This is a genomic window from Cellvibrio sp. GW822-FHT04B05 (assembly GCF_058800985.1).
In genome coordinates this window covers 1283035-1395824 of record NZ_JBXAMU010000001.1, presented here as the reverse complement: position 1 = coordinate 1395824, position 112790 = coordinate 1283035, and the positions used below count along the sequence as shown (strand labels likewise).

90 protein-coding genes (1 of these 90 running past the window's edge) are annotated in these 112790 nt (G+C 48.0%); 59 read left to right on the top strand and 31 right to left on the bottom strand.

Annotation, left to right across the window (positions count from 1 at the left end; all coding sequences use genetic code 11):
• The 4 genes from AC1RJL_RS05585 to AC1RJL_RS05570 form a co-directional block, all read right to left on the bottom strand.
• The coding region (locus tag AC1RJL_RS05585; protein WP_492911755.1) for a LysM peptidoglycan-binding domain-containing protein at positions 1–1091 on the bottom strand (1091 nt) is incomplete at its 3' end.
• Positions 1092–1156: 65 nt separating this feature from the next.
• Positions 1157–1882, bottom strand: a complete 726-nt coding sequence (locus AC1RJL_RS05580) for a hypothetical protein (RefSeq protein ID WP_492911754.1) — start codon at positions 1880–1882, stop codon at positions 1157–1159.
• Positions 1882–14811, bottom strand: a complete 12930-nt coding sequence (locus tag AC1RJL_RS05575; protein WP_492911753.1) for a hypothetical protein — start codon at positions 14809–14811, stop codon at positions 1882–1884. Before AC1RJL_RS05575 ends, AC1RJL_RS05580 begins: the two co-directional genes overlap by 1 nt.
• 196 nt (positions 14812–15007) lie before the next feature.
• Entirely contained in the window at positions 15008–15475 is a 468-nt protein-coding gene (locus AC1RJL_RS05570) for a hypothetical protein (RefSeq protein WP_492911752.1), read from the bottom strand.
• Positions 15476–15668: 193 nt separating this feature from the next.
• Here AC1RJL_RS05570 and AC1RJL_RS05565 point away from each other — a divergent pair, with 193 nt between their 5' ends.
• The 30 genes from AC1RJL_RS05565 to AC1RJL_RS05420 all read left to right on the top strand — a co-directional run bounded on the left by AC1RJL_RS05565 (position 15669) and on the right by AC1RJL_RS05420 (position 38467).
• On the top strand, positions 15669–16820 hold the full coding sequence (locus tag AC1RJL_RS05565; protein WP_492911751.1) for a tetratricopeptide repeat protein: 1152 nt from the start codon (positions 15669–15671) through the stop codon (positions 16818–16820).
• 36 nt (positions 16821–16856) lie between these two features.
• On the top strand, positions 16857–17411 hold the full coding sequence (locus AC1RJL_RS05560; protein ID WP_492911750.1) for a hypothetical protein: 555 nt from the start codon (positions 16857–16859) through the stop codon (positions 17409–17411).
• Positions 17411–17791, top strand: coding sequence for a hypothetical protein (locus tag AC1RJL_RS05555; protein WP_492911749.1), 381 nt, complete (start codon positions 17411–17413; stop codon positions 17789–17791). The genes AC1RJL_RS05560 and AC1RJL_RS05555 overlap by 1 nt, the downstream gene beginning before the upstream one ends.
• Before the next feature lie 201 nt (positions 17792–17992).
• The gene (fliQ, locus tag AC1RJL_RS05550; RefSeq protein ID WP_492911748.1) at positions 17993–18256 is read left to right on the top strand and encodes a flagellar biosynthesis protein FliQ; all 264 of its coding nucleotides are present in this window, start codon (positions 17993–17995) and stop codon (positions 18254–18256) included.
• Between the two features lie 14 nt (positions 18257–18270).
• The gene (locus AC1RJL_RS05545) at positions 18271–18987 is read left to right on the top strand and encodes a flagellar biosynthetic protein FliR (RefSeq protein WP_492911747.1); all 717 of its coding nucleotides are present in this window, start codon (positions 18271–18273) and stop codon (positions 18985–18987) included.
• 2 nt (positions 18988–18989) lie between these two features.
• Positions 18990–20063 carry an EscU/YscU/HrcU family type III secretion system export apparatus switch protein gene (locus AC1RJL_RS05540; RefSeq protein ID WP_492911746.1) on the top strand — a complete coding sequence of 358 codons (1074 nt, stop codon included), beginning with the start codon at positions 18990–18992 and terminating at the stop codon, positions 20061–20063.
• A gap of 29 nt (positions 20064–20092) precedes the next feature.
• Positions 20093–22138: a flagellar biosynthesis protein FlhA gene (locus AC1RJL_RS05535; protein WP_492911745.1), complete on the top strand. Its 2046-nt coding sequence runs from the start codon at positions 20093–20095 to the stop codon at positions 22136–22138.
• On the top strand, positions 22135–22833 hold the full coding sequence (locus tag AC1RJL_RS05530; RefSeq protein WP_492911744.1) for a flagellar hook-basal body protein: 699 nt from the start codon (positions 22135–22137) through the stop codon (positions 22831–22833). The genes AC1RJL_RS05535 and AC1RJL_RS05530 overlap by 4 nt, the downstream gene beginning before the upstream one ends.
• Before the next feature lie 15 nt (positions 22834–22848).
• Positions 22849–23622 (top strand): flagellar hook-basal body protein, encoded by a 774-nt coding sequence (locus tag AC1RJL_RS05525; protein ID WP_492911743.1) that lies wholly within the window; start codon positions 22849–22851, stop codon positions 23620–23622.
• 223 nt (positions 23623–23845) lie between these two features.
• Positions 23846–24322: a flagellar basal body P-ring formation chaperone FlgA gene (gene flgA / locus AC1RJL_RS05520; RefSeq protein ID WP_492911742.1), complete on the top strand. Its 477-nt coding sequence runs from the start codon at positions 23846–23848 to the stop codon at positions 24320–24322.
• The gene (locus tag AC1RJL_RS05515) at positions 24303–24875 is read left to right on the top strand and encodes a flagellar basal body L-ring protein FlgH (protein WP_492911741.1); all 573 of its coding nucleotides are present in this window, start codon (positions 24303–24305) and stop codon (positions 24873–24875) included. Before flgA ends, AC1RJL_RS05515 begins: the two co-directional genes overlap by 20 nt.
• Positions 24872–25966 carry a flagellar basal body P-ring protein FlgI gene (gene flgI, locus AC1RJL_RS05510; RefSeq protein ID WP_492911740.1) on the top strand — a complete coding sequence of 365 codons (1095 nt, stop codon included), beginning with the start codon at positions 24872–24874 and terminating at the stop codon, positions 25964–25966. The genes AC1RJL_RS05515 and flgI overlap by 4 nt, the downstream gene beginning before the upstream one ends.
• 6 nt (positions 25967–25972) lie before the next feature.
• Positions 25973–26329 (top strand): hypothetical protein, encoded by a 357-nt coding sequence (locus AC1RJL_RS05505; RefSeq protein WP_492911739.1) that lies wholly within the window; start codon positions 25973–25975, stop codon positions 26327–26329.
• Positions 26326–26718: a flagellar basal body rod C-terminal domain-containing protein gene (locus AC1RJL_RS05500; protein WP_492911738.1), complete on the top strand. Its 393-nt coding sequence runs from the start codon at positions 26326–26328 to the stop codon at positions 26716–26718. The genes AC1RJL_RS05505 and AC1RJL_RS05500 overlap by 4 nt, the downstream gene beginning before the upstream one ends.
• The gene (gene fliE / locus AC1RJL_RS05495) at positions 26715–27020 is read left to right on the top strand and encodes a flagellar hook-basal body complex protein FliE (protein WP_492911737.1); all 306 of its coding nucleotides are present in this window, start codon (positions 26715–26717) and stop codon (positions 27018–27020) included. The genes AC1RJL_RS05500 and fliE overlap by 4 nt, the downstream gene beginning before the upstream one ends.
• Positions 27021–27033: 13 nt before the next feature.
• Positions 27034–28407, top strand: a complete 1374-nt coding sequence (gene fliF, locus AC1RJL_RS05490; RefSeq protein WP_492911736.1) for a flagellar basal-body MS-ring/collar protein FliF — start codon at positions 27034–27036, stop codon at positions 28405–28407.
• A 10-nt stretch (positions 28408–28417) separates the two neighbouring features.
• Complete coding sequence (locus AC1RJL_RS05485; protein WP_492911735.1) at positions 28418–28804, top strand: hypothetical protein; 387 nt, start codon at positions 28418–28420, stop codon at positions 28802–28804.
• Complete coding sequence (locus AC1RJL_RS05480; RefSeq protein WP_492911734.1) at positions 28801–29484, top strand: FliH/SctL family protein; 684 nt, start codon at positions 28801–28803, stop codon at positions 29482–29484. The genes AC1RJL_RS05485 and AC1RJL_RS05480 overlap by 4 nt, the downstream gene beginning before the upstream one ends.
• The gene (locus tag AC1RJL_RS05475) at positions 29477–30805 is read left to right on the top strand and encodes a FliI/YscN family ATPase (RefSeq protein WP_492911733.1); all 1329 of its coding nucleotides are present in this window, start codon (positions 29477–29479) and stop codon (positions 30803–30805) included. The genes AC1RJL_RS05480 and AC1RJL_RS05475 overlap by 8 nt, the downstream gene beginning before the upstream one ends.
• A gap of 2 nt (positions 30806–30807) precedes the next feature.
• Complete coding sequence (locus AC1RJL_RS05470; protein ID WP_492911732.1) at positions 30808–31260, top strand: hypothetical protein; 453 nt, start codon at positions 30808–30810, stop codon at positions 31258–31260.
• The gene (locus tag AC1RJL_RS05465; protein WP_492911731.1) at positions 31260–32525 is read left to right on the top strand and encodes a hypothetical protein; all 1266 of its coding nucleotides are present in this window, start codon (positions 31260–31262) and stop codon (positions 32523–32525) included. Before AC1RJL_RS05470 ends, AC1RJL_RS05465 begins: the two co-directional genes overlap by 1 nt.
• 5 nt (positions 32526–32530) lie before the next feature.
• Positions 32531–32947 carry a flagellar hook assembly protein FlgD gene (locus AC1RJL_RS05460; RefSeq protein ID WP_492911730.1) on the top strand — a complete coding sequence of 139 codons (417 nt, stop codon included), beginning with the start codon at positions 32531–32533 and terminating at the stop codon, positions 32945–32947.
• Between the two features lie 18 nt (positions 32948–32965).
• A complete protein-coding gene (flgF, locus tag AC1RJL_RS05455) occupies positions 32966–34126 on the top strand; it encodes a flagellar basal-body rod protein FlgF (RefSeq protein ID WP_492911729.1) in 1161 nt (386 codons plus the stop codon).
• A gap of 5 nt (positions 34127–34131) precedes the next feature.
• The gene (locus AC1RJL_RS05450; RefSeq protein WP_492911728.1) at positions 34132–34884 is read left to right on the top strand and encodes a hypothetical protein; all 753 of its coding nucleotides are present in this window, start codon (positions 34132–34134) and stop codon (positions 34882–34884) included.
• Between the two features lie 2 nt (positions 34885–34886).
• Entirely contained in the window at positions 34887–35198 is a 312-nt protein-coding gene (locus tag AC1RJL_RS05445) for a FliM/FliN family flagellar motor switch protein (RefSeq protein ID WP_492911727.1), read from the top strand.
• A gap of 21 nt (positions 35199–35219) precedes the next feature.
• Positions 35220–35600, top strand: coding sequence for a hypothetical protein (locus tag AC1RJL_RS05440; RefSeq protein ID WP_492911726.1), 381 nt, complete (start codon positions 35220–35222; stop codon positions 35598–35600).
• Positions 35590–36273, top strand: coding sequence for a flagellar type III secretion system pore protein FliP (gene fliP, locus AC1RJL_RS05435; protein WP_492911725.1), 684 nt, complete (start codon positions 35590–35592; stop codon positions 36271–36273). The genes AC1RJL_RS05440 and fliP overlap by 11 nt, the downstream gene beginning before the upstream one ends.
• 14 nt (positions 36274–36287) lie before the next feature.
• Positions 36288–36968 (top strand): sigma-70 family RNA polymerase sigma factor, encoded by a 681-nt coding sequence (locus AC1RJL_RS05430; RefSeq protein WP_492911724.1) that lies wholly within the window; start codon positions 36288–36290, stop codon positions 36966–36968.
• A 41-nt stretch (positions 36969–37009) separates the two neighbouring features.
• A complete protein-coding gene (locus AC1RJL_RS05425) occupies positions 37010–37504 on the top strand; it encodes a CDC27 family protein (protein ID WP_492911723.1) in 495 nt (164 codons plus the stop codon).
• A 144-nt stretch (positions 37505–37648) separates the two neighbouring features.
• Positions 37649–38467, top strand: coding sequence for a glycosyltransferase family 2 protein (locus AC1RJL_RS05420; protein ID WP_492911722.1), 819 nt, complete (start codon positions 37649–37651; stop codon positions 38465–38467).
• Positions 38468–38475: 8 nt separating this feature from the next.
• Here AC1RJL_RS05420 and AC1RJL_RS05415 read toward each other — a convergent pair whose 3' ends face one another.
• Positions 38476–39396: a glycosyltransferase gene (locus AC1RJL_RS05415; RefSeq protein WP_492911721.1), complete on the bottom strand. Its 921-nt coding sequence runs from the start codon at positions 39394–39396 to the stop codon at positions 38476–38478.
• Between the two features lie 213 nt (positions 39397–39609).
• On the opposite strand from AC1RJL_RS05415, the gene AC1RJL_RS05410 reads away from it, so the two are divergent.
• Positions 39610–41661 carry a glycosyltransferase family protein gene (locus AC1RJL_RS05410; RefSeq protein ID WP_492911720.1) on the top strand — a complete coding sequence of 684 codons (2052 nt, stop codon included), beginning with the start codon at positions 39610–39612 and terminating at the stop codon, positions 41659–41661.
• 43 nt (positions 41662–41704) lie between these two features.
• Here AC1RJL_RS05410 and AC1RJL_RS05405 read toward each other — a convergent pair whose 3' ends face one another.
• The 3 genes from AC1RJL_RS05405 to AC1RJL_RS05395 all read right to left on the bottom strand — a co-directional run bounded on the left by AC1RJL_RS05405 (position 41705) and on the right by AC1RJL_RS05395 (position 46183).
• Positions 41705–43858, bottom strand: coding sequence for a hypothetical protein (locus tag AC1RJL_RS05405; protein WP_492911719.1), 2154 nt, complete (start codon positions 43856–43858; stop codon positions 41705–41707).
• 284 nt (positions 43859–44142) lie between these two features.
• Positions 44143–45273 (bottom strand): glycosyltransferase family 4 protein, encoded by a 1131-nt coding sequence (locus AC1RJL_RS05400; protein ID WP_492911718.1) that lies wholly within the window; start codon positions 45271–45273, stop codon positions 44143–44145.
• A 298-nt stretch (positions 45274–45571) separates the two neighbouring features.
• On the bottom strand, positions 45572–46183 hold the full coding sequence (locus AC1RJL_RS05395) for a DUF1796 family putative cysteine peptidase (RefSeq protein ID WP_492911717.1): 612 nt from the start codon (positions 46181–46183) through the stop codon (positions 45572–45574).
• Between the two features lie 379 nt (positions 46184–46562).
• Here AC1RJL_RS05395 and AC1RJL_RS05390 point away from each other — a divergent pair, with 379 nt between their 5' ends.
• From AC1RJL_RS05390 to AC1RJL_RS05375, 4 genes are all read left to right on the top strand, one after another.
• Positions 46563–47315, top strand: coding sequence for a glycosyltransferase family A protein (locus AC1RJL_RS05390; RefSeq protein ID WP_492911716.1), 753 nt, complete (start codon positions 46563–46565; stop codon positions 47313–47315).
• 557 nt (positions 47316–47872) lie between these two features.
• Positions 47873–50530, top strand: coding sequence for a DNA mismatch repair protein MutS (gene mutS, locus AC1RJL_RS05385; RefSeq protein WP_492911715.1), 2658 nt, complete (start codon positions 47873–47875; stop codon positions 50528–50530).
• A gap of 184 nt (positions 50531–50714) precedes the next feature.
• A complete protein-coding gene (fdxA, locus tag AC1RJL_RS05380; RefSeq protein ID WP_492911714.1) occupies positions 50715–51038 on the top strand; it encodes a ferredoxin FdxA in 324 nt (107 codons plus the stop codon).
• Positions 51039–51241: 203 nt separating this feature from the next.
• A complete protein-coding gene (locus AC1RJL_RS05375; protein ID WP_492911713.1) occupies positions 51242–51550 on the top strand; it encodes a PilZ domain-containing protein in 309 nt (102 codons plus the stop codon).
• 48 nt (positions 51551–51598) lie between these two features.
• On the opposite strand, the gene AC1RJL_RS05370 is transcribed toward AC1RJL_RS05375, so the two are convergent.
• Positions 51599–52321: an MlaA family lipoprotein gene (locus AC1RJL_RS05370; RefSeq protein ID WP_492911712.1), complete on the bottom strand. Its 723-nt coding sequence runs from the start codon at positions 52319–52321 to the stop codon at positions 51599–51601.
• A 372-nt stretch (positions 52322–52693) separates the two neighbouring features.
• Here AC1RJL_RS05370 and AC1RJL_RS05365 point away from each other — a divergent pair, with 372 nt between their 5' ends.
• The 3 genes from AC1RJL_RS05365 (at position 52694) to AC1RJL_RS05355 (ending at position 58208) form a co-directional block, all read left to right on the top strand.
• On the top strand, positions 52694–54379 hold the full coding sequence (locus AC1RJL_RS05365; RefSeq protein ID WP_492911711.1) for a beta-helix domain-containing protein: 1686 nt from the start codon (positions 52694–52696) through the stop codon (positions 54377–54379).
• Positions 54380–54475: 96 nt separating this feature from the next.
• Positions 54476–57163 carry a TonB-dependent receptor domain-containing protein gene (locus tag AC1RJL_RS05360; protein ID WP_492911710.1) on the top strand — a complete coding sequence of 896 codons (2688 nt, stop codon included), beginning with the start codon at positions 54476–54478 and terminating at the stop codon, positions 57161–57163.
• A gap of 319 nt (positions 57164–57482) precedes the next feature.
• Entirely contained in the window at positions 57483–58208 is a 726-nt protein-coding gene (locus AC1RJL_RS05355) for an energy transducer TonB (protein WP_492911709.1), read from the top strand.
• A 69-nt stretch (positions 58209–58277) separates the two neighbouring features.
• Here AC1RJL_RS05355 and AC1RJL_RS05350 read toward each other — a convergent pair whose 3' ends face one another.
• The 7 genes from AC1RJL_RS05350 to AC1RJL_RS05320 all read right to left on the bottom strand — a co-directional run bounded on the left by AC1RJL_RS05350 (position 58278) and on the right by AC1RJL_RS05320 (position 67277).
• Positions 58278–58787: a hypothetical protein gene (locus tag AC1RJL_RS05350; protein WP_492911708.1), complete on the bottom strand. Its 510-nt coding sequence runs from the start codon at positions 58785–58787 to the stop codon at positions 58278–58280.
• Between the two features lie 38 nt (positions 58788–58825).
• The gene (locus AC1RJL_RS05345) at positions 58826–59791 is read right to left on the bottom strand and encodes a porin (protein ID WP_492911707.1); all 966 of its coding nucleotides are present in this window, start codon (positions 59789–59791) and stop codon (positions 58826–58828) included.
• Between the two features lie 291 nt (positions 59792–60082).
• Entirely contained in the window at positions 60083–60826 is a 744-nt protein-coding gene (locus tag AC1RJL_RS05340) for an HvfC family RiPP maturation protein (RefSeq protein WP_492911706.1), read from the bottom strand.
• Positions 60823–61680: an HvfB family MNIO-type RiPP peptide maturase gene (locus AC1RJL_RS05335; protein ID WP_492911705.1), complete on the bottom strand. Its 858-nt coding sequence runs from the start codon at positions 61678–61680 to the stop codon at positions 60823–60825. Before AC1RJL_RS05335 ends, AC1RJL_RS05340 begins: the two co-directional genes overlap by 4 nt.
• Complete coding sequence (locus AC1RJL_RS05330; RefSeq protein ID WP_492911704.1) at positions 61680–62030, bottom strand: HvfA family oxazolone/thioamide-modified RiPP metallophore; 351 nt, start codon at positions 62028–62030, stop codon at positions 61680–61682. The genes AC1RJL_RS05335 and AC1RJL_RS05330 overlap by 1 nt, the downstream gene beginning before the upstream one ends.
• Before the next feature lie 151 nt (positions 62031–62181).
• Positions 62182–66144 (bottom strand): ATP-dependent RNA helicase HrpA, encoded by a 3963-nt coding sequence (gene hrpA, locus AC1RJL_RS05325; protein ID WP_492911703.1) that lies wholly within the window; start codon positions 66142–66144, stop codon positions 62182–62184.
• 119 nt (positions 66145–66263) lie between these two features.
• A complete protein-coding gene (locus AC1RJL_RS05320; RefSeq protein ID WP_492911702.1) occupies positions 66264–67277 on the bottom strand; it encodes a cupin-like domain-containing protein in 1014 nt (337 codons plus the stop codon).
• 747 nt (positions 67278–68024) lie between these two features.
• On the opposite strand from AC1RJL_RS05320, the gene AC1RJL_RS05315 reads away from it, so the two are divergent.
• The 21 genes from AC1RJL_RS05315 (at position 68025) to AC1RJL_RS05215 (ending at position 96486) form a co-directional block, all read left to right on the top strand.
• The gene (locus AC1RJL_RS05315; RefSeq protein ID WP_492911701.1) at positions 68025–69758 is read left to right on the top strand and encodes a phage tail sheath family protein; all 1734 of its coding nucleotides are present in this window, start codon (positions 68025–68027) and stop codon (positions 69756–69758) included.
• 51 nt (positions 69759–69809) lie between these two features.
• Positions 69810–70334 carry a phage tail protein gene (locus AC1RJL_RS05310; protein WP_492911700.1) on the top strand — a complete coding sequence of 175 codons (525 nt, stop codon included), beginning with the start codon at positions 69810–69812 and terminating at the stop codon, positions 70332–70334.
• A 2-nt stretch (positions 70335–70336) separates the two neighbouring features.
• Complete coding sequence (locus AC1RJL_RS05305) at positions 70337–71068, top strand: T4 family baseplate hub assembly chaperone (RefSeq protein WP_492911699.1); 732 nt, start codon at positions 70337–70339, stop codon at positions 71066–71068.
• Positions 71065–71868, top strand: coding sequence for a hypothetical protein (locus AC1RJL_RS05300; protein ID WP_492911698.1), 804 nt, complete (start codon positions 71065–71067; stop codon positions 71866–71868). The genes AC1RJL_RS05305 and AC1RJL_RS05300 overlap by 4 nt, the downstream gene beginning before the upstream one ends.
• Positions 71868–73145, top strand: coding sequence for a Pvc16 family protein (locus AC1RJL_RS05295; protein WP_492911697.1), 1278 nt, complete (start codon positions 71868–71870; stop codon positions 73143–73145). The genes AC1RJL_RS05300 and AC1RJL_RS05295 overlap by 1 nt, the downstream gene beginning before the upstream one ends.
• 13 nt (positions 73146–73158) lie before the next feature.
• Positions 73159–75330: an ATP-binding protein gene (locus tag AC1RJL_RS05290; protein ID WP_492911696.1), complete on the top strand. Its 2172-nt coding sequence runs from the start codon at positions 73159–73161 to the stop codon at positions 75328–75330.
• Complete coding sequence (locus tag AC1RJL_RS05285) at positions 75327–75632, top strand: hypothetical protein (RefSeq protein ID WP_492911695.1); 306 nt, start codon at positions 75327–75329, stop codon at positions 75630–75632. The genes AC1RJL_RS05290 and AC1RJL_RS05285 overlap by 4 nt, the downstream gene beginning before the upstream one ends.
• A complete protein-coding gene (locus AC1RJL_RS05280) occupies positions 75613–77148 on the top strand; it encodes an eCIS core domain-containing protein (protein WP_492911694.1) in 1536 nt (511 codons plus the stop codon). Before AC1RJL_RS05285 ends, AC1RJL_RS05280 begins: the two co-directional genes overlap by 20 nt.
• A complete protein-coding gene (locus AC1RJL_RS05275) occupies positions 77148–80516 on the top strand; it encodes an eCIS core domain-containing protein (protein WP_492911693.1) in 3369 nt (1122 codons plus the stop codon). Before AC1RJL_RS05280 ends, AC1RJL_RS05275 begins: the two co-directional genes overlap by 1 nt.
• Before the next feature lie 20 nt (positions 80517–80536).
• On the top strand, positions 80537–82105 hold the full coding sequence (locus tag AC1RJL_RS05270; protein WP_492911692.1) for an eCIS core domain-containing protein: 1569 nt from the start codon (positions 80537–80539) through the stop codon (positions 82103–82105).
• Between the two features lie 134 nt (positions 82106–82239).
• The gene (locus AC1RJL_RS05265) at positions 82240–82887 is read left to right on the top strand and encodes a hypothetical protein (protein ID WP_492911691.1); all 648 of its coding nucleotides are present in this window, start codon (positions 82240–82242) and stop codon (positions 82885–82887) included.
• Between the two features lie 70 nt (positions 82888–82957).
• Complete coding sequence (locus AC1RJL_RS05260) at positions 82958–83323, top strand: hypothetical protein (protein ID WP_492911690.1); 366 nt, start codon at positions 82958–82960, stop codon at positions 83321–83323.
• The gene (locus AC1RJL_RS05255; protein WP_492911689.1) at positions 83316–84452 is read left to right on the top strand and encodes a hypothetical protein; all 1137 of its coding nucleotides are present in this window, start codon (positions 83316–83318) and stop codon (positions 84450–84452) included. The genes AC1RJL_RS05260 and AC1RJL_RS05255 overlap by 8 nt, the downstream gene beginning before the upstream one ends.
• 28 nt (positions 84453–84480) lie before the next feature.
• Positions 84481–85044 (top strand): phage baseplate assembly protein V, encoded by a 564-nt coding sequence (locus AC1RJL_RS05250; RefSeq protein ID WP_492911688.1) that lies wholly within the window; start codon positions 84481–84483, stop codon positions 85042–85044.
• Entirely contained in the window at positions 85045–85368 is a 324-nt protein-coding gene (locus tag AC1RJL_RS05245) for a PAAR-like protein (RefSeq protein ID WP_492911687.1), read from the top strand. It begins immediately after the preceding gene.
• 7 nt (positions 85369–85375) lie between these two features.
• Positions 85376–85786 (top strand): GPW/gp25 family protein, encoded by a 411-nt coding sequence (locus AC1RJL_RS05240; RefSeq protein ID WP_492911686.1) that lies wholly within the window; start codon positions 85376–85378, stop codon positions 85784–85786.
• Positions 85783–88461 (top strand): putative baseplate assembly protein, encoded by a 2679-nt coding sequence (locus tag AC1RJL_RS05235; protein WP_492911685.1) that lies wholly within the window; start codon positions 85783–85785, stop codon positions 88459–88461. The genes AC1RJL_RS05240 and AC1RJL_RS05235 overlap by 4 nt, the downstream gene beginning before the upstream one ends.
• Positions 88458–91661 (top strand): putative baseplate assembly protein, encoded by a 3204-nt coding sequence (locus AC1RJL_RS05230; RefSeq protein ID WP_492911684.1) that lies wholly within the window; start codon positions 88458–88460, stop codon positions 91659–91661. Before AC1RJL_RS05235 ends, AC1RJL_RS05230 begins: the two co-directional genes overlap by 4 nt.
• A 7-nt stretch (positions 91662–91668) precedes the next feature.
• Positions 91669–93906, top strand: coding sequence for a hypothetical protein (locus tag AC1RJL_RS05225; RefSeq protein ID WP_492911683.1), 2238 nt, complete (start codon positions 91669–91671; stop codon positions 93904–93906).
• 30 nt (positions 93907–93936) lie between these two features.
• Positions 93937–95292 (top strand): DUF6519 domain-containing protein, encoded by a 1356-nt coding sequence (locus AC1RJL_RS05220; protein WP_492911682.1) that lies wholly within the window; start codon positions 93937–93939, stop codon positions 95290–95292.
• Between the two features lie 483 nt (positions 95293–95775).
• Positions 95776–96486, top strand: a complete 711-nt coding sequence (locus tag AC1RJL_RS05215) for a DUF6445 family protein (RefSeq protein WP_492911681.1) — start codon at positions 95776–95778, stop codon at positions 96484–96486.
• 43 nt (positions 96487–96529) lie between these two features.
• Here AC1RJL_RS05215 and AC1RJL_RS05210 read toward each other — a convergent pair whose 3' ends face one another.
• From AC1RJL_RS05210 to dnaX, 15 genes are all read right to left on the bottom strand, one after another.
• Positions 96530–98029, bottom strand: a complete 1500-nt coding sequence (locus AC1RJL_RS05210) for a tryptophan halogenase family protein (protein WP_492911680.1) — start codon at positions 98027–98029, stop codon at positions 96530–96532.
• 114 nt (positions 98030–98143) lie between these two features.
• Positions 98144–99157: a cupin-like domain-containing protein gene (locus AC1RJL_RS05205; RefSeq protein ID WP_492911679.1), complete on the bottom strand. Its 1014-nt coding sequence runs from the start codon at positions 99155–99157 to the stop codon at positions 98144–98146.
• 24 nt (positions 99158–99181) lie between these two features.
• Positions 99182–99916 (bottom strand): SapC family protein, encoded by a 735-nt coding sequence (locus AC1RJL_RS05200; RefSeq protein WP_492911678.1) that lies wholly within the window; start codon positions 99914–99916, stop codon positions 99182–99184.
• A gap of 33 nt (positions 99917–99949) precedes the next feature.
• Positions 99950–101509: a tryptophan halogenase family protein gene (locus AC1RJL_RS05195; protein WP_492911677.1), complete on the bottom strand. Its 1560-nt coding sequence runs from the start codon at positions 101507–101509 to the stop codon at positions 99950–99952.
• A gap of 128 nt (positions 101510–101637) precedes the next feature.
• Positions 101638–104556: a TonB-dependent receptor gene (locus tag AC1RJL_RS05190; protein ID WP_492911676.1), complete on the bottom strand. Its 2919-nt coding sequence runs from the start codon at positions 104554–104556 to the stop codon at positions 101638–101640.
• Positions 104557–105005: 449 nt separating this feature from the next.
• Positions 105006–105473: a Dps family protein gene (locus AC1RJL_RS05185; RefSeq protein ID WP_492911675.1), complete on the bottom strand. Its 468-nt coding sequence runs from the start codon at positions 105471–105473 to the stop codon at positions 105006–105008.
• Positions 105474–105572: 99 nt separating this feature from the next.
• A complete protein-coding gene (locus AC1RJL_RS05180; RefSeq protein WP_492911674.1) occupies positions 105573–106049 on the bottom strand; it encodes a GNAT family N-acetyltransferase in 477 nt (158 codons plus the stop codon).
• Positions 106049–108025, bottom strand: a complete 1977-nt coding sequence (locus tag AC1RJL_RS05175) for a vWA domain-containing protein (protein WP_492911673.1) — start codon at positions 108023–108025, stop codon at positions 106049–106051. The genes AC1RJL_RS05180 and AC1RJL_RS05175 overlap by 1 nt, the downstream gene beginning before the upstream one ends.
• Before the next feature lie 213 nt (positions 108026–108238).
• A complete protein-coding gene (locus tag AC1RJL_RS05170) occupies positions 108239–108739 on the bottom strand; it encodes a hypothetical protein (RefSeq protein WP_492911773.1) in 501 nt (166 codons plus the stop codon).
• A gap of 35 nt (positions 108740–108774) precedes the next feature.
• Entirely contained in the window at positions 108775–109218 is a 444-nt protein-coding gene (locus AC1RJL_RS05165) for a YcgN family cysteine cluster protein (RefSeq protein ID WP_492911672.1), read from the bottom strand.
• Positions 109219–109244: 26 nt separating this feature from the next.
• Positions 109245–109541, bottom strand: coding sequence for a YcgL domain-containing protein (locus AC1RJL_RS05160; protein WP_492911671.1), 297 nt, complete (start codon positions 109539–109541; stop codon positions 109245–109247).
• Positions 109542–109553: 12 nt separating this feature from the next.
• Complete coding sequence (gene rnd, locus AC1RJL_RS05155; RefSeq protein WP_492911670.1) at positions 109554–110705, bottom strand: ribonuclease D; 1152 nt, start codon at positions 110703–110705, stop codon at positions 109554–109556.
• A 5-nt stretch (positions 110706–110710) separates the two neighbouring features.
• A complete protein-coding gene (gene recR / locus AC1RJL_RS05150) occupies positions 110711–111304 on the bottom strand; it encodes a recombination mediator RecR (protein WP_492911669.1) in 594 nt (197 codons plus the stop codon).
• A 143-nt stretch (positions 111305–111447) separates the two neighbouring features.
• On the bottom strand, positions 111448–111768 hold the full coding sequence (locus tag AC1RJL_RS05145) for a YbaB/EbfC family nucleoid-associated protein (protein ID WP_492911668.1): 321 nt from the start codon (positions 111766–111768) through the stop codon (positions 111448–111450).
• 29 nt (positions 111769–111797) lie between these two features.
• Positions 111798–112790: the final stretch of a DNA polymerase III subunit gamma/tau gene (gene dnaX / locus AC1RJL_RS05140; RefSeq protein ID WP_492911667.1), read on the bottom strand. Its footprint extends 999 nt past the window's final position; only the last 993 of its 1992 coding nucleotides appear in the window; its start codon lies beyond the right edge, outside the window; the stop codon is at positions 111798–111800.

Below are 112790 nucleotides of genomic sequence, written 5' to 3'. Positions count from 1 at the left end.
GCCGCACCTGCAGTGACGATAGTAACCACCACCGCCACCACAATCATGATGATCATGCCCAACTTGCCACACCCTTTATTCGATTTCGGCGGTGGCAGGATTTCCGGGCTCGGCGTCAGGTCACCGATCACTTCGCCCGCGTTGTACGGCTTGAAGGTGGTGGAATTGTTTTTCAGGGTGTGCTGGGTATTCGGAATCCGTAAATTACGGCCCGCGTCATTGGTACTGAAGCCATCCGTCGGGCCCATGCTCAGGGCGTTGGCTTCGGCAATCACGTACCACAGGGACCCATCACCAAATAGCAGTTGCGCGATCGCACTTAAACTCTCGCCACCGGTGACGGTGTAGGTACCCGGTACACTGCCCGCCGCATACTGGGTGTTGATCGGCCGGGTGTTGGTGCCCTTGTCACCGATGTCCGCGATGCTGCTGCCGTTGAGGTAGTAGTAGTTCTGCGTCTTGACCGCCGTCGTCCCGAAGGCTTTCTCGGCACTGCTGATGATCTGGTTTTCCGCGTTGTAGGCGAAGTACTTGTGGGAGATACCCGTCTTGTCACCCGCCGGATTGCTCTCCTCGATCTGGCTATGGGTCAGCCGGCCACGGTGATCATAGGTATTGATGGTGGTACCGGGTGCTGTCCGAGCCTGGGTGGTCTTGACCGTGATCGATCCCACCTGGCTGCCGCTGAAGGTGTTGGTGTATTCGTAGTAATAGTTGTTGGTGAATTTGTAGGTGTTGGCATCGTAATGCTTGTACTCATAACTGCTGAGTTCACCATGGGCAGTGTACTTGTACGTCGTCTCACCCGACTTGCGACCCAGGTGATCAAACGTATTCTGGGTGATCAGTTGCCCGTCGTCGCGATAGCTGCTGACGGTTTTGCGGCTGTTTTCCACCGTAGTGGTCAGGAAACCGCGCTGGTCATAGATATTGCGCTTGGCTTCGGTGTAGGCACCCACCGTACCCGCTGCCTTGTGGTTGGCGGACGTACCCGCACGGGTGACGGTCGCTTTCGATACGCTCTCCACCAGACCCATGTCGTTGTAACTGGTCAGGGTCTGGTTGAAGTCGCTGATTGGAAAAGCGTGCATGAAATTTTTACTTCTTAAAGAACAAAGCCAGCGCTAGGCTGGCTTTGAATAACAAATGCAAAAACTTATTGCTCATTCCTGAAATCAAAATCCACTGGCGAGCCACCTGAGACATAATGTGCAAGATAACGATCCAAAGTATCTTCCGGATTTTTTAACACATAGAAATCGCCAAAAGCATTATTTCTGACGTGGTAAACCTTATGGTCATTACGCTTTTCATCCAGGAACAATGCATCACCTGCTTCGGTGTAGAGCCAACACGTTAAACGCTCGCTACCAATTTCCTTTTCAAATTTTTTAAAGTCTGATTTTTTAGCATTAGAAATTTTTTGACAGTATTCATCCATCGATAAACGGGAAGGATAATTAAACGGTGTGTTTATCCAACCTATGGGTTTGGTAGGTCTATCCGTTATTACAAACGACCAAAAAAAACGGTAAAGCTCTTTCCATTTTGTAGGCAACATTTTTCTTTCTTCGTCAAATGTTGATCCCTCCGTATCTTGAAACACAAATGTGAGACTAAAAAATAAATTTAAATCTTCTCTCTCTAATACTAAAAAGGCTTGCCAGTTATTCATGTAGTTACGAAAAGCAGCAATTGGCTTTGGCCAATGCGTTTCCATAGCTTTTACTGTAAACGGAAATGCGTCCGTAAATGCCGGAAAAACTTCACTTACATTTTTCCCCAAGCTGTGTCCGATTTCGGGCCAAAGCTTGAGAGATGAAGGCTCCACTAGTTCGGAAGATGAAGTGCAAATCAAGTCATAATCTTTTCTATCTAGCATTAAAAACCACCTGATTGATTAAGTTTTTGATAAATCTTGATTTTGCTTTGAATTTGTTCAGAAATATTATTCTGTAGAAACTCTAGATTTTTTGCATAATCCGTATTCAATTGCTGTCCTTTATATATATCCCAATTTATAGACTTCCCTTTAGAAGCATTAAATGTTGCTGGTAGGGCCTGCAGATTACCAAATTCTCCACCAATGTCCTGGATAATATAAGTCATTTGCTGTTTGGTTAGCGTATTGAAACCCGGTAATTTAGCAATCTCAGCCGTTGGGAAAATATGATCTACAGCTATAGTTTTACCTAAAGGCGCAGCCTTAAAGGTATTGGTCAGAGGATCAAGATAGCCCATGCCTTGGAATCGAGCACTCATTTCTGATGTGACAGTGGTAATCCGTTCATAACCATTCAGCACCGGAACCATGAAACTACTGTTCAAGGTTCCACTCATTGGGCGCCATACAAACTGGGAATTTTTCAAACTATTTAGCGAAAAACTACCTACAGATGCAAATGCTTTTCCAGTGCCGAGGGTCGCAAAACCGCCCGATACAAACCTTAAACTATCTTCACCAATTTCCTGCAAACCGTTTTGACTGAAATAATTCACTGTTCCTGTGTAAGCCGAACCAATCGCACCAGTTGGGTTATCCCATACATAACTCGCCAGATTACTGATACCACTTATCGCTGCACTGCGTACATTGCTGTCACTGGCTAACCCATAAATACCCACAACACCATCTGCAAGATCATACGCAGCATTATTTAATGCGCGTCCCCAAGCACCCAATACTGCTCCAATACCACTTTGCGCATTGTCGATTGTGTAATTGTAGGAGGCTTGGTCTGAGGCCCTTGCACCGGAAAGCCAACTGCTGGCTTTTTCATAGTATGACGTTTCACCGTTCCCCGCAGACCCGCCAAACATGTTGTGTATGTAGAAACGGTTTTCCAATGAAGCCAGAATGCTATCGATCTCATTCATCTGTACCGTCAGGCTTGGGTTGAAATCATAGCGACTAAGATCGAAGTCGTAATTGAACTCAATACCACCCGGCGCACTGCTACTTCCCTTCGCGCGCTCTACTTTCAATTCACTTTGCTGCACCGGCGTCAACTGGCCATCCGCATGACTGACTGCTCCGGCTTCCGGTGCTGTGGTAGTGGCGATAGGTGCATCTTTTTTGGCCGCGGTATCACGCTGGTCAACAACCGGAACTGCTGCTTTCGGTTTATTAAACTGATCCACCAGCCAACTCGCCGAGGAGTTGCCAAAAGCATCTGCTGCTATATTGCCCCAATCCTGTTTACCACCTCGACCTGCTACGCGACTCAATGATGAGGATACGGCTGAACCCCACATATTCCCCGCGAAGTTACCCATGAAACCGTTGGTCAGTCCACCCACACTATCCGTTACATTGTTACCGGTTTTACCGGTGAGACCAGTCGATATCGAGGTAACAGCAAGGTCGGTCCAATTGAAATGGGTTTCCAGGCCGGCGACTTTGTTGGCAGTGTAGCCACCACCATAAGTGGTCACACCTTGGGCAAAGACACCTGCGCCGCTGAGTTGACGGACCGCATTGCCCGCATTCGCATAACCACCTCCAATCCTGACCGCATTACCTGCCTTGTCTACTGCATTAGCACCGAATGCACCTGTACCGGACAAATAACCTGCTGCACCCGCACCAAAACCGGCGGTAAGTCCAGAGGAAAAGGCCGAGCGCAGACTGATGCCATCATTCATTCCCATCATCATCCCTGCCGCCTGACTGGCAAGGCTGCCTACAAATCCGCCCACTGCCGCAGCAGCCATCGCTGTTCCGACAGTGCCCATGGCCGCTGCCATGGTACCGGCAGTCAACGCAAGCCCACTTCCCCCTGCAAGAGCAGCACCCCCGACGGCTGCGGCAGTTGTTGCACCGGTAGCGGTAGCAGCTGCTCCCATCGCCGCCGCTGCCGCACCTGCAGTGACGATAGTAACCACCACCGCCACCACAATCATGATGATCATGCCCAACTTGCCACACCCTTTATTCGACTTCGGCGGTGGCAGGATTTCCGGGCTCGGCGTCAGGTCACCGATCACTTCGCCCGCGTTGTACGGCTTGAAGGTGGTGGAATTGTTTTTCAGGGTGTGCTGGGTATTCGGAATCCGTAAATTACGGCCAGCGTCATTGGCACTGAAGCCATCCGTCGGGCCCATGCTCAGGGCGTTGGCTTCGGCAATCACGTACCACAGGGACCCATCACCGAACAGCAGTTGCGCGATCGCACTTAAACTCTCGCCACCGGTGACGGTGTAGGTACCCGGTACACTGCCCGCCGCATACTGGGTGTTGATCGGCCGGGTGTTGGTACCCTTGTCACCGATGTCCGCGATGCTGCTGCCGTTGAGGTAGTAGTAGTTCTGCGTCTTGACCGCCGTCGTCCCGAAGGCTTTCTCGGCACTGCTGATGATCTGGTTTTCCGCGTTGTAGGCGAAGTACTTGTGGGAGATACCCGTCTTGTCACCCGCCGGATTGCTCTCCTCGATCTGGCTATGGGTCAGCCGGCCACGGTGATCATAGGTATTGATGGTGGTACCGGGTGCCGTCCGAGCCTGGGTGGTCTTGACCATGATCGATCCCACCTGGCTGCCGCTGAAGGTGTTGGTGTATTCGTAGTAATAGTTGTTGGTGAATTTGTAGGTGTTGGCATCGTAATGCTTGTACTCATAACTGCTGAGTTCACCATGGGCAGTGTACTGGTACGTCGTCTCACCCGACTTGCGACCCAGGTGATCAAACGTATTCTGGGTGATCAGTTGCCCGTCGTCGCGATAGCTGCTGACGGTTTTGCGGCTGTTTTCCACCGTAGTGGTCAGGAAACCGCGCTGGTCATAGATATTGCGTTTGGCTTCGGTGTAGGCACCCACCGTACCCGCTGCCTTGTGGTTGGCGGACGTACCCGCACGGGTGACGGTCGCTTTCGATACGCTCTCCACCAGACCCATGTCGTTGTAACTGGTCAGGGTCTGGTTGAACAGGGTGCTGGTGCTGTTGGTCATGCCGTACACCTGGCTGGTTTTCAGCCGCCCTGCTGCGTCGTACTCGTAAGCGATACCGCCGCGCGCATCAACAACCAGGGTTTTGGTGGCAGGGTCGAGTTTGCCGCTGTCCACCAGGACGCGCCCTTCAGCGTCGTATGCGAACAACTGGGTGCTGGCCGTGCCGGTGCCGATCTGGGTGGTAATGGCGCGACGGTTACCCCAGGCGTCATAGCGGTAGCTCAACTCACTCAAGGCCGCCGTCTGCTTGTTGCCCAAACCGGTATTGAAGGTACTGGCCGGTGAGCGGACATTGGTCAGGCGACCCGCTTCATCGTAGCTGTAGTAGGTATTGATAGTACTGTCGGTGCCATGCGTTGTAGTCACACCATAGCTGGTACGGATGGTGTTGTCCGTATTGCCATGGCTTTCCACCGTGCGCAGACCACGGATATCGTACTTGTAGTTCGACTCCACGACGCGCTGTTTGCTGGGGCCGGTATTTTCCTGGTCGTACTTGCGCTTCAACAGCCCGTTTTCGTGGTAATCGTATTCCACAAACGAGGCCGCATTCGCCGCACTTTGCTCGCGCCGCAACTCGCCGAAATCGGTAAAGGTGTTGTTGTAGACACGCGATGCCAACACCTTGTTGTCATCCACCGTTTGTACCGTGAGTTTCGTTACACGGTCCACGGTGTAGTCGGCGTTACTGTAGGTTTGGGTGGTGCCCACCCAGGTATCCAGGTACACCGTGCGCTGGGCGTAAACCGGTGTCTTGTAGTTGATGATGTATTCTTCATTGACGGTTTTGTAATTGGGGATGTTGTAACCAATTAAATGGGCCTCGGTCACGGTGCCGTAAATGGGGGTTTTGTAGGTGCCGGTGAAATAGTTTTCCGTACGCATCGCGTAGATCGGCGTCTTGTAGGTGCCGGTAAAATAACTTTCTGTACGCGTACTGTATTCCGGGATGTTGTAGCCGGTCACATACTGCTCATCGCGCATTTTGTAAATCGGCGTGTTGTAGGTACCCGTGAAATAGTTCTCCGAGCGCATTGCGTAGATCGGGGTTTTGTACTCCTTGATATAGGTAACGGTGCGGGTGCTGTAGACCGGGATTTGATAACCGCTGATGTATTGCTCATCGCGTGTCCGATAGATAGGCGTTTTGTAGGTGCCGGTGAAATAGTTCTCCGACCGCGTCGCATAGATCGGGGTGTTATAGCCAGAAATATAATCCACCGTTCGCGTAGCGTAGACCGGTGTCTGCACACCGTAGGGCCCGGTGTTGTAGTGCGAGATGTATTGTTCCTGGCGCTGGCTCCAGATGGCGGTACTGCCGCGCTGCTCGGTGCTGGTAGTCGTGTAGCCGTAGATGTATTCGACCTGGCGGGTGCCCCAAATCTCGGTGCTGCCGCGCTGCGCTGTGCTGGTGGTGGTGTAACCATCGATGTATTCAACCTGGCGGGTGCCGTACAAAGTGGTGTAATTGGTTGTGCCAGCGGGCAACGACGATACGGTCTGAGTGCCGGATTGATAGGTTTCCTGGCGCTCCGCGTAAATGGCCTCGCTGCCACGCTGTGCCGTAGCAGTAGTGGTGTAACCGTAGACGTATTCCACTTGGCGGGTGCCCCAAATCTCGGTGCTGCCGCGTTGTGCTGTAGTGGTGGTAGTGTATCCGTCGAGGTATTCAACCTGGCGAGTGCCATAAAGCGTCTGGTAATTGCTCACACCATAAGGCACCGCTGACACGGTTTTCCAGCCGGATTGGTATTGCACTTGGCGAGTGTCCCAAATTTCGGTACTGCCCCGCTGGGCAGTGCTGGTGGTAGTGTATCCATACACATACTCTACCTGCCTGTCCGCCCAAATCTCGGTGCTGCCCCGCTGGGCGGTCGTAGTGGTTTGGTATCCGCTGATAATTTCCCGCGTGCGATTCTCGGTAACCGGTGTGTACTCGGTCGTGCCATAGGGCAATTCGGTCACAAATCGCACACCGTCCCTGACCTGCACCTGGCGGGTGCCCATATTGGGAGTACTTCCTTCCTGGGCCGTGGGTGTGGTGGTGTAACCGTAAAGATAGGTTTCCGATCCCATTACCGACTGTAGCGTTTGCTCACCGGTCCTGTGCCCCAGGGCATCATAGGTATACTGGGTCTGGCGGCCACCAATGTCCTGCTTGCGGTCAATCTGCCCAAAGGCATTGAAACGATAATACTCACCTTGGTTAGCAACATTGAATTCGGCGTATTTGTTACCCGCCTGATCATAGACGAAGCGGTTCAGGCTGACCTTCTTGCCTGCAGCCTCGGCCAGGTTATGGCCGTTATAAGCGCGCTCAGTACTGGTAGTGGTAATGTTCACGCCATAGGGCGTTGGTGTCTGGTGCGTAACCACCTGGTCGGTCTGGCGCAGCAGGGATTGCTCAAGCAGTTGGCCTTTTTTGTCGTAGTCATACACTGTAACCGTGCCCACGCCATTGCGCATGCCCACCTTGTTGCCGTGGATATCATAGGCATAGTCCACCGTAACCCCGGTGGCATCCACCGTCCTGGTGATATTGCCAACGCGGTCGAAGTATTGGTATTTCTTCTTGAGTGCAACTTGTGCCACACCATCGACCGTGCCTGAAGCGGTTTGGGTCTCCACCGCCGCACGGCCGAGCAGGTCATAACTCAGGGTGCGATTAACGGCGGCACGGAAACCTTTGTTTTCTTCGGTATAGATCATTACCGACGGGCCGGTTTCACGCACCAGCTGGTTGTCATGGTTGTAAGCCATGGTGCTGGTTTGGTTGGCCGCATCAGTGCGCGAAATGACATTGTTCCAGCGATCATAGTCCTGGCGGATCATCGGATCGACACGGGCACCGGTTTCGGTACCGGTGGAATACGGCAGGCGCTGCACTTGTATGCGGCCTAACAGGTCGTAATAATTTTCGGTGATGCGCGCATTGGAGGTGTTGTTGTCGATGCCCGCCTGCACTTGCCGGGTAAGGTTCCCCTTCAGGTCGTAATAATAATAAGTGTAACCATCATTACTTTGCTTGAGTTTGATGCGGCCGGCGGCATCGTACTCATAGCGGTTAACGATGGCGGATTCCAGGGAACCGGTGCCGGTGCCCCAGACACGCTCCTCACGCAAAACCTCACCAAAGGCATTGTAAACCTGACGCAAACCCGTCTTGTTCGTACCATTGTGATCAAGGGTGACCGTCTGGCGACCGACCGCGTCATATTCAAAGCTGCGTTTTATGGTGTGGCTGTAGGCCAGCGGACCGGTGGAGACAGTGACATCCTGGGTTTGGGTAATGACCCGGCCATTGACATCTACCTTATATTTGATCGAATTGCTTTCTCCATCGACAGACTGAATCTGGTTGCCCACATGGTCGTAGGCAGCTTGTGTGGTGATAGTACCGCCACGTGCATCAACATTGCCCTGGGTCGTGGTGCGCGCATTGCCAAAAATGTCATAGGTAAATTGGATTGTGGCCTGCAGCGTGGTGGCCGGGTTGCGTAATGGATCAAGCCCCGTACCTGCCACCTGTTGTGTTGGGGTAGTTACCTTGGTAACCCGGCCCAACGCGTCATAATCCGTGCGGGTGGCGTTGATACTGGTGGCAGCATCAATTGACTCGGAGGCAGCAACCCGCGCCGCTTCACCGAGCGCATCAAATTGCTTAACCACCTCACCGAACGCGTTGTATACCGAGCGCGACATCACCGCCGAGCCGGTTTTTTCCAGCGACCAATTGCCGTTAACCAACTCCACGTACTTGAGGTTGTCACGGGTGACTGTGAGCGTACGTCCCAAAGCGTCGTAACTAAACACCTGTACCCGGTCTGTGTTGGAGTTCACAAAGGCGGGTTTGGTAGTGGTGCTCAAGGTTGCCGAGGTCAGCTTGTTAGCATGTTCGCGGATGCGCTGGATATTGCCCAGGGCATCGTATTCGGTCGTTGTGCCGTAGAGGACATAGCCAGTCTGTGCATCGTAGCTCTCTACCTGGGCCACCAGTGTCTGGCGTCCCAGGCGGTCGTAATAGATATTGGTTTGTGTTGTGCGGCTCGCGTCCAGACGGTCTTTTTGTACTACAACTTCATTAAAGACGTTGTATTCATAGCTGGTTTCACCCTGGCCGCTGTAATAGAGGTTGCCTGCATCCGCAGGATTTTGCAGGGTGCTGGCATTACCGGATGCATAATTGTTGACCGTGGCCGGCATCAGGGTGTTGAGCTTCCTGCCAATCGCATCATAGTTGTGAGTAATGGTACGTCTGGCGGTATCACCGCTGCTGGCGAGGGTGATTTCAGTCGCGCTCCAATACCCATTGGCTGTTTTGGGAGCCAGTTTGACGGCATCGCTGAAGCGGGTTTGGGTTTTAATATTGCCCTGGTTGTCGTAGGTGGTGCCGGTGACATAACCCAGTGCATCGACATCAAACAACTCGCGGCCGGCCGCGTCATAAGCCTTGTATTGGTAGGCGAAAGTACTTGCGCCGGTGGTGATCTTGTTGCGCACCGCATTACCCAGATTGTCGTAGAGCACTTCGGTAATGCGCTGGAAGCGATCAGGCCGCCCCTCACTGTTTTGGTAGACACGCCCATCGGTGCTGTCATACCAACCGGCAAGGATAGTCTTGGTCTGGCGGCCCGCCTTGTCATATTCATAGGCGGTGGTGCGCTGATCAACCGTGATATCGCTGCCACTTGCGCGCTCGATAATGCCTTCTACCCGGCTGGTGACTTGGCCCAGGGCGTTGTAGTTAATATGGGTTTTGATTTTGCCGGTGTACGGCACATTGTTGCTGGCGGTAACAGTCACCGTGGAGGACAACTGGTCGACCATGCGGTTGGCAGCATCATAACGATATTCAATGATGCGATCAGCGCCGGCGTTGTTGACCACCTGGACGGTAATGCCTTGCACCGAATAATTACCATTGAGCGGGTTGGGTTTGCTGGCGTAACTCTTTTGGAAACGCACATTGCCCGCCACGTCATAGACGTTTTCGGTCAGGTAACCTTCAGCATCAATACTGAAACGTAACCGGTTGGCAGCATCGTACGCGAAGAAGCTGCGACGGGTATTGCCGAGGTTGGTGCTGGTGTCGCCCCAGGCGGTATCACGGTAACCCGCACCCTTCAGGGCGGTAATCATTTCAGCGGCGGTAATCGCCGTACCGGCTTCACTGCCGCTACCGATCGCTGTACTGATCGGTTGATCCAACAGTGTATTGTCATAGCGGCGGGTTTCCACCACATTGCCGTTGCCATCAAAAATGTTTTCGGTCACAACCCATTTGTTGGCATCAACCACCGCAACAGTGAAACGCTCGCGGCCATCCTTGTCACGTACATAGTAGGTGCGGCGGTCAGCGGCGTTATCGCTGATGCTGACACTGGTAACCACATCCCCCCACCCGGCAAGAGTCGCCGGCGCCACGCTATTGCTCAGCGCGCGCGTACCCGCCAAACGTCCATTGGCATCGTACTCGTAACGGATAACCGTGCCGAGGGCGGAGATTTGCATCGTTTTTTCATTAAACTTGTTGTAGACATACCAGGTGCTGTTGCCATTGGCATCGATCACGCGGGTAAGATTACCGGTTTTGTCGTAGCGGTATTCGGTGGTGATATTGAGGATGCCGGGAGCGACAATTTCCCTGGTCTTGCGCCCGATAGCATCGAATTGGTACTCGGTCGCCTGTTCCTCAGCGAAAACAAGGGCCTGACCAATCAGTTTCATGGCCCCACGCCCAACCCGCACGGTATTGCCAGCGTCATCGTAGGTGTAGGCGGTGGTGAGCCGCAGGCCATCCGGATCGCGGATCTCCTGCTTGATACGCCCGTTACGATCGAATGTGTAGGATACTTTTTGTTCCTTGCCTGAACCGAATCCATCAATCACACTGATTTGCCGACCCTGTCCGTCAAATTCGTACCGGGTGCGGATATTCAGCGAGCCATTCGGGTCTACAGACTTGGTCACTAATCGATTGACCGCGTCATATTCAAAGCGCACCAGGTTGTTATTGCCATCGCGGGTTTCATACAAACGCCCGCTGCGGTCATAGGTGTTATCCTGGATTTTGACGCCACCCTGGGTAACCGTCTTGAGCTGGCCATTTTTATTGTAGGTATAAATGGTTTCAACGCCATTGCCATCCCGCACCTTCAGGTTTTGGCCGGTGCGGCTCTTCCAGATAGTCACCTCCACACCTTCCGCGGTGGTCACGGTGGTGCTGCGCTCGGTATCGTTATAACGGTAACTGGTGACCTGTCCCAAGGCATTGGTCACAGTCACCAGCCGGCCAAAGGCGCCATAAGTGGTGGTTTCCACTCGTGACGGATTAGTTTCCGCGTCTTTCACTTTGACGGTGAGACCATTCTCCAGGTATTCGGTGACAGTCAGGTTTAACCGTTCATCATAATGTTTGATCACACGGCCAAAGCCATCGAAAACCACTTCGCTGGTCAGGTTGAGGCCGGCGGTACTGGTCGTGGTAACCGGGTTGTAGGTGTTGATGTTGCTGAAGGTTTTGATGACTTGCCCGAGCGCGTTATATTGCAGGCGTTGCTGGGTTTGCATGCCATTGCCGGTGGGTGTGAAGATATCCACCAGATCACCATATTTGTCATACACGTTGCGCGAGACTTTGCCTTCACCATCAGTGCTGGTCGCCACCAGGCCGAGCAGGTTGTAAGTTGTGGAAACTACCCGGTCATTAGCATCATTCCTGGCAGCGTTGACGCGGGCAACCAAATCGCTGGTAACTGTGCCACCGGTAAGACCGGTTATATCGATACGCGCCGTCAGCACACGTACGCTGATGGCTTGGTCAAAGGCGTTGTACTCGGTGAAGCTGACTTCGCCACGGGCGTTGACGGTATAAGTAAGACGGCCATCCTTGTCATAGTAAAGAAAGGTTTTTTGGCCATTTTGCCCATTCTGATCCCCAGGTCCAAACTCCGCGATACGACGCCCCAGGCGATCGTATTGGTAGCGCTTGCCGGCTTGGTCAATGGCGATATTGTAATCAGGATTGATCGACACGCCCTCACCACTGACCTCGCCCGTCACTTGACCAAAAGCGTTATAGCGGTAAAAGACCTGCGACGCTGCTTCCTGTACATCGCTTACCGATTTGGAGATCAAGCGTCCGGCTGAACTGTAGGAATAGACGGTCGTGACCTGGTCAAGTGCCGACAATTCACTCACTAGCCGGCCATAACGGTCATACCGCTCCCAACCGGATAATTTAGTCGCACCCGCCTTACTCCTGACCTGGTCGAGGGTCTCTTCGGCGCTGACGTTAATGGCAGTAGTGTAATAATGGATATTGTTCTGGACTTGACCGAGAGCAGGATTGCTGACCCCGAATACCTTTTCGGTCAAGAAACCTTGCTCATCTACCATCGCGACCTGACGGCCCTGGGCGTCATAAAAATAATAACTGGCAAGCTTGTTGTTCGCTGCCACGGCACTGCCCTGCAAAGTGGCAAAAGAGTCGGCGGCGGTAAATTGCTTGCCATAGCGAATCTTGCTGACCATGCGCCCGGCAGTGTCATAGACAAACTCCGTCAAGTAACGCTCGGCATTTAGGATGCCGACCTGACGGCCATCCTTATCATAGAAATAGTGGGTCGCACGGCCGCCAACATCGGTTTTAACCAAGCGACCGACGCCATCGTAAGTATTCGTGGTAACACGATCCAGGTTACCAAATTCCTCAGTGATGCTCTTTAAACGTCCATCTTTATAGTAGGCATAACGGGTGCTGCGATCATCGGCATGGGCGACCGCCGAAACCGCTGTTTGGGTGACACTGGTACCATTGAACCAGGTACCGGTATTAACCTTGGTAGCGTAGCGTTTTTCCTCGATGACCCGGCCATTACGATCATAGATGAACTCCGTCACCGCACCCTCGGCATCGACGCTATGGCTTAGGCGTCCAGCTGCGTCATAAAACCTGTAACTGCGTCCGCCCTCGGCATCCTCCACCATGACTTGACGGCCGGCGGCATCGTAAGTATAGGAAGTGATCCGGTTTTGGCCGCTACCAGTTGCATTGATATTGGTAACCCGGCCACGCGCGTCATAAGCGGTAGTGACGGTCAAACCAGCCAGACTATTACTTACCGTTATGACACCTACACCGTAGGTGGTTATCTCGCTGCCCTTGCTGCTGCTCGAACTGGTCACACGGCCCATGCCATCATAACCCAGGCTGGTTATGGTGAGGCTTTGCGGATAGCCGCTTTCCATCCTCTGCCCGATGGTATGGGTAAGGCGGCCATATACGTCGTAGGTGTAGACGGTATAAAGCTCAAAACCATTCAGTATTCCATTACCACTGCTATCGACGTTGGGGTATTCCGTCTTACGGGACAGGTTGCCGCGCACGTCATAGTCATATTTCACCAATTGGGTCTTGACCTTGTCCTGCGTGCCGATCCAGCTGGTGAGCTGGGTTTCACTCAAGCCCTGGTTCATTAACAGTCCGGAAACATTATATTTACCACCTGCATATTGAATGCTGTGGGTCAGTAATCCTCTGGAGTCTTCGTAACGATGCTCGCTCACACGACCTTCGGGGCTGACCGTAAAGCGCAAGCGACCTGCACTGTCATACACAAAGCGGGTTGTCTCGGGATTGGAGGGGGTTGTCAGCGATGCGGTAGCGTAACGGGTTTCGGTGATCAACAGATTGTTGTTATAGGTACGCTCGATGGTATTGCCTAGCGAATCGAACTCCTTAATCTGGTTGCTGTTGGAATCGTAGACGTAGGTAATGATATTGCCTTCACCATCAGTCACCTTAGTGACATTATCGCGCGCGTCGTATTCGTAATCCATCGATTGCACCTTACCATCCACAGCGGTTGAGGCCACCCGTGTCAGGCGCTGTTGGGCATCATAGGTGTAACGCGTCACGCGGTTTGTATTATCGATGACTTCGGTGTAATTACTGCCGTAGTTGAACGTGGTGGTACCCATATGGTCGGTGACCGTCTGGACTTTATAAAGCCCACCGCCGGCATCGATATAGGTGAAACTGACGCTGGTACCATCGTTGTTGCTGACTGTCTTGATTCGTGTGGAATCACCGTGGTAGGTGTAGGTTGTGGTGTAGACATTGCCGTCGGCAATACTGTTATCAAGACTAAGATCCGTACTAACCCTATCCAGGCGACCTTTGTCATCATAGAAATAGTGGACCTGTTGGGTTGCCGTGCCATTCAATGACGGCTTGGTATCTACCCGCGCCAGGCGGTTGCTGGCGTCATAGATCAAGTCCAGTGTCTGGCCCGATATCACATCGGTGATACTTTTGAGGCGATCACCATCAAACACGTAGTTCAAACCATTGCCGCTGGTGTCGCGCGATGTGCTGATCCAGCCGGTGCTGGCTGAATAGGTTTCAGTTGCTTTAGTGGTACCCTCGGTCCATAGCCAGGTGCCGTTGGTGAAAGTGATAGTGTCATCCGCGCCGTCACCATCGGAGGATTTATAGGCCGAGCCATTCCAGGTATAGACCGACTCGTGACCATCTCCGCCAGTGCGGATCACAGTACTGCCTGCAGTGTTCAGCGCGCCTTGCAACACAACCCTCTTCTCGCCCAGCCAGCGCCAGCGGTCTCCATCACCATCGGTGACGTTGCCTTGGGAGTTATAAGTGCGCAAGTGGTGGATATCAGCACCGGTGCCGGATAAGGTTTCATCAAGGAACTGGAGGATTAGGTTGCCGTTAGCCAGATTAACCAGGGAAGAACCGTTGCTAAGCCCGATCTTACCGTCACCGATAATGCCAGCGCCGTTCGCTTGGTGGGCAGTACTGTCAAGTAAGCCGAGTCCTGTGCCTGTAATTATTGCAACCATGTAAATTCGCTCCTGCTACTAAAGAGGTTCCGGAAAACTGATGAAATAAAAGATGGTTCTTATTAGTTAAATCAGTAAAAGCGCGAGGAAATTAAGCGAAAAACCAAACAAAGCAATAATATTGCTTAAATTTAAATTTTTTTGGAAGAAAAACCAAATCGACATGGAATAATGGAAATAACCTGGTAATGCAGAATTAAACCGGAAAAACTTTACTGCGCATAAATGCTTGCTTGGCAGGATTTTTCGCCATCAAGGCCGGGCTGTGCACATAGAATGCATAGGTCTCCGCGAAATCCTCAACAGCATTACGGCCACCGTAAACAGTAGTTGGGGGGGAGGATGGATAGATGCGTGTAGTCCATTCTTTTCTGATGTAGCTACTGATCACACGATGAAAAACGTAATGCCCTATTTCATGGTAAATAATGTGCGGAGCTAATGATTTATCGACAAGGTTAAAAATAATAATGGACTGGAATTCAGGGTAGAAAGCGCCCTTGCAACCCTGATCAATGGGGATATGCAACTGTCTGAGCTCATGTATTGGCTTGTAGAGGATAGTCTGCAACCCTTGTAAATGCGCCTTGGGTAGCACATTGACTAATGCCGCCACTGCATGAGGCGACAAGATATTTTGACGATTAAAGTCTTTGATAACCAAGCAATATCCTAAAAACAGTTGAGAACATAATGCTTGCTAGCGCGCCAAGCAGTCGGTAAAGTTTGCCTATTGTTCACATGTCGAGCAAGCTTTCGAATAAAGAATGACTTTGCTTAGCCTTTTTAAAGTACCCATGATTGAACGCCATGTTACTCACACCGCTAGACCATTAAATTAAATCCAAGTGATAGTTATGGAATATCAGCACACATCAACGGAAAGATTAGATCGCTTTCTCAAATATCTTGAACACACACCCGACAACCTTAACCTTCTGGTTGACGCCATAAATGTTGCCTTGGAGCTTAAACATCCCAAGGCGGAACAACTTATAACCCAGGCACTCCACTATCATCCTGATGCGGCCGAGATTAATGCCCATGCAGGACTGTTGTATTTGCAGCAGGGGAAGCATGAACAAGCACGGAAGCATTTACAGCAGGCTGTTGCGCAGGGGATTGGCGCAGAGGCCGTAATTTACAATTTAGCCTATAGCCAGTATCAGTTGCGCGATTTCGATGCTGCGCTTACATCGCTTGAAGCAACCAATACCCCGCACAAGGAAAGCGCAATTCTAGCCGCGCGCTGTAAGTACAATATGGGTGCCTTGCAAGACGCGGCAGATATTCTTAAGCGGCTTCTTGCAACTGTCGAGAGCGACCAGGAAGCGGAAGGACTGCTTGCCCTCATCCTGTATGACGATGACCAGCAAAGCGAAGCGATTCACTACGCCAACAAATCCCTGAGTCATGACACAGCCTGTTTTGACGGATTACTTGCCCGCGCCAGTGTGGCAACTGTCACCAATGATTTTAATCATGCCTATGCTGATTTTCAGAAAGCAGCAGATATAAATCCACGCTCAGGCCGTGCACTAAGCGGGCTGGCGCAAATTGATTTTTATAATTTCCAATTTGACCTGGCATTGGAAAACCTGCAGCGCGCTGTTGAATGCATGCCAGATCATATAGGCACCTGGCACTTACTGGGATGGACCTGGTTGATGAAGAATGATTTTCAAGCAGCGCTCGGTGCATTCGAAAACTCCTATATTCTGGATCGAGGATTCGGTGAAACACACGGCTGCCTTGCATCGGCCCATGCATTGATGGGCGATAAAATCAAAGCTGAAAAGCATATCAAATTAGCAGAAAAACTCGGCCCGGACGGTTTTGGTTACATGTATGCGAAAATGGTTTTATTGAACCAGTCATCTTGCCATCAGGATGCGCTTGCCTTGTTTGAAAAAGTCAAAGCAACGCATCATTCAAGCCTGGGCACAACACCCCTTGCCTTGATTGAATCAAGACTAAAAGAGCTTTCCTCAAATCAACCACAAAATTAATAGATCAGCAATTCATTGTGGGGCAAGGAGAAATTTATGTTAGATGCACAGGAATATTTACATTTAGCCATTAAATCAAGCCAGGCGGGCTCCCACCAGGCGGCACTGGAACAACTACATCACTGCCTCGCATTGGACCCAGACAATGCCGCCGCAATTTTCCTGTTAGCTGCCGAGCATGCCGAATTGGGCTTGTTTGAGCGCGCTATTGAAGGAATGGAAAAGACCCTATCAATTAATCCCGACCTGGAGCTTGCCAGCTTGCAACTTGCCATGCTGTATTTCCAAAGTGGAGACGAACAAAAAGCACAAGCCCTATGGAACAACCTCGGGAATACCACAAAAGATAAAAGCCTCCACTTGTTTGCCACAGGACTTTCATTGTTATGCAAAAATGAAACGGAACAAGCGATTGCTTTTTTACAGGATGGAGTCCTGGAAAATACGGCAACCCCAGAAATCAATCACTTCATTGGTAATATAATTAAAAATATTTCCAATCTACCAAGCAAATCCACAAATGAACAATCAGAACCAAGCGACAACTTTTACCTGGGCGCATATTCAACCAGCACAATAGGCGATGACTAATGATACGCATAGAGTCTGTTCGACTTACACGCATCTTAAAAAACCTGAGCTCAAAGAAAAATAGCATCCACGAAGAACGAACCACAGCACAACAAACAATTGACAAAAACAATGCAGTCAGCGTGCGTGATCCTGAGGTATTGAAAACACACGTGGCAAACAAGTTAAATACCTTAAAACAGAGGTCAGTAAATTTTATTGAAGAAGCCCCCTTTGTAACGATCCAAGAGATTATGGCCTGGGAGTTTGGTGATCAATTTTTGAATCACCCGGACTTAAATCATATAACTCAATCAATTACCAATGCCATTAAGGACTCACCAAAATTATCTGAACATATGAATAATTTAATTAAAAATCTAACGCTCGACAGCGATTAAAATTGCAACAAAAACTTGCCCCATCATGTTGTTTTTTGCGTCACAGCCTGATAATCTGTGCACACTTTATAATCAGCCAATTTTAAGATTTGGCATGAATGACCTTTAAAACTTACCGACTTTAATAAAAACTGCTTATACATTCCTATAAGTTCGCCCAATTGATGCTGGATAAAACTGGATAATTTTTTACGGAAAAAAATGGATCAGGAAATTGTTCTATTCCTTATTAGCGAAATGCTGAAGACGGCGGCGAAGATTGCTGCCCCTGTGCTTTTTACCAGCCTGGCTGTTGGCCTGTTCGTTAGTGTTATCCAAGTGGTAACACAAATTCAGGAAACAACGCTCACCTTTGTGCCTAAAATGATTGCTGCTGTTTTTGTCATTCTTTTTACTGGCGGGTGGATGTTGAATAGCCTAGTGGAATTTACCAGGCAACTCTTTCGATTCGCGGCCCTACCATGATACCGGAAGCCATAATGCCAATTGCATTGATTGCAGTGAGGTTGCTACCTATCTTTGTAGTCGCACCTGTGGCCCCATTCAAGCGCGCTCCATTGTTGATAAGGATTATTTTGTCAATTTCATTGGCGATTGTGCTGAGCAGTAGCATCAAGCTGGAAACTATTCCATCGTATTTTGGATTAATGATGCTATCAGAATTTATTATTGGCGCATCTCTGGCATTTGGACTCCATGCAGCTAATGCCGCTTTGCACACCATGGGACAATTAATTGATACCCAAATTGGTTTTGCCGCCGCAACCTTGTTCGATCCGGCAACACATCAAGTAACAAGTCCAACCGCAGAATTACTGACATTTGGATTATTGGTAACCTTCCTGCAATTCAATGTGCATCATGATTTATTGTTGGGCTTTGCAAAATTATTGATGGTAATACCGCTTGGCAGTATGCCTGGCTGGAGTGCAGACTGGCTAAAAATCCTCGGGGCATCTTATGTGCTCGCATTCATCATTGTTAGCCCTGTAGTATTCTCTTTGTGGCTAATGGATTTGATGCTTTCTTTCATATCACGCTCCCTGCCCCAAGCCCCCATTTATTTTATAGCCATGCCAATAAAAGTTGCCGTAGGTATTTTTATTCTTGCATGGTTGTTCACTCAGGCGCTGGAACCTTTATTGCGTTTGTTATCCCATTCAATACTTTCATGGAATGGAATGTTCAGGGTGTAAACATGGCTGATGAAATGGATAAAAGTCATGACGCCACTCCATTTAAATTAATGGAGGCGCGCAAAAAAGGACAGGTTGCAAAAAGTATGGAGCTGGTATCTTTCTTCAGTTTATTAGCAATGCTGGCAGTCCTGATTTCTTCTCTTGAGGAAAGCACAGGCTTCATTGGATCGAAAACGGCTTGGTGGCTGCAGAGCGCTTATGAGTCCGCGCGTGAGTCATCCCACCTATGGCAAAACCTCGTTGCCTATAGCAGTGGCCTTGTTCATATAATCCTTTCGATTGTTATTGCAGGGATAATTGCCGCGATTGTTGCAACTATTGCCCACGTAGGACCTATGTTCTCAGGTTTTCCACTAAAACCCGATTTCTCACGACTAAATCCTGCGCAGGGATTCAAAAAAATATTTTCACTCAAGTCGCTTTTTGACCTGTTGCGCCTGGTACTTAAAGTCGTGGTGTTCTGCTGGGTTTTTTATTTGGTAATCGACCACAAAAAGGCAGAATTGTTTTCGCCGAATCACGCGAGCATGGATTATCTGCTGATCAATCTGCGAGATACCATCTTGCTAATAATTTATGCCGCATTAGGTGTTTTTCTAGTATTTGCGATTCTTGACATCTGGTATACCAAAAAACATTTTTCCCGACAGATGCGCATGAGCATGCGCGATATCAAGGATGAGATGAAACGCCATGATGGTGACCCGCAAATCAAGGCAAAGCGCAAACGCGTACTTAGTGAATTACTAAAAAACGCAGCCAATATTCGCAATGTTAAAGAGGCTGATGTAGTAATTACCAACCCAACTCATGTCGCGGTTGCCTTGAAGTACAGACCAGAAATCATGGCCGTTCCAATAGTGATTGCCAAGGGTCAGGGGTTTCTTGCAAAAAGCATAAGATACCAGGCGAGAAAATACGCTGTTCCGATTATTCGCAAGCCTGCTCTTGCGCGCGCACTTTTAAAACAAGTGGAAGTTAAAAATCCTGTTCCGAGCGAATTGCAGCTTAGCGTGGCAGGTGTGTACAGATGGGTGGTATCCATGCCCCGAAATCGGGTGTTTAACAAATGAGAAGTTTGTGGCTTAACCTCAGATCGGGCATGAACGAATTTATTCTCATTGCGGGAATGATTTCCATACTCCTGATTCTCTTTACACCGATTCCTTATACACTGCTTGATTTTTTGCTGTTGTTAAATTTCTGTACATCTCTCCTGATTTTACTGGTGACTTTCTATATTGAAAAACCTCTGAGCTTTTCAACATTTCCTTCTCTACTATTAATGACAACGTTGTTCCGCCTGGCCTTAAATATTTCATCAACGCGTTTAATTTTAGAGGATGGAGAGGCGGGCAAAGTAATCGATGCTGTTGGTAATCAGGTAGTTGGTGGAAATTATATTATTGGTCTTGTCGTATTCCTGATATTGATTGTTGTGCAATTTATTGTTGTGACTAACGGGGCACAGCGTGTCGCCGAAGTGGCAGCAAGATTTATCCTGGACTCTTTGCCAGGCAAACAGATGAGCATTGATGCTGATTTGAACATGGGCATCATTGACCAATCAGAGGCAAAAAAACGTCGCGCTGAACTGGAACGTGAATCCAATTTTTATGGCGCAATGGATGGTGCATCCAAATTCGTTAAGGGCGATGCCATTGCCGGGATAATCATCATCCTCATCAATATTATTGGCGGTTTGATTATCGGCATCGCGCAAAAAGGCATGAGCTGGGGCGAAGCCCTCCATATATACACCTTACTCACTGTTGGCGACGGTATCGTGACGCAGATACCCGCGCTGATTATTGCTGTATCGGCAGGTATAATCATCACCCGTGCGGCCACCGATGCGCGTTTGGCAGAAGAAATCACCAATCAGTTTTCCACTCACCCACGCACATTAATTATAGTTGCCATCGCGCTGCTGGGATTAGGACTAATACCTGGCATTCCCATGTGGCCGGTTATATGTCTGGTCATCATTCTCTGTGCGCTTGCCTGGCTTGCCCACAAGAAAAATGTAACGGCGAGCGCTACGGCAGAGGCTGATAATCTCCCATCGGAGACAAACGAGCAACCGGCTTATGAATCAGTAAAGCCAAAGATATTTGAAATTGGCTTTGGTGTGATGCTGGCCGATCATTATTTAAGCCCTGTGAGCAGTTTTGAAAAACGCGTCCAGTTGATTAAGAAAACATTTGTTGATCGCTATGGGATTGTCTTACCCACGCTCGCCGTGAAAACAGATAAGTCTCTTGCTCCTGATCATTACTCATTGCGTATCGCCGGGGTAGAAGTAGGAAAAGGAAGTATTCGACCGGAAAAAATTCTCGCGATAGATTCAGGCAAGAAAAAAATTACCATTGAAGGCGAACGCACTCGTGAACCCACCTATGGCCTGGAGGCGCTTTGGATTGGAATTGAGGTCCGCGCCCAAGCCCACGCCGCCGGTTACACGTTGGTTGAAGCCGAAACAGTACTAATAACTCATTTGCAAGAATTGTGTCGCAAGAACGCGGCGGATTTTATCTCACGAGCCGAAACAGAGCGTCTTGTCGAAAGTCGTCGGGCAGATCTTGGTTCACTTATAGATGAGTTGATTCCTTCGATTCTGTCTTACTCTGATATCCAACGTGTCTTACAAGCATTAGTGAGCGAACATGTCCCGATCAACAACCTTGAAGCGATCCTTGAAGTTCTGGTAGATGCTGGTCGCACGATAAAGGATGTGGATGTATTAACCGAAAAAGTCAGGAATAAACTTGGAGCTGCAATTTGCAGTGAGCTTAATGATGCCAATGGCGCACTAAATACGATGGTGCTTGCCCCCGACCTGGAAAGAAAATTGGCGAATTCGGCTACCAATACCGATAACAAAATCATAGGATTAAACCCAACCGAGTTAGAAATTCTCGTCACCAAAGTTGCGAAGGAAAGCGAAAGAATGTTAAGTGCCAACCTTAATCCCGTGCTGCTCTGCTCACCTCCGCTGAGGCGCCCACTAAAAGATCTTTTATCACGTGCGTGCCCACAATTGAATGTACTTTCAACTCAGGAAGTCAATCGACACGCAAGCATTATCTCCGCAGGCTTCATTGAACTGGAGCAGGCTTCGTTAACCGCCAGGAGTGCATCGCGATGAATAATTTAATTATCAATCTCTCGCAGATCATGCGTGCGGAAGTGGATTCATTGAATGCCATCGCGCAAAACAGCGCAAATATAAATACAGCGGGCTACAAGAGTATCCGCAGTTCAGTTGTAGATGCACAATTTGCAAATGCACTCCAACCCGCCAATTTCGCAAATAACGTGACATCGCGGGTCGATGCCAGCCGCGGACAAATAAATGCCACTGACCGAGCTCTGGATTTCGCAATCATTAGTGATGGTTGGTTTGGCGTATATCACAAAGACACTTTGGCACTAACTCGCAATGGAAGCTTTACATTGAACGATGACAACGTGCTAACAACGCTTGCGGGTGATCCGGTATTAGGTATCGATGGATTGATTACCCTTTCATCCAGTGATGTGAGTCTGGGGCCAAACGGCACTTTATTAACGGCGTCAGGAGAAAAAATACAACTGGCAATTTACGATGCCAGCGAACAGGATCTGTTGTCGATTGGTGATGGATTGTATTCAGGGCCACAAGCAATTCTCACAGCTGACAATGTCAACATTGTGCAAGGCGCAATAGAGCAATCAAATGTAGATTCAGCCGCGGATATGGTAAGGATGATGGAGACCACCCGGCATATTGAAAGTATGCAACGTGCACTTAATACCTACAACGAGCTACTTAACAGTGGCATTAACCAAATCGGAAAATAACATCAGGAATCCATTATGATAGATGCCTTGCATATTTCAGAAACCGGCTTAAAGTCCACACAAACCTGGCTTGACCATTTGTCAAATAATATTGCTAATATGCATACGCCAGGCTACAAAAAAACCCAGGTTAATTTTCAAGATATAGTTGCCTCACCCACAGCAAGTCAGGCAAACAACGAGATCACATCTACCCGAACATTTTCAGGTTTGGGATCAAAAATATCCGCGCCCACAGTAGATTTCAGTGAGGGTGCATTAAAAGCTACCGGACGCCCCCTGGATATCGCCATTAAAGGCACAGGTCTGTTAGAGGTAGTGCTGAACAATGGTACTTTTGCCTATACACGCCTTGGCAATCTTGAAGTCAATAGCGAGGGATTACTCGCCACTAACGGGGGCCTCGCTCTGAGCGACAGGATTCAGATTCCCGCCGATCTTAAAAAGATAGAAATTAAAAAGGACGGCACCGTGATGGGCATTTTTGCCGACAATAATCCCGCCGCCGAACTTGGTCGCATACAGCTTGCCGATGTTGTCAATCCCAACGCATTCCGCCCTATAGGTGATTCACTCTATCAAGTTAAAGAGGGTACGGACGTTATTCTTCGTATGCCGGGCGAAGATGGCAGTGGTGATATCCAGCAAGGTTTTATTGAAATGTCCAACGTTAATCTTGTGGATGAAATGACCAGTCTTGTGTTAGCACAGCGCGCTTACCAGTTAAATGCACGCCTGATCCAAACGGCAGATCAAATACTCGAAACCATAAATAATTTGCGCAGATAACGACGTGGAAAGCACACTGGTTAGCATTGCACTCTCAAGCACATTATCGTGTGCTACGCCCCTGAGTGTGCCCTGGAGCGAAGGGATGTTGGTGGAATATGACCAATGGCAAATTCCATTTTGTCAAAAATATATGCGGGATTATGCATCGTTACATTTTGAAAAAATCGTAGAAAAGAAAACATCTCCACACATTGCTTTATCTGGTGCCGGAGAGGTAAAGGTGGGACCTATTAAATTTGGCAGAGTACAAGTGGAATGGTATTCCAGATCACTAAACGCAGGCACCACTATTTGGTTGAAGGTCAATGCCAAGCAAGAGGCATGGATATTTACCCGTGCATTACCACCAGAAGGTGATATCACGAACGATAGCGTGCGACGCGAATTGGTGGATGTTGCCCCTTTGGTAAACAACAAAGATATTGTATTGGATAACCCGGTTGGTAAAACCGTGGTGCGACAAACCAGAAAAGGCCAGGTGCTCACCGCCGACATGGTTTCTGAGCCGCCGTTTGTGAAACGCAATGGCAAGGTCACCGTCACAGTGGATGCCGGTTCCTTAAAAATCAGTGCAACAGGAATAGCATTGGAAACCGGTTGGCATCTGGATGATATGGTTTCCGTCAAGGTAGAAAATAGCAACGGTCCGGTTAATGCAAAAATTACAGGAAAAAGCCATGTATTGGTTGAAATATAGTTTGGTATTGGCCTTGGTGCTGCCGTGCGCAGTATTTTCACAGAGCCTGATTGATACGGAGAATTATCAAAGCCTGACGAGTGACAGGCGCTCGTTATTGGTTGGCCAACCCATTGTCATACTTGTTGTTGAATCGACCAGTGCACAATCTACGGCGGGAACAGACGTGAGTAATGCCCTTAAGCTCCAGGCAAATAGTTTTGACAATGTGACTCGCAATTCATTGGGCATAGGAGTCAGCGGTCGAGACGAAGGCAATGGAAAAACTGTGCGCAATGGAACAGCAACGACACGTCTCAGTGCTGTAATCACCGAAACACTTCCAAATGATATGGTGCGTATTGCTGGAGAACACAATTTATTAATCAATGATGAAAACCAGAAAATTATTATTTCCGGCATCGCCAAAATGGATGACATATCAAAAGACAACATTCTGGTTTCAAACCGGATAGCCAATGCATTCATCGAAATACAAGGAGTGGGCGTTATTAATAATGCGCAACGTCAGGGAGTTATTGCTCGGGTCATGTCATGGTTAGGCTTACTATGAAAATGTTATTCCTATTTCTACTGCTGGTACCTGCCCTCGCCTTTGCAAATAATGTGCGTTTGAAAGATTTGGCCAGGATTGAAGGTAATCGTGAAATTGCAATCATCGGTTACGGAATCGTTGTGGGCTTGTCGGGCACGGGAGACTCCGCGCGTAACAAGGCAACGCTGCAATCGCTTGCCAATACATTGAAACGTTTTGGTTTGCTGGTGAATGAAAACGACTTAAGCTCGCGCAATGTTGCGGCAGTTATGGTAACTGCGGAGCTTCCACCATTTAGCGAGCCAGGAGATAAAATTGATTTGCGAATTGCCTCGACAGGCGACGCGCGTAGCTTGGCTGGCGGCACGTTATTACTGACTCCGCTTTACGGTCCCAATCAAAAACTTTATGTCCTGGGTCAGGGAGCGCTTACCGTGGGTGGCTATGATGCGGAGTCTTTTGACAGCTCTATCAGGAAAAATCATGTCACTGTTGGGCAAATAAGCAACGGCGGTTCTGTCGAGCAATCTCCACCGGACTTCGGAGGCCATGCGGGAATAATCAACATTATTTTGAATGAGCCTGATTACACTACCGCCAATCGCGTTGTTAACCAGATTCGCGATGTGATGGGGATCAACAGTGTCTCCGCCACACATCCAGGAAAGATCCGTATAAAACTACCCGACAATACCCAGCCTATGCCATTTCTGGCGAAGCTTGAAAATATAACTATTGCTCCGGATGTGGATGCACGCCTGGTAATCAATGAGCGCACAGGGACTATTGTTGCCGGCCAGAATGTGGTTCTTGGAGAACTGAGTATCGCCCACGGTAATCTCCGCATCGAAATTCAAACACAATATGACGTATCCCAGCCTCAATTGCTGGCACGTCCCGGCCCAGGCGTGGGCACGGCAATTGTCCCAAACACGTCAATCATTGCAACCGAAGAGAGGATAAAGCCCCTGCATTTACCTGCGGGTACAACAGTCGCTCAACTCGTACAGGCGCTGTACGCGATAAAAGTATCAACACGTGACACCATTTCCATATTGACAGCAGCGAAAGCGGCCGGCGCCCTTCATGCTGACTTGATAATACAGTAGGCATATATGATTTCGACTGACATAAGCATAACGATCGCCAGCTGGGCCCTGGATTTGGAAAAGCAGCGAGCATCCTTAAATGCGCTCAACATTGCGAATGCCAATACCAACGGAATTAAAAGAACCGGTAATTTTGATGCATTGATTAACAATATGTCACACGCGGTAACCGCGCAGGACCCCATGGCTATTAACCAAATTGTCGCAACCAAGGTAAATATTAATGAGCAAAACGGGACTGAACCGGTTGCGCTGGATGATGAGGTTATCGCCCTATCGCAGGCCAATGGTCGTTACAAAATTATTGCCGAAGCGCTTTCAAAAAAATATGGCTTGATGGCTTTAGCAATGAGAGGCAAATGATCATGGATCTATCTTCAATTGGAAATATTGCAAGAGCGGGCATGACACTTGAGCGTAACCGGGTGGAGCTGGCATCCATGAAACTTGCTATTGCAAACACCGGCTACGCATCGGCGAGTGAAGCTGCCAATGCAGCTGCAAGACTTGCTGATTCCCCATTCGCAAAGTCATTAGGCGGGCAGTCGCTAGAGACATCGATAAAAACATTGCACGATCCAAGTCATCCCAACGCTAATGCGGCGGGAGACGTATTTTTCGTAAAAATAGATCCCATTCATGAAATGGCGACGCTGGTATCGGCGTTACGTTCTTATGAAGCAAATATCCGGGCATACAACACCAACAGTGAAATGAATCAGGCAGCTTTATCTATAGGAAGTAGTAAATGATCCTCGAACACATCCAAGGTGTACACACCCTCCAACAACCCGACATGAAAACGCTGGAATTCAAGAGCCTTGAGAACAAACCGAACCTTGCTCCATCAATGTTCACGGACTTAATCAAGCATCTGGACAACAACATCAAAGCTTCTGATAACGCTATGCAGAGTTACATTTTGAATCAGGGTATCAGCACACATGAATTGATGATCTCCATGGAGAATGCTAAACACTCCTTGCAGCTGGCCGTGGAAGTCAGAAACAAACTTGTCGAATCCTACGAAAAAATCACGCAAATAAGTATTTGATAGGTACATGTTGATGGCGAACAATTCCGATTTTGGCCTTAATAAACCTGGCCTCATTGCAGGCTTGATTGGGCTATTGGCCTGCGCGGCATTCGGTGTATGGTGGTTGTTACAACCCTCATGGCAACCCATATTAAACTCCACTGACTCGCCCCATAGCCGTGTAGAAATTCGTAATAAATTGATGGAATGGGGTACAGTGTTTAAAGAAGACCCTGCAACCGGCAATATTCTTGTCAAAGACGCTGAGTTACTTGGCTTGCGCGCGAAACTTGGCGCCCAGGGAATTCCGGAAGAGCCCACCCCCGGCCTTGAAATATTCAGCGATGCAGAATATGGCATGTCTGAATTTACTCAGCGGATCAATTATCAGCGCGCAATAGAATCCGAGATTGCGAATACCATCCGTTCGTTCGCCGATGTCAATTCAGCCCGAGTGCATTTAACTATTCCGAAGCAATCGATTTTTCGCGACGAAAAAGCAATACCCAAAGCATCAGTCACTATTAAGCCACGCCCTGGACAGAAGCTAAATTCAAATCAAATAAGTGGTATCGCACAATTAGTGGCTGCTTCGGTCGATGGGCTTGAAGCAAAAAATGTTATTGTCCTTAATAACAATGGGGAGGTTATCTCCTCAAGTCAGGACGATATAAAATCGGAAGTCAAGCAATCCAAATTTGATTTAGAAAATTACTACGCGTCAAAAGCCCGCGAGCTTGTACGTGGAATCACTAATACGGATGACCTTAAAATATCGGTAAACGTTGTTTACAACTTCGACAAAGTAAAGTCTATTCGAGAGCAGGTTCTTCCAAAATCTTCTGGTGAATACGGGCATTTACAAAAAGTAAAACGAAACACCGTAAAAAATAACAATGAAAATACCTCTGACTCGTCAACTACAACCTCTACTGAGGAAGAGTTTTTATTTTCCAAAGAACGTTCCGAGATAGAATATTCACCTGGTGAAATCGAAAAACTCAGTGTAGGTATTGTGATCTTGCGTGAGTTACCACAACAAACTATTGACAGTGTTATTAATGTAGTCAGCTCAGGATTAGGAATGGATTCAGATCGGGGTGACACTATTGCTGTGGTGGCAGTTGCCACTGAAAAAGAGCCCATAAAACAAGATAACTTCATCAGCGAAAATCAGCAAAGTACCGCTGCCACGATAGAAAAAAATGCTTCCACTAATATAGCCAGGCTAAGCGTGAGCGAGCTGATTTTTGGCGTGGCGGTGATTGTAATATTCATTTTATGTATTTTCATTGTAATGATTCGCATGCGTAAAAAACAGAATGCAGAGCGTCCCCGGCTATCGAAACAAGAACAGGAAGCATTGCTAATGGACTTGAAAACCTGGTTATCCAAAACGCTTTGAGGAAAATCTTATGATTAAAGCCATAGCCTTAAAACTGGCATGCATACACCCTGACGACAAGGAGTGGATACTTGGACAATTGTCATCTGCCGAAAAGGCAGCTATTCAACCTTTGCTAAAAGAAATTCAGGCATTGGGATTGGCGAGTGACCCGCTGATAGCAGATACCGCGTTAGCTGAGTTAAAACAAAATGTAATCATAAGCAAGGTGAATAAATACAATGCAACAAACCTTGACAAATTTTGGCAGTGTTTGTTAATGAGTGAAAATAATCAGGAAAGCTTTCAATGGATGCTTAACTCGGAAATTGCGGAAAAATCAGTTACCCCCATGCAAGTTGTTCCCAAAAAATTATTTACCTTAGTACAGGATTGTGCACAAAGAAAAATTTTATGAGCTCATTAATTAAAAATGCCACTGTGGGACAGCAAACCATCATTAGTCTAGGGGGTAAAATAACCTCTCAAACTCCCGCACCTGAAAATAAAGAACCAACACAAGAAATGTTGGCAAAAGAGCTGGCACAGCTTAAACAAAAAGCGATGGAAGACGGTTATAACGATGGGAAAAAAGCCGCTCATGATGAATTAAAAACAATGTCCCAACAATTGCAGCAAAAACAAAATGCTATCGAGGCCTCAGCCAAAGAGCGTAACAAAAAATATGAGCAAGATCTGTTAGCAGTAATCACCGGGCTTAAAAAACATCAGGATGAACTTGAGAATATCTTTGAAGCCCGTTTATTGACCTTAGCATTGACATGCATTTATAAACTTGCCGGCAATAAAGATATTTATAAGGGTATTATTGAAGAAAGTGTGAAACGCTGCTTAAAGCAAGGAACCTATACTGATAAAATTTATATTCGTCTACCTGAGGCAAGCTCCGAACATTTAGAATTCCTGGTAGAGAGTTTAAACGAAAGCTGCGTTGTGGTATTTGAGTCAGACTTGGAGCCCGGCAGATGTTTTGTAAATTCCGCTTACAGCACGGAAGACTTAAGTGTACAGACACAACTAGAACAACTAAAAGAACAACTCTTTGCTGTATGGGATGTGGAAAAGAGTAATGCTTAATATTGATAAGTACATCAATTCCATCCAATCGGCAAAATTGGGACGGAAATCCGGCAGGTTGACAGCCATTTATGAGGGCATGTTAGAAGCTTCCGGTTGTGATGTATTGCAAGGCGAACTCGTAGAAATTATCCAGGCCCGTGGCAGCGCGCGGGTAATTGCCGAAGTTGTTGGTTTGCGCGATAACAGAATATTGTTAATGCCCTTCGGTAATGCCCATGGACTTTGTCTGAATAGCGAAGTATTACCGTTGCAAAAGGTACTCACAGTTCCTGTTGGCCGCTCATTGTTGGGACGGGTTGTTGATCCATTATGCAATCCACTGGATCAAAAAGGCACTTTGGAATTCGACAGCTATCAACCCTCATATTCAGCGCCGATCAATCCTCTTCATCGAGAACCAATAATCCATGCGCTAAATACCGGTGTAAAAGCGATTGATATTTTTACGCCCCTTGGCAGAGGACAACGCATCGGAATCATGGCTGGCAGCGGTGTAGGAAAAAGTACCTTGCTTGGTATGCTGGCCGCCAATACCGATGCAGATGTTGTTGTAATTGCATTGATCGGTGAACGCGGACGAGAAGTGGGTGATTTCATTTACGATTGCCTGGGAGAAAAAGGCCTGCAGCGGGCAGTGGTCGTAGTTGCTCCGGCTGAACAGCCCGCCGTGCTCAGACGACAAGCGGCATTCACCGCAACAACCATCGCGGAATGGTTTAGAAAAGCGAATCAACATGTCTTATTGATTATGGATTCAATAACCCGATTCGCCATGGCCCAACGGGAAATCGGATTATCCACTGGCGAACCTATCGGTGCGCGCGGCTATCCACCATCAGTTTTCTCTTTGCTACCACCTTTGCTCGAAAGAGGTGGAGCACTTAAAAACCAGGGCTCGATCACCTCTTTATTTACAGTATTGGTCGAGGGTGATGATATCAATGAGCCAGTTACTGACCATATGCGCTCGCTATTGGATGGGCACGTTGTCCTGTCGCGCGAGCTGGCTGGACGTAATCATTATCCGGCTATTGACGTTCAACACAGTGTGAGCAGGCTTACCGGAAAATTAATAAAAGATGAAAAGCAAACCATTGTTGCGCAGTTACGCAAAACCCTTGCAATTTATGCCAGTTCCCAGGATATGATTGAATTGGGCGCTTATGAAGCCGGAAAAAACACAGAGCTTGATGTAGCTGTTTCCGCAAAACCCATGTTAGATAAATTGCTTATTCAACGCCCTTCAGAGCGTATCCAGGCAGAAAATGCATGGAAAGAAGCAAGTACATTAGCCACTTATATCAGGGACAGGCAATAATCATGAATATGACATCGCGGTTAAAAAAATCCAAAACCATTCAACGACTAAAGGAGCTGCGTAAAACCAAAGCCAATGGAGACTTCTTATCAGCTCAGCAAGTAGCAAACAACAGTGAAAAACATGTTACTGAAAAGCAACATGAAATTGCCAACATACTGGTTCGACAATCACAACATTTAAATGATAAAAGTTCGTTGGATCCTTTACTGATGCAGATGCATACACAGTATTTGTCCGAGCAGTACCAACAATTAGACACATTGCTGGGTATCGTGCAGGAAAAAAACAGGGAACTGGATAGCAAGCGTATTAAGTTGGCCAAGTGCATAACACAGGAAAAAGTGTTTGAAAAACTCGTTGATAAATTAGAAACAGCACAGCTCAAAGCAATACTCAAGGCAGAGGCCATTCATAACGATAGCAATAAGACATTGGATGTAAATTTACTTTAATGATCACTCCAGCCAACATCAACACTTATATAAGCACCAATACAAAAGTTGCGGCGCCTACCAATGACCATCAACAGGTTTCTTTTTTGGATCTATTGGCTATGGATGATCGCACGCATAGCTTGACAATAGATAATACTAATCCCCAGATGGGCGACGAAGCAGGAAACCGCAGTGATGCAGAACCAATCACCAATGCGCTGGTTGACGAAGTAATAAATCTTTTTGCAGGAACGCAGTTGTTCCGCCCATTGATCAAACAACCACAGGAAACCAATTCATCTATTGATCAGCTTATGCCGCAAACTATTGATGCATTGGCCTCGCTAACTCTATGGGAAAACTTGCTCACCGGGCGGCAAACCGTCGAAAAAAAATTGATTAACATCGCTGATTCTTATGTATTGATCAATCAAACAGAAAATCCAAACTCTGGTACTCCAGTTGGGCAGGCTAGCAGTGAAACAATTATTGCATCGCTTGATAACGATGAATTGCATGCTCCGATAACAATTGGCACTCAGCAACTACTGGCCACCAAATTCAATAGCAATCCAGTACAGATAACATTTAACGATCTTGAATCTTCTATAGGAAGCACAACGCCATCTCAAAGTCCCACTGCCCTGCCATTGATAACGATCGAACCAATCCCATTTAATAATCTGGACAAACTTGGGAAGCACCTCATGTGGGATACTCCACAGGTTGCGCCCTCAATCGTCCGGCAAGACAGTTCGTTATCCCCGGTAACCTCTGGCCTCTCAAACCAACAATCCGTCAAGGTTAGCAGCTCTGTTGACTTAAAGTGGTACGCAACCGGAAAACTCTCAACAATAACGAAGACTTTGCACATAAAAAGCACTCCGTCAGGGACACACTCTATTGCCAGCGGATTAACATCCGCAGGGTATTTCAATCAAGCCACACCATTACAAAATGGTATACAAATTTCATCCTCGCAACTCACTACGATATCTGAATCAGGCTCCAATCGCTCACAGAATAGAAACTGGCCAGGCGGTGAAAAAACACTAGCACAAAACCTGGTTTCTACGGCTATTGCACTGAGTTTCCCAGAGTTATCCAAACGGAAACTAACCATTGTTGAAAACAATGGCGCAATAGATGTAATAGTGCGCGACTACGCCTTATCGGAGGATGAAAAAAAATCATTAAGTGTTTTCTTGATGCATTATTTTAAAAGTATAGACAAGACGGTTCATTCATTAACTTTCAATGGAAAACTCTACAGTCAGGAGTAAACGTTATGGCGATAGATGCGATAGGCAGTGTATTAAATTCAAATGCTACCAGTGGTCTCAATAATTCAACGATCAATCAAGAGGATTTTATTAAGCTTTTTTTGTCGGAGCTGAATTATCAGGACCCATTAGAGCCAGTTGATAACAAGGAGTTCCTGGCACAAATGGCGCAGTTCGCAAATATCGAACAATCCCGACAAACATCTGAAAATATCCAGAATTTGGTACTGTTGAATTCCACTGAACAATCCGTCGGATTACTAGGCCGAAATGTACAGGCAACAACCGAAGGTGTTGTCTATGCGGGTAACGTAATGGCAGTAAATTTTCAAAGTGATGGAGCTTTGTTAACCATTAAAGCATCAGATGGTTCTATTTTGACCGGCATAAGAATGTCGCAAATCAGTTTGGTACAACCTTAATAATTGGAGGATAACAGTATGTTGCAATCATTTTTCACCGGTTTGACCGGTATGTTCAATTTTTCTAAAACATTGGATAACGCAAGCAATAATATCGCCAACATGAATACGCCAGGTTACCGAGGTACAGATACTTTTTTCCGGAGTCTGAATGCAGGTGAGCAAGGAATAGGTACAACGATTGAAAATTCCTCAATACGCTTGCAAAGCGGCGAAATCAGACAGACTGGTAATAACACGGATCTCGCGATTACAGGTAAAGGCATGTTTGTGTTGCGCAACAATTCAGGTGAACTATTTTATACGCGCGCAGGCCAATTTAGCCTCAACTCAAATAACATTTTGGTAGATACCGCAACCGGCTTGGAAGTGATGTCGATAAGTGATGCGGGAAATCTGGAAAAAATTGACATCACCAACCAACGTACTCTGCCGCCGGTGGCAACTACCGACGTAAAAATTAGTGGCAACCTGTCTTCAACAGCGACCACCGCTGAAATTACGCCAGTCACTATTTATGATGCCGCCGGCAAAACCCATGAACTGAAGCTTAAATTTGAAAATCCAACAACATCCGTTGATGTCTGGACCGTCTCCATTCAAGACAGCGCAGGAGACGAATTGGCCACTGGCGAAGTGCGGTTTGATAATACCGGTTCACCCTTGACCGGCTTCAATACGATCAATGCCGACCTGACATTTGCCGGTGTCTCTCAAACAGTGACATTTGATTTTGGTACCCCAGGTCTATTCAGCGGGACCACCCAATTCTCCGGTGGCACATCTACCGCAGGGATAAAAGAAATAAATGGCAACGGTGTATTGGGCATCATTAAAGTCTCTTTCGATGAAAAAGGCATAATGCAATTTAAATATTCAAATGGCGATGTTAAAGCAGGTCGGCAAATTGCGTTGGCAGGTTTTTCCAATGAAGCGAATCTCGAACTCGCTTCCGGTGGTATGTACCAAACAAATAGCAAGATGCCGGCGGAATATGGCCGTCCGTCAGACAGCATATTTGGCGCAATCCAAGGTGGTAGCATCGAGCTTTCAAACGTCGATCTTACTAAAGAATTTGCTGACATCATGATTATCCAGCGAGGATATCAAGCCAGCTCACGCGCTATGAGTGTATCCAACGAATTGATTGAACAACTCTACAACAATACACGCGGTTAATAACAGTGATTAAGTTGCTGTCTTTGACATCATCGGCGCGGCAGATTCTGGAAGAGCGCGTATTAGAAGCATTGCACCACTGGCAAGCTGAGTGGTGCTTCAAACAACATACTATTTTTGTAACAATTCTCACCGGGCAGCAACCGGAGGAGAGCGCTCGCTATTATTCTGACGGAGTTGATGTTATTGCTGTACAAACATCCAAAACCAATTGGCGCGATATAATATTTGCTGACCACGCGCTTGATGTTCCCATGGATACAATTTATGAAGCTGCTGTTACAGCAGCTAAGCATGAACTCTATAGTGCCGCGCATGCCGCATTCAAATGTTGCTCGCAACTGGCGACATTTTCATCTGTGCAAAAACCTGAAAACTTTTGTGCTACACCTGAATCTATTCATCAATTAAGCGCAGGCATTGCCTTGCTTGAAATAATAATTGATAAACAGGAAATACGCATTTTTCTGCCTTTCTCGTTGGCAGAAAATATTGTCACGGAAACGTCAACCAAGCTGCCACTTTCATCCATCACGCCACGAGACATAAAAAAATCTGTTTCGGTTAACGTCTCTATTTCATTGGGGCAGCATCTCTTGTCAGATATTAATGCCCTGGAACCGGGTGACATTTTGGTGTCGGCAACGCCCTTAAACAGTTTATTTACGGTTCAGCTAGGTAAGAACAAAATTGCTGATGCGAATTTGGGCAGTAAAGAAACAAAAAAAGCTATTTTATTAGTGAAGCCGGGTAAGTAAACATGAGCAAAGAAATAAACAACATAAACCTAAACGAATTAACAGCACAGGTTGAAAAACCCCAAACCTCCCTGGTACCACTAAACCTTGACCTGGTGGGTCATATGAATGTCAGTGTATCGGTAAATATTGGTACGGTGGATATTTCGCTTAATCAATTGTTTTCATTAAAGGCTGGCGAATTGTTGCAATTAAATGAACATCTTAACTCCCCTGTTACCCTATTCGTGGATGGTATAGCAGTGGCGCGCGGTAATTTAATCGCCGTGAGTGATTGCTTTGGTGTTCAAATAACTGAAATGGCCAACGCATAAGCTCGCATCTGGATGTTCGATATGACAAATTCAATCTCTGCAACCACATTGGCACCGCAGCCGGAATTTAGAAACAATGATGTTGTCCCCGATTATTATCTGATGAATGTTGCTATATTTTTTATTATTTTTATTGCCATAAGCACAATAGCTGTATGGATTCTGAAGAATAAATTTCCCACCGCATTCTCTAAAGTTAATGCAAAGGAAACACAACTTCTCAAACATACTCAACGTTTATCAGCAGCTACCCGATTACATATTGTTGCGTATAACAAGTCAACGTTCTTAATTGTTGAATCTACCAATCATGTAGCCGTTCAGGTAATGGCTGTCGATAAAGAACAAGATGCATTCAGACAAACGATACAATCTCCATCGGAGACTCCTGATGGCCGATAATGTAGCTGTGTGGGAGCAACTGACCAAGGCGTTTGAAGCAGGCAGGCTTGCGTCAGAGACTGAAAGTTTTTTATTAATTTCAGCACTTTCGTTTATTCCTTTTCTTTTGATAGCGACAACGTGTTTCACCCGTTATATTATAGTTTTGTCTTTTTTACGAAGCGCCTTGGGCTTGCAACAAACACCACCTAATTTGGTGTTAGTGACTTTAGCAATGTTTTTGACCATTTTTACCATGGAACCTGTTTTTAAAGCCAGTTATGACGAAGGATTACAACCCTACCTGACACAGGAAATTGATTTTGCTCAAGGAGTGTCGCAGACATGGCAACCATTTAAAAACTTTATGATTTCGCAAACGACAGAATCTGACATTGAGTTAATCTATAAGCTTGCCAAACATCCCCTGCCCAATTCTGTCGAAGATATTGATGCAACTCACCTAATACCCGCATTCCTGTTAAGTGAATTGAAAATCGCATTTAAGATCGGCTTTATTATTTATTTGCCATTTTTATTGATAGATATCGTACTCGCGGCAATCTTGATGTCATTAGGTATGATAATGGTGCCCCCAACTGCTTTATCTCTGCCATTAAAAATAATGCTGTTTGTGGTTATTGATGGTTGGGCCCTCATATCGGAAACATTGATCAGAAGTGTGAGTGGATAACAAGGAATTCGTTGTTGAAATCTCCCAAACATGATGATGATATCAATATCCTATGGTCCAGATTTAAGGATGAGGGAACTATACAGATTCGTAATAAGATTTTTGAATATTACTTTCCCTGGTGCCGGAATGTTGCTCGAAAGCTCTTTGTCAAATACGGCCATTATTTGATTAATTGGGATGATTTTGTCAGTGTAATTTCATTATCCACCTTAGAATGTATAGAAACCTATGATATAAATTTTGGCGTCCCCTTTGAAGGTTATGCGTATGTTCGGGTAAAAGGAAGTTTACTTAATGAAATAAAAAATAACTTCAAACATAATAAGCAATATGAGTTACCAAACTTGCGTAAAGATGGTGTGCATGACATGGAAGAAAGTGCGGATGAGGATAGCTTTTTATTTATTGTTGATTTGGTTATAGAAATGGCCTTTGCAAAACTATTGGAAATGGGTGCCCTTGAATCAAATCAGCCAGATCATCACTACGAAAAAGAAAAAACAGCGTTTCAGTTAGTAAGGTTAGTGGAGCAACTGGAAGACCAACAAAAATTTATTATCAAAAGTTATTATTTCCAACAAATTCCCTTCAAGGAAATTGCCGAAATAATGGGTTTAACAAATGCAAGAGTTTCACAGCTGCATAAAAGCGGACTGTTCACTTTGCGTGGAGTTTATGAGTCAACTTATTGATTTATAAATACATTTCAACATGGACTGCTTTAGGAAAATTTATGACAAACTACTCTAATTTTGATGGTGATGAACTTCTGGCCTTATCTGATTGGCATTTTCAAAATAGCCATTATGACAAGGCGCTGGATAAACTTAAAACTCTTGTTGCGCGCGATGATGCGCCATTGCAATCCCATGCATTGATCGGCAGAGTTTATGCAACACTCGGGTTACTTGATAAAGCCAAGAATGCCTTTGTCTTCTATCTAGATAATCAATCCAATCAGAATATGAAAGTTAATGAAATATTCCAGTTGGGTTTAGTTGAGAGGGACTCAGGCAATATTGAGATGGCATTGCAAGTTTGGGATAATTTATTAATAAATTATCCGAACCATACACCATGTCTTTATCATAAAGCATTGGTATTGGTTGATCTTAAGCAATATCAGCAAGCAGCAGATATCTTGAACTATATTCTTGAAAACGCTGAAGATAATGACCGACATATCCAACTGGCGGATCAAATGTTGAACAATATTGCTTTGCGCTGATCTGTAAGAGAAACAGATTGTGATAGATTGTCACAATCTGTTTAAACAATTGGCAATTTAGTGATGTGATTGTCTATGACATAAAATGATGCGCACAGACATTGATAGACTCAAACCTTTTTTAAACCTCAGTTAGGGTTATATATGGAAAAATCCTATCCAAAAGTATCCTGCCTTTGCGTGACGAACAATAGGGTTGAGCCTTTGAAGACGGCTGTTGCTTGCTTTAAAGCACAAAGCTATCCTAATAAGGAATTACTTGTTGTCTATGAGCGCAATGATACAGCAACAGATGACTATATCAGCAGCTTAAATGACCCCGAGGTACGCGCATACAAATACTATAATGGTCGCAAAACATTAACATTGGGTGATATAAGAAATATTTCCATCAAGGAAGCTGGCGGTGAATATTTTTGTATGTGGGATGATGATGATTGGCATCACCAGGAACGCCTTACCTGGCAAATGGAGCACATTTTCTTATCAGGTAAAATGGCTTCCGTACTGTTTTTAATTATTGTCTTCGACAATATCAGTAAGCGAGGGTTTTTATCTGCACCTCGCCCATGGGAAGCAACAATCTTGTGCCATAAAAACTTTGCCATTAACAATGGAGTATTGTACGACCCACTCAGACGTGGTGAAGATACTGGCTTCATTCATCGATTAATTGCATTAGACGCGGTTTACCCCGTATTTAGACCACAGTTATATATTTATAATTACACTGGAAATAATACCTGGGATAAAAGCCACTTTGAAAGAGTGTTTAGTCACTCACGCTTGTTACCACGGAAAAACTCGATCACCCTGACAAAAGTGGTTGAAGCTTTGTCAATATCTGAAGGTTCGGAGTTACTTGATAACAATGCTTTCACCCAACATTTATCCTACCAAACATTCCTTGAGTTCTTTTTAAAAAATATTATTTGGTATGACAAAGTAACGCTAAACGATTAAATTTACTTTTAAATAAAAATCATAGGTGCTTTATATTGATGGCGTATCTTGTTTTCAAATATTCTGTAACACTCCAGCCAATTTTTAGAGGGCGGAGTTTTTAGAACGGAACTGTAAAAATATACATCTTCAAAAGTGAATTGATGCAGGATACTTATATCCTGGTATTTTGTGTAGAACTTTTGAATATTGTCTATCCATGAATAATATTTTTCAGCAGTCATATGTATTTGCGGAAGGAAATGCCATATAGGATTGTCAAAAATTTCAAAATCGTAACCTTGATGGTGAAGGCGATATCCCAACTCGCAATCTTCAAGGCCCCAACCTATAAAACTTTCATCGAATCCTCCCACCTGCAACAATAATGTTTTTTCTATGCAAAAATTGCATGTCCAAAATAAATGCCATCGTCCAAGCAATTTATTGAAAGGAGTATTTAGATATTGCTGTAATATAATTCTTTCGTCATGGAGATATGTATTTTTTTCCGGAGCAGCAAATGGCTTGGCGTTTTGGAAATTATCCAATATTGTATTCCAGTAACTATGCATTAAATGACGCCGTGTACCTAAAACCAGTTTTTTGTTTTTTTTATATTGGAAATAACGTGCATAATTTTTCAATATTCCTGTTTCAACAAAATGATCACCATCTATGAATAGCAAATAGTGGAACCGAGCCTGGTCAGCCCCCCGGTTCCTTGCTTTTGCTCTACAGGAGTTTTTGTCGTGTGGAATATAAATATAGGTTATGGAAAACTCTGGTTTAAAGAAAACGCAACTACTTACAGGTTCAGAACTTCCATCATCAACCACGATGACTTCGAATGATGAATGCGGATAATCTACTTGCGCAATTGACCGCAAAGCACATTCTAGCAAGGCAGCATCATCCTTTATGATAAGAATAATTGAAAAGCACAACATGTGTGGCCCTGTATGAGTGTTTACTACGATGATCTCATGAAAAATTTCGTCTGAATTTTTCTGAAGTATAACAAATTAATTCTGTACCCATGATTGTAAAGACGTAAAAAATTTATCCAATGCCTTAAAAGCTTACCAAAAATTCTTTAAAATGTGAAAGCAAGTTAAGTCCAATCAACGTTACGCTTGAAATTTATACGGATTAAAAAAACAATGAGCAATACCGTTAAAACTAAAATAGGCATTGTAACAACTGTTGCCGATGCAGCAGCACATATAGATTTTTTTATAAAATACCATTTTTCCATAGGTGTAAAACATATTTTTATCTTTATTGATGACGGTTGTGAGGAAACATTTAAGCGTGCCGCAGCATATGGCAACGTGACAGCTTTTTACGTTAATGAGGAAGTTCAGGAGAATTGGAAGCTAGTACCCGCATATCTGGATATTGAAAAGCGTAGGTTACGCAATCGGGAGGTTATGGTTCGGCAAGAATACAATGCATATTTAGGCTTTGCTATCGCCAAAAGTAAAGGAATTGATTGGTTAATTCATATTGATATTGACGAATTGTTTTATCCTAACGGTGTATCGCTTGATGAGCACTTTTCAGAAATGCAAAAAAATAATAACGGCGGCTGTGTCTACCTTAATTACGAAGCAATTCCCGTTAAATCAGAAAGTCATTGCATTTATCGTTCAACACCATTTTTCAAAAAAAATTATTTTAAGAAAGGACAATGGTTTTTTTCCGAAGAACAACGAAATTTTATCAAAGCAAAAGATTGGCTAAGTGATTTATTCTTTAATTACTATCAAAATGGAAAATCAGCTGCCAACCTGCACTATGACTTAGTGTTGAGTGACGTGCATGCGATGTGGGGCAATGGAACCAATTTGGCATTTCTCGGGCATGAAGATCCGATTATTTTGCACTTTCCATCGATTACGCTAAAAGAGTTCAATAAAAAATATAAACGTTTAGGTCATTTCGACGATAATTGGAAAGGGTTTCTTCGTGCGGGAAAATTTATCGATAACCTGCATTTAGATGCTCGCGATAAATTTGCCACCAGCAAGGAGGATTTTGAGGCACTTTTTTCATCCCGAATCATGCAGAATCAATCCCGTATTAATACATTGCTTGACCTGGATTTAGCAGTAAAAATTGAGGATATTACCAACATGAATTTGAATTCCCTTCTTCAAGATAAGGAACCTAAATCGCCCTCCATACCATACACAGCTCCACTATCCAATGTAAAAAAAAGTGATGTCGCGGTTTTACACACTACATTTAGCGACCTACTTCATAAAAATAGCGTGAGCAGGATTACCATGGATTTTACCAGCTTTTCTGAAGCACGGATGTGGCTTCGTCGCCATCCTATTTTATCTAAAAATATGCCCGCATGTCGCATTAGTGAGTCATTCCCGTTCACTATCTACTACAACAATTTGTGTCTGTATGATTTCTCCAATCCTAATTTGGCAGCAGCATTAAAGACACTGGTGACCTCGTTTATTGAATCAGGTAAGTCCGTGCTTTTCAGCATTGACGAAACAATTTTCTTTAAGGACTACGAACATAAAACAGAATTCGATATTACCATGAATGCCATTACGTTCATCCGTGATTTCGTAGAGTTGCTTGATAGAAAGCAGCTAAATAACATATTTTTTGAAGTACCTAATGGCAAGGAAATACACTTATTGGACTGCAATAAAATAAATCTTCATGATTCTGGCGCTCGTGATTTAATAAAGCAGTCTTTGCTCGAAAAATCACCACACTCAATAGCTTTATATATTGCTCATCATTACCCTCGCCATATTAAATTTAATTGGGGTTTGGATGCTTCAACTTTTAATGATTATCCAGTGGAGCAAAAAAACTGCATTTTCTCACTTATATATGCATTGGGGGGTACTGTCTTGTGGGATGTCAAACAGCGCAGCAGAATCAATGTCTTTTCGCTGATCAGAGGACAATACCCGTTTATTTTTAAGGATTACGCCAAACCAATATTGGGTGGCGATGAAAACCTTATTATCTTGTGCAAAGAAAGTAATGAAAACGTTTTTTTATCTGTGGTTAATCTAAGCGAAAAACAAGGTGTGTTCCATAAGATGCAGCTTACCCAGCAAAATTTTCCATTGGCTTGGACAGACATGATAAACAATCAGGAAATTGTATTTTCAGATGATGCTTTTATCATTCAACCCATGAAATTTTTCTGGCTCATAGGCATAAAAAAATGATGTAATGACTGCGCAAACCATTTCCAGCTGCCACTTAGCCATTTTACAATTCATTCTGACTATTTATCCACGCTGGTGAAATCAATATTTTATTATTTTCTTGCTTGTAGAAATGCCAATGCCCATCTGTATTATATTGTTCAAACCCAGCGTTACGATACAAATCTTGCGCCGGTGAGTTTCTATTAGTTGGCTTAAAAATGCCGACATTTTTCTTGACCCCGGGGCGATTGATAATATCAGCCAACATATAATTTTCCATACCATATCCCATAGCACGACAACTCATAACAAAGTTATGAATAGTCTGCGAACAATTATCAGGGCAGAATTCAATGACTGCTGCACCGATAATACCCATATCACCAAATATGTCCCCCATGCAAAAAACTCTTATTATCCAATTGGGTTTTTCGTGCAGATTCATTAACTCATGCTTAGTATAATTTTTCCCACTGCAATTAAACTGATTAGTCCGAGCCAATAGCTCTACAACACGATCGACATCATCTACCACTGCATCTCTTGCAGATGCAGTAATTTTAAGGGGCCGAAATAATTTATTTTCGTCCTGAATTTCGTCCTGAATTTCGTCCTGAATTTCGTCCTGAATTTCGTCCTGAATTTCGTCCTGAATTTTCCTGATATATTCCTGACGATTCTGGTTTTGTCGATAGTACTGGTTTCTTTTTTTAGCCTCGATAGTGCTATTCGATTGCAACTTAAGAAGATAGTCAAGCAGTCGCCAAGACTCATCCGACGTTGAGTTCAGGCACAATATTTGTGGGATGTGCGCCTGGACAAGCCCCAACTCTTGTTCCGAGTCATCTAACATAATGCAACTATCCAGAGATAAATTGAGCTCCTTCGAAACCCTCAGTATATTTGCAACCTTACTGTTCCAGTTAATTTTTAATATTGAAAAATCGGTTCTCGATATCGCCAGTTGTGACCAACGTATATTAAGCTCATCATTCTTGCTAAGTGCTACAAGAATAAAACCTGTTTTTGCAATGGCGGATATTAGCAATTGTTTATCAAAATAGTGATCAACATATCCTTCGGCCATCACGCCTGACCATAGGGTATTATCAAAATCAACAAATAAAAGTTTTTTCCCCCGCAATAAAACCAACCGTCCAATCATTTGCGTATAGCGTTCAGCCAAATGAAAACCCATTTTATTATAATGAAATACAGGATTCATATTGTTGATCTGTATATCTTTGGATAGCAAATCTTCATTACAATACAATGTACCGTAGTTGGATACGATTTCTCTTTCATCAACCAAAAATAAAAAATTGTTGCGTTTTATAATATCGTCAATAGCCAGATTTATTTTACCGATGTAGATTTCCATTCTGATTTTATCGCCCGTCCCTTGGACGCACCAAGGGAAAAAGTTCAAATATTTATTCGCTAACCATGGCAACCCCGCCGCGTTATGCAGGAATATAATATTATTGGTTTGCTGTATTAAGTTCTCTATGTAATTTGTTATGTATTTGATGATCGTATTAAATAAACTATCCGCTTCGTCCGTCGTTATCTTTCTCTCCCACAGCAACTTCATCAAATTTCTATATATGGGTATCCCCCAGTACGTAAAGAAGCTGACAGCAATAATATTAATGGTATGAGATTCTGCAAAAGCGTCATTTTGCGAAACCTCGAACGATTCACGCTTCCCCCAAGCACCGATATAAAGCTCGTGGATATTGACAGCAAGATTTTGTTGAAGAGCAATACTATTCAGGATGGTGCTGGCTTGCGTCATTAAACAATCGCCAACGGTAGTTACATTTACATTACAAACAGGATTAATGTTCTTAAGTGACTCGTGAATTCTGATTAGTTCTTTTTGCCCCGGATAATCCAAATCCGGAGTGACTGCCAACAAAATATCAATATCCTTTTTTACCACACTTTCAAAATAAGCTTTTTTGTCGCGCAGACTCGTTCCGAAACCAAAGGGGCGATTAAGTCTTTCACCCAAATATATCTGACGCAGATAAGGGTCACCACCTTGTAAATACAAAAGCAAAATTTTAATAATGGGTGCCAGCCATTGTTCTATAATAAGAGATTCAGGAGAATCTCCAAAACCATAAATATTTTTCATCAAACTGTTATCTTTGAATTGATGCAAATATAATTGTTTTGCCACATCCAAATAATCTACATTTCCTAACATATATATTCCTGACAACTTCTGTGCAACATACTTATGAAAGCCCCAGTAGAAATATAGGATTGCGCACTAAATTATTAACCACCATAACTCAAAAGGTTTTCGACTTGAAATAATCTAGCTCAAATACCAGATTTAAAGGTCTTGTACTAAATAGCATAGTATTTTCACCCTCAAAACTTGCATAAATTATTTCATCAATCAAATGGAAGTTTCTACATCCTCGCGGCAAATCCAATAAATAAAAAAGAACAAACTTATATACCCTATCGACCCTTAATATCAGACTAAACAGATTGGTATAGAGATAAATATAGCTTTGATATTTCGCGCCATGAAAATTTTTTAATCATTAGCACTTTTGCTTGATTTGCACGACCAATGGCATTAATTGAATTTTTTATAGCATCAAGTATTTTCACTGCCATTTCCTGATGATTTCCTGACTCAAAACCAAGATAGTGAATATTTTCCTTCGCGATTTCCTGAATGGTTTTTAAGCGAGAACAAACTATTGGTATCCCAAACAATGCCGGCTCCATGAATGAGTATGGAAAATATTCGATTTCGCTAGGAATAACACAAACTTTGGCATCAGCCATTAATTTATAGATAGCAGTTTTTGGCATCCAATCATGAACAATAACATTTGGATTATTGAGTTTATTCACCTTACCATCAAGATAGTTTATGTATGGCCCCACATTTTCTCCCCAAGCAGAAACATTTCGCCCAGCCAAAATGAATTCCGCACTTGGTATAGCTTTTTGTATTATCGGGATCGCATCGAGAACATACTCTATTCCTTTTCCTGGAACCCAGCGTGATGCGCAGACAATCTTATTACTACTTGATTTCTCCGTAAAAACGGATTGATTTTCAGACTGCTGGCTAATACCGTTTGGAATCAAATAAATAGTTTTTTGTTTTATTAGATCAGAATAAACATTATTAAGCCATTCTAAAGAAGTGCTATTTAAAACATGAATTACACTGCATTTATCTATTATTCTGCCCTCATCTTCAATCCATGACCTAGGTATCTTCCTTATTTTTTCTTCATATTTGAATATAGAATGGCAACTATAAACAATCACCGGATTAATTTTCTTATTGATATTGATCGAATCCAATATATCCGCAATCCTCCCGCTCGCATGATGAATATGCAGATGTGTTATTTCATTAAAATACATAAACTCATTTATATAGTGAATGTAATTTGAACTAGATATTAATCTCTCTCCATTTGGTGAATACAATTCACATGAAAAAAAATTATCTTTATAATTCCAATACAATCTTATTACATAAACTTCAATAAGTTTTTTTAGGTATGGATATAAACCATTTAGACACGTACCAATACCACCACTAATCTCATTATCAAACTCAAAAGTCACAATTAATATTTTCAATATTTAATACCTGACAATTAATATCCATAGTGCTAATAGTTAATTTTCTATTATTTTCAAAAAGAGTTTATAATATACCTATAGTGAAAGTGCACATATATGTATGTTGTCCCAAATTGGTACGAAACTCATAATTCTGAAAAAGATCTCTTATTGCTTTGCTAAAGCAAGCCATATCATCTTTCGTTATCAAAATAGTATTATTTAAATCTTTAAGTCGCTACCCGATCCAACCAGAATTGAAAATCTGTAGGGATAGCTATTTTTTCATTAAAAATTTACTGCATAACAAAGTGACCTAATAGTTAGGTAGAGATAAAAAGAAATCTGGAAATTCTCCCCATACTTTATGAGCTTTGGTATTCCTTATATATTTTATTGAATACAATCTTGGTATAGAACTTTTTGGCTTCCAATGAAAGCCTGAATCTGCATCATCTTCCATAAAATAAACTAGCAAATTCGCATTTTTAATTGTATTAAGAAGCTCTCTTACTGACTCCTCGAAAATGCACAACGAACTCTCTGTGCTTGTTTCATCATCAAAAGAATAGCAATATATAAAGAGGATCTCCTGAGTATTAATTGCTTTTTTAAATCGTTCTATCCTCCTTCGAAGCTTTAGATGCTCATCAAGTTTCAATCTTGGATGAGCCGAAAGCAATGCCTTATGGTGAAAAAGTAAAGTCTTGGGGTAATTTTTTGATACGCAATATCCCGTTTCATTCCAAGTCAAAGACTCTAAACATAAAGAGAAATTATTACGTATATTGTCTACACAATATTGAATGCCCAGGTGAGCAGGGCTATAAAGCAAGTCGAAAGGATATGCGACAGGTTGAAGGTTGTATTGCTTTAACCAAAAAGCAGGATGGCAATTACAGCCAAGCGGAATAATTTCTTTCTTCACACAAGTCCCTTTTCGTTATTGATTTGAGCACATATACCAGTTTTTATAGCTCTTTGAGCTTCCATAGCATGCTTGCGATAATATATAAGATTTAGCAACATTCTACCAAGAATTTCCTTCTTGTCACACTTCAAACCGGACTTTAGAATCTAAGATATTAAATAATTCAACAATAGCCTTATATGACGACTACCCGTTAATATTGAAACAACTCAATAATAAGTGTCCATTTTTGTTCAATGGGTATATTTCAGATGAAATTGGTCCAATATTAGTCCATGCTTTAAATTATGATATCACCGATAACTTTGCGCTGCCGGAGAGCTGCAGACCAAGGAGGATATTCATTGGTTGCTGCTGTATTTAAAAGAGAGATAAAATGAAAAATTTACCAAAGATATCATGCTTATGTGTTACAAATAATCGTTTAAATTTTTTAAAAAATGCTATTAGCTGTTTCAAAGATCAGACATACCAGAACAAAGAGCTTTTAATTGTGTATCTTGCTAGCGATTCATCAACCGCATTCTTTTTACGTAGTCTTGAAGACAAAGATATCAACACTGTTCAAGTTGATTGTGCTGAAATCACATTAGGAGATTTGAGAAATATAGCTATTGAAAAATCAAAAGGCGATTATATATGCAATTGGGACGATGACGACTGGTATCACCCTGAACGATTAGAAGTCCAATTTCAGGAAATGCATAAAAACGGCAAGCGAGCATCAATACTTTATTATATATTAATGTATGATCAAAATAGAAAAAAAGCCTATATCACACATCGAAGAAATTGGGAAAACAGTTTCATGTGTGAAAAATCTGTTATTTACGAGCACTCTATTAGATATCCATCACTCCATAAAGGAGAAGACACCCCGTTTATTGAAGATCTTAAAAAGACCGGAGTTTTATTTCCCATAGTCAGACCCCAATTGTATATCTATTGTTATACAGGCCTTAACACCTGCAATAGAATCCACTTTAGTACACTTTTTAGATACGGAGAAAATCTTTCAAATGAAATTTCGGAAATAATAGAAAATATTCTATCGCAGAATATCAGCAATACAGAGGCCGGAAAAATTTTAAATTCAAGGGAATTTCTTTCAGAGCTAATTTACGATTAATATTAACTTTAAAAATAGCTATCTCATTGTGTGTCCCGGATGTACTAATCTCGACAAATCCCACACTACTGCTTGCAAGAAGAGGACTACCAGTTGAATATGGATATCGAATCCTGACTGGATGCCCCAGACTGTAGCAAACGTTTCCGATAATTTGTCCAAACCAATCATGTATACGTGTGCGGTTGAGAGTTCACATAATACATTTCCTGCTTGTACCCTGGTGCCACGTTCAATAATCATCATCACCGTGTTGGTACTGTCTTTGCAAGTAACGCCTACCGCTGGCATATCCCGGTATTTTCACGGGTAATAGGCGTCGACTCGCATCAACTTCAATTCTGCACATTTGAGGCGAGCCTATGTCAGCAAGACTGTGGGATAATACCCAATACTTATTTACACCAATTTAGTGGTAAGTGGACTGCGATAGCAGAAGACGAAGGTCTCTATATCCTCTCCCCTCACGGACTATTTTGGCGCATAAAATAACAAAAATTGCCGACCTGAATTATATTTTATTAATTTAAATCAATTACTTAAAAGATATTTACGCAATGAATTCAATAGAGTCAACAGATCAACACACCCCTATGATGCAGCAGTACCTGCGCATCAAAGCCCAGCATAAAGACGAGATGGTGTTTTATCGCATGGGGGATTTTTACGAGCTGTTCTTTGACGATGCCAAAAAGGCCTCAGAGATATTGGATATCACCCTCACCGCCCGCGGTAAGTCTAATGGCGAACCTATCCCTATGGCGGGAATTCCGTTTCACTCGGCCGATGGTTATCTCGCCAAGCTGGTGAAAGAGGGGGTTTCCGTTGCGGTCTGCGAGCAGATTGGCGATCCGGCAACCAGCAAAGGTCCCGTTGAACGCAAAGTGATGCGCATTGTGACTCCGGGCACGGTGAGCGATGAAGCTCTACTGGATTCCCGCCGCGATAATTTGTTGGTGGCAATCCACCAATCGGGCGAAACTTTTGGTGTCGCCTCCCTTGATATGGCAAGCGGCCGTTTTCTGGTATTGGAAGTTGAAGGCCTGGAATCGGCGCTGGGAGAACTGCAGCGCTTAAGTCCGGCGGAATTATTAATTAGCGATCACATTACCACTCCCGCGCTGGTGGAAAATCGCAAAGGCTTACGTCGCCGCGGCCCTTGGGAATTCGATTTGGAAACGGCGGAGCGTTTGTTAATCCAACAATTTTCCACCAAAGACCTGGCCGGCTTCGGTTGCGATCATTTAAAAATTGCACTCTGTGCCGCTGGCTGTTTATTAAGTTATGCCCGCGAAACCCAGCGCACTGCCCTGCCCCACGTACGCAGCCTCGCCCATGAAAATCGCGATGAAGCGGTCATCATGGATGCAGCCACTCGCCGCAATCTGGAATTGGATATCAATTTAACCGGCGGTGATGAACACACATTATTTTCTGTCTTGAATCGCGCCGCGACCAGCATGGGTAGCCGTCTGCTGCGTCGCTGGTTAAATCGCCCGTTGCGCGATTTGGATTTATTAATTGGCCGACAAGATGCCATCGCCGAATTGCAACACAATTATGCGTTTGAAATTGTTAACGGAATTTTAAAACGTGTTGGCGATATGGAGCGTATTCTCGGTCGACTTGCATTGCGCTCAGCGCGTCCACGCGATCTGTCGCGCTTACTGATGTCGATTGGTACCTATCCGGAATTACAAAACGAATTAGCATTAAAAAAATCTCCGCAATTAAAAAATCTCGCTCAACAAATTTCCATCTTTCCAGAGTTGGTTGAATTATTGTCGCGTGCGATTATCGAAAACCCGCCAGTTGTTATTCGTGACGGCGGTGTGATCGCGGAAGGTTACGATGCCGAGTTGGATGACTTGCGCAATATCAGCACCAACGCCGGCCAATATTTATTGGATCTGGAAACACGCGAGCGCGAACGCACCGGTATCCCGACATTAAAAGTTGGCTACAACCGTGTGCATGGTTATTTTATTGAATTGACCTCAGCGCAATCAGAAAAGGCACCCGCCGATTATATTCGTCGCCAGACATTAAAAAATGCCGAGCGTTACATAACACCGGAATTGAAAGAATTTGAAGATAAAGCGCTGTCGGCACAGAGCCGCGCCCTCGCACGCGAAAAAGCACTGTATGAAGAATTGATTGATATTTTGAATGTGCAATTAATTCCTCTACAAGATTCTGCTGCGGCAGTCGCAGAATTGGATGTGCTCGCCACTCTCGCCGAACGCGCCGACGCATTGGGTTTTTGCAAGCCGGAATTGTCGCTGCGCGCAGGCATTACTATCAGCGGTGGACGCCACCCGGTTGTTGAACAAGTTACTACTGTTCCGTTTGTACCGAATGATCTGGAATTTAATCCGCAACGTCACATGCTCATTATTACCGGCCCGAATATGGGCGGTAAATCGACGTATATGCGGCAGGCGGCGTTAATTACCTTGCTCGCCCACATCGGCAGTTTTGTACCCGCGCAAAAAGCGACCATCGGGATTGTCGACCGTATTTTTACCCGTATTGGTTCAGCAGATGATTTGGCCGGCGGCCGTTCTACGTTTATGGTGGAGATGACTGAAACTGCAAATATTTTGCATAACGCCACCGAGCGCAGCCTGGTGTTAATGGACGAAATTGGTCGCGGCACCAGTACCTTTGATGGTCTCTCGCTCGCATGGGCTTGCGCCAAACATCTCGCCGAAAAAGTACGCGCTTTTACGCTCTTTGCCACGCACTATTTTGAAATTACCACCCTGCCCGAAACGGTTACCGGTATCGCGAACGTGCATTTAAATGCAACGGAACACAAAGACAATATTGTGTTCCTGCACAAAGTTCAGGAAGGCCCGGCAAGTAAAAGTTACGGTTTACAAGTAGCGAAACTGGCAGGAATTCCAGCGCAGGTATTAGCGGAGGCGCAACAGCAATTACATTTGTTGGAGAATGGCGAGCATCCGCATTCGATTAAGTCGGTGTCTGCAGCCATCAGCGATCATTCTATAACTACACAAGTGGTTATAACTGCTACGGAAAATTTTTCTGCATCTGTACCAGTTGAATCGCCACTTCAATCAGGGTTGTTTGATACGTTGCCAAATCCGGTTCTGGATGCACTCAAAAAAATCAATCCTGATAACCTTTCACCACGCGATGCCCTGGAACAGTTATATCGTTTGAAAGAGATGTATTCCAAAGGAAAATGATTTTTAAAAAGAACTATTCTCAACAATGACTTGTCGCCGCAAATACCGGTGTTTTTCTACGGACTTTAGCGGGCGAAAGCCTACCAAAATAGATGTAGGCTGTTTAGAATGCGCGCTCTTGTTTTTAGCGCCGCTGTAGCGACGTGCGCTGACTGTCGAATTTAGTTACTTGTGGGAGTCTCCTATGACTTTTGTAGTTGGGGAAAATTGCATCAAATGTAAGCATACAGACTGCGTGGAAGTCTGCCCGGTTGACTGCTTTTACGAAGGCCCCAATTTTTTGGTGATTCACCCGGACGAGTGTATCGATTGTGCATTGTGCGAACCTGAATGCCCGGTTGGTGCTATCTTCTCGGAAGACGAGTTGCCAGATGATCAAGCAGCATTCCTGGAGCTGAACGCCGAGTTGGCGCAAGTATGGCCGAACATCACCCAGATGAAAGACGCCCCTGCCGACCACGCTGAGTGGGATGGTGTTCAGGGTAAACTGCAATACCTTGAGCGTTAATCATCATGCTTTACCAAAAAAAACCGCGCAAGGCGCGGTTTTTTTTCACCCGGAGTTTGCCAATTAAGCAGTTGCTAGAAAACAACGCCAGATCACTGGCTATTTGACGTGCTGTGCTACACTCAGTTGGGTTTGATTAAGACCATCAACGTACCCGCAAACAATCAAAATGAGCACAACAACCAAATAACGAGGAATAAGCTATGGGGATTAATGACAAGCCTTACAGCGAAAAGCGCGATTTCATCCGGATGAAAATAGGCGCTCCCTTGAATGCCAAATTGGCAGCCGCAACGGAAGTTATTGAAGGTTTATGTCTGGATTTAAGCGGTGGTGGATTGCAAGTCGAAACCAAGCAAAGCCTGGCAGTCGGTACCGAAACAGAAGTTGAAGTATCTTCAGATCATGGCCACAACCCTACACTGAAAGCCAAGGCCAAGGTTGTGCGGGCAACAGCAAATGAAGCGGGCGATTATGTGCTGGGCTTGGAGATTATCCAGATCCTTCCCTGATAAAGCATTTGCCTTAAGACAACGGCTACTTCCCGGTAGCCGTCACGGTTAAAACTCCCCTGCAAAATCATCCTCACCAAAATCATCGGCCATTTCGCCGTTATTGATTAAGAAGTCACGTCGCTGCAAATAGACATCCCGGATAAACACATATTTATCGCCAGTAATGTTCTTCTCCAACTCCAATAGACTCGCACGGGTATTTAGCAGTGAAACACCCAATACAGTATTGTTGGTAGGAACGTGATCAATATAGGTAGTAGGAAGGGTATACCAATCTACCGGACGACCAAAACCGTCACGCAAGGTACTTGGCCCCAGTAATGGTAATACCAGATAAGGCCCTTGCCCAACTCCCCATACCGCCAGGGTTTGACCGAAGTCTTCCGGGTCATCCGCAGGCAAATTCATATATTGGGCAACATCCAACAATCCACCAATACCGAGCGTCGTGTTCACTAATAAGCGGCCAGTATCATGTGCAGCACCTTTAAAATCACCTTGCAGCACACCGTTGATAGCATTGGGTACTTCTTTCACATTGTTAAAGATGTTGCTAATACCGACTTCCAATGGATCCGGCATTACAAATTTGTAACCTTGGGCCAAGGGTTTAATTGCCCAACGGTCAATGGTGTCGTTAAAGGCAAACATGGCGCGGTTGAAACCCTGCCATGGATCAGGATTTTTATCGGACTGAGCAACGCTAACTGAAGGCGTGGCAAAACCGAGCGAACAAACAATAACCAGGGGTTTAAAGATAGAGTGCATATGGGCCCTACGGCGCAGCAAATCTGCAATTAAAGCGTTTCGTAAAGTAACGCTGGGAGGAAGTCGTCACTTTAACGAATCGCCTCGGCTTGAACAACCCAATTTAGTACAAACACATCCCGCTGGTTACAAACTGCAACAACTTAACTCATCTGCAAAGAGGGCTTCACAGCCCCTGCGGAACATCGCCATCATCACCCAATTGAAATATTAATGTCACATATCAGCAATAAAACTTTCATAAATCTGTCGTCCAAACTTCACATTTGTCATCAAAAATGACGCCACAAACGCGAAAGCCGGAGACCTACAAAACAGGCGGCGTTCACATTTTCCTTCCCCCCCTTGTGAAATAGAGAAGAGAGTGACCTCATGAAACTGAAAAATCTTTTTGCACTAAATGTACTGGCTGCAACCTTGGTAGCTTGTGGCGGCGGTGGTGACATCAACTTGAACCCAAGCCTGACTCAAAACAACTCAAACAACCCTACTACCAACAATAACGGTGGTCCAACCACGCCAGTAAATCCCTGTGCGAAATATGTGAAATCCGGTCAGGACCTGCAAGGTGTATTGACCGGTGCCAACTGCGTGTACGGCGCCAGTTTCGCCTCAAGCAGCAATGAAGTGACTGTGGATTTAGTTATCCCTGAACTACCCAACAACGGTGTACATATTTTCACTGGCTCACTGTTTATCGGTGAGGATGTTGACAGCAATGCCGCTCAAGCAGGCAAACGCATTCCCCAGGAAGGTGAAGGCGCTACATTAACTATCGCCGCAGGCGCCAAGCTTGCATTTGATCGCGGTGAAGATTATTTGCGTATCGCGCGCGGTTCAAAAATTGTCGCTGAAGGTACTAAAGCCAAGCCAATCATCATTTCCGGCACCAAAGATTTACGTGACAACGCAGCAACTATTGCTGACCGTGGCCTCTGGGGCGGTATCCAGATCAACGGTAACGGCATCACCAATAAATGTACTGACACCCAGCGCCAACCAAGCAGCAATAATGTTCACAGCTGCCACATCCTCTCCGAAGGCCTGCCAGGTACATACGGTGGCGCCAACAATGCTGAAAGTTCAGGCACACTGCGCTACGTAGTGGTTAAACACGCCGGTTACAAAGTAGTGGAAGGCAATGAATTAAACGCCATTACATTCAATGGTGTAGGTTCCAAAACCGTTATTGAATATGTACAGGCTTATTCAACCCAGGATGATGCCTTTGAATGGTTTGGCGGTGCGGTAAGCGCGAAATACCTTGTTGCCGTAGGTGTCTCTGATGATGCGTTTGACTATACAGATGGCTACGTTGGCAATCTTCAATATGCACTGTCTGTTGCCACTCATGGTGTAGGTGGTAATAACTGTGTCGAAGCGGACAATGCCGGCGGCACCCGCGCTGACGACATAGCCCCCTTGACTAAAGTACGCATTTCCAACCTGACCTGTATTACCAATAACCTTGCACAAAACGCTGGCACCGTGCCCTCTCCTGATGGCGCATCACTCGGTCTCCTGGTTCGTGAAGGTATGTTTATCGAGCTGTACAACAGTATTGTTACTGCTAACACGCCGGATATGGCATCACGTGCGCTGTTTACGTTCAACGATACCACCGGCCCGGAAACTGTCAGGGCTGCGATTAATGGTTGGACAGTTGCCAAGAGCAACATTTTTGCAGGAACTGGCGGCGTAACTGTTAGCAAAATAGACCCATCCAACGCCGCGTTCAACATTACCAACTGGTTCGCCGCAGCGCCAAACTCAAATAACCAGATCATTAATGCTACCAGCACATTACCCGCCAGCATTATCAAAGACCTGGCGACCAATGACAAAGCCTACTTGAGTTTGGCCGCCTTTGCCGATGCAACTACGGCTGCTATCAATGTGCCAGTCTACGATGTAACTGTATTGAATGATGCTTTCAACGCCGGTGCAGTACCTGATGTTGGCGCAGCTGGCAGCAGCAAATTCTTCACCAAACCAACACACATCGGAGCCGCTGCTGAAGGCAATGATTGGGTCTCTGGTTGGACTGTTGGCCTGTAATCCACGGAAGCTGTTTCTCCTGGATGTCGTGAGTGAGGCGCCTCAGGGCGCCTCCTTGCTAACCACCGCCAATTTGTTCTAAGAAGGTTATGACAAATGCACACATTAATTACCAAGCGACGCCAGCTGTTTATTGCTATTACCGCCGCCAGCCTGGGGCTGGGACAAAGTGCCTTCGCCCAACAATCAGAGACGGCTGAATCGCTATCGCAAATAGAAGCTCCTATCATCGATGAAATGCTGGTAACCGGACGCCAGCAAAGCGCTGCACAAACTGTGATAGCAGAACGTATCGAACAACCCTTTTCAGCAGACTTGATGGATGCTGACCAAATCTTACGTACAGGCGATTCCAACGTTGCAGTTGCCTTGACCCGCGTGACCGGCGTTACGTTAATGGACGGTAAATATGTTTATGTACGCAGCCTGGGTGAGCGCTATTCAAGCACATTGCTCAATGGTGCTGCCGTTCCCTCGCCAGAGCTGACGCGCAATGTATTACCGCTGGATTTAATCCCGTCGTCCATTGTTGAAACATTGAAAGTCCAAAAAGCCTGGTCACCCGATCTGCCTGCTAACTTTGGTGGTGGCAGCGTGGATATCCGCACCAAGACGGTTCCGGATGATTTTGTATTTAGCCTCTCTGCCAGCACCGGTATCAACAGCGAGAGCAGTGATGGATTGACCCATGCAAGCCATGGTGAAACCCATGAAATCCCTACGGCGCTAACAGATGCAATCAGCACCTATTTAGGCAATATTCGCACGCGCAATATCGCCGCACTCAATGACCCGGATGGCGGCTCACCCACGGCAGATGAGCTTAAGGCAGCAGCAACCATCAACCGCAATTTGATGGTTGGATTAAATCGCGATGTGGAGATTTATGAAAAATCGCTGCCTGCCGACTTTTCCGGTAGCTTGACGCTGGGTAATAACTGGAATATCACTGATGACCTGAACTTGGGAGCAGTATTTAACTTCAGCCAGGACACCAAATGGCGCAACAAGGACCAGAAAACCCGCGATGCCGGCTCACCTGATACGGTAGTGGCTGATATCCAACGCACCGCTGAAGAAACCCGCCAACTGCTATCAACGAATATCGGCCTGAGTTATCAAGATGCCCATAAGATTCAGGCTGGCTTCTATCACATTGAAAATATCCTTGATGAAGCGCGGATTAAAACCGGCTTTGATGGTTCGAACTTCACACTGGATAAAGGCGCGGAGTACATCAAGTACGAAACCCGTCTTGAAAACCGCGAGCTTGAAGCAGCCCAACTTACCGGCGAGCACAAACTGGACCAATTAAGCAGATCCTGGTTGGACGCCCCGGTATTCGATTGGTTTTACTCTGAATCCACTGCAAAAACAGATATTCCTAACCAAACCAGCGTCAACGGTGCCAACACTATCGACACGGTATCAGGTGCCTTGCTGAGCACGCAGTTATTGCCGGCAGCCGCAGTTGCAAGTTTCCAATTCCTGACACTGGAGGACGATGTCGTCAGTTATGGCTGGAACGCCAAAGTCCCACTGGTATTTGATAACTGGGAAATTAATTTATCGGGTGGCTTTAACTACAACGATAAAACCCGTCAGTACTATGGTTACACTGCCAACATCGATGCAACCGGTATTGTCAGCAGCGTTTTGCAAGGCAACATCAATGACGTACTTAACGATGCAAAACTATTGGATCTCAACAACAACTTCGAGCTGAATGTCGGCGGCGGATTCGGTACCGAGAGCTATATCGCAGCGCAAATCACCGAAGGCGCTTACGGGATGTTTGATGCTAAATGGAATGATACCTGGCGCCTGACCGCCGGGGCTCGCTACGAGACATTTAAACAGGCACTCCTGCCAATCGACCTGCTGGATTACACCGGTGAAAGCCTGAAAAAGTTGATTGATGATTTACAAAAAGAAAATCAAACCTACGCATTCTCTGAAGATGATTGGTATCCCTCGGTAGCCATCACCTACATGAATGAAGGCTTCATGAACACCGAAGTATTTCAAGTGCGCCTGAGTGCAAGTGAAACAGTAGTGCGCCCTGACCTGCGCGAAATGTCAGATGTTGTCTACATAGATCCTGAATTGGGATTCAAAGTAAAAGGCAATTCCGGCCTGCAAATGTCGGAACTCACCCACTACGATTTGCGCGCAGAATGGTTCTTTGAGAGTGGCAACAATTTTACTGCATCGCTGTTCTACAAAGACATCCTCAACCCGATCGAAAGCACTCGCCTGCCCGGCTCAGACGATGATGTGATGCTGACCTTTGAAAACTCATCGACCGGTGAAATTTACGGTTTGGAGTTGGAAGTATTGCACAATCTCGGTGCCGGATTTTTTGTGTCGTCAAACCTGACCTTAAGCGACTCTGAAATTGTCTCGGCAGAAGATGTCGGTTATACCAATGCCAAGCGTCCGATGACAGGTCAGTCCGAATATGTGCTCAATACACAATTGGGCTTTGATTCGGATGACGGAATGCACAGTGCATCACTGGTTTATAACCTGTTCGGCGAGCGTATGTTGTTTGCTGCACGCAACATAGGCGCACAGCAAGATGCCTATGAACAGCCATTTAATTCACTGGATTTAACCTATTCATGGTACGCAACTGACAATCTCACCACCAAAGTGAAGATCGGCAACATCCTGAATGAAGAGCGTGTATTTGAGCAGGTTAACTCGAATGGCCAAAGCGTTGAAATTTTAAAACAAACGGTGGGAACCAGTTTCAGCCTGGATGTGAAATATACCTACTAGGATATCGGAACAACGACATGGACGTTGTTATAGCAGCATCCCATCAACCACCTTCGGGTGGTTTTTTTATATGCAGAAAAACTCGCCTCGACGCACCCGAAAAATAAGTATCACCTGCTGCGCAGCCCCACATTGCATCACTCACGCAAAAAGCCACATAAATAACTAAAAATTTTTATATTTTTTCTATTTACAGCCAAAACTGTCACAAACTATTCACATTGATGTGCTAGGTCGAGTGCTAATCTTACAATGAAACCGGAGATCAATTTCCCAAAAGGGTGCAGATTGCCGTTTAATGATTCACGAGGAGCACATTATGACTAAAAATATCCTAAAAAAAGCGATTCGCTCACTGGTAATGCTAGCGGCTATTGCCCCAATTGCGAGTTATGCAGCAGCTTATACGCCAGCCAAATTTGGCAACGCAGAAGAAACGCTGACCAAACAAATTGCCCTGCCTGCCTCTTTCGGTGAAGGCGTAAAGACCGTAGCGGTTTACTGCCAGGCCGATGTTATGACTACCGGCAATATCAATAGTGTTACCTGCTATGAAAATAGCCCACTTGTCTCAATGCAAGCTATTACTGAATCTGCCATCAAATCAGCAACATTTGCACCGGCTACGATTGACGGAAAAACTGTTCCGGTAAGAATGCAATTTCGTGTTGTGTATTCAATTGGTGGTACCCAGGCACCTATCGTATTGCTTCCCAATCTTGGAACATTGCAGGCAAAATACGGCACTCATTACGTTGCACCACAAGAGCGCCTGGATACCAGTAACTGGTACGCGAACTACAGCACTAAAGAACATGGCGACGGTAAATTATTCTTTGCCGAAGGTAGAGTGACTCGCGTAATGGCGAATATTGAAGCTGATGGCAAAGTAGAAACCGTTAGCACAATAGAAGCAGCGCTACGCAAGCAAGCCGATGCAACGAGCATTGAAAACTCGCTGAAAAAATCCAAATTTATTCCAGGTTTTGTCGAGAACAAACCAACCGCGATGCATTACATCGCCGTGGTTAACTATCAAAAATAGTTTTCTGTTTAGAATAAAAAAAGCCGCAATTCAACATTGCGGCTTTTTTTATTTCAATTACCGATAACGTTATTTGATACAACTGAACTCTATCGTCAATCCAATTCTGCCCATCGCTAATGGCTGATAGCTCTCGCGCTGCACAAAAAATCCCTTATTACATTTCTCCATTGCTTTTGGTAAAAGCTGCGTACGTGCCAAAGCGACATTGGACCATTGATCAACTTCAACATTCAATGAAAAATAAGCCAACTCCGGAAGTGTTTTATTGGGTTTTTTTAAGCCAGGATTATCTGCCGCAGGCACTGACTTTTCTGCGCCGGTTTCCAACACTGCACCCTCTTCACCTTTTTTAAAGGCTTTTTGCAAGAAACCATTTAAACCTTCATCACTATAGTCACAGCCTTTTTGATTGACATTCATGGAATCTGCCTCATCAACGGCAGTGCCGCATTTATCATCGGCATACACAGAACTTGCCATTAATCCCAGCATGATTATCGCTAAAGGTTTCATCGATTTCTCCTGAGGCTCTATTAATCTCAACTTGTATATACCCTGAAATAACGAAGGGTGCATAAGCACCCTTCGTTTTCAAATACTATTCGTTTATTGAATTAGAATTTGAAATCCACCCCGGCACCAATATAGGTATCGTCGCGCTCACTCGCACCGAGCAATTCATTTTCCACTTTAGTAGCGTAAGAGAAAAGTGTGGCATTTTTGGTCATTTTATAATCCAGACCAATACTCGCAGTTTCGCCATCAGCCATTCTCACGTCTGATTGGCCATACTGACCTTTCAACACCCACTTGTCAGTGATATTCCAAAGTGCAGAAGCCATTACACCGTCTTCGTCCGCACCGGTATTATCATTTTCATATTTTTCAGCCAATACACCCAATTGCACCGGGCCGAAAGTTACACGTGCTGCAAGGCGAACCAGATCGACACCTTCAGCTTCAACATCCTGATCCATCCCGATACCAGCATAAAACATTGTGCTGGTGTAACCGAAAGAGGCAGAAACACCATTGCCTGGTTCAGTGCCTGCCGGATTATTTTGTTTGAAAGTACCGTCATTTTCTTCGGTCACGTATGCAATAGATCCAGAAAAACCGCCGCCAAAAACCGGGGTGGTGTACTGAACAATATTGCTCGCACGAATTTCACCTTTGAAGATGGTGGTGAGGTCGCCTTCCAGATCGTTGAATAGGTCAACCTTTTCCTGAACTACTTTAGTTGGGGTATCGAAATGCCCGCCCATGATTGTACCGGCTACACCTTGCAAACCAATGAACATATTACGTGGGGCAAAAGTTTGGTTGTTTGATCCATTACCATCATCTACTTCGGTTTGATATTCAAATTGGTAAATGACTTTCAGGCTGGAATTTACGTCTTCACCGCCTTTCACACCGATGCGCGAAGCATTGCTCACTAATTCTACGCGGTTGCCATCCAGCACGGCTTCATCAGCATTTTGCAAAGACACGTTCGCTTTACCGTAAACGGTAACATCAGCGAATGCAGCAGCGGGAAGTACAGAAGAAATAACCAAGGCCAATAGTGTTTTTTTCATGGAGTTGTCTCCTAGATGTGTGTGTTTGGTGTTCATTTCCTGAACACCGGGGAGTCAGGTGTTATTAAAATAATGACATTAATATTTCAGATACATTGCCATTGTGTGACCATAGGGTTACAGAAAAATGACAGCAGGCCTGAATGTCGCGGGCGGATTATATAAACAAATTGGCCTATGTTTTGTGATTAAACTTGCTTTTATATTAAATTTGCGATTTTTTTGCACAATTTTTAGTCATTTCGCGATAAAAAAGCAAAAATGATCAATAAAAATAGGCGCTGGCAAGTATCAGTCAAAGTGACTGATGATATCTAACGCAAATAAATCAGCGATCAAACGCTGCGAATCGTTAAATAAAACCGCAGGACTTGAGTGCTGTAACTCACGCGCAATAGCATCTAACTGCTTCTCAAGACACTCGGCGGAATTGGCTTGCAAGAGATAAAGCAAACGCAAGGTTGCGGCATTTGCAGCCATAAAACAGACTTTATCCATGCGGTTGCGATAAACCACCAGTTGGGTTGGTTCCGGTAATACAGGTTGATAATTCGGCGATATATTGTGTACCGGGTATTGATAATTAAGACAGACCGCAAGTGGTGACACCCTGGGTTTGGATGCCAGCAAATCGTCTGGATAAGCCGACGCTGATGGAATACTTGCCTCGTTTACATCCACCGCAAGTTCAATCCACTCATAATGCGCAAGTTCAAGCAAAAATGCCGGGTCACCGTCTCGCAAGCCACGCTCTTGCAGCAAGAATTGCAGAAACTCTTCGCTGATTTCCAAAAAGTAAGGCGTTTGGCAGCGATGCTGGTGAATAAAATCCCGCACCAAGGAATGCCAGTAATCATCGCTGACTATTGAGCGCATCACTGGAAATACATTGGCAATAAAATTTTCAATATTGTTATAAATCAGCTCGCGATAGATGCCCATGCGCCGTTCTTCAATTGCAGGCGGAGCAGGATAAAGATCCGGTGCGCGCAAATATTTGGCAAATGCTAATTGGGTTTCCTGAAAACTTTTCATCGCGATAATGATGCAGGCAAATGTTGGCGTCTTTTTATTTCGTCCAGCTCAGTCATCAATTCGCTCAAGGGGGGAATATTAAAATCCCGCTCTAGTAAAGTTGGCTTCACACCGAACAAGGCATAGGCTTTGTCGAGCAAATCCCATACCGGCGAAATAACAGCTGTTCCGTGAGTATCCACACGTAAATCTTCCGCTTCGTGGTAGTGGCCAGCGATGTGAATATAAGCCGTGCGCTCACCGGGTAAACTGGCAAGGAATTCGTAGGGATCATAATGATGATTGATGCTATTAACATAAATATTGTTTACATCGAGCAAGAGCGCGCAATCTGCTTTTTTGACGACGGCATTGATAAATTCACTCTCGCTCATCTCTTGTTGCGGCGCACAATAATAGGATGAATTTTCAATCGCAATTCGCTGCCCAAGAATATCCTGTGCTTGTTGAATACGCTCGGCAACATAATCAACCGCCTCCGCAGTAAACGGGATGGGCAACAAATCATAGAGCTGCCCTTCATCACTGCAATAACTTAAATGTTCGCTGTAGTAACAGATACCGTGCTCGCGCATCAATTTTTTTATTGCATGAAGTAAATCGATATTAAGCGGTGCGGGAGAACCAATCGAGAGAGACAAGCCATGACATACGAAGGGAAAACGTTCGGTGTAAGCACGAAAACTTTTTCCCAAACGACCACCGACATTGATCCAGTTTTCTGGTGAAACTTCCAGAAAGTGAATATCGTCGGGGGTAGATTCTTGCAGGGTATTTAACAGCGTTCGGCGCAAGCCTAAACCTGCGCCGGATATTGCAGCGGTGTAATCCACAACATTTGACTTAGCTGACATTACTCAGCTTTTTTCTCTTTGGCAGCGTCTTTGGTTTTGTCTTTACCAGCGCCACACTTACCTTCGCCGCATTTGCCTTCACCACATTTATGTTCGCCGTCAGTTTTCTTGTCGGCAGCGCCGGCTTTTTTATCATCTTTGGATTGTTTATGTTCAGCAGCGCATTTGCCTTCACCGCATTTGTGCTCGCCATCGGCCTTATGGTCATGATTGTCGGCCAAGGTATAGCCTGCTTCTAGCTGGGTCGCCGCGAAGGTAGCATCAGCAGCGGATGCCATGGGTGCGAGCGATGCAGAAGCAATAAAAGCAGCGCCGAGCAAGGCAGACATAGAGGACATCTTATTATTCATCGTAAACTCCGTCGTGTTAGTGTCATTGGATAGATTTAAAGCTGAACGAAAACTACCATAGCCGACGCCTAAGCACTAGCGGGACGGCCAATTTTATGTGCCTTGACTAACATCCCTTCTTATCCTTGAACATCCGGTGTTCTAATCTTGATTAACCCTGAGCCTCCAACATCGCCTGCTCCCATTGTTTATCCATTCGCTTATCAGACACCGGCACCTGGGTTTTGAGTGTCTGGGCGAAGAGCGAAATACGTAATTCCTCAATCCACCACCGATAATCTATCAAAGCTCCGTTTTGTGCCAACCGATAGTCGCCCTCTTTGGCCAGATAATCTACCAAGCGCTGCCAGTGAGGTGCGATTTCTGCAAGCTGTAACTTGTCCTTTTGGGGGTTGAGTGCCGCCTTTTCCAGACGCTGTTGGATTCCGCGCATATATTTTGGATACTGCTGCAACCATTGCGCCGGGGTTTTATAAACCAGGCCGGGATAAAACAGTTGGGTCAATTGTCGGTTGATATCGCTAATAGTAAACGCGAACATCAATGCATTTTTTTGCTGTTTTAGCTGTTTTTTAACGTCGACCAATAATTTCAAACTGCTGACAAGATGATGAGCAAGATCTTGTGCATGGATAATCAACTTATCTTTGGCCAAATTAACGCGCTCTTCAAACTGTACCTTCGTCCGCGGCAAATTTTTCTGGTCCGGAACGACCAGCTGTTTGATTGCCGCCATAATTAAATCGTCGGCCACCTGTTCGCGGTTGCCAATCCCCGCCAGGGTGAGTGCGACCTCCTGCCCTTTTAATAATTCTTTTTGCAAATACTTTACTGTCTGCGACAGCGATAAATATACCAAACGCGCTAATCCACGCTGGGTTAGATCCAGCGCTTGCAGCGGATTATCCAATACCTGCAATGCAACCGAGGATTGTTTATCAACCAACGCCGGATAAGCGCGAATACTGATTCCTCCGCGCGGCAGCTGAATCGCTTGCGGCAATTCATCAAAATCCCAACTCACAATACCATCGCGTTCAATATTGGTAGCGGCAGATTGAATATTTTGTTGCACTCGCTCGCGATATTTATCGCGCAGTGGCGATAAATCGCGGCCACTGGCGATGATCTTGCCTTTGTCATCAACTACATGAATATTGAAACGGTAATAATCATCCACATTGGTTTCAAGCCAGGCTTCTTTGGATATATCGATACCCGTCAAACGCTTTAATTGCAAACCCAATGCTTCTATTAAGGATTTATTATCCGGCGATAATGCGGCAAGAATCTTATCAACCACATCCGGCACAGGTACAAAATGTTTGCGCAGGTTTTTCGGTAGTGATTTAATCAAACCAATACATTTTTCACGCAGCATTCCCGGCACCAGCCACTCCAAGCGCTGTTCTGGCACTTGGTGCAAAACACTCATGGGCACATGGATACTGACACCATCAAAGGCATGATTTGGCTCAAAATGATAACTCAGCGGAAATACCATACCGCGCCATTCCAATTCATTGGGAAATTGCGCTTGGGTGATATCACCTGCACCGTGACGCATCAGGACTTCCCGTGTCAAAAATAAAAGCTTGGGATTTGCTTGTTCTGCCTTTTTACGCCAAGCCTCAAACCCGGCAAGATTCACTACACTTTCGGGAATACGCTCATTATAAAAATCAAAAATCACTTGCTCATCTACCACAATATCGCGACGACGAGCTTTGGACTCCAGATCCTCCAACTCTTTTAACAATGTTTGTTGGTGGACAAAAAAGTCGTTTTGCGGATTCTTGTTTTGTGCGTGTTTGCGCTTCGGATGTTGATCGTATTGTCCTTCCACTAGCGCTGCACGAATAAATACTTCGCGACACTGCGCCGGATCTATATGGCTATAGCTGACGGACTTCTTCTCAACAATAACCAATCCGTACAAAGTGATTTTTTCGTAAACCATTACCTGACCGCTGCGGCTATCGTAATGCGGCTCGAAATGCTGGCGTTTTATTAAATGTTCAGCAGCGGCAATCACCCACTCAGGTTCAATTTTGGCGACTGTGTGGGCAAACAATTTTGAAGTTTCAATTAGCTCCGCCGCCATAATCCATTTCGGTGTTTTTTTGGCGAGCGATGAGCCGGGAAAAATTGCAAATTTCCGGTTGCGCGCACCAAGATATTCGCGCTCTTCGTGATTAAAACCGAGATTGCCTAATAAACCGGTCAACAGCGCTTTATGGACAGATTCATAATTAGCCGATTCAGAATTGACACGAATCCCAAGGTCTTTCGCTGCCACACATAATTGGTGGTGCACATCACGCCATTCGCGTAAACGCAGATAAGAAAGAAATTCTTTTTTGCACAACTTGCGCAACTGGTTTTGCGTTAGTGCCTGTCGTTGGGTTTCAAAATAATCCCATAAATTTATGAAGCCAAGAAAGTCACTGTGATCTACCCAAAAGCGACGATGGCTTTGGTCAGCAGCTTGTTGCTTTTCAACCGGACGCTCACGCGGATCCTGTACCGACAAAGCACTGGCAATGATCAACAATTCGCGCGCACAAGACTGTTCCTGCGCAGAAATCAGCATACGCGCCAAGCGCGGATCAAGCGGCAACTTGCTGAGTTGCTGCCCCACGGGAGTCAGATGATTTTTTGCATTAACTGCGTGTAACTCTTCGAGTAATTTAAAACCATCGCTGATCAGACGATGGTCAGGTGCATCGATAAAGGGGAATTTATGGATATCACCCATGCGCAGTTGCAGCATCTGCAGAATAACGGCGGCCAGGTTAGTACGCAGGATTTCTGCATCGGTAAAGGCCGGACGGGAATTAAAATCCTCTTCGCTATACAAGCGAATACAAATGCCTTCGGCAACACGGCCACAGCGGCCTTTACGCTGATTCGCACTCGCTTGCGAAACCGGTTCAATTGGCAAACGTTGCACTTTGGTGCGATAAGAATAACGACTAATGCGCGCAAAACCCGGATCAATTACATAGCGGATTCCCGGAACGGTAATCGATGTTTCAGCAACATTGGTCGCCAACACAATACGCCGGCCGGTGTGAGGAGAAAATACTTTTTGCTGCTCGGCTAAGCTCAGGCGCGCATAAAACGGAATCACTTCCATATGCGCAAATTGTGCCTTGCGCAGCGCTTCTGCAGCTTCGCGAATTTCGCGCTCACCACTCAAAAAAACCAGAATGTCGCCACCACGTGCGCCTGATCCGGTTTTTTCGTGCAATTCAATCTCATGCACTGCATCCACAATCGCTGCATATTGATCGGGCTCATTTTCACTTTCGTCGCTCGATTCAAACTCATACAACGGTCGATACCACAACTCAACCGGATATGTGCGGCCAGACACTTCTATGATCGGAGCGTTATTAAAATGCTGCGAGAAACGCTCAAGATCAATCGTCGCCGAGGTGATAATTAATTTTAAATCCGGGCGCTTGGGCAGGAGTTGCTTTAAATAACCGAGCAAAAAGTCGATATTCAAGCTGCGTTCATGGGCTTCATCGATGATGAGCGTATCGTATTTATTCAGGTAGGGATCGTGCTGAATTTCAGCCAGCAGAATACCGTCGGTCATTACTTTGATCAGTGTATTTTCATTCGATTGATCGCTGAAGCGAACCTGATAACCCACCTTTTCACCCAGAGGGGTTTTTAATTCTTCGGCTATTCGGTTGGCAACAGTGTTAGCGGCAATACGACGCGGTTGTGTATGGCCAATCAAACCGCCGACACCACGTCCAATCGTTAAACAGATTTTGGGGATTTGGGTGGTTTTCCCCGAGCCGGTTTCACCTGCTAATACCACCACTTGATTAGCGGTAATAATCTGTGCAATTTCATCGCGCTTTTCGCAAACAGGTAAATTCGGGAATTCGATATCGTCGGGCACAAGTTGTTTGCGACGCGCGACCGCTGCTTGTGAGCGAACCAATTGGCTTTGCCATTTCTCTAATGCTTGATCATACGGCTTTTCAGCACGCGCCAATTTTTCGATCTCCCCCAATCGTCGCGTGAGATTGTGCCTGTCCTGCCCCATCACGTTAACGATGGATTGTTTATAACTTGACCAAATATTCGACATATCAACCCGACTTGCTGTTCTTGCAATCCGGTGCGACGTGGATTCATCGCACCGGTAAATAGGCGGGGGATAATACAGCGGGGACTATCAGCGATTCAAACACTTACCGACTCAAACGGCTAGCGATTCAAGCGATTGATCAGCCAGGCGCGTAGCTGGCGGGCTTGCATATCATCAATAGGCCCAAGTACACCTTGGGCAGCAGGCGGTATATTTTCAGTCGCATGGGCTTGATCGCCGAAAATATAGAAATCAAACAGGATCTTCCATGCCGCTTTTTCTTTCTCCGGCAGATCGCGGATACTGAGCATTGCATGTTTCAACACATTGATTCCCGGCCCCATAAATGGCGGCACAGTGCGCCACCAGTAATTGACCAGCACATTTAAGGTATCCATACCCTCAACGTGGTGCCACCACATACTCGGGATGTAGAGCGCATCACCCGGCTCCAGATTAGCGACCAGCCCTGCGGCCATCGCCTGACGGAAGCGCGGGAATTTCTCAAAGTCCGGCTTGGCAAAATCGACAAGACTGATTTGCTGTCCGGCCGGATTAAAGTCGAGCGGTCCCGGATACAGGTTTTCAATCTGCTCCGGCGGGAAGACGGTAAAACGACGCTTGCCTACCACACTGCAAGCGAGATTATCAGGGGCATCGTAATGGCAAGCGATACGCGATTTGTTGCCAATCCAGATACTGACCAGCGCATCAGCAAACGGGATTGTTAAATCGTTTTGCTCGCGAAATCCGGGCAGGCACACATCAACCGTAGTTGAACCTACATAGAAAGTAGCGGGATTAATATCACCTTTATATTCGAGAATTTTATCCAGTACATCATCCAGCCTGAGCCGATCCGATTTGTAATTCAGACCTGAGAGATCGTTGTTATAAAAATAAAACCCCTCCACTTCAGGAGCACCCAAAAAAGTTCCCACAGTTTTATCACCGTAAAATGAGCGCAGATAAGCATCTGCCGCCTCATGGGACGTTAATCCCGCCTGCACCAACGGCCAATTCCGCGCTACCCCCTTGAGAATCAGCGGTTCGTTGCCACTAAGTGATCCAGGAGGAATATGGAGCGGGTCTACACCGTGAACTTCTTGGACGAGGTTGGGAATGTCGAGCATGGGATAAGTCTACTTCGTATGTTGTTTAATCGAGGAACGACCAGAGCTGGAGTAGATTTGACCATTAACCTGAAGTAAAAGGCAATTGATTTGCATCAGAGCAATGCAAGCAACTACGCTCATCATGTGCTCCTGGTAGAGACGGCCAAGGGCGAAAGAATGGCAGTAGTGCGGAGGTGACTCTCTATGATGAGAGTAAAGTAGCTGTGCCCTAATCTGTTGCAGACTAAATTTGCCCTCGTTATTTCTCACTATTTCCTAATTACTTTTTATGCTTATGCCTGAATATTTTCAGGTAGGTCAAGCTTATCTTTTTATTCTCCAATGTGAAAATTTCACTTTCAGGGTGTGAATATTTCACACGCATTTTGTGAATAAATTTTTGCATAAAAACTTGGATGACAAATGAGAATTTTAAGCGCCACTAAATATTTTTAGCCGTTGAAATTAACGATTTTCTGGAGTATCACTTACTCATGTTTAAAGAATTAATCTGCGGGTCAGATTGCCGATACTGTAACTGATTTTATAAAAATGATGCTTTTTATATTATCTTTTTAATCTAACTTTTTTGCTCAATACATCAAAAAATTTTATTGCTGAAATGGTTGCCTTTCATAAAGGCAGTGAGGATTTTTTTGCCTGAATTTTGGTAATGCTTATTAAATTTTACAGTGTAAAACTACAGGGTTGTTTGGTGGAATTCTATTAGCGCCCCGAGCGCGCCTAATGCAAAAGGAGTGAGTTATGCCCGCAACATTATCCTACCCAGGTGTTTATATCGAAGAGGTTCCCAGTGGTGTTCGCACTATTGCCAGTGTGGCGACTTCCATCACGGCTTTTTTGGGGCGCGCCGTCTTTGGCCCTGTAAATACGCCGGTGACGTTAACCAATTTTGGCGATTTCGAACGCGCGTTTGGCGGGCTCGCGGTGGATTATCCACTGGGTTATGCCGTGCGCGATTTTTTCTTGAATGGTGGCGGCCAGGCGATTGTAGTACGGCTCTATAAAAATCCACAGACAGCGAGCGACTCCATTGCAACTGTTGCAGTAGATGGGTTGGAGTTGAAAGCAAAATCACCGGGCAAATGGGGCCAAAAGTTACGGCTTGCCATTGATGTGGAAGTATCAGATGAGGTGCGTACTACATTAAATTTGGGTGCAAATGATCGCCTGTTTAATTTGACGGTATCGCTCGCAGGCCGCAGCGAAAAATTTATTAACCTTACGAACAATGCGCAAAGTGCCCGTCGTGTTGATCGGGTACTGGCCGGCTCCGGTTTGGTAACACTGACCTGGCCCAACACGGCGCCGACTTTGCCGCTCACAGGTGCAGCGGCCACGGCCTATGCTGAATTGTTGGCGGCGCCTTCTGATCAAACCAAGCAGACAGCTTACGCCGACGCTACCAAAGTATTGGTGGATGCAGCGAGCACAGCCGAGGCAACCCTCGCTGCCGCACTTGCTGTCAAACCGCCAGTGGCAGGAGACATAACCGCTGCGCGCACCGCCTTGGCCACAGCTGAGGCCGCTTTCAAAGGCGACAACGGCCAGCCCTTAAGTTCAGGGAGTGATTTTGAAGGCTCCAAAAACGATAAAACCGGCCTCTACGCGCTGGATAAAGCCGATCTCTTCAACCTGCTGGTGATTCCGCCCGATTCACGCGGCGGTGATACACCTTCCGATTTCTACCAAACCGCCATCGCCTACGCCAAAGCGCGCCGTGCGTTTGTGTTGGTGGATTCGCCTGCAGCCTGGAGCGCTAACCCCAACACTGCCGCTGCAGATGCCCTCGCCGGTTTGGATGCGCTGGGTGTATCGGGCGAAAGCGCCCGCAATGCCGCGCTCTATTTCCCCTTGCTGAAAGAGGTTGATCCGTTGCGCGATGGACAGGTGGATAACTTTGTTCCCTCTGGTGCTGTGGCCGGTATTTTCGCCCGTACGGATGCGAGCCGCGGCGTATGGAAAGCGCCCGCCGGTTTGGATGCTTCCATCAATGGTATCCAGGGCCTGAACGTGGTGCTCAACGATGCCGAGAATGGTTTGCTCAACCCCGTTGGGATCAATGTGCTGCGTGCCTTTCCCGGTAGCGGACGGGTGGTCTGGGGTGCACGCACGTTACGCGGTGCTGACAAATTGGCGGACGAATGGAAGTACGTGCCCGTACGTCGCACCGCATTGTTTATTGAGGAAAGCCTTTATCGCGGCACCCAATGGGTAGTGTTTGAACCCAACGACGAACCCCTCTGGGCGCAGATTCGCCTGAACGTGGGCGCCTTCTTGCATAACCTGTTTCGCTTGGGAGCTTTCCAGGGAAGTACGCCGAAAGACGCTTACTTTGTGAAGTGCGATAAGGAGACCACGACCCAAAACGATATCAATTCGGGAATTGTGAATATTGTGGTTGGCTTTGCGCCACTCAAGCCGGCGGAATTTGTGGTGATCAAACTCCAGCAGATTGCTGGCCAAATTGATGTGTAGCTAAGTCCACGTCGCTAACCACTTTTTATTGAGTTCTAGAGGGACACTGTCATGGCACAATTTAGCGTTAATGCACAACGTTTCGATCCGTACAAAAATTTTAAATTCCGTGTGAAATGGGACGGCAAATACGTGGCCGGCGTCAGCAAGGTCGGTTCGCTCAAGCGCACCACCGAGGTGGTGAAACACCGCGAGGGCGGTGATCCCAGCAGCAGCCGCAAATCCCCCGGCCGCACCGAGTTTGAGGCTATTACGCTGGAGCGCGGCGTCACCCACGATAAAGAGTTCGAACAGTGGGCGAACAAAGTGTGGAATTTTGGTGCCGGCTTGGGCGCCGAGGTATCGCTTAAGGATTTCCGCAAAGACATTATCATCGAGCTGTACAACGAGACCGGCCAACTGGCCGTCGCTTATAAGCTGTTCCGCTGCTGGGTGTCGGAGTTCCAGGCGCTGCCGGATCTGGACGCCAATGCCAATGCGGTGGCGATCCAACATATCAAGCTCGAAAACGAGGGCTGGGAGCGCGACTACGAAGTGGGCGAGCCCGGCGAGATCAGCTTCACTGAACCGCAATAATCATGCACTCATTTACTGCCAAGGACTTGCTGGCGGCATGGGAGCGAGGATTATCGCAAACCAGTGCGCGCCGCCTGATTACACTGCTAGCCGAGGTCTATCCCGAGCTGGGTGAGGAGCCGTTATTGCAGCTGCCACTGGGCCGGCGCGACGGCTTGGCACTGGCGGCGCGGGAGCGGTTATTCGGCGCGCGCCTGGTGAGCCTCGCCCACTGCCCGGCCTGTGCACAGCCACTGGAGTTTGAACTGGGTGTGACGGATATACGAATCGCCGAACTGCCGCCTGTACCCGAGCGCTTGAGTTGTAAATGGGAAGGTTACGAGCTGGATTTTCGCCTGCCCGATAGCCACGACCTGATTTTCGCCGAGACCCAAGCCGATCCTGAAGCGGCCTATCAAGCGTTGATGTCACGCTGCTTGTTAGACGCCAGACGCGGCAAACATCACCACCAAGCCAGTGAATTGCCCAGCCAGGTACTTGCTGCCCTGGAGGATGCCATGGCTGCTGCCGATCCCCAGGCCAATACCCAACTCGACCTCAATTGCCCCGCCTGTACCCACCGCTGGCTGGCGGCGTTTGATATTGCCAGCTTCCTGTGGCGCGAACTCCACGCTTGGGCACAGCGCATCATTGGCGAAGTCCACCTGCTCGCCACACATTATTCCTGGACCGAGACCGATATCCTCGCCATGACGCCCACACGGCGGCGACTCTACCTGGAGCAACTCTTATGAGCCAGTATTTGAGCCATATCGCCAACCTGGCGCTCAATCGCGTGGCGGTGGTGCAGCCGCGCCTGGCCAGCCGCTTTGAAGGCTCAGCCGGGGTTTTGCCTGCGGAAGATAACCAGCAAAGAATGGCCGAGGCACCGGTAAGTCACCGCCAAAATACCCAGCCGGAACAGCAGCGACCTGCCCCCGTCAGGCAGCCTCAGGCCGAACCAGCCATCGCAGCTGTACAAACCAAACAATCTCCTGTGCCTACGCTGGAACCCCGGGTGATGCACGAGCAAATACAACCTGCAGCCGAGCTTGAGCAAACACCTCCCGTGGCAACGGAGCCGCCGATTCTTGTGCAACAGTTAGTACGCGAAAGTATCCACGAGCAACCACTGCTGGTACCCATACCTGTCCCACAACGTGCGGTGCCGCCTGAGTTTGGGCAACCGGCGATTGAACGGCAGATTGAACGATCATTGTTGATCGAACAGCGAACTGAGGCGCCTATCTCCAGCACGATTGATGTAAATCCTGTCAGCCACAAGACTAAATCCCATCAAGACGCACCGCCTGCCAATAAAATGCCGCACATCCAAACCCGCATTGCCGCGCCCGAACCTGTTACACAAACCTTGGCCCGGCGCTTGGTCCCGCAAACAGAATCTGTGGCGCCCGTGCCCAGTATCCAGGTATCTATTGGCCGTATCGAGATTCGCGCTAATCCCGCCAGCACCAGCCCGGCAGCCAAGCCCAAAGCGGTACCTGCCACCCTGAGCCTGGACGATTACCTCAAGCAGCGTAAGGGAGACAGGTGATGAGTAACTCCCTTGCCGTCGCCACAGTAACCGCTGCGCTGGCGGCGCAGATCACCCAATCGATCCAGCAGGTGGTGAGCGGCGCCCAGGTGGTAATTGGCCGCCCCCAAGCCACTCCGCCGCAAGGGACGAACCATTGGGTGCAATTGTTCCTCTACCAGGTAGTGCCCAACGCGGCGCTACGCAATACTGACCTGGCTACCCGCAACAGCGCCGGCAAACTGGTACAACGGCCGCAAGTGGCGCTGGATCTGCATTACCTGCTGGCCTTTTACGGCGAAGAAAAGGATTTTGAGCCCCAGCGCATGCTGGGTGCCGTAGCGCGCGACCTGCACGCCAGCCCGGTGCTGCTGCCGGCAATCCTGGAAAACGCCATCAATTCCTGGCCCTTGCTGGAGGGCTCCAACCTTCACCAGCAACTGGAGCGGGTGAAGTTAACCCCATTGCCGCTGAGTCTGGATGAGCTGTCCAAACTCTGGTCAGTGTTCTTCCAAACGCCCTATGCCCTCTCGCTGGCTTATAACGCCAGCCTGGTGTTGATCGAAACCGACGATGTAGTGGTGCCGGCGCTGCCGGTACTCCAGCGCGGCCAGAACGATCAGGGTGTGGATACGCTGTTGGGCGCTATTCCCCAACTCGAAAAAATCCATATCGGTTTTGAGGAAGATGCGAACTTACCGCCGCTACCTTCATTGCCCAACGCCTGGTTAGGATTGCGCTTGAGTATCCAGGGCCAGCACTTGGCGGGCGACAGTGTCAGCCTGCGCTTTAGCCATGCACGACTGAGCGACCTGGAGCTGGCCATAGATGCCAGCGACCGCAGCGCTACCACTATTAACGTCATCCTGCCCAATGATCTCGCGGCGCAAAGCGCTTGGGCCGCTGGTAGCTATTCAGTGGTAGCTGTGATCAAACAAGGCTCCCAAGTGCGCACCAGCAATCCGCTGCCCCTCAATCTGGGCGCGCGCATCACGCAAATTATGCCGGCTAACCCTGTCGCCATCGCCGGCGATGGTTCTGTCAGTTTGAGTTTAACCGTCAGCCCGCAAGCCTTGCCCGATCAGGAGGTAATGCTGCTGGCAGGCGGTCTCCAAGTGGTAGCTGAACCCCTGTTGGCAGCCAGCAGCCAAGTGGATGTGGTGGTCACCGCTGCTGAGCCACTGGTGCTGCAACCCGTCTACCTGCGTGTGGATGGTGTAGACAGCCTGCCTATCGCCCGGGCCATCAATCCGCCGCGTTTTGTGTTTGATCCGGCCCAGCAATTGGAGATTCAATAATGAGGAGCTTGCAATGACAGAGCATGCCGAGTGGCTGGCCGCCAATAAAACCTACTTGCAGGATTACATCCGTTGGGTGCAACTGCGGTTGGAGCGGCATATCGCCAACGTGTCAGTAACAAGTCCCCAACCGCTCCTGCCGCAAGTGGAGACCAAAAAGCCCTTCCCGTTTGGCTTCGATAAAGCGCGGCAAGCCGTCACAGCGCCCCTGCCCAACACCTATGATGCAGCCGCCATCAACAGCGAGCTGGAAAAAGTCGCTACATCGCTAAGCGCCGCCGAAAGTCAGGAGCCGCCGCCAGCGGCGATTATCCTCAGTCGCCAGTTCGGCCTCAGCCGCTTTGAGCGCGATATCCTTATGCTCTGCGCAGCGCTGGAGCTGGACGGCAAAACCGCCGCCCTCTGTGCCAAAGCCGCGGCTACCGGCCGCCCTTACCCGACGTTTGCCTTGGCGTTACAAATTTTCGAAGAGGCCGAATGGGATGCCTTGGCCCCCCATCGCCCCTTGCGTTATTGGCGCTTGCTGGAGATCAACCAACCCGGCGCCGAGCCGCTGGTTACCAGCGCCCTGCGCGTCGACGAGCGGATAGTAGGCTATATGGTCGAGCCCCAGCACCAGTTGGATGATCGCTTGCACGCTTTTGTCTCTCCCCTGCCTGCGCCGGAGATTGAAAGCCAGACGCTGTCGACTTCACAGCGCATACAAGTGCGCGTACTCAAGGAATATCTGGATCGCCAGCAGGCCCTTGGTTCGGCCACGATCAGAATCCAACTCACCGGCCCCGAAAGCCCCGCCAAACTGGCGATTGCCCGGCAGGCGCTGGCGCCGCTGGGAATAGACCTGGTGCAGCTAACGCTGGAAAACCTGCCTGGCCAACCCGCCGAGCTGGAGCAGTTGCTGCGGCTCTGGGGTCGCGAGCGGCGGCTGCTACCAGTGGCACTCTATCTGGAAACCCATCGTCTGGATCACGTTGGGGAAAGTTCAAACCACAACCAACTGCTACAACGGCTGGCCACTACCGGTGGCATAGTGATTATCGCCAGCCGCGATCTACGCCCTGAGCTGGATAGCTTGAATCTGGAAGTGCACAAGCCGTTAGCGGTTGAGCAACTGCAAGCCTGGCAGGCCTTATTGGGTGATGACCAACGCGCGCTGGCCAACCAACTCGCCGCCCAGTTCAGCCTAGATATAGGTGTTATAGATAGTCTGGCACGCGATGCCCTCGCCCTCGACCAAGAGGCACTTGATCAAAAACAGCAGGGACATGCGCCAATCGCTGCTGACGATAACGAGCCCGCACCCAGCCTCAAACAGCGCCTCTGGCAGGCCTGTCTCGCCAAAACCAGCCCCCGTCTCGATCAACTGGCCCAACGGCTTGATGCCAAAGCTACTTGGGAACAGTTGGTATTACCTGATGATTCACTCAAGTTGCTGCACCAGGTGTGCGCCCAGGTCGAACAACGTATGCAGGTATATGGTGAATGGGGTTTTGGCGAGCGGATGAATCGCGGTATGGGCCTGAGCGTGCTCTTTGCCGGCGAGAGTGGCACCGGCAAAACCATGGCCGCCGAGGTGCTGGCCAACGCGCTCAACCTGCATCTCTACCGTATTGATCTCTCGGCAGTGGTGAGCAAATACATAGGCGAGACCGAGAAAAACCTGCGCCGGCTGTTCGACGCCGCCGAAGATGGGGGGGCGATCCTGTTCTTCGACGAAGCCGATGCCTTGTTCGGCAAACGCAGCGAAGTCAAAGACAGCCACGACCGCTACGCCAATATCGAAATCAACTACTTGCTGCAGCGCATAGAGTCTTATCGCGGCCTGGCCATACTTGCCACCAATTTGCGCAGTGCACTGGACCAGGCTTTCCTGCGCCGGCTGCGCTTTATTCTCAGCTTCCAGTTCCCCGCTGCCGCCCAGCGCGCGGATATCTGGCGCAAAGTTTTTCCCGCCCAAACGCCCTTAAGCGAGCTGGATTACCAGCACCTGGCGCGCTTTAACCTTACCGGCGGCAGTATCCACAACATCGCCCTCAACGCCGCCTTCCTAGGTGCCGGCAGCGAGGAGCACAAAGTCACCATGCCACTGGTGCTGGATGCTATTCGCGGCGAAATGCGCAAACTCGATAAACCCGTGAACGAGGCGGAGTTTCGCCAATTAGGTGTAGCAGGAGCAAAGCTATGACTGCATCCACACACCCGGCCAATATCCAACTTTACATAGATCGCCTGATACTGGATGGCTTCGGCCTGAGCCAGCACGAGCGTCAGCAACTGCAAACCAGCATAGAAATTGAATTGGGCCGGCTGCTTGGCGAGCACGGTTTGCATAGCGGATTGGCACAAGGCCTGGCCGTACCCAAACTCGCAACCGCGCCCATACAACTGAGCGCAAAAACGGGAGTGGGCACGGCACCCGAGCAACTGGGCCGTCAGATAGCCGCATCGGTTTACGGAGGTATAGGCCATGGGCCAACTACACCTTAAACCCGTTGCAAACTATCTACTGCCAGTTCACGCGGCCGGCAAGGATGTATTGCAGCGCAAATGCAGCTGTGGCAATCACAGCAGCGGCGGCCAATGCGAGGCGTGCAACAAGAAAAAAATCCAGCGCAAATTAAATATGGGCACGAGTAACGATCCGCTGGAATTGGAAGCTGATCGCGTTGCGGAGCAAGTAGTGAATGGTTCCGCCAATCACAATTTCCACAGTGCCAGACCGAGCATCCAACGCGCACCCGCTGGAGAACAAACCACCGATGGAGACGAGCAAGAAGCCGTACCTGAAAGCGTGGAGCAAACCCTGGCAGGCGCAGGCCAGCCACTGGCTACATCCCTGCGCCTAGATATGGAAAGCCGCTTTGGCCGCGATTTTTCGCAAGTGCGCCTGCACACGGATGCCCGAGCCGAGCGCTCGACTCAAGACGTGGATGCCCGCGCTTATACGGTAGGCAACCATGTGGTCTTCGGGCAATCACATTTTGCGCCGGACACTAGCAGTGGCCGCCAGTTGCTCGCCCACGAGCTGACCCATGTGGTGCAACAGGGTGCCAGCGGCAACCAGGTCATGCGCGCACCCAATAAGCCTGGCAAGGCCAAAGCGGCCAAACCCAAAGCAAATAAAAAGGATGCCAAGCCAAAAGGCCCGGAAATCTGCAATCGTCCCTCGCGCAAAGTGAAAGACAATTTCATCACCAAAGTAACCCTGGATGTGGGTGCCCACACACTCAAGATTAGTTGGGACGACTCCAGTACCGAGCCGGCGCTGAGCAAAGGTAGCCACAAGATTTCCCCCGGCACAGGTAAATGCTGTGTGGACTGCGATGATGAAAAAACCAGCCAAACCAGTGGCAGCCTGTGCACACCAAAGGGCGACGAGTGGCCGGTATTTGCCACTGGCTGCCAACTCGCCGGCCATCCTACGGCTAAAAACCCCACCTATTTCCAAAGGGCCGGTGTAGCGATACATTCAGGCAACCTTAGCAGCCCACCCGCCTCTCATGGTTGTGCGCGCTCCTCGCCCGATATTTCCGAGCTGATCCACGACAATGTGATAGTAGATAAAACCAAAATCGCCTCCAGCGGCACTTGGAAAGGCTCGCGCTGCTTTATGAGAGAGCCGGACAAGAAATCGGTTGAACGCTCTAGTGTGTGCGATGGTTTCAAACTCAAACCACCGCCGCCTAAAAAAACCACACCCAAGAAAGACGCGCCCAAAACCGACAAACCAAAAGACAAAGCTAAACCCGATCCAAAAAACAGTGGGGCCAAAGGCAAAAACGTCGCGGCGGTAGATGCACTGTCCCCTATAGCAGAACTGGCACCCGATGCCGATAAAACCCTGAAGGAAGATACTTCAATGCTCATAAGCGATGCTCCCGCTGTTGATGGTCCCGGCCCTGACAATGCCACCGCCGATGCCAGTGCGCCCAACGAAGAGGGGTTGGATGGCGTAGCTCTTGAATCGGATCAGGTGCCTGAATCTGAGAGCGAGACAGTCTGATGAACAAAACCGCCACCAATGCCCCTGCTCAAGCAGCGCCTTTACCTGCCGCTCAGGTAATCCGTCGCCAATGCGCCTGTGGCAACCACAGCAGTGGCGGTGAGTGCGATAGCTGCGCGAAGAAAAAGGTGCAGCGCAAGTTGAGTGTAGGTTCGACAAATGATCCATTAGAGTTGGAAGCAGATCGCGTGGCGGATCAGGTGCTGTCAGATCATCACGCGAACACAAATTTTCTCATTCCTCCAAAAATCCAGCGACACACTCAAAACGCAGAGCAGTCGACAGAAGACGTGGGGGACGTACCCGATACGGTTAACCAAGTGTTATCCGGTTCCGGCCAACCACTTCCCATAGATATACGCGGCGATATGGAACAGCGCTTTGTGCAGGATTTTTCGCGCGTGCGCATCCACACGGGCGGCGCAGCGGCTCAATCGGCGCGCGACATTAACGCTAATGCCTACACACTCGGCAACAATATCGTTTTCGGCGATAACCAATTTCGTCCGCAGAACCCGGCAGGCCAGCGACTGTTGGCCCACGAGTTGACTCATGTGGTGCAGCAGCAAGGCCAGACGGCAACGCCCATCCGCCGCAATGCTTGTGGTCACGATGGCCAAGGCACTAAATGCGGCGCCAGCAATGGTGTATGGAAATTGGTAGATGAAGCAACGCAAACGGCCGGGCTGTTTTCTATAGATGATTTGATTGTGGAACAAGGGCTAAAAAGCCTGGGCGGCAGCGGCGAATGGGCGCGCCAGGTGCAAACACCACCCAATCTGGCTAAAGCTGAAGGCGCGTCGCGTGGGCGCGCTGATGGCGTTAAAGTAAAAGCGGGTACAACCCTGGATGTCGAAATTGTAGAAGTCAAAGCGCGCAGTCCCGAAGGCGGAGGTTGTGCCCTCGCCACCCGCGAAACAAATGGCTATATCAATGAATTGAAAACTCTGGCGCCCTTGATTGTGCCTATGTCAACCAAGCTGTCGGCCAACGGCGGTCTGCAGGTAGAGGGCGGTAAATGCAAAACGCCCAAAGCGGCGGAGAAAAAAATCCTGATGGATGCCGGGGTAGATTTTAATAACCCCAGCTCGGTTAACGCCTGGTGTTTTTATAACAGCCTCCAGGATCGCTTGGGCAAAAAATTCACCTCAGCGTTCAGCGCGGTTAATGTTAGCGCTAATACTGACGGTAAGCCCAATACTACCTACGAAGTACAACCGCCAGTGGTAATTAAATGCCGTAAAACCAAACTGAATCCCCAAGGTTTGGGGTTGCGATTTTTGGAATTTCAGGTCAACCAAAAAGGTGGCGTGAGCTACGGTTGCCGTGACCGCTGCATGGGCAAGCCAGAAGATGAAAAAGAAAAAGATGTCAGAGTGACCGACGAGGTGCACAAAATGGATCCCTTCCAGGATATCGATAAGTACCAGGTGCTTGAGCCCACCGATGAAAAAAGGGCGCCCAATGATCAGCCGCAACCACAGGTTAATACACAGCCCCAGTCCGGCGATAAACAACCAGGCGATACGCAACAACCCAAAGTCACCGATCCGGATAGCATTACTCCTACGCAAGATATCGATGATGGTAAACCTGTCCAGCTACCACCTGGCGGTGTAGATGAAGTAGACGTTTTCATCACCACGACGGGCGTGGTGACTACAGTGGCTTTACTACATCAAGCAATGAAATACGCCAGCACCCGCGCAGAAAAAGAGTTGGCAAGAAAGCTGATCGAACAAACTATTGAGAAAGGTGCCGAAAAAGGCGCGCTCGAACTCGCCAAGCGCCTGGATTCAGCCAATATCGTCAAATACGGCACCAAAGAGGGCGATCTTTTACTGAAAGGCGCTGACGAGGCCATGGTGGTGGCCGCTAAATCCTCGCCACGCCTGGCAGCTCGTTTGGGTCCTAATGCTATTAAAGGCCTCACCCGCGCAGCGCCAATTATTGCCATAGTGATGACCGCCAATGATGCGCGTGCTGCCATTAGCCACGTTAGTAAAGGCGGCACTATTGAATTTGGCCCCAGCCTCGACACCAAGGAATTGAATGGCGATACCAAGATAAAAAATAACGGTGAAAAAGGCGCCGATGTCAGTGGTGATGTATCGCTTACTGATACCGTTATTGATATTGATACCAAAGGCACGCCCAATTTTGAGGGCAACGCCGATATAGAAGTCACCAACGTCACAGTAAGTGGCGCCGCTGCCAGCGATGGCGGCACAGTTACTCTGAACATGAAAGTGAAGATGAGCAACACCACGGTCACGTTCAAAAACAATGGCGTGATTCAGGGCTGCAAAGTGGCAGTCGGCGATAGCGAAATATCGAATTCGCAAATCGTAATCGATTTACCCCCCGGCACTTTGGATCCGGGCCGTAAATCCGGCGACAAGACAACCATTTCCGGTGCGAAAATTAAAATCACCAGCCTCGGTGGTTCAGGTGGATCAAGTACAGGTGCTAGCAACACAAGCCCCACAGGGACAACGCCACCGAAAATGTCTGGCATACCACCTACTGGTGGTGGTACTGGGCCCGGCGGTATTGTGGCACCGGGTGTTTCCATACCACCAATAGCCGGTTCAGATCGGCCGTTGTTACTGGTAGAAATCCAGAAAGACAAAGATTTGCTGCAGCTCTACTCGGCCTTGGCGGGCAAAGAAGGTGCTGTGGTCAGCGATGAAATGCTGCGGCGATTTGTAGCACTCAAAGCGATGATCAAACGTCATCCGCTCAAAGTAAAAGCCATTATCGACAATATGGCTCCCGGCCAAATTACTGATTCGATCAAGCAAGTGATAGAACCGATTGAGCAAACGCTGCAGCAAGAAAACGCAAAACTCGGCAAACAATTGAGCGATAACCTTGCAGCAGAAGCCAGCAAAAAGGCGGCGGAGCAAACTAAATCCAAAGGCGATACCAAAAGCGGTACGGCGGCTGATTCGACCGCTGGTGCTGACAAAAAAGATCCCAATAAAAAAGATGCTGATGACCAAACCGCCGCACCTGCGCCAACCAAATCAACCTCTGGCGCCACAGCAGTTCAGTTCGCGGCGATTCAAAATCAATTTACCTGGCCCACTTACGAAAAATTAGATAAACCGCCAGAGACCTATACCTATTACGTAATTTGGCAGGCCAATGCAGGCAGCGCGCGTTTAACCTATTCGATTCCTATCAACCTCAAACTGGTGAAAACCCTGCCTGCTGGTGGTGATGTATGGCGGGCCGCTTACCAATACACCGCACCTGCTGGTGTATTCAACACCAAGGAAGGCGATGTCCCCATTCAATTTAGTGATGCCGGCTCAGGTACGTACACCACTGAGTTACATGTGAGCAAGGGGCAGCAACCATGACCAGCTCTACCGGAGCGATAATGCGCACAACCTCTCGGCAGCTTGCGCCAAGCGGTATGGCCAGTGGCGTTCTGCAACGCAAATGCGCATGCGGCAATCACAGCAGTGGCGGTGACTGTGAAAGTTGCGCAAGGAAAAAAGTACAGCGCAAATTAACAATTGGTGCAACATCTGATCCGCTGGAAATAGAAGCTGATCGCATTGCAGATCAAGTGATTACCAAAGGTGTGGTCGGTGACGTTGCTCCCACTGCTGTGAGTAATATCCAGCGCAGGTCATCACACATACCGGAAGAAGGCAGAGAAATTCCAGATACAGTCAATCACACACTGGCAGGCACGGGTAATCCTTTATCGACACAAGTGCGCACCGATATGGAAACGCATTTTGGCCACGATTTTTCGCAAGTGCGCATTCATGTGGATAACACAGCAGCGGCCTCGGCGCGCGATATCAATGCGCGCGCCTACACGGCAAACAACCACATAGTGTTTGGCTCCGGCCAATACGACCCACAGGGAAATAGCGGTCGCCATCTATTGGCCCATGAACTCACCCACGTGTTACAGCAATCGGGAAATACCATTCGCCGCGCCCCCACTAAAGGCGAGGCCATGACTGACGCCGGTGACCAATGGGTGCAAACAGATGCCTCTATCAAGGCGGAAGTCGACAAATTGAAAGCCGCGCTCAAAGAGATTAAAAAAAGTAAAAATCTCGCATTTAATAAAAAAGTCGGTGCACCGCTTATCGACAAACTAGCCAATCTCGTGCCACTGGATGCAGCAAAAGTTACCTCGCTCAAAACAACCTGGGATTGGTTTGTTAACAGTCCCGGTGATAAGAGTTTCAACGCGAAAAGGCAAAGCTTCCTGGATGAATTCCAAAGTCCACTTTCAAAAATCTCCGACAGCCACCCTGATTCCCAAGCGAAGTTTTGGCTGAAAAATACGCCCTCCCAAGCGATGGACTTACTCTATAAAGTGGCTGACAGCGATCTGCCTGTCGCTGAGCTTTATGTTTATGCGGCACGTGAAGGCATGATCCAGTTGGTACGCGATCAATTGGGCTTGGGTAAAAAAGACGAGCCCTCAAAACCACAACTGAAATCCTTCGATACCAGCAAAAAAGTGGATGGTTTTGATTATCTGGGTGCGGATGATTTTATGACAGAGCTGGATGCCAAGCGCGAACCTATGCGAGGCTTTTTGCCCAAAGGCTACGATCTCACCAAAGTGAAAGAAGTTAAACATATCAACGAAAAAAGCCGCGAAGTGCGCTCGGCAGAGTTTCCTAATTTATTAACAGCCTTACAAGGTATGGCGGCCATTATGAAACGTCGTCGAAAATTATTTTTGGAAGATGCCAAAGCCGAAGGTTACGCCACACCTACAACTGAAGAGTTGGTGTATTGGACTTACCTTTATTTCAACACCGGCGAGTTTGGCGGCAAGGCTCAGCTGCAAAAATACAAGGGTAAACGCAAATTGTCTGATTGGATCACAGCGAGAGAATACCCGAACTCCATCGTAGTGCTGGATAGTTACAAAATGCTCAAAAGTATGGATAGCAAAACCAAATTATTTTAAAAGCGGCAATGTGGGCGATCAACATGACTGCCTCTTCAGCCCACCTGAATATCAAAAACGAGGAATAAAATGCCAACCGCCCTACAAAAGAAAATCGATGATGTGTTTTATAAATTTCACTTAAAGGTAAGGTTATGACCAGCTTCCCTGGCACCCCCAAAGTGATTAAAGGCGGCATTGTGTTGATCGATCCGGTGAGTGGTGCCGTGCAGCGGATTATTGCCTTGCAGTACAACCCCGACAGTATTTCGCGCAGTTTACAGGTGCAGGGTATTGGCGAGGGCGGCGATCGCTCGGAGGCATTGCGCTTGAAAGGCCCACCAGTGGAAACGATCAAAGTTGAGGCGGAAGTGGATGCGACCGATCAGTTGGAAATTGTCGATGGTATTGCCATCAGCGTGGGTTTGCATCCGCAATTGGCAGCACTGGAATTAATTATTTATCCATCGAGCAGCCAGTTGCAAACCAGCAACCGTTTGGCGCAGAGCGGTACTTTGGAAATAGCGCCGATGGAATCGGCCCTGATGTTATTTATCTGGAGCCAACAGCGCGTAATACCTGTACGGCTTACAGAGTTCAGCATTACTGAAGAAGCCTTTGATGTATCCCTCAACCCCATACGCGCCAAAGTCAGTTTGGGTCTACGCGTGCTCAATGTGAACGACCTGGGCTTTAACCATAAAGGCGGCAGTTTGTTTATGAGTTATTTGCAGCACAAAGAACAGTTGGCGAAAAAGTTGGGGAATGGGAGTTTTGCGAGCCTGGGGATTAGTGGCGTTTGAGGATGACGACTCCCGCATGAACACAAGGGCGTTTGTATTTAACACGATTTAATCAACGGAAACCGAAGGAATGACTGACCCTAATTTAGCTTTACAGCAACTTTTCCAACTGAGCGCGACTGCTTCCAGCCTGCCGCCCACCAGCCGTTATTACGGGCTGCCGGTGCAGGTACGCGAAGCGGCCGATGGCACCAGGACGGTGTATTTCCAGCGCAGGCTCGTGCCGCAACCTGAACGGTTTGATTTGCTGCAGGAGTATGTCGTTACCCAGGGCGAACGGCTGGACAATATAGCGGCACAATTTGTCGGCAACCCCGAATTGTTCTGGCGGCTGTGCGATGCCAACCGCGCATTGCATCCACGCGAACTTGAAGAAGCGGGCTTTCGCTTGCGCATTACCTTGCCCGAGGGAATTCCGGGAGTGCCCCATGCTTAAGGGTGTGCATCTCACGCTGATGATCGGCCCGGTGGTGCCGATTGCAGTACCACAATCGGTGCTGGAGGCATTGACCGAAATTGAGGTTTCCGCCGGCGAAAGCGGTGGCGGCTTCCAGCTGAAATTTCGTATCGACAAAAACTCACCCCTGCACATCCTGTTTTTGCTAACCGGCGGCAACCCGATTTTGCTGATGCGGGTGGTGATTGTGGTGACCTTGAATGGCTCATCCACAGTGATCATGGATGGCGTTATCACCAACCACGAAATGGCCTCGGGCGGCGACACCAGCCATCCGGTGCTGGTGATTACCGGCGAGGATGTCAGCCGGGTGATGGACTTGATCGACTTTAGCGGCTTTCCCTTCCCTGCCATGCCGGCCGAGGGCCGGATTGGGCTGTTGCTGCTCAAATACGCCATGTTCGGGGTGATCCCCATGGTGATTCCCAGCGTCATGATTGATGTGCCCATTCCCACGGGCAACATTCCCGCACAGCAGGGTACGGATCTCAAATATATACAGGCGCTGGCCGCCCAGGTGGGCTATGTGTTTTATGTGGAGCCGGGGCCAGCGGTGGGTACCAACATTGCTTATTGGGGGCCGCGCATTAAGGTCGGTGTGCCGCAGCCGGCACTCAATGTGGATATGGATGCGCACACCAATGTGGAAAGCCTGAGTTTCAGTTTTGACAACCAGAAGAACCGCCTGCCGATTGTGTATATCTACAACGAGGCAAGTAAAGTGGTTATCCCCATTCCCATTCCACCCATCACCCCCCTTAACCCGCCGCTCGGGCTGGTGCAACCTTTTCCCAGCAATCTGGGCGATCTCAAGCCCTTCCGCGCCGATCTGTCCAAGTTCTCTATACCCAAGGCGATCATGATCGGCCTGGCCGATGCGTCGCTCGCCGCTGATGCAGTGACCGGTTCGGGCACCCTGGATGTATTGCGCTATGGCCGGTTGCTCAAAGCGCGTTCGTTAGTAGGCGTGCGGGGCGTGGGTACGGCTTACGATGGTTTGCATTACGTCACTAACGTAAAGCACAAAATCAAACCGGGCCAATACAAACAAGAGTTCCAACTCAGCCGCAACGGGCTGATTTCGACGATTCCGAAAGTGATTAATTAGGGTACTGGCATAAAGGGCGGTGGCATGAATGAGTAGTGAGACAGAAGGCGCAGCCAAGCGCTATTACGGCAAGTATCGCGGCACGGTGTTCATGAATGTAGACCCGGAGCAACGCGGGCGCATTATGGCCATGGTGCCGGATGTGCTGGGGATTATTCCCTCCAGTTGGGCCATGCCCTGCTTTCCCATCGCCGGCAAGCAGAACGGATTTTACGCGATTCCCAAGGTTGGCGACGGCGTCTGGATCGAATTCGAGCAGGGCGATCCCGACTATCCCATCTGGGTAGGCAGCTTCTGGGGAATTGTGGCCGAGGTACCGCTGGCAGCGCTGGCGGGCAACCCGGCTGATCCCAATATTGTCATCCAGTCATTGCTGCAACAGGCAGTAATTATCAGCGACTTGCCGCCCGCACCGCCACCACCGGTGATGCCGCCGGTACCGACAACGGGCGGGATCATCCTGCGCAGTACTACCGGTGCGTCCATAGTGGTGAACGACGCCGGCATCTTCCTCAATAATGGCAAGGGCGCCTCGGTGGAGTTGTTGGGTCCCTCGGTAATGATTAACAAACTCGCACTGGTGGTGACGTAAATGCCCGGCTTCCTTGTACATCTCGGCGCCCAAGTGATGTGCGCCCACGGCGGCCAAGCGACACCCACGGCGCCCAATCCCCGCGTCATGGTGAGTGGCCAGCCGACAGTAACCATAGCCGCGCCCTATGTCGTGGCCGGTTGCGCCTTTCCGCCGCCGCCCAATGGCAACGGGCCCTGTATTACTGCCAATTGGTTGATGGGCACCACGCGGGTTCTCTCCAACGGCCAGCCGCTGGTGTGCCAGAGCAGCCAGGCCATATGCGCGCCCACCGGCACGCCCCTGATTATTGCGGTTACCCAACCGCGCGTTACTGCTCTGTGAGGACATTATGGACGATATAGATTTTCCCCTGCATTTCGATCACCGCGGCCGCACAGCCCAGACATCTAGCGATACTGCCGGGCACACTCCGCATATCCGCAACCTGATTGAACAGTTTCTGTTTACCAATACCGGCGAGCGGGTGAACCGGCCGGATTTCGGCAGCGGTCTGTTGCAATTGGTGTTCGCCCCCAACAGCCCGGAGTTGGCGGCAACTTTACGCTTTACGGTACAGGCGGGTTTGCAGCGCTGGCTGGGAGATGTAATTGAGGTGCAAGGGCTGGAGGTGACCAGCGAAGAATCCAGCCTGCGCTTGCACTTGCAATATCGGGTGTTGCGTACCGGTGAAGTCCGGCAGGATACTTTTGCCAACACCTCTGCTGCAACTGCCTCTGCCGGTACAGGGGGTGCGCTATGAGCCAGCTCAGCTGTAACCACGACCACCGCCGCCAGCTTGTGCGCGAGCAAAAAGGGTGGAACGGGCTGGATTTTGTCGAGGTCAGCGATAACCAGCAAGTGCTGCGCGTCTATTTCCTGGGCAAGGCGCCAGAGTACATAAGTGCAGGTAATGTGCTGATTCAGGGTGGACGGCGGATTACCGATATCCATGTCACCGGTATTGCAGTAGAGCGTGAAGTTGACGACGATCTTGACGACTATATGCAGGTATTTGTCAATAAGTATGGTGATTACTCCACCTACCAACTGCTATTGGTAGAGCTTGATCCAGAGACCAATCGCCCACTGTACGATGGTGAAGGTGCGCGCCGTAAACCCCGCCCGCTGGCCGGTTTTGACCCGCGTTACAGCCAGTTGGAGTTCAGTTTTAAAGTCAGTTGCCCCAGCGATCTCGATTGCCTGCCACCGCCGGCTTGTACGCCGGTTGCCGGAGCTGAGCCTGACATCAACTACCTCGCCAAAGACTACGGCAGTTTTCGCCAACTGATTCTCGATCGCCTCGCCCTCACCATGCCCAATTGGCGCGAACGCCATGTGCCCGACCTGGGCATTACACTGGTGGAATTACTGGCCTATGTGGGCGATCACCTCAGTTACTACCAGGATGCGGTAGGTACAGAGGCCTATCTGGATACCGCCCGCCGCCGGGTGTCCGTGCGCCGCCATGCGCGCTTGGTGGACTATCACCTGCACGAGGGCTGCAACGCCCGCGCCTGGGTGACGTTGGCGGTAGATGCCGACTATAAGGATCTTCTGCCTGGCGATTTTTACCTGATCACTACCCTCAACGACCAGGCCACACTACTCACCCCCGAGCAATTGCCCAAGCCCTCAAAACATCTGGTTTTTGAGCCGCTGGTGCCAGACCGCCAAGCGACAATCCCGCTCTATCTCGCCCACAATGCCATCCGCTTTTACACTTGGGGCGATAGCCGCTGCTGCCTGCCTAAAGGTGCCACCAGTGCGACCTTACTCGACCCAGGCACAGCCTCGCCACCGGATCAGGATGATGACGACTGCCATACAGATCATCCCGAGCTGTCTCATCACCAGACATTGCAAAGCCGCCATCCCCAAACGCAAATACAAACGCCAAAGGACAGCGACTACAAGCTGCACCTCAAACCCTGCGACATCCTTATCCTCGAAGAAGTTAAAGGCCCCACCACCGGTCACTCCGGCGACGCCGATCCACGCCATCGCCAGGCGGTGCGCCTTATACACGCTCATAAGGGGCAAGATCCGCTTACGGGCAAACTGCTGTGGGAAATTGAATGGACGGCGGAAGACGCGCTGGATTTTCCCCTCTGCATCAGCGCCATCAACCGCGAGGATTGCTCCCCCATTGAAGATATAAGCCTGGTGCGCGGCAATGTAATCCTAGTGGATCAGGGCGAAACCAAAGGCGAGGAATTGCCGCCCGTACCGGGTATAGAACAGGCACCCGACTGCGACGATCACTGCCTGCCCCGCCAACCCAAGCAGCTACCCGGCCGCTTCCAGCCGTTACTTGAGCGCGGCGACCTCAGCTTTAGCCAGCCATTGCCGGCCTGCAGCACCCGTCATTGCGGTCACCACCATATCACTCCGGCGCGAGGGCTGTTACAGCAAGATCCGCGCGCCGCCTTGCCGGTTATCAGCCTGAGCGAAACGCCCGGCCTACATAACAACAGTGACAATTGGCAACCCAAAGCCGACCTGCTCGCCAGTGACAATAACGACCGCCATTTTGTAGTGGAAGTGGAAGAAGACCGCCGTGTCCAATTGCGCTTTGGCGACGGCGATTGTGGTCGTCAGCCGCTGCCAGGTACCCGCTTTACCGCCAGTTACCGCATTGGCAATGGCAATCGCGGCAATGTGGGTGCCGAGGCCATCAACCATATCGTTTTCAAAAACCATCTACCCCAAGGTGTAGGTTTTGTGCAGGTGCGCAACCCCATCGCGGCGAGCGGTGGCATTGATCCCGAGCCTCTGGCGGAAGCGCGGCTTTACGCACCGCAAGCCTTCAAAAAAGTTCTGCAGCGGGCCATCACCCCTGCCGATTACGTTGCCATAGTGGAGCGCGATTTTGCCGGACGGGTACAACGGGCCGCCGCCCGCCTGCGCTGGACGGGCAGTTGGTACGAAATACTGGTGGCGGTTGATCCTTTCGATGGCCGGGCGGACGAGCACCTGCTGGGCGAGATCTACAGCCACCTTTTGCGCTACCGCCGTATCGCCCATGACCTGGTAGTCGCCTGGGCCAGCTATGTACCAGTGGATTTCGCGCTGGGTGTCTGTGTGCAACCCAATTACCTGCGCGGCCAGATCAAGGCGGCATTGCTCGATGCCTTTAGCGACCGGCGCCTTGCAGGGGGGCTCACCGGCTTCTTCCACGCCGACAACCTCAGCTTTGGTGAAGGTATACAACTGAGCGAACTGGTTGCCCGCGCCCAATCAGTGGAGGGTGTTACCGCCGTAAAAGTGCTGCGGTTGGCGCGCCAGTTTGAAGGCTTGCCCGAAGACAAAAACCCCAACGGTGCCCTGGAGAGCGGCATATTGTCTCTGGGTCCCCTCGAAATCGCCCTCTTGCGGCAAGATCCTGACTACCCCGAGCAAGGCAAGCTCACTCTGGATATACGAGGTGGACGATGAACAATCTAACTGGCTCCTCCAATAACAGCTGCGGCTGCTGCGCCGGCGGTACACACAAAGTCGACAGGCCCAAAAACCGGGCGGGTTTAAGCGAGCTGCGCTACCGTGTGGGCACCTACGCCAGCTTTTTTGAAACCATGCAGGCGCGCCTCTCCAGCCGGGATTATCCGGCCTTGGCCGGCCTTAGTACCCGCGCGCCTGACGATCCGTCCATTGCTTTGCTGGATGCTTGGGCAACCGTCGCCGATGTGCTCAGCTTTTACAATGAACGCCAGGTGAATGAGGGCTATTTGCGCACGGCGGGTTTACAGCGCTCCGTTACCGAGCTGGCCCGGCTGGTGGGTTACCAGCCCCGGCCCGGTGTGGCATCCAGCGTTTTCCTCGCCTATACCATGGATAGCAACGCCAGGCAGGAGACGGTGATCCCCAAGGGCACCCGCTCCCAAAGTATCCCCGGCCCCGGCGAGCTGCCGCAATCGTTTGAAACCAGCGATCCGCTGCAAGCGCATAGCAGTTGGAACCAATTGCAGCCGCGCCTGCAGCAGCCCTACCACATCACCCGTGACAAGGCATTGACGATAGATCGGCTGCATTTGGACGGCACTGCCCTTGGCCTGAAAGCGGGTGACCATCTGCTGCTGGCCTTTGGTGATGGAGAAAGCGACCGCTACATCCGCAAGGTACTATCCGCCGAGCCGCTGTTGCAGGAAGGCAAAACCCCAGTGCTATTGCAGCCAGTGTTTGCCGATCTCAACCTGAGTGATGTAACAGAACTCCTTAAAGAGGCTGAGCACAAGTTTGGGACGATTGATCCAGACAAAAAGTACTTCGAGCTGCTCAGGAGTAATATAGCCTTGGGTACCTGGCATACGCTGGTCGAACTTAAAGAAGGTGCAATAGCGCTGACAGATACCCTCAACTGGGATAAAGGCAACAATCTTAAAGGGCCCATAACGGAGTTTTTTACACAGTTAAAATCCCACAGCCAACCCGGCATAACCCCCACATCCACCAACTTGACGGATCTTACTGCCAGTCTGCTGCAACCTGGTCGTTTACAGCCACGCAATGCCCTGCAGCAAATCCGCTCGGTGAAAGAAGGTTTTAAAACTAATGCTGATGCGGCGCCCCAATTGCTGGTTAAGTTTGCGCCCCGGCTGGGCGAGTATTTCTATCCTGCCCTGGCCAGCGCTAACCTCAACCCTGTCCAGCCCGAGTTGAAAGCTATCTACGCCCTGCGCCTGACAGCGCCGCTATTTGGTTATAACGCGCCAGTGCGCACCGGGCTTATCCCCAACGATGATAAAAATGGCGGGCTGGACATCTCGGCTAACGATGCAGACGGTGCCGTGCGTTTTATCACCGCTCCCTTGGCGAATGATTGGCCGCTGCAACATGAGGCAGCCGATGTGCTTTCGCTCGACAACCAATACGACAACCTGCTACCGGGTGGCTATGTGCTGGTACAGCGGCCGATTGGGAGCAGCTCCGCGACCCGGCGGACGTTGCTCAAGCTTGCCAATGTGGTTCAGCAGCCGCGTAGCGACTATGGCCTGAGTGGCAAAACCAGCCGCTTACTGCTGGATCAACCCTGGCGCCTGGACAGTGAATTCTCCCGCATTGATCACCAGCGCAAGGTGCTCGTTCGCACCCAAAGCGAGCTACTGCAACTGGCGCAAGAGCCCATCCATGACGATATAGGCCTACCGCTGCGTAGCCCTCAGGACACAGATGCCCAATACCAGAGCAAGGTGAACAACAGCAAAACCATAGATCTGGACCAGCTCCATCCCGGCCTGCAAGCCGGGCGCTGGCTGATAGTTACCGGCGAACGCGCGGATATAGAGGCCACGGCCGGGGTAATCCAGAGCGAGCTGGCCATGCTGGCCAATGTGGAGCAAACCTTTAACAGTACCTTGCCGGGCGATAAAACCCTCAGCCGCATCACTCTGGAGACACCACTGGCCCACAGGTACAAACGTGCGACCGTGAAAATCCACGGCAACGTCGTTAAAGCCACCCACGGCGACACCCGCTCCGAAACCCTTGGCAGCGGCAGTGCCAGCCTCAGCATGCAGGCGTTTACCCTCAAGCAGCCACCACTCACCTATGTATCTGCCACTACCCCGGCGGGGGCGGAATCCACCCTGGAAGTTTACGTCAACGACCTGCGCTGGCACGAAGCGGACTCCCTGGCTGGCCAGTCACCCAATGCACGCTTGTTTGTCACCAAAACCGATGACGAGGCCAAAACCACGGTGATCTTTGGCAACGGCAAAGAGGGTGGCCGTTTGCCATCCGGGCAAGAAAATATCAAAGCGCGCTACCGCAACGGTATAGGTAAAGCGGGCAATGTGGGCGCCGGCCAGATCAGCTTGTTGGTCGCCCGGCCCTTGGGGGTGAAGGAGGTTATCAATCCCCTGCCGGCCACTGGCGGCGCCGACCGCGAAACCTGCGACCAAGCCCGCGCCAATGCGCCGCTGGCGCTCAAGGCGCTGGACCGGCTGGTATCGGTAAAAGACTACGAGGATTTCGCCCGCCTGTTTGCCGGTATCGGCAAAGCCAACGCACGGGAATTAACGGATGGCAATCGTCGCCTGGTACACATCACTATCGCCGGTGCCGATGATATCCCCATCGATGAAACTTCCGATCTCTTCCAAAACCTGCGGCAGGCATTGCTTGAAGCGGGTGATCCCAACCAACCCCTGCAACTGGCGATGCGCGAGCTGGTGTTTGTAGTAATCAGCGCCAATATCCGTTTGTTGCCGGATTATCTGTGGGAGCCAGTGGTGACTAATGTCCGTGCAGCGCTGCTGGATACCTTTGGCTTTGCCCGCCGCCAGTTCGGCCAACCACTCTATTTGAGTGAGGTGATCAGTTGTATCCAGGCGGTGCGCGGGGTGGATTATGTAGATGTGGACTACTTGCGCGGCGTACCCGAAAAAGAGGTAACGCCCAATGGTGAACGCCGGTTGGTGACGCTGGAAACCATCACCCGGTTACTGACGGAGGATCCCGGCAGCGACAGTTCCTCGCAGTTTATAGACCAGAGTAAAAGCCAGGACGACGAACAGGATCCCCGGCCTTTCCTCCTGGTCAACCTGGCCGGCAAGGAGGGTAAAGGCATTCGCCCGGCGCAGCTGGCGTTCCTCAATCCAGAGGTACCCGCCACCCTGATACTTAACCCGATAAATTGAGGTAGCTATGGCCAAGGTAACTGTAAAGGACTCGTTGAAGGACGCTGCCAGCAATGATCGTCTCTACCAACTTCTGCCCTATATCTACCGGCTGCGTGACGCCGAGCAGGGCGAACCCTTGCGCGCCCTGTTGCAGGTGATTGGCGAGCAGGTAAATCTGCTTGAGGCCGATATAGCGCAGACCTACGACAATTGGTTTATCGAAACCTGTGAAGAGTGGGTGGTGCCCTATTTGGGCGACCTGATCGGTTTCAACCAGGCAACCCCGGCAGGCGGCGCCGGCCCTGTGCCACGGCGCGATCTGGCCAATACCCTCGCCTATCGCCGCCGCAAAGGCACACTGGCGCTGCTGGAATTACTGGCGGCGGACATTGCCCGGTGGCCGGCGCGGGCGGTGGAGTTTTTCCCCCTGCTGGCGCACAACCAGCATCTCAACCACCGCCATTTAAAACGCGGCCAATTGGTAGACCTGCGTCAGCCCCAGCACCTCGCCTGGCTCAATTCGCCCTTCGATAACAGCGCCCACACGGCGGATGTGCGGCTGATCAACTCGCCCGTGGCCGACCTGCGTAAACCGCCACAGGGCCGATACAACCTTCCCAGTGTCGGTCTGTTTGTATGGCGGCTGCGCAGTTATCCCGTCACTGAAACCCCGGTGCTGTCGCTGGAGCAGCGCAATTGCTATACCTTTAGCACGCTGGGCAACAACGCGCCCCTGTTCAGCCACGGGCAAACTCAGGACGACCCTGGCGAAATAGACGGCCGCGTCAATGTCCCCGCACCTATCACCCGATTGGAATTTTCGGACGATAACGGCAAGCACGCCTCACCTCATTATTACGGTGAGGGCAAAAGCCTCGCCATCTGGGCACCCGGCTGGCCCAAGGCCGACTCCCCCCAGCCCATTCCCATCGCTCAGGTGATCGCCGCCGACCTCAGCATTTGGGATCACTACAAACCACCTAAAGACCATGTGGCGATAGATCCAGTGCTGGGCCGCATCCTCTTTCCGCCCCGCCAGCTGCCGCGCAACGGGGTGCGGGTGTCCTACCACTATGGCTTTAGCGCCGATCTGGGTGGGGGTGAGTATTTGCGCCGCATCACACCGCCGATTTCCGGTTTGCGCTTTGGCGTCGGTAAAAACCAACAATACACCAGTATCAAGCTGGCGTTGGAAGCCTGGAAAGGCGAACTGGATTTACGTAACACCAACAACCAGCCGCAACCAATGGATGCGCTGATTGAGATTGCCGATAGCAGCCTCTACGAAGATGCCATCCAGATAGAGCTACCCGCCGGCCATCACCTACAGCTTGCTGCCGCCAACGGTGCCCGCCCGATAATCCGCCTGAATGATCGCCCTGACCAGCTTTGGGTTAATGGTGGAGCAGGCAGTTATCTCACGCTGGATGGTTTGCTAATTGCAGGTCGCGGCCTGCAAATCGAGGGTGAAGTTGCCGGCGTTATTATTCGCCACAGCACCCTGGTACCCGGCTGGAACCTGGAGCCGGATTGCGAACCCGAACAACTGGAAGAACCCAGCATAGATATCAACAACGCCTGGCCTTGCCTGACCATAGAGCACAGCATCCTCGGTTCTATTCAGGTCAATAACGACGAAGTGCAACATGATCCCCTCACCATCCGCATCAGCGACAGTATCCTCGACGCCACCGGCAGCGATTGCGAAGGCCCCGCCTGCGAAGCCATCGGCGGCTACGGTTGCAGCCTCGCCCATGTATGCCTCACCCTGTTGCGCAGTACTGTATTCGGCCGCATTGATGTCCACACCGTCGAGCTGGCGGAAAACAGCATACTTCTGGGTAAGCTTAAAGTCGCGCGCCGGCAGCAGGGATGTATGCGTTTCTGCTACGTTCGCCCCGGCTCGCGCACGCCTAAACGTTATCACTGCCAGCCGGATCTAGCGCAAGAGCAGGCTCGTCAGCAACTGCAAGGCGAAGCAGAGTTAACGGACATACCCGTCAGTGATGCAAATTTGGAAGAGGCAATCCAGGCGGCGCGCGAACGGGTGAAACCCCAATTCACCAGCCAGCGCTACGGCAACCCCGGCTACTGCCAGTTGGCCATCACCGGCCCCAGCGAGATCGCCGAGGGCGCCGACAATCAATCCGAACTGGGCGTTTTCTACCATCTGTACCAGCCCCAACGCCTGGCCAACCTGCGCGCCCGGCTGGAGGAATACACCCCGGCCAGATGCGATGCCGCTGTCATACCCGTTAACTAACAAAGACATTGATGTGATAAGGAGACAATCATGAAAGGCGATTTTTCCCGGGTCAGTTTTGATTCCAGCAAACACTTTACCCGCGTGCTGCAACAGCAAGGGCGCGTCCAGCTGGACGCCGACTGGAACGAGCAGGCGGCCATCTTCCTGCACTATTACCGCCGTCTGGCGGCAGATTTGATTGGTCCCCATGGCGGACCGGCAGATGAACTGAACGTCGATAACGTCGTGCAAAAGCGCAATCTGGGTTTCGCCATCATCACCGATACAGGCGCGCTGACTGAAGCCAGTGACTTCGAGCGCGAGCACCTCCAAAAGCTGATCTCTACCCCCGAGGAAAACGGCCCGGTTGTCATCAGCAAGGGGCGCTATTACGTCAACGGCCAGTTGGCAGAAGCGGAGGATTACTACAGCCTCTATCGCCAGCCGGATTACCCTTGGCCACCGAGTGAAAATTTGCGCGCAGGCCGCTATTTAATTTATCTGGATGTCTGGGAGCACCACGTCACCCATATAGACGATCAGAGTATCCGCGAGGTAGCGCTGGAAGGCGCCGATACCACCACCCGTGCCAAGCTGGTATGGCAGGTGAAAGCCGAACCCGTAGCGCAGAATTTTGGTTTGGATGAGGCAGGCGATGGCTTTCTTGATGTGCTTACGCCCAGGTTTTATCCCGAACACTACGGCCTGCTTAAAGTAAAAGCCAAATACGAAGGCAAATCCGGGCCCTGCATCAGTTCGCCCCAAGCCAGCTATCGCGGGCTGGAAAACCAACTCTACCGGGTGGAAATCTATTTTGAAGGTACCAGACCTTGGTTCAAATGGTCGCGCGACAACGCCAGCGCCCTGGCCGCCGTCGAGAGCCTGTCAGGTCATTTGGTAAAAGTGGACGATGCGCGCGGCTTTGCCATAGGCCAATTCATCGAGCTAACCAGCAGCGCACAAGAATTGCGCGGTCGCGCCGGGCCACTCTACAAAATCAAAAAAATCGAAGACAACGAAATCTTCCTGGATACAGAAGCCATAGTGGCGCCGTCTGATCTACCCACCGGCGAAACCTGGCCCACCAAAGCCCGCCGCTGGGACGGCAGTCAACAGCTCAAAGAATCCACTAACGACTGGCAAATACTTGCCGACGGCGTACAAGTACAATTCCAACCCGCTCCCGGCGGCGCCAAACACCAATACCGCACCAGCGACTACTGGTTAATCCCCGTCCGCACCGCCACTGGCAATGTAGACTGGCCTGACGACAAAGCCCTCCCACCCCACGGCATAAACCACTATTACGCACCACTTGCGATAGTGGATGTTTCATCGGCAGGGGCAGTGAGTTTCTTTCGGGAATTGCGCAAAGCATTTCCGCCCCTGGCGGTGGAGCTTTGAGATGCGTCTTTATGTAATCCAATTTCGAATGAAATTATTTTCTATTTTAAATTGGATTACAGATATAAAACCCCGTGTAGTTCTTTGCTGCGTCATCCATCTATGAAATAAGTCGCCAGGCAGGTGATGAGTAATCCTCTCTCTAAACAATAGGAATAGTTGTTTTATGTCTCCATCGTGAAAATATCTTTTTGGCCCAACATCTTCACATTGGAACCTTCTTGCAATAAGACTAACTTCATTTGTCTTATTGCGCGCAAGATAACTACCCAACATTGCGCCACGATTATCTCATTTGCCAAATTCTTTCGCATGGATAACCAACAAGAATTACAAAACATGGGAGTGTTCGAATAAATAAACTCTATTCGCGCACTGAAACAATTCACAGAAAAGCAATAAAATAACTTTATCAGCTAAGTGTGGAAGCCAATACCAGAATAAGCAATAATATCTACAATAAAATTGTGCGAGATTACCAACATGTCCAACAATAATTTTTTACCACCATTACATCCTGGATTTCGCTATCATATTGACATTGTAGGTAATGAAAAAACACCAGTATTGATAGTGGATAATTTTTTATATGAAGCGGAAGCTTTGTTGGGTTTTGCAGTAAAGTTTGGCGATTTCCATGATGGAACAGATTATTACCCAGGCATACAATCCAAAGTACCGGATTTTTATAGCGAGGCCCTGCAAACTTATTTGCGCGATATTATTTGCCAAACATTTAACATCACGCCGGAAAATATCAGTCATTCCCAATCTATGTATTCCCTGGTGCTAACACCGCCATCCAGATTGGCACTCCCGCAATCGCGTCCGCATGTTGATACCATAAATAAACACAAATTGGCTTGTGTTCATTATCTTTGCACACCAGACAAAGGCGGCACATCGCTTTATCGACACAGAGCAACAGGGTTTGAGCAACTTTCCCCTGAGCGGATGGATATCTATGCCGGGCATCTTTCGAAAGAAGAGCAAGACACTAGCTGGCATAAAAAATATATCAATGGCTCCAATCAATATTACGAAGAAATTGGCCGTTATGAAGCAAACTTCAACCGGTTGATTATGTACCCCGGCGACGTATTGCATTCAGCGTCTATCCCTGAAAATTTCCAGTTCCGCCCCAATCCTGTTGTTGGTCGCCTGACGCTGAACAGTTTCATTTATTTGAAATAATATTTTGAGTCAAGCCAGGTGAACTAACCTGGCTCATATAAATTTATGCATCCCATGCTGTCGCTTTGCAGTAATACTGCAAATAATCATGATGTGAAGGCATTTTCTGGACAGTTTGCCTTACATAATTTCTGATATCTTCCAGAAATCTTTTCAATTCAGCATCTGTCATTTCATTAGCCACCGCATGATAGCGCTCGGGAATAACGCCCTGACCTACCATCACGTGTAACCAGGATGGTTCTGCAAAAAGTTTATACGGTGATTCAACAAAAAACTTACCGGTTTCCTTAAATAAACGTATGCAATGCTCAAGTGATGCAGGGATAGGCATATTTTTACAGTAACGCCAGAACGCACTGTCTTCCCGCTCGGTTAAATGGTAGTGCATTACAACGAAATCCCTTACGGTTAAAACTTCTGTTTTCATCTGTTTATTATATTCATCAGCATCACAGCCACGGATTCCATCATGAGGAAACATTTGTATAAGCCGTGTTATGCCTCGTTGGATCATATGGATACTGGTAGATTCCAACGGTTCAATAAATCCGCTTGCCAAACCTAAAGCTACACAATTCTTGTTCCAGTATTTAAGGCGCTGCCCTGCTTTAAAGCGAATGATTTTTGGCTCAGAAATTAAACGTCCATTAATTTGTTCCAATAAGGTTTTTCCAGCTTCATCGTCTGACATATAGCGACTGCAATAAACCAATCCATTGCCAACTCGATGCTGCAATGGAATTTCCCAGCGCCAACCAGCGCGATGTGCAATGGCTCTCGTGTAAGGCACTGGCTCACGCACAGATTCAGTTTGCACTGCAAGCGCACTATCGCATGGCAGCCAGTGCGACCAATCTTCAAAGCCGGTATGCAAAGCCTGTTCAATTAATAAAGCACGGAATCCGGAGCAATCGATAAAAAGATCGCCATCAATAACTGCACCGGATGCCAACCTGATAGATTGGATATGTTGGGCTTTATCGAGAATAACGTCTTCTACTTTGCCTTCAATACGTGTCGCACCTGCTTTTTCGGCAATATTTCGCAAAAACCTTGCGTAGAAACCGGCATCGATATGATAGGCATAGGTTAAGGTTGCATTAGGCATATGGGCAAATTTATTCTGCAATGCCGCTGTATACTCCACCGAATAATCGCTCAGTGGATAATTCACACCTATATCCAAACCTCTACGCCAAAAATGCTGAAAGCTGGCAGCCCATGTATCCTTGCCGGTATAACCGAAGGGATGGATATAGTCCTCGCCCACATTTCGCCAATTTTCAAAAGAAATCCCTAACTTGATCGATCCTTTCACCGCGGCCATAAATTCTTGTTCGTTAATATCCAAGTAACGATTAAGCAAAATCAGTGGCGGCACTGTAGCTTCACCCACACCCACGGTAGCTATTTCTTCGGATTCTACCAAGGTGACTTCAATACTTTTGCCGAGCAATCTGGAGAAAGACGCAGCAGCCATCCAACCCGCTGTACCACCGCCTACAATCACGACTTTCTTGACTTTGGTTGTGTAATTCATTTTTTCTCCAGTCTCTCTAGCAGCTTCTTATTTTCTGCACTGTATTTTTATCGATTCAATTTATTCAGCGGTTTACTTTATTTAACGCTTCAATTGATTTTTCACTTTATTAATTTATCGCTTTAACTGGTTTAAAAGGCGCGCCAAAATTTTCCGGGCATTCTCATCGGTCAGCTCACCAATAGCACCCTGGGCTTGTTCCGGGATATGCTGGAACTCGGCCTTGTCATAATCAAATACATAGCGATCAAACATCAGTCTCCAGGCATTGCGCTGCGCAGCCGGTAAGCCGCGAATTGATAATATCGAGTGAAACAAGGCATTAACTGCCTGTCCATAATAGGCGGGCACATCTTTAAACCAGTAATTCACTAATATATTGAGCGAGCCCAAGCTTTCAACGTGATGCCACCACATGCTCGGAATAAAAATTCCATCGCCCGGCTCAAGATTGGCGACTTGTGCGTGTTGTAATGCCGCTTTGAATTTTGGGAATTGTTCAAAGTCAGGATTATAAAAATCCACCAAACTGATTGCTTGCCCCGCCGGCGTTTTATCGAGCGGGCCAACATACAAATTCTCCATTTGATCAAAAGGAAATAATGTAAATCGCCGATGACCGACTACCGAGCATGCAATATTAAGCGGACTATCCCAATGGGCTGCGATACGGCATTTATTGGATAACCAAATACTAACTAAAGGATTATATTGATCCAAACCCAAATCATTTTCGGCACGAAACCCCGGCAAATAAGAATCCACATTGGTTGAACCAATATAAATACTCGGGGGATTAGTATTATCACTGTGCAATGCCAATTGTTTGAGCGCAAAATCAAGTTGGGTACTGACAGTGTCGTAATTAAACCCTGTCAGTTTTTCATCATAAAAAATGCGGCCGTTATTTTCCGGCTTGCCCAAAAAGGCCAAAACCTCCTGGCCTTGATAAAATTGCAGCAAATATTTTGCAACATCTGTATTGGATTCCAACCCCGCTTTCACAATGGGCCAGGAGGATGCCAAACCTTTCAGGATTAATGGTTCAGAAGAGGCAAATACGTCGTCCGGAATCTGGCCAGGAGAACAACCTTCGATTACCTTAACGCTTCTTTTAATATCGATCATAACGGCCGCTTAGTGGTCAATCGATTAGATTGCTGTTTTTGCAAGCTTGGTTTCAATACGGTTAATCAATTTCACCACATTGGAATGCGAGGCCAACACCATGTAAATAAATTGCAGGTAACCTTTGCTGTGCAAACTCGCGACGGCATTACCATCCAGCGCTGCCAACTTGTCTTCATTGATCGTGTAAAAACCAGCGAGATTATTGCGATCGCCATTTTTCAGGGTAATTTCCAGTGTGACGACTTCCAGTAACTCATATTGCAGCAATTCGTTAACAAAACGTTCATTTAACTCGGTGCCGTATTGGATATATTCCAGTAGCTCAACGACAGCTTCAAGATAAGGCGAATAGCCACCGTGAGGAAGGAATACCGGATCCCCCTCAGTCTCGCTAAGACGCGGGCTATCCATATCCACATATACCATGCGACTCTGGCCATCTTCACCTGGCTTTGGCGGTTGTATGCCGATCAAAAATGGCCTTCTTTTTACTGATGCAGGAATGTAATTAGCGTCCCAGCCGCTATCAGACAAAAACAGGTTTTCGTTTTGACGCAAGCCAACCAAAGCAACAGGAATGAACCTTCCGTTTTCCGCATTTTTTTGGAAGAAAATCGGATACTCATTTTGAATAGCGCGAAACTCTTGAGGAAATGTCACCGTTGACATTTCATTGTCACCGTAACGGGATGAATGCTCACGAACTACACGCAGGTTTTTGTGCGCGACGTTATTGAGTAAAGCGAAATTTGGCATGGTATCTCCAATGTTTTTATTGTCAGCGAAGGCTTAAATTTTTTGCAGCCCGTGTTTCTTTATCTTCTCGATCAATTCACGATGCGGTTGCAGGTTCTTTTTCAATTGCTGGATGAGTTGGGCATTCTCCATAAATAACGTCTCTGCCTTTCTCAGCTTTTTATCACTCGCTCGCTTATCCATATGGAATTCAGGAACGGCCGTGTTACCCCTCATTCCGTAATAAATATATTGATAACTGGCCGAGGGGAACATTTCTTCCCGAAAAATTTCATCGTACAGCCATGGAGATTGGACTTTCCACAATTCCTGCAATTCACGTAGGCTATCGGGAATACTGCTGATGAGGCAGTTATCGCGCCAATACTCGGTATCGGTACGCTGGGTCATTACATAATGCAACTTTAAAAAATCGATTATGCGTTGCCAATGGTGGGTCAATGTCCGGTTGAAACGCTTTGCGAGTATATCCATGGTTGTGCGATTAGCAGGAAATTGTTCGCCAATCATTTTTGCTGAAAGCTCAATCAATACCAGCGCCGTAGCTTCCAGGGGCTCAATAAAGCCGGCAGACAAACCAATCGCTACACAGTTTTTATGCCAAAAAGTGTCGCGGTGACCAGGGTTAAAAACAATTTTTCTAACCGCCAGCGATTCCGCCATTTTCTCACCCACAGCAGATGCTATGTAATTGCGCAATTCCCGCTCGGCCAGCTCATCTGTAGTATAGGCACTGGAAAAAACATGACCAACACCGCGTCGCGATTGCAAACCAATATCCCAAATCCAACCGGCAGTTTGCGCGGTAGAGAGCGTGTAGGGACGAATCGCATCCGCGTCTTCAGCATAGGGAATCTGGACCGCCAAAGCCGAGTCATTAAATAGGATATGCTTTTGTGAAACAAAAGGAATTGCGTAGTGTTTTCCCAGCAACAGCGATGTTAAACCGCTGCAATCGATAAACAAATCGCCTTCAATATCACCCCGACTATCGGTAGTAACGGATTTGATATCGCCGTTATCCTGAGTATTGATATTAGTAACATTAGCACTGATGTAATTCACACCTAATTTTTCAACGCAATGTTTATGCAGAAAGGGCGAGAACTTTCCCGCATCCAGGTGATAGCCGTAATTCAATACGGCGCTGTATTCAGGAGTAGAAATCTGTTTGGGTGCAAGCCCAAGATCACAAATAGCAGCCTGCGCACAAACCGCATTGGCAAAATTTATTTTGTCTTTAAAAGGTAGCCAGTAGAGAGCCAAATTGATGTCGTGATATTTGGTTGGTGGCATAAAAGGATGATAGTAATCATCGTCGGCTGACAGACTCGTCCAGCGAGAAAATTTGGAGCCTTGCTTAAAACTGGCATCGCATTCACGAAAAAACGCTGACTCGGAAATACCGATGGTTTCCAGGGTCGTGCGCATGGTGGGCCAGGTTCCTTCACCCACGCCAATGGGATTTATATCGGGTGACTCTATAAGACTTATCTGGATATGAGCAGGACATGATGCAGCAATAATACCTGCAGCTAACCAGCCTGCAGAACCGCCACCAACAATGACAACGCGGGTTACTTCATTAGTCATATACGCGACCTACACACACTTTATAATAATTTTAATAGTAAAAACTTTATATAAACATAACAGCAACGGGTAAAAAAAGCCGCTGTTACCAGCGGCTTTTTTCGGTTGTAACACAACACCTAATAATATTAGAAGTTGTAACGAACACCCAGGTTATAACGAGCACCGGTTTCAATGTAGTTAAACGTCATACCCTTATTCCGACCATATGTACGCGTGGTTTCGTCGGTAATGTTCAGACCTTCAAGTGACAACGTCAGGTTATCAGTGAGGTCGTAACTTACGCTCGCATCCAACTGACCATAGGCTTCGGTATAACGAGGGTTCCCACCACCACCGGACAGGAAGTCGTCACGCCAGTTGTAGGCAATACGCACCTGCAACCCATCTTTATCATAGAAACCGATAAAGTTGGCAGAATCGCTCAAACCGAGGATTGCAAACTGGGAAGCCTTGGACACGTTGTCATACTCGGTATCGGAATCCACTTTGGTGGCGTTAGCCTGGAAACCGAAACCCGATTCGCCAAAGGTATGCTGGAGAGTGATTTCAATACCATCAATCGATACATCTTCATTGTTGATCGGACGAGTAACTTCAAATGGCAGAATTGGATCTTCAGGCAAAGCAAATACATGATTAGTAGTAGCATCTACACTGGCAGGATAGTTGGCAACAATGTATTGGTTGATTGCCCCCAAGTCATTACCCACAGCAGCAACGGCAGCCTGCCATCTTGGACCGTTAACAGGGGTATGGAAACCACTGTCCGTGATGGTAACTGGCGCACTACTTCCAACGAAATCAACTACGTCTTTCTTGAAAAAGCCGATAGACACATAGCTGGAATCAGCGTAGTACCATTCTGCCGATATATCGTAGTTGGTTGACTCCATTGGATTCAGATCGGGATCACCGGCCGATGCAGAACCCATGCTGACACGCGGTGCTGTACCCCAAACAAAACCACCTTTGAGGTCATTGTAGTTTGGACGAGCAATTGTTTTGCTGAAAGAGGCACGGGCTTTGACGTCATCGGTCAGCGCGATATCAAAATCAACATTCGGCAAGGTTTTTGAGTAACTACCTGTGGTTGTGCCGTACTCAAAATCACCGGTGGACAACAAGGAGTATTCATTACCGCTGTTCCAACGGATATAAGGTGTGTAGGCAGACAAGTTGGCGGTTGACTCGACATCCGTCGTTTCATAGCGAACACCTACACCCAAGTTAGCTGGCAAACCGGCAATTTCTGGCTTGAAACCGAACTGCAGGTAGGCGAAATCAGAGGTTTCTACGGTTCTTTGCTCGTCGAAGCCGTCATTTGCTAATTTTGGATCCCTAACAGTGCAATAAGCTCTTGGGCAAACACCGGTATCTGAACCATAAAGTTGTGCACCTATAGCAAGAAGTTCGTTCCAGTTGCCGCGAACAAAGGTATTTTGGAAGTTCGGGTTTCTAACAGCGCCGTTATCGAAGTAGTTGGACAATTTATCGACAATCCAGTAAGACTGTGGAATATCGCCAACACCATTTTCACCCTGAACACCACTCCAACTACCCTGGTTTTGCGCTTGGTAACCAAGGAAGAAGTAGTCGTTGGTGATTTCATTGGTGCCTAAACCGGCTTTAACATGATCGATAAAACTGTCATCAAAGGTATAGGTACCTTTTAATTGATATTCATCAACCGAGGACTCCTGCTCTTGAACGCGGAATATGTTATTGGTCAATTGCTGGATAGCGACATCCGGCGTCGCTGAAGTTCGGCCGTCTTCGTAACCAACATGCAGGATCGGGAACTTGCTGGAGAAATCCATCGTCGCTCTGTAGTTATCGATAGTACCAATGTTAAATTGGTTATTACCGCCCCACTTACCGTCCGGACCAGAGAAAGACTCTGAGTTGTGCGCATCAAATTCCAGCGCCAGGTTATCAGTCGCATCCCACTTAACATTCAAACCTGCCGATTTAAGGTCAGATTTGGTCTTGTTGTGCTTGAGAATGCCGTTTATTTCATGCCAGCCCGTGTTTTCCGTGTAGGAAAGTGGATACGCAGGGTTGGTATCACTCCATTCAATATCAATACCGCTGGTACGGGTAAACCACATACCAGTACCAAATTGGTTGGCTTCGGTTTCTTGCTGTACGTAAAGGTAATCCGCAGTAACTGTCAGTTGCTCTACCGGTTGGTATTGGAAAGTAAGCTGACCGTTCAAACGCTTGCGGTTTACTTCATTAACGGTGTACATCACCTCCGAAGGAATCCCGTAGGTTCTGCCATCGCCAGGCTGATTTTCCTCTGGAATATTGGCCCAGTCACCGCCATCTGTGGCATGAACAAACCAATCGCTGACGCCGGCGTTGCGGTCACCGCTGTTACGCTCTTGATAGCTACCAGTCAGCGCAATACCAATAGTGTCGTCAGCAAAGGTATTGCTAAACAAGCCGGATACTTCCGGAGTCACGTCATTCTTCAGTGCTGAAGAATCGTCATACACCGCCTTACCGCCAAGGACAGCTTTCAGGCCCGGGCTGTTGAGAGGGCGCGGGGTAGTGATATTGATCAAGGCACCCATACCACCGGATTGCACATCAGCACGGCCGCTTTTGTACACTTCTACACCTGAAATACCTTCAGAAGCCAAGTTGGCGAAGTCAAAGGAACGGCTGGTGCCAAATGATGATGCAGGCATCTGGCGGCTATTCAGGGTTACCAGGTTGTAATCACCTGCGAGACCACGAACAGTTACCTTACTACCTTCACCGTTTACACGGTCAATCGATACACCGGGAATACGTTGCAGGGATTCTGCGAGGTTGGTATCAGGCATCTTACCGATGTCTTCAGCCGAAATGGCATCAACTACACCAGTTGCATCACGCTTGATATCCATTGCGCGCTGCAAGCTGCCTTTAATACCGGTAACAACTACTTCTTCAACACTATCATCTTGCGCTAAAGCTACACCGCTTAAGCCGGTCAGCACATAGGTTGCTATAGCGGTAGCAATGATCTTCTTCTTAAAGTTGATTGGGTTTTGCATGAACTTATCCTCGAACCGTTATTGTTATCGTAACTCGCCGTTGCGGGACTGCTCTCCTTTGGGATTGCCGTATCCCTTAGCCAGTTACCATACTGGTCTTGCTTTGTTGGTAAATTAAAAGCAGTTAGCCCACTTCTAATTCAAGCCTATATTTGCAAGTTCGAGCCGGACTAGCGTCCTAATAAGGGATTTCTGTTCAACATGGGAAGTTCATGTTAATAAAATTTATCTGTATTCATCCTTATCTCTAAAAAACCAATAAATATCAAACACTTAAAAAATAAAATAATTTTATATTGGCGCGATAACTCCACTTTTTTGTTATGCAGTTCCATTTATAAATAGGGTTCGAGAAAAGAAATTCTACTTGTACGCACAAATTTCAGACAATAAAAACCCGGCTTAACCGGGTTTTGGTAAATCTATAGCCTCTTAAAATATAGTCATAATTACTCTAACAAACTGCGCAGCATCCACGCTGTTTTTTCATGTAACTGAATGCGCTGGGTCAATAAGTCAGCAGTTGCTTCATCAGCACAAGCTTCCGCCGCAGGATAAAGTGAACGCGCTGTGCGTACAACAGCCTCTTGTCCCTCTACCAATAGCCGAATCATATCCTGGGCTTTGGGAATACCTTCTTCCTCTTTAATGCTACTCAATGCTGCATATTGTTTGTAAGTACCCGGAGCCGGGAAGCCGAGTGAGCGAATACGCTCGGCAATCACATCCACCGCCAAAGCCAGCTCGGTGTATTGGGTTTCAAACATCAGGTGCAATGTCTGGAACATCGGTCCGGTCACATTCCAATGGAAGTTATGGGTTTTAAGGTAGAGGGTGTAGGTATCAGCCAATAAGCTGGATAAGCCTTGGGCTATCTCTTCACGGTGCGGTTGGGAAATTCCGATATCGATGTTCATGGTGACTCCTTATAAACACATTGATTTAAATAAACTATAGATAGAGACATACCTTGGCGCTATTTGCTTTTGTCTATGATGGGAATAGAAAAGAATAGTTCAAGTGCCACTATAACCCAGCAGTACCCAATCGCGGCCACGGGCACGATATATCTGGTAGGTATATGCAATGTCATCCGGGCAATGCAGGGGATTCTGGTCAAAGCCCAACGCCGTATAAAAATTGGCCAGATGCGGAAGCGCAAAACAGTAGCAACCGTATGGAGCGAGATTAGGCAAGAAATTTCGCATTAACGTTGTAGCCACTCCCTTCCCTCGCCAAGCGCCTGCGACCAGCAAGTTACGCAGCCAATAATGTCCTGAACTTTGCGGAACCAATCGGGCCGCCGCAACAAAGGCTCCTTCCCTGTCCGAAAAAGCATAAACACGCTCACCAGCACCACACTTTACTTTGTAACCATGGGAGCGATAAAACCGATCAACCAGGGCCAAACGCACCGGTCCGATCAATTGAAATTGGAGGAACTCTACACTTGCGGTTTGATGGTTAATGGGCGGCAAATCAGAAACAGGCATCAGGATTTATCTTTATCGTTACCAGAGTCATCCATATTATCTAGCGGGAACAGGTTATCCGCCATCAAATCATCGGCCATATTCATCTCTGAACTCGTTGAATCTCCCATAGGGATGTGCGCCGTAGCATCATCCGACACATCAATAGTGGTCTTTTTTTCCGGTTCCTTTTGCAAGTCGCCAGGCTTGGTTACCAGGGTTTTTTCAATCTCTGCCATTTCATCTTTATTATCTTTACCGGCAATCAGGCGATAGGCAACATAACCCAGGATCAGAACCAATAAATTTCCGACACCGATGCTGATATAAACTAATAGATCATTTGACTCTTCAGCTTCCCGCTCAGGCTCCTCCGATACTGCCGGTTCAGCAGCTACCGATGAAGATACCGTCGCTTCACTGTTAGATTGTTCAACCGCTACCACTGCCGCTTCATTCGGGAAGAAAAACTGATCAGCATTAATAGCCTCAGATAGCGGACTGCCGTCAATTTGTTTCCCCTCAACTTGCAGAGTGACATCGTAGCGCGCAGGTTGCACGGGCGCGAACGAAAACTCCCAATGATCCTTACCGATCGCATTCAATTGCTGATCCAGATTATTGCCTTTGGAGTTCTTGATCAGCGCGGTCACCTTGGTATTAGCTACATCAACCACTTCTACATCGGCGGCTAATGAATAAACGTAGGTTTTTTTACCTTCGGCTTCATCCACGTGCTTTTCCAGCTTAAAGGCTGAATCGGTAATATTGATGCGGTGGATAAATTCACGTTTGAAGGTTTTGCCATCAATAACGATTCGAAGATCGTATTCGCCCTGCTTGGCAAAACCAGGCAGACTGCGATGAAAAATTCCGTCGGCAGGGATTGGATTGGTCAAATCCATCTCAGTGACTTCGGGTGAATCAGCTTGGGAGATAACCGCCTTACCGGTCAACACACCGAGAAAATCTCTATTAGTAATCGTCTGGTTATTTTCCAAAAAAGAATAGGTCAAATCCAGAGGTTGGGTAGATTTGATGTTGCTCTTAAGTGGCTGCACCGCCAATTGCAAATTACTAACCACCGTAACCCGACTGCCAGGTGCCATCTCGGTTTTTATTTTCCACTGCCCGGCTTGCGGTTGCTGCACGGTGATCAAGTCGTATTTTTCAGTGCGATACCAATTCACATTATTGTTGGGGTCGGTGTTGCTGTACTCCTTACCGTCAGGCGCGATGATAATCGTAGCTGGAATCTCCGCCCGGCGGAAAATCAACGCGGTAAACTCTTGAATACTCCTATCGACAAGAAAACCATTTTCATCCAGAGGGACACGCTCGGTGGGTACAGCTTGATCGAATATGCGCAAAAAAGTGCTCATTAATTCGTCGGCAGTATCGGCAACCTCAAAAATACCATCGGTCGCAATTGAGAGTTTTTTCATCAACTCCTGATCTGCGTCGGCTGAAAGCGCAATAGTGTGGATGCGATAGTCAGACTCTTTTAAACGCGGCAACAATTCCGTCAGTACACGTTTACGCTCGTTTAGATTCACTACAGCTTCTTTACTGATATCCACTACACCATCAGTCAGTAAAATAATATTGCGCCGATAATCTTTTGCCGGTGTTGCATAATCTTCCGTCGCCTTCTCCAGTGCAGCGCCGATATTGGTAAACATGGCAATCGAGTTAATGGTGGTGGCTTTTTGCGCACCTTCTTCACGCCACTGCTTATCAACGACGCGATGAGGAACCAGCATATTGACCGATTGACCAAAGGTCCACAGACCGGCTTTGCTGTTATCTGGCAATAGCCGGACAATTAAATCGACAGCAGGTTTACGCAAATTTTCGGGATCGGTTTTTTTCATGCTGCCGGATATATCAATAATCACCCGAACATCAGCAGGAAGGGGTTTGGCAAGCTCGCCAGCCATGGTCGCAACAGCGATGAGCAACAAACAAGACAGTAAAAAATGAGTAAGGTGTCGCATGAGAATTCCCGTAAAAAGTCGTTGCCGTTCAGGAGCACCTGAAACGCCCGACTTTTTTAGCCGATATCGCCATTAGTTATAGCAGCTAGTGGCCAATTCGCCATTTTTGATAGATGGGGAAGTTGTAAAAAATTTCTGTTTCTAAAAAACGAAAAGCCAGCACTCAAACTGGGCTGGCTTTTCGGAATGCAGACAGATAACTGAACAGAAAGATTAACGAATAGCGCGAATCGGTTCATCGTGAAGCAACTCATGGCGAGCGAGACGCTCTTCCCGGCTCAAGCCGGTATTGGATGAGCGACGGGACTTGTGGGAATAATCATAGTCATCTTCATCGTCCTGATAGTTAGGCGAATTACCGCGGTAATCTTCGTAAGTAACTTCATCATCCGCATGCGCGCGGCCACGGGTTAGCAACTGGTAGATTAACGACAAAATCAACATACCGATCCAGATTCCCAACATTAATTTCAGTACCGGTTTGATCGCCACAAAACCACCTTCCATGTAACCAAAAAACACAGTGTAGAGTGCGGGGGCCATGGTCATGGATTCGGCATCAACCGCATAGGGAGTAAATAAAATCACCAGCACTGTTATTACAAAAAAATGCGCCCAGGCGCGACCCGCGCGACGAAACAACAACCAGACCGCCAGGCTGCATCCAGTTGCGCCAATCAAGTACATCATCCAGGCGTATTGATAGTCAGTCATATTTTCCACAATAGGTCTCCTCTCGAATCACCCGGTTAATTAACCCAACGAACAATATGATCTTCCAAATCATATGGATCAACCGTATTTTCATGCACCACCCTGCCAGCGACAGAAACTCCCGCCTGATGTACCGAATCGGGATCGCCCGAGATCAGCGGATGCCAATCGAACAACGGAATTCCTTCCGCCATTAATCGATAAGCGCAGGTTTCCGGAAGCCAGTAAGTCTCTTTTACCGTTGCCGGTGTCAGCACTGCGCAAGCTTCTACCAGGCGCTGGCGATCAGTGTATGCCTGGCAACGGCAAGTGTCATGGTCCAGATAACGGCAGGCGACGTTGGTGTAGTACACATCACCATCATCTTCATCTTCCAATTTATGCAGGCAGCACTTGCCGCAGCCATCGCAGAGGGATTCAAACTCCTCCGGCGACATTTGCTCAAGTGTTTTAGCCAGCCAAAAAACCTGTTGTGCCATGTCATGCCCGACTTAAAAAATACTGATTAGTGCCCAGACAATTTTGAATTGAGTACACGCAACCGCTCAGCTTCAGGATCGCGATCACCGCGTGGTGGCAGTTGCAGGTAGAAACCTTTCTCCTCCAAACTCTCTGCTACTTTTTCCACGCTGGCATTTGCCAGCTTTTTCCCTGGCGTTAGCAATATCACCATTGCCTGCTGCGGTTTGCCGAACAGCGTTAACAAGTCTTCCGGCACCTTGCTCAAGCCTTCTTCTTTTTTAACGTATAGATACATGCCCTCTTCTTTCGCGCTGCGATAAATTTCACAAATAATTTTCATATGCACTTCGTATTAAATGGTTTCAGTATTGTTAGATTGCGCTTGGGCCACTTGCAATAATCCTTCACCAATTAACGCAAAGCGCCATCCCAATAAACGCGCTGGCAATTGATATTTACCGCCGTTCATGCCTGAACGCACTAACAGTTCGTAATCTTTTTTTCGAATCAATACTTCAGGGGGCAACTGCGCTTGCTCGGCATATTCACGCACATAATTTTTCAGGGCTTTCATCAAGGGTCCTTCACTCTGCGCAAGCGGTGCATCGAGACGCGCTGGCCAATCGGCTTCATCCAACGCCAGAGCCTCTGTAACAATCTGCAACAGTGTGTCGGCATCTTGTTTGAGCGTGCGCGATGGAATATCCGGTACCTTGGACAAATGTGCCAGATCCTGGATTTTTTTGCGTGCAATCTCCCACAGCGAAGGCTCTTTAATTAAGCGATTGCGCGGCAGGTCGCGTGCGCGCGCTTCACGCTCACGCCAGATACAAAGCTGTTTTAAGACGGCCAGCTCTTGCGGACGCAATTTCCAGGCAAAACCCACTTTTTGATAAGCATCATTGTAATTATCTGCTTTGCGCGCATTCGTGACTACATCAGCGCAATCACTTTTCACCCACTCCAAACGTTCGCTGGTTTTCAGTAGCTGCAATAATTTGCCGTACACCACCAACATATGCGCAACGTCCAGGGCGGCATATTTTAATTGCGCAACACTCAATGGGCGCTGCAGCCAATCCGATCGTGTTTCATCTTTGGGAATTTCAATTCCCAACAAATTTTTAACCAGTGTTGAATAGCCCAGGCTAAAACCCAAACCGGCAAACGCGGCAGCAATTTGTGTATCAAACAATGGCGCTGGCACAACATCTAACCAACGTTGGAACACTTCCAAATCTTCCGAACAGGAATGCAACACTTTGGTTACAGCAGTATCGAGCATTAATTCGCGTAACGGTGCCAGATTTTTGATTGCCAGCGGATCAATTAAATAACAGCCTTTACCGTCGCCGATCTGCAGTAAACCCGCAATCGGATAAAACGTATCGCTGCGCATAAACTCGGTATCGACTGCAATAGCGGCCTGATTACGCCAGCCGGCACAGAGTTCGGTTAATTGATCGTCTTGATCAATCCAGATTGGTTCACTTGGAATCAGCATTGAAATTACAAACTTCTACGGGAGGAAAACGCGTGAGCGAGAGTACCGCCGTCGATAAATTCCAACTCGCCACCGAGCGGAACACCATGGGCAATACGTGAGACGGTAACATCCAAATGTTTAGCGCGCTCACTGATGTAATACGCCGTTGCTTCACCTTCTACGGTGGGATTGGTTGCCAGAATCACTTCAGTAACAGGTTCTTGCTGCAACAACTGAATTAACTGGTCAACACCGATATCTTCCGGGCCAATACCATCAATCGGTGATAAATGTCCCAGTAAAACAAAATATTTTCCCTGATAGGTTCCCGCCTGTTCAATCGCCAAAACATCACCGGGCGTTTCAACTACGCAGAGCAAACTGTTATCACGACGGGTGTTGACACAAATACCGCAGTGCGCTTGTTCGGTGAGTGTGCGGCAACGCTGGCAACGACCAACACCCTCCACGGCCTTGTGTAAACTCTGCGCTAGACGCTCGGCACCAGCACGATCGCGCTCCAACAAATGCAGCGCCATCCGCTGGGCGGATTTGGGGCCAACGCCGGGTAAACAGCGCAGTGAAGCCATAAGCTCATCAATTAACGGGCTGAACATTCAGTTTCCAATTTTGTAGGGGCGCCGCTTGCTGCGCCCTGGTGTTTATTGCGAAATTTTGAGCGCAGCAAGCGGCGCCCCTAAAAATCAAAAGGCGTAGCGCCTGATATTTTTTTGGGATCCAGCAAGCAGTCACCCAACGATCAGAATGGCATTTTAAAATCAGGTGGAATTCCCATACCGGCAGTCATTTTTGCCATCTGGTCACGATTTTGCGTTTCGATTTTACGCACGGCATCATTCACTGCTGCCGCCAGCAAATCTTCCAACATTTCTTTGTCTTCACTCATCAAACTTTGATCAATAGAAACACGTTTTACATCGTGACGACCAGTCATCACCACGCTGATCAAACCGGCACCGGCCGAGCCGGTCACTTCTGCTTTGGCAAGATCTTCCTGCAATTTTTGCATGTTGGCCTGCATTTGCTGGGCCTGTTTCATCAAGTCGCCAATACCTTTCATAGCGTCCTCTTTAATTAGTCAGTGAAAAGTTAAATCGGTTGAATCGTTTCTTCGCGCAACGTCGCACCAAATTGTGCGATTAACTGCTGCACGATGGGGTCATTTTTAATTGCATTGATCGCATCTTGCTGCCGTTCTTCACGCAACCGGATTGCCATTTGTGCAGGTGTTTCCGCCGTAGTTTCACCCATCCTGATGTGGACATTTACTTGCTCGACAAAATAATCGCTCAACAATCCGGCGAGCCGCTTCTCATGGCTGGTGTCGAATAAAGTGCTGTTGGCTTTATCCAATACAAAATGAAATTCATTGCCTTGGCGGCCAATCAGCTGGCAATTCGCCACTGTGCTTTGCAATATTCCGCTAACGCCCAAGCCCAAATAAATTTCTGTCCAGTCAGCGGGACCTGCTTGTTCATAAGGTACTTTGCGCAGAGCTTTTGGCAACGGCGTTGCCATAGGCTCAACAACTGTTTTCTCCGGAGCAGAAGCTGTGCTGCTGACCGGTGCTGTGGAAGTCGCCGCCATTTCCATTGCAGGCGGCTGCGCCGCCTCAGGCTTTTTTGGTTTATTTACCTCGGCAACTGGCGCTTCGAAATAAGCAGGAGCGGGTTCGTATTCATCTTCTGCTGGCGGCGCATAATCATCGTCAAGCCCACCGCTGTAACTTTCATACGGCGGTGGCTCAGGGGTAGCTTGCACTTGTTGTACTTGAGGCTGAGGCTGAACAGGTGCAGTTGCAACGGGTGGTGGATTATTGGCGACAGGTGTTGCTGCTGGTGGATTAGCCGGTACCGGTGCGACTGGCTGTGCCTGAGTGGGCACAGCAGTTTGAGCAACAGCTTGGTCAACGGCGCGCTCAACAACAGGTGTCGCCGCTGCCGGTTTTACCGGCGCAGCAGATTGCGGTAATGCTTGTGTTGGGACTTCAATAACGCCCTGCGGCTTGAACGCCAACATGCGCAACAACACCATTTCAAAACCGGCACGCGGATCGGGTGCAAGCGGCAAATCGCGGCGACC

Bases quoted from the DNA above. Each gene is read 5' to 3' on its own strand.
- AC1RJL_RS05580 (WP_492911754.1), bottom strand. From the start codon at position 1,882: ATGCTAGATAGAAAAGATTATGACTTGATTTGCACTTCATCTTCCGAA.
- AC1RJL_RS05575 (WP_492911753.1), bottom strand. From the start codon at position 14,811: ATGGTTGCAATAATTACAGGCACAGGACTCGGCTTACTTGACAGTACT.
- AC1RJL_RS05565 (WP_492911751.1), top strand. From the start codon at position 15,669: ATGGAATATCAGCACACATCAACGGAAAGATTAGATCGCTTTCTCAAA.
- AC1RJL_RS05560 (WP_492911750.1), top strand. From the start codon at position 16,857: ATGTTAGATGCACAGGAATATTTACATTTAGCCATTAAATCAAGCCAG.
- AC1RJL_RS05555 (WP_492911749.1), top strand. From the start codon at position 17,411: ATGATACGCATAGAGTCTGTTCGACTTACACGCATCTTAAAAAACCTG.
- fliQ (WP_492911748.1), top strand. From the start codon at position 17,993: ATGGATCAGGAAATTGTTCTATTCCTTATTAGCGAAATGCTGAAGACG.
- AC1RJL_RS05545 (WP_492911747.1), top strand. From the start codon at position 18,271: ATGCCAATTGCATTGATTGCAGTGAGGTTGCTACCTATCTTTGTAGTC.
- AC1RJL_RS05540 (WP_492911746.1), top strand. From the start codon at position 18,990: ATGGCTGATGAAATGGATAAAAGTCATGACGCCACTCCATTTAAATTA.
- AC1RJL_RS05535 (WP_492911745.1), top strand. From the start codon at position 20,093: ATGAACGAATTTATTCTCATTGCGGGAATGATTTCCATACTCCTGATT.
- AC1RJL_RS05530 (WP_492911744.1), top strand. From the start codon at position 22,135: ATGAATAATTTAATTATCAATCTCTCGCAGATCATGCGTGCGGAAGTG.
- AC1RJL_RS05525 (WP_492911743.1), top strand. From the start codon at position 22,849: ATGATAGATGCCTTGCATATTTCAGAAACCGGCTTAAAGTCCACACAA.
- AC1RJL_RS05515 (WP_492911741.1), top strand. From the start codon at position 24,303: ATGTATTGGTTGAAATATAGTTTGGTATTGGCCTTGGTGCTGCCGTGC.
- flgI (WP_492911740.1), top strand. From the start codon at position 24,872: ATGAAAATGTTATTCCTATTTCTACTGCTGGTACCTGCCCTCGCCTTT.
- AC1RJL_RS05505 (WP_492911739.1), top strand. From the start codon at position 25,973: ATGATTTCGACTGACATAAGCATAACGATCGCCAGCTGGGCCCTGGAT.
- AC1RJL_RS05500 (WP_492911738.1), top strand. From the start codon at position 26,326: ATGATCATGGATCTATCTTCAATTGGAAATATTGCAAGAGCGGGCATG.
- fliE (WP_492911737.1), top strand. From the start codon at position 26,715: ATGATCCTCGAACACATCCAAGGTGTACACACCCTCCAACAACCCGAC.
- fliF (WP_492911736.1), top strand. From the start codon at position 27,034: ATGGCGAACAATTCCGATTTTGGCCTTAATAAACCTGGCCTCATTGCA.
- AC1RJL_RS05485 (WP_492911735.1), top strand. From the start codon at position 28,418: ATGATTAAAGCCATAGCCTTAAAACTGGCATGCATACACCCTGACGAC.
- AC1RJL_RS05480 (WP_492911734.1), top strand. From the start codon at position 28,801: ATGAGCTCATTAATTAAAAATGCCACTGTGGGACAGCAAACCATCATT.
- AC1RJL_RS05475 (WP_492911733.1), top strand. From the start codon at position 29,477: ATGCTTAATATTGATAAGTACATCAATTCCATCCAATCGGCAAAATTG.
- AC1RJL_RS05470 (WP_492911732.1), top strand. From the start codon at position 30,808: ATGAATATGACATCGCGGTTAAAAAAATCCAAAACCATTCAACGACTA.
- AC1RJL_RS05465 (WP_492911731.1), top strand. From the start codon at position 31,260: ATGATCACTCCAGCCAACATCAACACTTATATAAGCACCAATACAAAA.
- AC1RJL_RS05460 (WP_492911730.1), top strand. From the start codon at position 32,531: ATGGCGATAGATGCGATAGGCAGTGTATTAAATTCAAATGCTACCAGT.
- flgF (WP_492911729.1), top strand. From the start codon at position 32,966: ATGTTGCAATCATTTTTCACCGGTTTGACCGGTATGTTCAATTTTTCT.
- AC1RJL_RS05445 (WP_492911727.1), top strand. From the start codon at position 34,887: ATGAGCAAAGAAATAAACAACATAAACCTAAACGAATTAACAGCACAG.
- AC1RJL_RS05440 (WP_492911726.1), top strand. From the start codon at position 35,220: ATGACAAATTCAATCTCTGCAACCACATTGGCACCGCAGCCGGAATTT.
- fliP (WP_492911725.1), top strand. From the start codon at position 35,590: ATGGCCGATAATGTAGCTGTGTGGGAGCAACTGACCAAGGCGTTTGAA.
- AC1RJL_RS05425 (WP_492911723.1), top strand. From the start codon at position 37,010: ATGACAAACTACTCTAATTTTGATGGTGATGAACTTCTGGCCTTATCT.
- AC1RJL_RS05420 (WP_492911722.1), top strand. From the start codon at position 37,649: ATGGAAAAATCCTATCCAAAAGTATCCTGCCTTTGCGTGACGAACAAT.
- AC1RJL_RS05415 (WP_492911721.1), bottom strand. From the start codon at position 39,396: ATGTTGTGCTTTTCAATTATTCTTATCATAAAGGATGATGCTGCCTTG.
- AC1RJL_RS05410 (WP_492911720.1), top strand. From the start codon at position 39,610: ATGAGCAATACCGTTAAAACTAAAATAGGCATTGTAACAACTGTTGCC.
- AC1RJL_RS05405 (WP_492911719.1), bottom strand. From the start codon at position 43,858: ATGTTAGGAAATGTAGATTATTTGGATGTGGCAAAACAATTATATTTG.
- AC1RJL_RS05390 (WP_492911716.1), top strand. From the start codon at position 46,563: ATGAAAAATTTACCAAAGATATCATGCTTATGTGTTACAAATAATCGT.
- mutS (WP_492911715.1), top strand. From the start codon at position 47,873: ATGAATTCAATAGAGTCAACAGATCAACACACCCCTATGATGCAGCAG.
- fdxA (WP_492911714.1), top strand. From the start codon at position 50,715: ATGACTTTTGTAGTTGGGGAAAATTGCATCAAATGTAAGCATACAGAC.
- AC1RJL_RS05375 (WP_492911713.1), top strand. From the start codon at position 51,242: ATGGGGATTAATGACAAGCCTTACAGCGAAAAGCGCGATTTCATCCGG.
- AC1RJL_RS05370 (WP_492911712.1), bottom strand. From the start codon at position 52,321: ATGCACTCTATCTTTAAACCCCTGGTTATTGTTTGTTCGCTCGGTTTT.
- AC1RJL_RS05365 (WP_492911711.1), top strand. From the start codon at position 52,694: ATGAAACTGAAAAATCTTTTTGCACTAAATGTACTGGCTGCAACCTTG.
- AC1RJL_RS05360 (WP_492911710.1), top strand. From the start codon at position 54,476: ATGCACACATTAATTACCAAGCGACGCCAGCTGTTTATTGCTATTACC.
- AC1RJL_RS05355 (WP_492911709.1), top strand. From the start codon at position 57,483: ATGACTAAAAATATCCTAAAAAAAGCGATTCGCTCACTGGTAATGCTA.
- AC1RJL_RS05350 (WP_492911708.1), bottom strand. From the start codon at position 58,787: ATGCACCCTTCGTTATTTCAGGGTATATACAAGTTGAGATTAATAGAG.
- AC1RJL_RS05345 (WP_492911707.1), bottom strand. From the start codon at position 59,791: ATGAAAAAAACACTATTGGCCTTGGTTATTTCTTCTGTACTTCCCGCT.
- AC1RJL_RS05340 (WP_492911706.1), bottom strand. From the start codon at position 60,826: ATGAAAAGTTTTCAGGAAACCCAATTAGCATTTGCCAAATATTTGCGC.
- AC1RJL_RS05335 (WP_492911705.1), bottom strand. From the start codon at position 61,680: ATGTCAGCTAAGTCAAATGTTGTGGATTACACCGCTGCAATATCCGGC.
- AC1RJL_RS05330 (WP_492911704.1), bottom strand. From the start codon at position 62,030: ATGAATAATAAGATGTCCTCTATGTCTGCCTTGCTCGGCGCTGCTTTT.
- hrpA (WP_492911703.1), bottom strand. From the start codon at position 66,144: ATGTCGAATATTTGGTCAAGTTATAAACAATCCATCGTTAACGTGATG.
- AC1RJL_RS05320 (WP_492911702.1), bottom strand. From the start codon at position 67,277: ATGCTCGACATTCCCAACCTCGTCCAAGAAGTTCACGGTGTAGACCCG.
- AC1RJL_RS05315 (WP_492911701.1), top strand. From the start codon at position 68,025: ATGCCCGCAACATTATCCTACCCAGGTGTTTATATCGAAGAGGTTCCC.
- AC1RJL_RS05310 (WP_492911700.1), top strand. From the start codon at position 69,810: ATGGCACAATTTAGCGTTAATGCACAACGTTTCGATCCGTACAAAAAT.
- AC1RJL_RS05305 (WP_492911699.1), top strand. From the start codon at position 70,337: ATGCACTCATTTACTGCCAAGGACTTGCTGGCGGCATGGGAGCGAGGA.
- AC1RJL_RS05300 (WP_492911698.1), top strand. From the start codon at position 71,065: ATGAGCCAGTATTTGAGCCATATCGCCAACCTGGCGCTCAATCGCGTG.
- AC1RJL_RS05295 (WP_492911697.1), top strand. From the start codon at position 71,868: ATGAGTAACTCCCTTGCCGTCGCCACAGTAACCGCTGCGCTGGCGGCG.
- AC1RJL_RS05290 (WP_492911696.1), top strand. From the start codon at position 73,159: ATGACAGAGCATGCCGAGTGGCTGGCCGCCAATAAAACCTACTTGCAG.
- AC1RJL_RS05285 (WP_492911695.1), top strand. From the start codon at position 75,327: ATGACTGCATCCACACACCCGGCCAATATCCAACTTTACATAGATCGC.
- AC1RJL_RS05280 (WP_492911694.1), top strand. From the start codon at position 75,613: ATGGGCCAACTACACCTTAAACCCGTTGCAAACTATCTACTGCCAGTT.
- AC1RJL_RS05275 (WP_492911693.1), top strand. From the start codon at position 77,148: ATGAACAAAACCGCCACCAATGCCCCTGCTCAAGCAGCGCCTTTACCT.
- AC1RJL_RS05270 (WP_492911692.1), top strand. From the start codon at position 80,537: ATGCGCACAACCTCTCGGCAGCTTGCGCCAAGCGGTATGGCCAGTGGC.
- AC1RJL_RS05265 (WP_492911691.1), top strand. From the start codon at position 82,240: ATGACCAGCTTCCCTGGCACCCCCAAAGTGATTAAAGGCGGCATTGTG.
- AC1RJL_RS05260 (WP_492911690.1), top strand. From the start codon at position 82,958: ATGACTGACCCTAATTTAGCTTTACAGCAACTTTTCCAACTGAGCGCG.
- AC1RJL_RS05255 (WP_492911689.1), top strand. From the start codon at position 83,316: ATGCTTAAGGGTGTGCATCTCACGCTGATGATCGGCCCGGTGGTGCCG.
- AC1RJL_RS05250 (WP_492911688.1), top strand. From the start codon at position 84,481: ATGAGTAGTGAGACAGAAGGCGCAGCCAAGCGCTATTACGGCAAGTAT.
- AC1RJL_RS05245 (WP_492911687.1), top strand. From the start codon at position 85,045: ATGCCCGGCTTCCTTGTACATCTCGGCGCCCAAGTGATGTGCGCCCAC.
- AC1RJL_RS05240 (WP_492911686.1), top strand. From the start codon at position 85,376: ATGGACGATATAGATTTTCCCCTGCATTTCGATCACCGCGGCCGCACA.
- AC1RJL_RS05235 (WP_492911685.1), top strand. From the start codon at position 85,783: ATGAGCCAGCTCAGCTGTAACCACGACCACCGCCGCCAGCTTGTGCGC.
- AC1RJL_RS05230 (WP_492911684.1), top strand. From the start codon at position 88,458: ATGAACAATCTAACTGGCTCCTCCAATAACAGCTGCGGCTGCTGCGCC.
- AC1RJL_RS05225 (WP_492911683.1), top strand. From the start codon at position 91,669: ATGGCCAAGGTAACTGTAAAGGACTCGTTGAAGGACGCTGCCAGCAAT.
- AC1RJL_RS05220 (WP_492911682.1), top strand. From the start codon at position 93,937: ATGAAAGGCGATTTTTCCCGGGTCAGTTTTGATTCCAGCAAACACTTT.
- AC1RJL_RS05215 (WP_492911681.1), top strand. From the start codon at position 95,776: ATGTCCAACAATAATTTTTTACCACCATTACATCCTGGATTTCGCTAT.
- AC1RJL_RS05210 (WP_492911680.1), bottom strand. From the start codon at position 98,029: ATGAATTACACAACCAAAGTCAAGAAAGTCGTGATTGTAGGCGGTGGT.
- AC1RJL_RS05205 (WP_492911679.1), bottom strand. From the start codon at position 99,157: ATGATCGATATTAAAAGAAGCGTTAAGGTAATCGAAGGTTGTTCTCCT.
- AC1RJL_RS05200 (WP_492911678.1), bottom strand. From the start codon at position 99,916: ATGCCAAATTTCGCTTTACTCAATAACGTCGCGCACAAAAACCTGCGT.
- AC1RJL_RS05195 (WP_492911677.1), bottom strand. From the start codon at position 101,509: ATGACTAATGAAGTAACCCGCGTTGTCATTGTTGGTGGCGGTTCTGCA.
- AC1RJL_RS05190 (WP_492911676.1), bottom strand. From the start codon at position 104,556: ATGCAAAACCCAATCAACTTTAAGAAGAAGATCATTGCTACCGCTATA.
- AC1RJL_RS05185 (WP_492911675.1), bottom strand. From the start codon at position 105,473: ATGAACATCGATATCGGAATTTCCCAACCGCACCGTGAAGAGATAGCC.
- AC1RJL_RS05180 (WP_492911674.1), bottom strand. From the start codon at position 106,049: ATGCCTGTTTCTGATTTGCCGCCCATTAACCATCAAACCGCAAGTGTA.
- AC1RJL_RS05175 (WP_492911673.1), bottom strand. From the start codon at position 108,025: ATGCGACACCTTACTCATTTTTTACTGTCTTGTTTGTTGCTCATCGCT.
- AC1RJL_RS05170 (WP_492911773.1), bottom strand. From the start codon at position 108,739: ATGACTGACTATCAATACGCCTGGATGATGTACTTGATTGGCGCAACT.
- AC1RJL_RS05165 (WP_492911672.1), bottom strand. From the start codon at position 109,218: ATGGCACAACAGGTTTTTTGGCTGGCTAAAACACTTGAGCAAATGTCG.
- AC1RJL_RS05160 (WP_492911671.1), bottom strand. From the start codon at position 109,541: ATGAAAATTATTTGTGAAATTTATCGCAGCGCGAAAGAAGAGGGCATG.
- rnd (WP_492911670.1), bottom strand. From the start codon at position 110,705: ATGCTGATTCCAAGTGAACCAATCTGGATTGATCAAGACGATCAATTA.
- recR (WP_492911669.1), bottom strand. From the start codon at position 111,304: ATGTTCAGCCCGTTAATTGATGAGCTTATGGCTTCACTGCGCTGTTTA.
- AC1RJL_RS05145 (WP_492911668.1), bottom strand. From the start codon at position 111,768: ATGAAAGGTATTGGCGACTTGATGAAACAGGCCCAGCAAATGCAGGCC.